An 82388-nucleotide genomic window follows, 5' to 3' on the forward strand; every position below is an offset into this window, starting at 1 on the left:
TTTGAGAAATCTAGACACTGGGTAAAAATTGATTTGATCAGCGAACACATGACTTTGTCCAACCTTCTTGAAAGAGAATTCTTGTAAAAAAATAAATAAACCCTTTACTCCTCAAAGCAACGTGCGTCGATCCGCAAAAATCCAAAGAAATTGTTACGTAAAATGTATATTTTTACGCAAATCTAACAGGACAGTGTCTTTCAAACCCTTGAATGCGCAACGATCTCACAGATAAACTGAAAGCGTGTGAGGGAGTTCAATCCAATGCAATCCCGGTACGCCGCAAGGGCCGAACACATGGACAAATTCGATAGTGCAGAGAAAAAATGGATACCGCTATTTGATTTTGAGAAAGCGGCAAACCTGCTGCTGATGCTTTCCAACGAGATGAGGATAGAAATTTTGAGACGACTGATCGACCGGGAGTGGAACGTCAACGCACTTTCCGATGCAATCGGTTTAACCCAATCGGCGACATCCCAGCATCTGGCAAAAATGAGGAACATGAATTTGGTTTCGACGCGGAAGGCAGCTCAACAAATTTTCTACTCTTGCAATTCCGACGACGTCAGGCAAATTTTGACGGTAATCGCAGATCTGGACTTGAGGAAAAATATGATTGAAGCGTCAGAGGTGGGACGTAGACGATCGAGCCACTGACGACAGTTGAATATTTAGTAGCGATCGGTGCAGATGCGATCTGTTCAGAAACCCGAATGTCTGCGGTAAATAACTTACCTGAACTCAGGGCTGTCCGCGCTAAAAACCGTGCGTTGGTTACTAGGCCAAGCCAGTACGAAGCGGAATTCCCATGCCTTTTGACCTCCGCTTTTTGGATCGGACTCAACGAGTTAACAATAATTAGTGTTTTCGAACTAGATCCGGACCATCAAAATGGATCAAAAAATGCAATCCACCGACCAGCGTGAGAAACTAAAAATTCGATATAAGCAATTGCTCAAGCTGTACGTGATTATCTGTATAGCAGCACTCCCGATTGTCTCATTTCATGGGCTCTGCAATACATACCTTTGATCGGGATCACAGGCGACCACTTTATGATGAACGCCCGCGCGCTCGCTGATCTGTCAGTAGCACGGGTCTTATTCGCAACATGGTGTCTCGTCGCAACTGCCGCGTTGTGGATTGAGCGGATGACGCGCTTGTTCGCTGAGATGAGCAACGTTTTCGAGGATGCCGCGATTGCGGTTGTGGGCGGCATGTCCGGTTTGGCGTTAGCCGGATTGTACTGGCTCCTGTTTTTCAAGTGCCTGGTCATCGCCGTCATGTTCATTTTCCTCAGCTTCGTGATCCGGGTATGGATCGCAAAAGACACTCGAGAATTTGCCTGGCTACGCTGGCTTGCTACTGCGTTGGCAATAGGGGGCCTTTTTGCAAGCCTCATTTGGCCTGGACCGCCGACGGTGACTGGCTAGACTGCAGTTGCGTTCAAGAGGGCGCGGCTTTGGTTTCAGTCCTAAGCTATCTAGCAGACATCGCTCGCTCAAATCAGCATCGACAGCCAAACTTGCACGTATTAGACAACGCTGATGCAGTGAGAGCCGCAAAGACCAGCGTCACACAATCGTCCTGCTCAGTTTCGGACGACCAAGTTTTCTTGGTCGCGACAGATCAATCCGTGAACGTAAAGAACCAGCGACGGCACCGAGAAGACATTATCGTGGCGACCGGCCATGACTTTTACCTTCATCGAGATCAATAAGGGGCAGCCGGGTCCGATCCATCTTCCCTGTGACTATTAAACCACTGATATTATTAACAAGTCGCACTTGACGTTTGAATCCACCCGGCTACAAATTTTGTCAAAGCTGATTAGAGATGCAACGCCGCTGGCCCGTTAGAAATGCGACACTGGCACCACCGATCAGCCCCCGACCGGACCGGCTGGGCCGGGTTGCAAGGGTAGGGAGGGGGCGGGTGATGGAACACCTCTTCGGCTTTAGCTTCCTCAGTAGCAATTATCTCATCGCCAGTTGATAATCGTTTAGCACCTGCATCGGGCGGGTAGGGATCAAAGCGGCATGATGCTTCCGGAAATCAAGTTGCACGGCAACGTCGACGTGGCCGCGCTTTCACCACTTCTTCGCGGCATTCTTTTGTCCGTCGCCTATGCTGACGGCGAAGGTGGCATAGGATTGACAGCGACCGGCGCCATGAACCGCAAGTTCGTGCATTGGGCCGCCGTGCACTTCCTCTGGCCAGCGTTTACGGCCGAAGACCTATACAGCATGAACAAAGTGCTGAACGAAAGCGACATGCCGCCGCTCTGGGTCGTGCGCGACATGACCCGTCATCTAAAATTCCTTCGCCGGAAAAAGAATGTGCTGCTGCCAACCAAACGCGGCCGGGAGTTTCTGCTGGACCCGAACGCCTTCTTTGATCTGATTGCCACGGATTATCTCTATTCCTATGTCCACGACACCGAACGGGATGAGGAGGTCCGAGCACGGTTACGCTGGTGGCGCATGTTCCTCAATCTTCTCAATATCAAGGCCAGAGAAGGGTGCACGCCATTGCAGGTTGTGAAGATCCTCAAGCCAGACTTCGCGCCCCTGTCTGAGACCGAAATGACCCTGGAAGCTTGGGAACTGAAATCCGATCTTCAGTATGGTGTCTTTCGACGCTTGTGCTGGCTGGGCCTGCTCTACGAGGCACGAGAGGGGCTCACGTTCCTCCAGGACGGATCCTTCCACAAGACGCCACTTTGGCCAGCGTGCCTGCAACTGGAGTCGGATACGCAGAGCGACATCGGCGTCGATTGAGATCGTTATTTTGCCGCTGGCTGCCTCATCAACGCCTTCTCTCGCTTCGCAATCACCTTCGGATCATTCATGAAATCCGCCCGGGGGCCCGGTTTGCGGCCACGCTTCTGGTAGCCGTTGCCGATGCTGCCGTCGCGAATGCCGAACATATGATCCTTCTGTCCAGTGCGTCGGGGGCCACTCTTGCTGCGTTGCTGTTCTCTGCCTGCCTGCAACTCGGCGACGATCGACAGCATATCGTCCAGCCGCTTGTTGTCGACGACCTCCGAACGATGCACCGAGCGTAACGTATCGAAGGTCCTGTAGGGTAGGGCAAAGCTCTCGTGCATGATCTCAAGCCGGCCGTCCGGATAATCGCAGACAATCACCTTCTGCCCTGCCAATGGCTTGGAAATCTCGGTCGGATCGAGAATGAACAGCACCTTGTCGTAACGCAGCGTAAGGGATTGCGACAGGGTGCGGACTTCCTTGCGGCACATGGCGCCATCGAGGTTCTCATGCGTGGCCAAAGGTCGGTGCATGTCCTTGGGATTGCGTGGTTGCTTGCCGAAACGCGTGTTGAAATCCTCCATGAACTCAGGCGCATAGGCATTGGCAGCTTCAATTGTATCGATGCCGCGAAGCCGCATTTCTTTCACCAACCGATCCTGCAGCGTCTGATTGGCACGCTCCACCCGGCCTTTGGCCTGCGGGGTGTTGGCACAAATGATGTCGATGTTTAGCTCATAAAGCGCCCGGCCGAATTGTGTCAGGCCGCTCGTCCGGTCCTTCTCCGACGCATGGGTCGAACGAAAAACGCCGTGCTTGTCGCTGTAGAAGGCCAGCGGTTTGCCCCATTCCTGCAGATAGGCCTTCGTTGCATGTAGATAGTCGAACGTATTCTCCGATCCTGCAAACCGTAGATGCAGCAGCTTGCCGGTCGCGTCATCTATATAGACGAGCAGGGCGCATTTGGGCCCACGGTTCTCAAACCACCAGTGATGCGAGCCATCGATCTGCACCAGTTCGCCAAAGCAATCACGTCGGCCGCGTGGCTGGAAAACCCGTTTCTTGCGTTCTTTGCGTGAGACCCAGATACCAGCCTCGGTCATCCATTGTCGCAGCGTCTCCTTGGCGACCGAGATCCGGTGCAGCTCGATCAGCTTCTCACGTGCCAGCGTTGGACCGAAATCCAAATAGCGCTCACGAACCAAATCCAGCGCCGCATTACGAAACTCCTCGCTGTGGCGCCGGTTGCTAGGACGCGATCGCTTCTTCGAAACGAGCCCGGCTGGGCCATCCCGGTCATAGGCCTGCAGCAGCCGATGCACCTGGCTTCGACTGAGGTCGAGCCGTTCGGCCGCCTGCACAACGCTCAGGCGTTCGTCACGGATCTTCTGGATAAGTTCAAGGCGATGCAACTCTTTCTGCGACATGGTGATCAAACAGGACATGACGACTCCGACCGCTCATGGTCTCGACCAGGTTGAATGTCGTCATCCTTGCTCCCAACGTTGGATTTGACCAGTGCGTCGAGAGGCGAGACTGTCGCATCTCTAACTGGCCCAACTGTCGCATTACTATATAGCCCTTACAAATTTCGATCGCATAACATAGTTTATGGAACTTCTAAATTTCCTGCAGACTCGTGACAAGCCGTCATACAAAATGACAATCCGTCGCATTGCAAGATCCGACTTTGATAGAGCACGCTTCACCAAGTAAACGTCTGGACAAATTGAAGTTTAAGCCTATCAGCTTCAGCCAGGCAAGATGAGCCCCCATGCATTGCACTAAATAAGCAATAACTGTGGTCTCAGGAGTTTTTGATACTTCGTAATTCTGAAGCTATCAAATTCTAAAGTTTACTGCTGTCATACCGAAGTTTCACTCCCGGTGATTGATTATAGAGATGCTCAGCGCCTCAATATGTAGTCGAAGTTTCTCAAGATATGTCGTGACAGTTGCCAAATGGTCTCGTAATTGCTCGGCTGACAGGTCATGCCCCACTATTTTATCTCCATTTCCCGCGAGAGCCAGCGCGTCTTTCTCCGCCCGGAGTAGACTAAATTGTGAAAGCAGAATGACGTTCGACATAATCACTCCTTTGTTGAGGGATTTATTTAGTGGCGAAAGCGATGGATTTGATAGGCGAACATATTACTCGACTTACCGTTCCGGAGGAGGATGATTCTGAATCGTAAACAAATCCTTTCACTTGCTTGATTGGTTCCCATTCTCTCGACTTGCGAATATGTTGTTGCGTGGGAGGTATGTTTTTTCGCAATGTTGACAGAAAACATGCTCCAATTCCATGAGTGAATGTCCGTGTCATCGACATCGTTCTGTGAGGTGGCGCAATCCAATACGGCCTCAGTGCTTCACAAAGCTACAGACGCGATCCGGGTCCAGGTAAAGGTTGTCGCGGATGTATCTCGGTCGAACGGCGGTCACGTGAGTTCTGGCGCAACAGTCGCACGCTCTAGCGGCGCCCAAAATGCTGTCGGTGTTGTCCAGGACTGGTGCAGAACGTGTTCGAAAACCGGCGACTGAATGTTTCCTCGTTAGAGAATCCACACTTCACTGCGATGTCCTTGACCGACAACGAGGTGTTAAGCAGAAGATCGCGTGAGGCTTCAAGTCGCAGCGACTCGACCACCTTACTGGGCGTGTTGCCAAGTTGGGTCCGGTAGTGTCGCATGAATGTCCTTTCAGTCATGTTCATGCGCTTGGCCAGGGCAGGTACGGACAAATCGTTAGCCAAGTTTTCAGCCATCCAAGCATGTAACTCTGAAAAGCGATGGCTCTTGGACTGCAGGTTCAAAGGAGCGCTGAATTGTGCTTGATCCCCGGGGCGTGTCAGGAACGTGACGAGGTGCCGTGCAACTGCGAGTGAGACCGACCTCCCCATGTCTTCTTCTACCAGCGCGAGAGCCAAGTCTATGCCCGCGGTCACGCCCGCGGACGTCCAAACGTCACCATCGCTGATGAAGATGGGTCCACGCTCCACAATGATGTCGGGAAAACACCGCTCCAGTTCATCATAGTGTTCCCAATGGGTCGTTGCCCGGCGTCCACGAAGGTGGCCAGTCACTGCGAGTGCGAACGTGCCGCTGCACACTGCGGCAAGCCTTACCGCTTTCTCGCACTGACGGGAAAGGCAGGATCCGAGATCTTTGTCGTCTAGAAACACTCTGGGGTTCGGTCCTCCGGGTACTATCAAAGTGTGGAGTGATGGCGCGTCAACGCCTATCGCCAGAGTTTGCAACTTTAGGCCAGATGGAAGCCCAATCTTTCCGTCACGCGAGACGACAGTTACGTCATAGAAACGCGTTCCGCCTTTATTCAGATAGTTCGCCATCTGAAAAACCTCGAATGGCCCCGAGAAATCGATAAGATTCATTCCGGTGTAGGCGAATATTTGAACTGCGATGGCCTCAGCCATGAAGGCCTCCAATACACGTCAACATTCACTTGGCAGAAATCGTCAACCATCTGACCTTTTCGCCGTTCAGTAACTGCATAAAACAATTGTTTCTCAAGTTGAGCAATCCGCAGTCTGACAAAAGTGCATATTATGCAAGATTCAAAGTGCCAAATTCAATTTGTTGAATGTGCTAGCGATAACCCTGAGATAGTGAACAGCACTGTTCCGAAGATTTCGACGGCTGCTATTTACTCTGCGCTCGAGCCCGATGCGCCCTTCCAGATGGCGATCCGGCATGCGTTCGTGGGCGAGATCGGTGTGTCGGAATCGTCCTCATCAACAGGGTACTTAATGGCTTCCGAGGTAACACAGCACCCCAGGATTGAGCTGCATTTTGTAGAACAGGGACGCTGTTTCTCGAGGACGAACAACTCGGTCATTGATGCCAGTGCTGGGACCGCGTATCTGCTGCGTGAGACGATTAAGCACGACATGATGAGCGAACCAGAGACATCCCAAATCTGCGTCACTATGCCGTCTGCGCGCTATATGCGTCTGTATGCAAGTAGGTCTGGTGATCCGCTGCAAGACATCCCCAGCATGCATTGCATGGCGAGTAGCAGCGAACCAAAGTTACAGTGTTTGAAGGAGGTGGCCAAACTCCTGATTTCCGTCAGCAGCAACGAGCGCGCATCGGGGGGCAAATCGCTTGGAGCGTGTGTGTTGAGCGAAGCAATTTACGCGATGTTCATTGAAAGTTGGCCTCGGCGAGACGGTCACAGAAACAATCAAGTTGCCCGGCCGTTTTACGTAAAGCGCGCCATCGAATATATGCACTCCAATGCTACGCAAAAAGTCAACCTAGAGAATCTTGCCGCCGCCTCTGGAGTTAGCGTTCGAACGCTACAACTTGGATTCCGAAATTTTGTCGGGCTGAGCCCTATGGGATATTTACTTAAGTTCCGGCTGGAGTGCGCATACAATGATCTACTGGCCGGCGCTGATACTTTGACAATCGATGATATTGCCAGGCGCTGGGGGTTCACCAATCCAGGCAAATTCTCAGCCCAAATTCGACAGAAGTACGGACGAAATCCACTGGCGATTCGCAAGACGCAGCGATGGGAAGCCTCTGAACAGAATATCGATAGAGTGACACTTCTTAAGTGATACTAAGGAGCCATTTCGAGGCACCCGCACAACCCGATCGCTGATTGCCTGAAGCAGACGGGTTCATCAACCGGAGCAATCGGCGGACGATATGGCAGCGAAGAGTTGCTGTGGTGCTATCCAACTGCCAGCCAACGTTGGCCGCATTGATTGCTCAAAAGCTGAAGGTCAACGTCCAAATGAGAGATCTGTCTCATCTTGCACGTTCATTAAAAATCGAATCGTTCGCATCGGGGTCGCAATTTTAACACACCCTGGCGTTTTCACAGGTGAAGATCTCCAGACTGGCCGATCCCTCGCTATACAAACCAAAACGTGCAGGGCGGGAATGTGGTTGTCGAGGCCGGATACGAACAAAAAGCAAATATTTCTGCCTGTCCCTCAACGTAGATCATAAACCGCTTAGCATATCCCCCGTCGTTCCATAGCCTGAGACTCGAACTCTCGCTTCAGAACGATGGATGCGCGTCCTTTCTGTACGAAGCCCGAAGGTATGATGCTTTTCCCAACGCCGCCAAATTTTGCCAAGGCGGCGGCTAGTGCAAACCAATCGCTCTCAAGCTATGAAAGAAACGCCGAAGCAGTGTTTGATCGAATTGATCTTTCTGCTCGAACATGAATTCGGCGGCATCACGCGGCGCCCAGGCTTGCTTGTAGGGTCGGGTTGATGTGAGAGCATCATAGACATCACAAATGGATGCGATACGAACTGGCAGAGTGATCTCTCCTCCCGACAAGCCTTTGGGGTACCCCTTTCCGTCCAGTCTCTCGTGATGATGCATACATATATCCAGAACAACCTGAGGGATATCTCCCTGACGTGACAACAGCTCATAGCCCTGAACCGGATGTTGACGAACAAGTGCCATCTCCGGGTCGGTGAGCCGACTGGCCTTGTTCAGGATACTGAGTGGCGTTTTTACTTTTCCGACGTCGTGCAGGAGACCACCCATTCCTAAGACCTTAATAGTATTTTCGTCGGCCTTGATCGAACGGCCCAGATGGACCATCAGTGCAGTCACCGCGACGGAATGAAGGAATGTATGTTCGTCCCTCGTTTTCAGCCGACTTACCGCGACCAACGCGCGCGCGCTATCTTTCATGCACGCTGCAATTTCGTCGACAACATGCGTAGCGTTGCCCACAAGCACGCTCTTACCCATTCTCGCATCTTCGAACATCGTCTTAATGATGGGCTTCGAGTGTTCGATCGTCTGGAGGGCCCGCGCCAGTTGGGCGGCACGACGGGCGCCGCTATTTCTCCGGGGGGGAGAGAAAACGACATCGGCACCCTCGTCCGTGTTGATGACAATGTCGGCAGCATCGCTGCTTCCCAGAGCTTCCACGTCTTTGGGGCAGTCCAGCAAGAAGCGACTTTTCCAGAAACGCTGGCCATTCCAATCACCGTCAACCGACTCGATGAACATTCCCAAACGCACATGCTCTGGTTTTATATGCTTGAGCATATCGCGGAACTTTCATTTTAAAGGTGGGGTTCGATCATGGACCGACTGTCCCATAGTGTATGAGCACACGCTTAGAACGAGAATTCAGTCTCGCTTGTTGGCAACTGTGCGAACCAGTTGGGGAATCACATTTTGGCTCCCCGTTTGTGCGAGACCGCTACGCCGCGATCATACCCGTGGTTTCGAACTTCTCGAACATCCGCTCCAGATTAAGGAAGCAGATCATTCCGCCAGATTGGGCGATCATCCCATCAGCGTATAGCATGCCCGCAGACATGCCGATCTCCGGAACCGGCTGAAGCTGGGATGCAGGGATCGTCAATATGTCCGAGACCCTGTCAACGACGAGACCCATGGCCATATCGAAGACTTCGGCGACGACTATGGCGCTACGCTCGCTCGGGTCCGTGCTTCTCATGCCCAGCTTGTTGGCAAGGTCGATGATCGGGATCACCATGCCGCGCAGGTTCATGACCCCGATGACTTCTTTGGGTGCATGCGGGATCGGCATGGCTGGCCATCCGCGAATCTCGCGGATGGTTGTCGTGCGCACACAAAACTCCTGATCGTGCAGCCTGAACGCGATGATCTCGAGCATCTCGCTGGTGCCGCTCGCGCAGTGTCGTGAACCAGCCATTAAAAGTCCTCCCAGGTATCCTTGACGGCTGCATTGCCGGAGAATGCTCTGGCAACCTTGCCTGCCAGCTTACGAACCGGGGAATGGGTCGGACGATGAGCAGGACCTGCTGCCATGACAGACGCGGTCTGACGCAGAACACCGCCGAGCTGGAATTGCGAGATCAGTTCGCGCAACCTGCCGCTCTCGTTGGCAAGAGTGGCGCCAGCCGCGCTGGTCTCCTCGACCATGGCAGCATTCTGCTGGGTCACCTGATCCATCTGGTTTACGGCGGTGTTCACCTCAGCCAGACCAACAGACTGCTCCTTAGCGGATGTGGCAATCGAATCCATGTGCTGATTGACCGTGACGATATAGCCTTCAATGGTCTTCAGCGCATCACCGGTTTCGCTAACCAGCTTGACGCCACTCTGTACCTCGACCGAAGAGTTGCGAATGAGATCTTTGATCTCTTTGGCAGCCTGTGCCGAGCGTTGCGCCAGTTCACGCACTTCCTGGGCGACAACCGCAAAGCCCTTGCCGGCATCTCCAGCACGTGCCGCCTCAACGCCCGCGTTCAGCGCAAGGAGGTTGGTCTGGAAGGCGATCTCATCGATGACGCCGATGATGTTGGAGACCTGGTTGGAAGAGGCCTCGATCTTCTGCATGGCATCGACGGCATTGGCGACCACCCGACCGGACTGCGCCGCACTTTCATTGGCCTGCACAGCTACCTTGCGGGCTTCCTCGGCACGTTTGGATGAATTGGCGACATTGACGGTAATCTGGTCGAGGGCTGCGGCTGTTTCCTCAAGGGCTGCAGCCTGCTGTTCGGTGCGCTTGGAGAGATCATCTGCGCTTGCACTGACCTCGCGGCTGCCGTTGTCGATAGCGCCGGTTGCGTCGGCCACAGCCCGCAGGGTTTCCGATAGCTGCGCCACGGCAGCGTTAAAGTCGGAACGCAAGGTTTCGAAGTCAGGTGCGAATGGGTCAGCCAGTTGGAAGGTCAGGTCGCCGCTCGCCAGATGCTTCAAACCTTCGCCCAAACCGAGCGTTGCCTGCGCCATCTCCTCTGCACGCGCGCGGTCAGCTTCCGCCTTGCGCTGACGCTCCTCTTCCGAAAGGCTGCGGTTGGCGGCAGCCTCCTGCTCAAGACGATGGTTGGCGACAGCATTGGAGCGGAATACCTCGACGGCGGCTGCCATATCGCCGATCTCGTCGGCGCGGCCTTCATAGGGGACAGCAGTCGCACTGTCGCCATCGGCCAGCTTTTTCATGGACGTTGTGATCGTCTGAATTGGTTTGGCAATGCCGGAAACCGCGAACCAGATTGAGGCGAGGACAATGGCAAGGCACAGCGTGACGATCAAATAGGTGAGCAGCATTGTCGACACGTAGGTTTCGTTGCTTGCCAGCTGCGCGGTCGTTGCGCCGTCTGTGTTGAATACGACGATTTCATCAAGGAGCTGATTGATCTGATTTGCTTTCGGTCGCATTAGCTCCTGCTGAAATTTTGTTGCCTCCGCGTTCTTTTGTGCTCGCGATAGTTCGATCATCGCAGTCCCAAGTTTGGAGAGCTCCTCAAACGAGGCTTTCACCTTGGCAATGCGCTGTCGTCCAAAGTCGTCGGCGATATGGGTCTCGTACTTTGCAACCGCGTCGAAAAAAGCCGCGTTCGCTGCCGAAATGCTCTCCTCGGCAGAGGTGATCGCAGCGGCGTCCAGAGCAACGATATGGTTGAGATACCCGCGCCGCGCAGAGGACAATTCAATGCTCATGTCTTTTGACAGGCTGACCTTGGGCATCCATGTGGATGTAATCACCTGAGTGCTTTGATTGAGGGCACCCATGCTGAAAATTGCCATAACGGCAAATCCAAGAACGGAGACCGCTATCAGTGCAAGGGCAGAAATAAGTGCAGTTTTGATTTGAGGCCGTTTCATTTTTAGCTCCCAGCAGGAAACGCTGCTTGTATGAACGCATGGACCGGAAGCAAAATCATTCTGCCGAAGGTGCGAGGGATACGGTTTCATTCCGCGAAGTATTTCGTCTCAACAACGCCCTCTGATTCAGGTCGACCAAAGCCGCTATACCGTTTCAGAGAAATGTGATTTTTGACGGATAACTTTTTGCAAGTGAAGCTCCGCATTGGTTTACAAATTATAACTAAATTTGTGGCGTTTTCATTGTCTTGCGTCGGCTGTATGGACTTGCGTGATTCGTATGATCGTAGCCTTATAAAGCGTGCGCTAATCTCTCGTTGTACCTGGGCCTGCTGAAATATCGCATGACGTTTTTTTGGGTCGTCGTCTGATGACAAGCGGATTTTCTCCGTATGCCGCGCGAATATCGGCTGCAAATTTTCCTGGATTCGAGAACCTCCATCGCCGCGCGATCTCGTCGACGGTGGTCGATGCGGGCTCCGAGACCAGGTCCTGATAGGCTTTTTGCAGCCTGACATTTTGTAGAAACGCCATCGGGCTGAGGCCACAAAAACTCTGAAACCCGAGTTGAAGCGTCCGACCGCTGACCCCCGATACCGCCGCGAGTTTTTCCAGAGTTACTTTCTCCGCAGCATGAGCCTGGATCCATTCCAAAGCCCTTTTGATGTAGAACGGCCTTGCAGAATGGTTCGTTGGATGACCAGATGATCTTGGCCAGCTTTCGGCGAAAAACGTGAGAATGCCTTCACAGAATAGTTGGGCGGCTGTGGAGGTATCCTCCTGGACCGGAGCATTGCGTCCCAACGACAACACCAAATCGACGATTTGCTTCAGGGATCCTATGCTTGAGGTGCGAGAACTCGCGACAGGCCGCATTGCCGACAGGTCTGCCGATGGATCCCCGAACTTGGATGCCATCAGCATGGAATAGCGTGCCGCGGGAATTGCTATGCAGAGTAAAGCCGTATCAGGCTGGCAGACAATATCCTGATAACTGAGGTCTTTGAATAGAAGCGCATCACCGGGGCCGCTTTCCATGGCCTGTTTGTCTATAACTGTGGAACAAACGCCTGCTTCCACGAAGTGCAACTCAAACATGGAATTTCGAGCCAGTTGTTTCTTCGATAAAAATCCGGTTGAAGATAGTGAGTGCCACACATAAATGTCGTCAATCTGCGCGATTTGGATAGAGTGATGGAAATTACCATCGGTCCCAAGGGGCGAAAGTTGCACCGGTGACAAAACATTTGAGATATCCAAACTGGCCACCTGGGCGTCGCAGTTATGAAACTGCCAAAAGCGTGTTTGTTGCCTGAGGTCCATCATCCTACCATCGCCCTCGCCCTTCCGGTCGTTCGAAGTGTCTGGCGGCGCTATGCTCGTCCGGGAAGGTCAGCAATTTTCTGCTGCCTGCGCTTGGCCATAATAGGCGGTGGCTCCATGCTTGCGCTGGAAGTGCCTTGCCAGTAATTCCTGTTCAATCGTCAACAGGCTCGGTTCGAGCTGGAGCGACATCTGCGCCATACGCGCGATGCATTCGACCGCAACGGCCGCCTCTACCGCCTTGGCGACGGACTTGCCCCAAGTAAATGGCGCATGCCGGTTGACGAGAATGCCGGGGAAATCGAGAGGCTCGATGTCGCGAAAACGCTCGACGATGACATTACCGGTTTCCCATTCATAGGCACCCGAGATCTCGTCAGGGGTCATCTGCCGGGTCACGGGAATGTCGCCGTTGAAATAATCGGCGTGAGTGGTGCCGAAGATCGGAATCGATCGACCCGCCTGCGCAAAAGCCGTCGCGCAGGAGGAATGCGTGTGAACAACGCCGCCGATGCCTTGAAATGCAAGAAATAAGCAGCGATGCGTCGGCGTGTCCGACGACGGATTGAGCTTGCCCTCGACCCTGACGCCATCCATGTCGATGACGACCATGTCGTCGGGCGTCAGATCAGCATAGTCGACACCGCTGGGCTTGATCGCGAAGACCCCGCGTGACCTGTCCACAGCGCTGGCATTGCCAAAAGTCAGATTGATCAGACCGAGCCGCGGCAGGGCGACATTCGCCTCAAAGGCTTCCCGTTTCAATTCAAGATACATGGTCGGTCCTCCTCAGGCTCGGATCCCGCGGGCGAAATGGTAGTAGACTTCGTTGTTGCGCAGATCCTGCTTGAAGGCTGACAATGTTGTGCCAGCATCGATGACCGCCAGTTCGATGCTGGCGATCGTCGCGAAGTCTTCCAGCATCTCCGTGGTGACATCGTAGCTGTAGCCTGTGTGGTGTGCGCCGCCGGCAAGAATCCAGGCTGTTGTCGCGGTCTTGAAGTCCGGTTTGCAGGTCCACACGGCGCGCGCGACCGGCAAGTTCGGCAAGGCCGGATGCTCCACCGCTTCCACTTCGTTGACCAATAAACGGAATCGGTTGCCAAGATCGACTAGTGTCGCATTCAGCGCCTGTCCCGTTCGGGAATCGAAAACAAGGCGGACCGGATCCTCCTTGCCGCCAATGCCAAGCGGATGGATCTGAATTTCGGGTTTCGTTGCCGCGATCGTCGGGCAGATCTCCAGCATATGCGCACCCAGCACACGCTCGCTGCCGGAGGCCATATGGTAGGTGTAGTCTTCCATGAAGGAGGTTGCACCCGTCTTACCGTGGCCCATAACCTTCATCGCGCGCAGAAGGGCTGAAGTTTTCCAGTCACCCTCGCCGGCGAAACCAAAACCGTCGGCCATCAGCCGCTGTGGTGCCAGACCCGGCAATTGCCTCAAGCCATGCAAGTCCTCGAACGTGGTCGTGAAGCCCTTAAACCCGCCTTGCGTCAGAAAAGCGCGAATGCCAAGTTCCTGTAGCGCCGCATAGCGCAGCGCTTCGTGACGGTCGCCCGTTCTTTGCAATGCAGGTGCAATGACGAACTGCGTCTCATATTCCTCGATTAGGGCATCGACGTCGCCCTGCGGCACGGCATTCATCAACGCGACCAGATCGCCAATACCATAGCCGTCGACAGAGAAACCAAAAGCCATTTCTGCTGCCACCTTGTCGCCCTCGGTTACCGCAACATCGCGCATATTGTCGCCGAACCTGCAGAAGCGGGCGCCTTGCCAGTCATGCCAGGCGCGCGCGGCGCGCATCCATGCATCGATCCGCCGGAGAACAAGCGGATCCGACCAGTGCCCGGCGACGACTTTGCGACCGAGCCGCAGCCTCGTGTGTATGAAACCTGCTTCCCGATCACCGTGGGCGGACTGGTTGAGGTTCATGTAATCCATGTCGATGCTGTCCCAGGGCAAGTCGCGATCGAACTGGGTGTGCAGGTGCAAAAACGGCTTGTTCAATTGCGACAGTCCGCGGATCCACATCTTCGCTGGCGAGAACGTGTGCATCCACAACACAAGCCCCGCGCAATCCGCATCGGCATTGGCGTCGAGGCATAGCTGGGTAATCTCGTCTGCGGTGGTAACGATCGGCTTGCAGACGAGATCGAGAGCGAGGGCGCCCGACTGCGCCATGGCCGCAGCGATCTGCCGGGCGTGGTCAGACACTTCCTGCAAGGGGCCGGGGCCGTAGAGATGCTGCGATCCGCAAACGAACCAGATTTTCGGCGTGCTCAAAGCTATCATTGTCATATCATCCAATCGCGGTTTGAAGATTGTCGCCGGATCCGTTCAGGTCCTTCAACCCGTTGGCTGCGGCAAATTTAATTTCGAGAAGGTCTTTCATGACGCGCGATAAATCAGCTGCGTTGTCGACGCCTCCGAAGCTGTCATGCAGGGTACGGTAAAGGGCGTAGAGCCGATCGTAGACCACACCATTTTCCGCCATCGGCTCGTATCTTTCCGACCGCAATGCGGTCATTGCGGCAATTGCTGTGTCGAAGCTGTCATGTACCTGCGCCATGACCGAGGCTGCGATCGCCGCACCGAGCGCGCAGGTCTGACTGGAGCGCGCGACCAGCATAGTGCAACCGATCACGTCCGCATAGATCTGCATCAGCATCGGATTTTTCTCCGCGATACCGCCCGTGCAGATAACACGGTCAACCGCAACGCCGCTGTCTCGAAGGCGCTCGATAATGGCGCGGGCGCCGAACGCCGTCGCCTCGACAAGCGCGCGGTAGATATCAGCTCGGGTGCTGTAGAGCGTCTGTCCCAAAACAAGACCAGAAAGACGCTGGTCAACGAGAATGGTCCTGTTACCATTGTTCCAGTCCAGCGCGAGCAAACCAGACTGCCCCGGCGCTTGCGCTTCGGCCTCGGCCGTGAGCGCAGCGTGCATCGGGCCGTCGCCCTGGCAGACAACCTCGACCCACCATTTGAAGATGTCGCCGACGGCGGACTGGCCAGCCTCGATGCCATAGTAACGCGGCAGGATGGAGCCGTTGACAATGCCGCAGATGCCGGGAATCGTTTCGATCTCTCGTTCGACCGAGACTACGGCGCAGTCACAGGTGGAGGTACCGATGACTTTGACCAGGGTACCTTCTGTAACACCGCAACCGATCGCACCGTAGTGGACGTCGAAAGCGCCGATTGCGATGGGAATGCCTTTCGAGAGACCGAGTTCCTCGGCCCAGGAACTCGAAAGCCAACCCGCCGGGCTGGCCGCATCCTGCGCCCAGTCGTAGAGCCGGTCGCGCAGGTCGGCGATTTCAGGGTCTAGCATTGAAAGGAATTCCCTGTCGGGAAGGCCGCCCCATTGCCGGTTGTACATCGCCTTGTGTCCGGCAGCGCACATCCCGCGCTTGACATGATGCACGTTGGTCACACCTGCCAACACGGACGGGATCCAGTCGGCAAGCTCCACCCAGGAATATGCCGCCTTGAAAACATCCGGCGCAACCTTTAGGCAGTGCCAGATCTTCGACCAGAACCACTCGGAAGAGTACGTCGCGCCGCACATCGCGATGTACTGAGGCCGATGTTTCGCCGCCAGGCTGGTGATTGCCGCGGCCTCCCGCCAGCTGGAATGATCTTTCCAAAGCCAGCAGTGTGCGGCGAGATTGTCCTGCCAGCGAGGATCAAGTGCTAAAGGCTGGTTACTTGCATCCACCGGAATGGGACTCGAGCCGGTCGTATCAACACCGATACCGACAATCGCGGACGGGTCGAAGCCCGGTCGCTGGCGTGCCTGCTCGATGGCGAGTTTAACCGATGCCTTCAAGCCGAACAGATAGTCGGCGGGGTTCTGACGCGCGATATTGTGGTCGAGCAAATCGAGAAGGACGCCTTGATTTCCGCTTGGATACTCAACGACGCCTGTGCCGAATTCCTCTCCATCCTTACAGCGAACAATCAGCGCGCGCACCGAATTCGTTCCGTAGTCCACGCCTAAAGCGAACATTTCAATTCCTTTATTGCTTGGTCGCGCCCCAGTGGAGCCAAACCAGCGTGCGAGTGCTTTTTCACGGGGCAAGCGTCGTCACCGTCGCGCCCATGGTGGGGCAACCCGATGGTGCGGTGACAACTGTTCCCGCGTAAATGAACCGATTAAACCAAGGGCGCGGCGGCCTGCAGTCATGTGTGCACCGCGCGCGCCTCCCCTCCCTGGCCGCAACGATCAGGGCTGCACAGAATTGGGTAATGTTGTGGAAGTTTACCGGGTTATGAGGAGACGGCGTTCGTCATTCGATTGCTCTCGAGACGACCTCCCGCATGCGTTGGCCAGATGCGTCAAATATGTGCGTGTTTTGTGGGGACCAAGAGAGGTAGACGCGATCGGTTGGCTTTATGGTGGTGTTAGAACGATACTCGACGGTCACCGCTTGGCCGTCTGCCAGTTGGCAGTACAGATATTGAGTGCCACCCAGAAACTCGAGAAAATCCACAGTTGCCGGAATCTGACCGCCATCGGACGCAACGGTTTGAACGGCAATATGTTCGGGTCGAATCCCCATCAAAATATCACCGCCACTGTGATCTTCTTCAAAAATAGGAAAAGGCGCAGCGAAGGGCGTGTCCGCCAACAAGACCGTTTGACGACCTGCATCTCTGGCATTCAAAAGGTTCATGCGCGGCGAGCCGATGAAGCCTGCAACGAAGCTGTTGGCCGGATTTTCGTAAACTTCACGGGGGCTTCCAACCTGCTCGATGCGACCGTCACGAAGGACGACGATCATGTCTGCGAGCGTCATAGCTTCTGTCTGATCGTGAGTAACGTAGATCATCGTATTGCCAAGCTCCCGGTGGAGACGGGCGATTTCGATGCGCATTGAGACCCGCAATTCCGCATCAAGATTTGAAAGCGGCTCATCGAACAGGAAGACGTCAGGCTTTCGCACGATAGCCCGACCAATCGCCACGCGCTGCCGCTGACCGCCGGAAAGCTGGCCCGGCCGACGGTCGAGCAAGTGATCCGTCTTCAGGATTGCGGACGCAGCACTGACTCGACGGTCGATCTCCTCCTGAGGAGTTTTCGCCATCTTCAGCCCAAAGCCGAGGTTGTCTCTCACACTCATATGCGGATAGAGCGCATACGATTGAAATACCATGGCGATACCGCGCTCCGACGGATCGAGGTCGGTGACGTCACGGCCTTTGATTTCAATCAGGCCGTCGCTTACCTCTTCAAGTCCCGCGATCATTCGCAGTAGGGTCGATTTTCCGCAGCCAGAGGGACCAACAAAGACAGTAAAGGCCCCTTCGGGAATCGCAAGGTCGATCCCGTGAATGATGTCGAGGCTGCCGAACGATTTGCGGATGCCGGAGAGCTGCACGCCACCGCTATTTGCTGCGACACTACTGTCCGTCACCCCTATGGTGTGTGTGCTCGCGCTCATGCGGAGCCTCCTCGGCCATCCCGCATCCAGACAAGCATCTCGCCAGGCTCCCGATTGTCCCAGAGATGGTAAGGAACAAAGCGGGCCTTGACTTTCGTGGTTTCTGGCGGTGCTTCGCGATAGAGCGTTTCACCCCAGTCAGCTTCGTCCCGGTCGGCTGCTATGTCCAGCGCTATGGCATCGTTCAGACCGGGGATCGTGCTCTCCGTCGCGTCGCCGAGTTGTCCGGTTATCGCCAACCGGTTAAGGCCGCAGCCATTGTCGGTTTCCTCAGTGCAGTAAATAAGCGGTCCGCGTGCCAGCGCAACCCGACCGGCGTCCTGGCGGATCAACGGATTTGCGCTGAGTAACCGCGCGGCAAGCGGCAGGTTGAGCGTGATCTCGTCCTTATCGGACCATTCGCGCTCGATCCGCGCATAGCCGTCGACCATGTCCTGATTGAGATCGGCGCTCGAGCCATTTATCGACAGCTTCGCCCCGTCGCACCATGATGGGATCCGAAGCGAAACCGTGAACCGCGTCGGGCTAGCGATGCCAACCTCGAAACGGATGGCGCCATTCCAAGGGTAGCGCGTCTCCTGCGCCAAAATCACCTCTTGTTCCGATATCTTAAACCGGGCCTTGCCTTCACCATAAAGATGAACCGCAACCTCGTCGTCAGACACCGCATACATGTAGGAGCCGATGGAGGCGAGAAGCCGAGCGATGTTTGGCGGGCAGCATGGGCAAGGATGCCAGGTCCAGCGATGGTGCTTGCCTGCGCTTTCCAGTGGATTATCATAGAAGAAGCGCGTTCCGTCGAGAGAGAGACCCACCATTGCGCCGTTGTAGAGCGCCTGCTCCATAATATCGGCATAACGGCGATCAGGGCCACGACCGAGCATGCGCGCAGCCCAGAAGACGAGGCCAACCGATGCGCAGGTCTCGTTATATGCACTCTCGTTTGGCATGTCGTAATAGTCGGTGAAGCCCTCATTCGCCGCCGATGGGCCGATCCCGCCTGTGACGTACATCTGTTTGGTGACGAGGTCGCTCCACAGCGTTTCTAGCGCGCCTGTGAGACTGTCGTCGCTATACTCTGTAGCGATGTCGGCCATGCCGGAATAGAGGTACATTGCGCGCACGGCGTGACCGACGACCTTGGTCTGCTCTCTTACCGGCTGATGAGACTGGTTGTATTCGAAGCTGTGAAAAACAAACTTCTTTGCCTCGCGACCGTCGCGCTTCGCTTCCTCGATAAAGAAGTGCGGTTCCCTGCCCCGTTCGTCGATAAAATATTTGGAAAGATCGAGATATTTCTGCTCGCCGGTCGCGCGTGCAAGGCGCACGAGAGCAAGTTCGATTTCCTCATGACCATCATAGCCGGGAAGTTGGCCTTCGTCATGACCGAATACCTTGATCATATAATCCGCAAAGCGTGCCATAACGTCGAGAAGTTTGCGCTTCCCCGTTGCCTGATAATAAGCGACCGCGCCTTCTATCAGGTGGCCGGCGCAGTAAAGTTCGTGAAAATCCCTAAGGTTCGTCCACCGGCGACCTGGCTGCACGCGCTGGAACCATGCGTTCACATAGCCGTCTTCGTCCTGCAGCGTCTCATAGAGATCGGCGATCTGGTCGACGCGGGCTTCAAGCTCTGGGTTAGGCGATCTGAAGAGCGAATAAGCGACCGTCTCGATCGACTTGCCGAAATCGCTGTCCCAGAACATCTGGGTCGAACCGTCCCATGGCTGTATCGGCAGCACGACGCCAGGACTTGGTTGTTTGACGTCGATGGCTCCGAGCATTCCTGCCTCGACGCAGCGGTCGAGTAGCGTCTTCGCCGTCGTTGCGCAAATGGCATCCTGCCGCTCTCCAAAAAGGCCGCCGAGCGTGACACTCGGAACCGGCAGCGGTCGGAACTTGCGATCCTTGCGGATCTGCTTATGATTCTGGGTTTGAATGTTGTTATCCATGGCTTTCACTTTCGTAATGAGTAGACATCACTTGACGGCGCCGGCCATGAGGCCGCGCATGTAGTAGCGTTGGAGAAGAAGGAAGACGATCAGGCATGGGATAGTCATGACGGCGACGCCGGCTTGCACCGCGCCCCAGTTGACAGCGCCAAGACGACCGGCGCGCACGGCCATCATCAAGACAGGAAGCGTATATTTCTCGTTGCTCGACAACAGAATCAACGCGGCCAGGAACTCATTCCACGCGTTTAAAAAAGCAAAAATAGCGACGGTTGCGGCACCTGGAAGGACCAGAGGCAATAGCACCCGCACGAGAAGCTTCAGATCTCGCGCTCCGTCGATCCGGGCCGCTTCCTCTATCTCCTTCGGCACCGCGTCGAAGGCATTGCGCATCATGAAGACGGAAAACGGCAATTGCAGCGTCACGTAGATCAGCGTCAGCCCGAACAGCGAATTGTTGAGACCAAGCTTAGCCAGAATAATGAACAGCGGCGTCAGGATTGACTGAAACGGGATCATCAACGTGGCAATGACCAGGACGAACAGGACGTTCTTCAGCGGAAATTGATAGCGCGAGAAACCGTAGCCCGCCAACAGGCTGACAATGACGGTCAAGACCACTGTCGCAAGCGAAACCAGCAGCGAGTTAAGCATATGCTGCCAGATCCCGGCCCCGAAACTATCCAGCGATCCATAGGCGTCAAGACTGAACCCGTCTGAGGGCCATGGTGGCAACGGCGGAAGACCAGCCTCCGCACCATGGCGGAAGGAGGAAAGAAATGCGATGCCGAAGGGCGCGAGGAAAAATAAGGAGATGGCAATCCCGGTGGCATGATAGGCGCCGTTCGACCAGGCGGCTTTACGGGCACGGCGTTGCTTTGCATGTGTCTTTTTGATGGGGGTCATGACTTTTCCTCCCGGACGCGCAGAAGCCAAAGCTGGACGATGCTAATGGCGACAAGAATGGCGAGCAGAACAATCGAAAGCGCTGCGCCGTAGCCGAGGTTGAACGACACAAAGGACTGATTGAAGATATAATAGACCACCGAAATCATCTTGTTCTGAGGCCCACCTGACGTCATGATGTAGAATTGATCGAAGGCCAGGATCGAGCCGGTGACTGAGATGATCAGAGCCAGCGCGATCGTCTTGCGCATCAAGGGGAGCGTCAGGTGCCGAAAGCGCTGCCAACGCCCTGCGCCGTCAATCCTGGCAGCTTCCGTCAACTCAGTCGGAATGGCCTGTAAACCAGTCAGAAGAATGATCATGGTAAAGCCGGCAATTTTCCAGACCACCATGATGACGATGGTGACAAAGGCGCTGTCAAAGGTGGCGAGCAGGTTCGGGCTCTTGTTCACCCAACCCAGCATCCTGAGAGCGGGTCCGATGAAGCCGCTGTCGACATTTGCCAGCCAGACCCATAGCAGCGATGCCGTGGCAAGGCCAACGACGACCGGCAGGAAGATAACAGTTCGGTACGCGCTCACGAAGCGCCGCTGCTTCTCGACGAAGATCGCCAAGGGGAAGGAGACGGCGAAGATCGCGATTGTGACGACGATAGTATAATAGGCTGTAAACTGGAGCGCGGTCAGGAAGCGTGCGTCGTTGAGCATGCGGGCATAATTCTTCAATCCAACCCAGCGGGTTCCGCCCATCAAAGGCCAATTATGCAGACTCATCCACCCCGTAAAGATAACTGGGATGACGAAGAATGCGATGACCAGCGCCATGGCCGGCGCGATATAGACGAGTCCGTGCCAGCCCGTCCTGCGGGAGCGGCGGCGTCTGGGCGCTAGATTGTTTGGACCGGATATTGCCATCCAGATTCTCCGCTGGCATGTGATGAGGGGTGGCCGGAAGGAGCACTTCGCCCTCCGGCCACAGTGGTACAGTCGGGAGGATTACTGGCCGCTATCGATGATGGACTGCATCTCGCTTTGTGCGGATGCAAACGCGCCGTCCACATCGTCACCAAAGATGGCTGCACTGACAAAGGTTGCCCAGGGACCGTTGGCGCTATTGATCAGATCGTTGAACTGCAGAGTATAGGGCGTCTTGGCCACTGCAATTGCGGCAAGGCCGACCTGCAGACGTGGATCGAGGTCTTGCAGAACAGAATCTGCGATATCACCACGCGTCGGCAGGCTTCCATACTTTGCCATGATCTTCTGGCCATCCTCGGAGTAGATATATTCAACGAATTCCTTGACCGCGGCTATTTTCGGCGTGTCCTTGGTGACGACGAAGTTATCGCCGCCAGCAAAGGAGGACGTTCCACCGGTTGCACCAGGGATCAGCGTTACACCAAAATTGATCTCGGGATGTTCCGTCACCAGCGATCCGATGGCAAAAGCTCCGAGACTTTGCTGTCCGATCTTTCCGTTGGTGAACGAGAGGAAATTCGTCCCGGTGTCCGTGGCAGCGCCGGCTGACACCAGATCCTTTTTCACCATATTGCGGTAGATATCCACGGCTTTGCGCATCTCCGGCGTATCAAGCGTCGCCGTTTTGCTGTCGGCGGACACGATGTCGGCCCCGGAACCCCAGACGAGCGGGGTGAAGGTGAAAATCATGCAGCCGCCGCAACCACCGCCAGAAAAGTAGAAGCCGTAGGTATCGTCACCGAGGGCTCTGATCTTCTCAGCATTCGCGGTTATCTCGTCCCAGTTCGTTGGCGCCTTTTCCGGGTCGAGACCGGCCTTCTTGTAAAGATCCTTGTTCCAGGCGAAGACCGATGTCTCGACGGATAGCGGCAACCCGTAGATGCGGTCCTCGTAAGTGCCCAGCTTGACGTGCGATGGCGACAGCGAATTGAAATAGGGCAGAGACTTTGCCCAGTCGGTGAGGTCCTCGAGTTGTCCTGCCGCTGCAAAGGCGGGATTGTAGATCAAGTCCATCGACAGCGCATCGGGCGCCTGGCCGCCAGCGACTGCAGTTGCGTATTTCTGTACGAGTTCCGAGAACGGCACTTCCGTCATCGCGACCTGATGCTTGTGACTCGAATTATAGGATTCGACGGTTTTCTTGAAGGCCTCGCCGACACCGGTGCGGACCCACATGTTGATGGTGTCGGCCAAGGCAAGTCCAGGACTCAGCGAAAGCGCGAGCAGGCTAGTAGCAGCAAGAAGTTGTTTCATCATGATTTTTCCTCCAATTGGGCGCTCCTCGCACCGTTTTTAGTCTTCCAGGCTCCCAGCCCCGCATGATTGCCGTACCACCAACCGGCACGGCAAGGTCCTGACACCCGGTTCCACCGGCTGGCCTTCAGCCAGCGCTAGGATTGTCCGGCCTGCCTGACGCCCCAGTTCTTTCAATTCCATATCCACGGATGTTAATGGCGGCCGTGTCTGGCTCGCGACAATCTCCCAGTTGTCAAAACCAACGACAGCTACGTCTTCTGGGACGCGCATGCCACGCTCGCGCAGGGCATCCATAACGCCGCGCGCGATCTGGTCGTTGCCGCAGAAGACCGCATCCGGCCTTTCGCTGTCCAAAGCCCAGATCCGATCGACTGCGTCCCTCCCCCAGGACTCGGACCACTCACCGAAAAGAACGACGGCATTCTCTCCGGCCACGGCCCGAAAGGCACTGCAGCGCTCGCGCACCGAGAAGAAATCCTCCGGGCCAGTGATATGCGCAATCTTGCGACGCCCCTGCTCCATTAGCCATTCAACCGCCAGCGTTGCACCCTGGGCGTCGTCTGACCGGAAGGAGACACTGCCCGGACCGCCCTCGGTAAAAGCGTACACAACCGGCACGGGAACATTCGAAAGGTCGATCGGCAGACTGCGGTCGACGCGCTTGCCTGTAGCAATGATACCGTCGACTTGCTTGTCGAGCATTGCATCCACGTGGATCTGCCCGAGCGCTGGATTATCCTCGATGGCGCACAGAAAAACTGAAACCCCGCGATCAACGAGAGCTTCTGAAACTCCGGCCATCACCGGCAATGTGAACCTACCGTAGGTGTCGTTCGTCAGAAGACCTATTGTGAAACTGCGCTTGGAAAGCAGACCTTGAGCCAGAGCGTTCGGTCGAAACCCAATTTCCCGAGCGACCCGTTTCACGCGTTGGCGCGTTTCCTCACCCATTCGGCCAGTATCATTAAGCGCCTTTGATGCGGTTGAGATACTCACACCCGCCATTGCCGCCAAGTCACGGATCGTTTGCCGACCGCTGTTCCTGCTCATTCGTTTCTGATCTCCGCCTGCGATGAGAAAACCTTTTATCAAGACCATTGTCAAATGAGAAAACGTTTTCTCAAATTTTATTTTGGATGGGCGGTGCGAGATGGAACGTAACTTTGAGCACTTTGAGAAGACTTGGTTGGCAGGCCGCCTAGCGGAACCACCGCTAAAACAGTTTCCAAGTGTGGGATCCAGCTGGAGAACAAGGCCTACGATACGGATGGGGGGGTCGTTTGCAAAGCAGGTCAGGCATGGGCCAATCCTGCCAAGAGCAACGAAAGGTAGAGCTTCCCTTTCAGCAATCGGCGTTACAGACAGGGCAATGTCTCCAAGCACTTCTTTTGCAAGAACAATCAGTCCACAGGCACCCTTACCCGCCACGCCGAAGCCCCGATGAACGTCTCCCTGCCGTCAAACTCGCAGCAGTAATAATTTGGATCAGTTCGTTACAGGGCTACAACATCTAGTCCGGGAACACTCTACTTTCGCCAACGAAAACGTTCGAATCTCCCGGATACGCGCCGCCGACGCTTTGGAAAAATTCACATCGCAAGCCCAAACTAGCGGTTACAGTTCGGGAGGCATGTGCAAGTCTCTAAAATTACGAACGCGGCTGGGGCCCGACGGCGCGAGTGTCAGCTTCAAATAAAGTGAGGTGGCCTTGGAACTACCCTCATTTTTGGAACGTCATTGAGTTTCGCCTGATCGCGACAAATGACTGCATCCCACTGGTTACGATTCAGGCGTCCCTGTGACGTAACAACGGCACTCATTGCAGGTCTTGCGCAATCTATTAGGTCATTCAATCCAAAAGCGCATCGGGAAGCGCATCACCCCAATCATTCATGGCGTGCAGGATCGTGTTGAGAGACGCTCCAAGCGGTGTCAATTCATACACGACGCGTGGCGGGATCTCCGCGTAGGCGGTTCGGGTCACTAGCCCGTGCTCTTCAAAACGCCGCAGACGGTGTGTGAGCGTGTGCGCGCTAATCCCGCTCAGAACGTTTCGTAGTTCCAGAAACCGTTTTGGCCCATTGAGCAACTCACGGACGATCAAGGTTGCCCAAGGACCGTCTAAAAGAACCAAAAAGCGTTCCACACCGCACTTTGGATTTTTCTTAAGGCCCATCTCATTTTCTTCCATTAGTGCATTTGACGTAACCAGTGCATAGATTGCACCATAGTGTTGATCTCTTCAATCACAAAAGGAAGTCTGGATGTCAATTGTTATACACGGGGCCTCCGGCGCGCAGGGCGGACCAATTTTCGACCTGCTGTTGGCCAAAGGAAGCAAAGTCCTCGCCGCAGTTCGTGATCAGTCCAAGATGGGCTCAAAGCCGAGCATTGTGGTTGATAATGCCTCGGTTGAGTCGATGGTAGCTGCTTACACTGGTGCTGATGCTGTATTTTTCCATCTGCCGAACACGTCAGAGAGCGCCCGGCTGACGTATGCTCTGAACTTCCTGGAAGCAATCAAGACAGGTACACCGCAGCGGGTTGTCGTTTCGACAAGCGGCGCTATCATAGACCAGAAAGGGTCTCCAGTTCAGGTTTCAGACGACAGTGCGATTGGAACACTCGTGAATGGACTGTCGCAAAGTGGCACGTCACATGCCATCGTCGCTCCACGCATCTACCTTGAAAACCTTCTCTCGCCGACGGTTATCAATCGCGTGAAAGAAGCTGGGGTGTTGCTTTATCCGCTTCGCGTTGACTACGCGGCCTCATGGAGTTCACATTTGGATGTCGCAGACGTTGCAGAGCGGCTTCTCCTGGACCATTCCTTGAGCGGCATCGTTGGAGTTGGACAACTGCCGGGACTGAAAGGAGCCGATCTCGCAAAAGCATTCGCTCTCCGCTTTGGACTCTCTGTCGAGTTTGTCTCGCAGACACCAGAAGATTTACGCAAATCTCTTGCGCCTTATTTGGGCCTTGCAGCCGCGAATGTTGCGGCTTTTTATCAGAAACTTCTGGCGGTAGACGCGAATGTTATCGCAGAGGAAACAAGTGCTCAGAGGCTTCTGGGGATGACGCCTCGAACGGCCGTAGAATGGTTAAGCGCCATTCCTGCCTGACGAAAAGGCCTGTTGAATGGAGGGTGGCCTCAACGAGATCGAGGCCACCAATCATACAGTGGCAGAAACGCCAATGTTTCCGTACGCCCCTTGGTCGCACTTGCGTCGCGCGTGATGGGGATTGCGGACTTTGCAAAACAACACTTTACCGTCGTGAAGCGCCACCGCCGAAAGCCAGGGCGGCTGGGTGCTTGTCAGACTACTATTGTCTCACCGTCGCCGGGTGTGCGCAGTTTCTCGATGAAGCCGTTGACATGAGCAAAAGCCCGAAGATCAGCCCGGCTAACGGTGCAGTGATTTACGGCTTCCATGTGGCTTGCAATCAGGAGCGTTTGCGGTGCGGCCTTGTGGACGGAGAGCACGTCCTGCGTTCCCATGATGATGCCGCCCTCAATGCCGATGACCATCGCATAGCCGGTATTCAGGATTGCAACGTCTGGACGATGTGTTTTTAAAGCTGCCGCAACATCTCCCTGCCAAATCGTGTCTCCGGCCAGGTAGATGGTTTTAGTACCGGCTTTCTTAAAGACGACCCCGCATGCTTCACCCAAAAGCTCTCCGATGGCGGCGAAGTGTGCTTCGGTCCCGTGCCGACCGCCTGTTTTGATGAGTTCTATACCCTTAAAGCTCGACGTTTCGGACAGAACGCGCACGTCAGTAAATCCCTGTCCCCGAATGATCTTCGCATCCGCTTCGTTCTGCGCAAAGACCGGGAGCGTCTTCGGCAAGATTTTGCGCGCTTCTTCGTCCCAATGATCTTCATGCAGGTGGGTGACAATGATCGCACTCACGTCAATGATCTCTTCTTTTGTCATCGGTAGATGAACGAGAGGATTGCGTTCTTCGCTGTTCACCGAGCCTGCAAAGCCCGGCCAAGCGTGACGGTCGGACAGCATCGGATCAACAAGGAACCGAACGCCGCCGTAAACAATATGGAGAGTGGCGTTGCGGATCTGTGTGATCTGCACGCCTTCCGGGACAGTTACTGTTTGTGCACCTGCTGGAAGGGTGCTGGCGACAAAGGCAGCGCCTGACAATGCAAGAAGTTCGCGGCGTGTGGTCATGGTTTATTCCTTTGAAAGATTGTATCAGCGAGCGAGGAATGCGTCCGTCGAAATCACCTCGCCATAGCCAAAGGCCAGCGCTGCCATGATCGTGGCATGGACCTGCTTCGCTGGAGCGCTCACACCGTCGAAGACCAGTTCACGTGTGGCACAGGCGTCGTGGATTGTCGTGGTTCTATAGCCCAGGTCGTTGGCGGCACGTACGGTGGCATCAATGCACATATGGCTCATTGCGCCCACGACGATGACTTCTTCAATTCCTTTATCCTTAAGCAGTCCATGCAACTCGGTGTTGCGAAATGAGTTCGGGAAGTGTTTGGTGATGACCGGCTCTCCGGCCCCCGGCCACACGGCATCATTGATCCTGGCCCCTTCGCTATCAGGAACGAAGAGTGGACCATCGAACATTTCGTGTCGGATATGCACGATTAGGTCCCGATTGGCACGGGCATGACTTATGACGCGTGCGGCATTTGAAGCGGCAGCGTCGATCCCTTCTAGAGCAAATTTGCCGGATGGCCAGTATTCGTTCTGCAGATCGACGACGAGAATGGCGCGGTTGGACATAAATGTTCCTTTAGTGTTTTTGTCTGAAATGAGTATCGCAATCCGCAACGGTCCACGCCACTGGCGCAATCGACAGAACTAAGGGCAATAACGTCAAATGGCGGCTATCCAGATCAGCATTATTCTTTATCCGGGTGCACAGCTTTCCGCTGCTATGGGCCTGACAGACCTGTTTAAGGTGGCCGGACGGATCGCAGAGGGTGTGGACCTCGAGATCACGCGATTGCGCGTTCGACATCTGCGGATCGAAAGTGACGCGGATCCTCTTCTCGTTTTCGACAGCGATCCCAGTACGATTGAAGACGGCGCAGGGCCCTGCGATGTTTTGATTCTGCCTCCGTCGCTGGAGCCGCCGATATCGGCTGAAGCAGCCGCATCTATTGTGAATTGGTTGCGGGCAAGGCACAGCGAGGGTTCCGTATTGGCTTCGATTTGCGCCGGAGCCTTCCTTCTGGCGGAAACCGGGCTTCTTGTTGGTCGTACGGTTACGACACACTGGGGATCTGCTGATGCCTTCCGCGACCGCTTTTCTGAAGTTAACCTCGACGTCGATCGACTGATGATCGACGGCGGGGACATTATCTCGGTGGGTGGGCTCATGGCGTGGACCGACCTGGGATTGAAGCTGGTGGAACGGTTTCTGGGTCCCGTTGTAATGGCTCAGACCGCACGCATGCTGCTGATCGACCCTCCGGGACGCGAGCAACGTTATTACAGTGGTTTTGCGCCAAAGCTGACCCATGGGGACGCAGCGATCGTGAAGGCGCAACATTTCCTTCAAGCAAATGGAGGAAAAGACGCTCGGCTCGCGGTCCTTGCCGACCAAGCAGGCTTGGAAGAACGGACCTTTCTACGTCGCTTCCAAATTGCCACAGGCATGACCGCGACCGATTACGCGCAACGACTTCGGGTCGCTAAGGCGCAGGAACTGCTGCAGTTCGGCCATCTTCCAATCGAGCGCATTTCCTGGGAGTGCGGCTACTCCGACGAAGGCTCGTTTCGCAAAATTTTCCTTCGGATTGTCGGTTTGACGCCTGGAGAATACCGCCGGCGGTTCCGCGCCTAGAACAATCCGCGTTAGTATGGTCAGCCTCACCGGAGCGGCACGACATCCGCGCCCAAAAAATAAAAAAAGATGAACTAGAAGATATTCTGGCTGGAGCCAGGCAACCGGACAGCTTTACACAAAGATTGCAACGAGCAATCAACACGGCAGAACTTGATACAGCAGCCTTAACTTAACCGCGCACATCCTCCATCCTAATAAAATCGATATCAGCCTTAACGTCCCGTCCGCAGCACTGGCAAGCTAGATGTGGCCGATGATGTTACGTAAATCCAACGACAGCGGTGACAAACGCCTGACCGGCTAAAAAAGCGCATAACGGCTGTAGCAGGATCTACGAACGCCGTTCACACAACCACCCGGCGCGGCTTTAAAACCTTGAGCCTGGCCCGCAGCGCGCTTTGATTTCAGAAAGCTTGGAGCTGAACGTCGAAGTAGCCTTCACCAAGTAGGCAACTCTTCCTTCCGGCGTGTTTTTGACGTTGATGATGCGATCTAAAATGATGTGGAGAACGCCAATCGGCCCGCGCCCAATTGGGACGCGCTTATCGATCAGAGCGCGGGCGCTTTTAGCCTACTTGGTGCAACATCGAAGCAAACTCCTATGGTTCGAGATGCGCGGTTACATATCGACAACGAGACCTTTGGCTTTCAGCACGGGCTCAAGATTGCTCACTTCAATCACCGACTTGCCCTGCTTATAGGCCTCGATGAAACCGGCTTCGGCATCTTCGCGTGCTTGCGAAAGCCGGGCGGCCTCCTGTGCTTCTGCACGGCGCACGACGACCAGCCCGTCTGCGTCACCGACGATGATATCGCCTGGATTGATGATTTCGTCACCTATTACGATGGAATCGTTCACAGCGGCAATGGTTTCCTTGACAGTGCCTTTGATGCAGACGCTGAGAGAGAAAACCGGAAAGCCGAGGTCCCGAAGCTGGAGCGTATCGCGAACGCCGGTGTCCGTCACCAGTCCGCCGATGCCCTTTGCAAGGCAGGCATTGGCCAGCACGTCGCCGAAAGAGCCTGCTTCTTCATATTCGCCTGCGGAGACGACGATGATGTCGCCCGGCTTGGCGTAGTTGATGGCGAGCTGCAACATGATGTTGTCACGCGGCGCACATTTGACGGTAAAGGCAGGACCGCACAGTTTCATGCGGTAATCGACAGGCTTCAAGCGCGAGGAAAGAGCGCCCTTGCGGCCCTGCGCCTCATGGATGGTAGCCGGGGAGAACTTTGCCAGTGCCTCGATGTCGGCTTTGGTTGGCCGTTCTGCAATATCTTTAATGTGGATCATAAAAAACCTCCCACGGTAGGGCCTACGGCGGGACGCACCCGCCGCTGGCGTCAATTGACGTAATGTGTTTGTGTTTGTGAATAAATTCCCGCAGGAATTACGGGATTGGATCGAACTTCAGTTCAGAAAGCGGCACCACCTTGTCGGTGCGTGTCATCTTGTATTCCGTGTCCGGGCCAAGCCATTTGTTCCAGATCTTGTTGATCTCGCCATCGGCATCCAGCTTGCGCAGAACTTCATTGATCTTCGCGGTCAGGTGCGGATTGTCCTTCGCCATGCCGATGCCGATTGGCTGATACAGCATCGGCTCCTCGATCATGCGCATTGGCTTGCCCTTGGTCTTGGATTCGTTGACGAACTTTGTTGTCGTCATGGTGTTGGCCACCATGCCGCGCGCTTTGCCCTGCTGAACGGCGAGATAGGCGGATGCCGTATCCTGGAACGTCAACGGGTCAGACTTGTTGAGCTTGATCGACATTTCGGAGGTCGAACCCTTGGTGGAGGCAACCCGCTGGCCTTCGAAATCGGACTTCTTCTTGCCCGCATCATCCACCGGCACGATCAGCATTTCCTTGGCGAGGTAATAGGGGTCGCTGAACTGGATCTGTTCGGCGCGGCTTTGCGTATAGGCAAGGTTGGCAACGGTGATGTCGACGCGGCCAAGCTTGACTTCAGGCACACGGGCTTCGACCGAAACCGGCTTCACCTCTGCCTTGACGCCCAGTTCCTTGGCGATTGCGCTGCAGAGATCGACATCGAAACCAGCCATTTCGCGGGTTTTCGGATCTGGTGCTGCAAATGGCACGACGTCTGCGAAGGTCGCGCAGCGCAGCGTCTTGTTGGCCATGATGGTGTCGAGCTGATCCGCCATTGCTGGCGAAGCAGCAGCAGTACCAGCAAGCACGGCAGTCAGTGTCAGGCATTTCCAGTTCATTGCTGTTCTCCTTTTATATTATTGTTTGGTATCAGTGGCGCAGATCGGCAAGGAACCGTTGCGCGCGCGGATGGCGGGGTGTCTTGAAAAACTCTTCCGGGGGTGCTTTTTCCAGGATTTCACCGGCGTCGATAAACCAGATGCGATCAGCGACCTCACGGGCAAAGCCCATTTCGTGGGTCACGCACAGCATGGTCATGCCTTCCGCCGCCAACCCCTTCATCACGGCCAGCACCTCGCCGACCATTTCCGGGTCAAGCGCGCTGGTCGGTTCATCGAAGAGCATGACAGGCGGTTCCATGGCGAGCGCCCGGGCAATCGCCACACGCTGTTGCTGGCCACCGGATAGTTGGCCCGGATAGGCTCCGGCCTTGTCGGCAAGCCCAACGCGATCCAGCAATGCAAGCGCCTTTTCACGCGCGACGTCCGGTGCCTCGCCCTTTACACGAACGGGTGAAATACTGACATTTTCAACGACCGAGAGATGCGGAAACAGGTTGAAATTCTGGAACACGAAACCGATACGGCTGCGCAGCAGGTTCAGCTCCCTCGTTCGCGTCGCGGCATGGATATCCTGGCCATCCAGCGTGATCGAGCCACTGTTGATTTCTTCCAGACGATTGACGGTGCGGATCAGGGTTGATTTGCCAGAACCGGAGGGGCCGCAGATGACAATCACTTCGCCACGCGTTACCTCGGCATGGATGTTCTTCAACACCTGAAAATCGCCATAGCTCTTGGAGACCTTGGAGATCAGGATCGTCTGTTGGGGCGTCGATGCTGCTGTCGTGGTCATGGCTGCTCCGTTAAGATTTTTGCCTGTGTCAGCGCAGCCTGTTGGGATCGGCTGACAACACCGGCGCGGCGACGGGAAATGCGACGCTCGATGGAATTGGCGAGATAGGTCAGGCTCCAGCAAATGGCGTAGTAGACGATTGCCAGAATGAGAAACACCTGGAAGGGCTGCGTCAGAAGCTGGTTGTTCACCTGGCTCGCAGCAAACGTCAGATCAGGCACGTTGATGACATAACCGAGTGTCGTATCCTTGATGGTCGCGACAAAGGTGGAGATCATGCTGGGGATCATGTTGTAGAGCGCCTGCGGCAGAATGATGAACCGCATCGCACCCATATAGCCATGGCCGAGCGCCCGAGCGGCATCCATCTGTCCTGCACCCAGTGCAACAATACCGCCTCTGATCACTTCGCTAAGGAACGCGCCCTGATAGACAACAAGCGTTGCCAGCATGATGGCAAAACTTGGTACGTCCGCGCCAGTCCAGAGCGGGATCAGGAAATAGGCCCAGAGAATGAGCATCAGCAGCGGAACACCGCGCGTGACATAGACAAGGACGGTCGCTGGCACGCGCAGAAGCCGCCACTTGGACAGGCGTGCCAGCGCCATGAGAATGCTCATCGGGAAGGCGAGCACGATGGCAAGTGCTGAAAGAATAATGGTGTTTGCCAGACCGCCGAGCGGGCCATTCGGATACTGACCGATCAACAGCAGCAGCCAGTTGTCCTGAACGATGGTGATCATTTCGCCAATCATGCGCGCGCCCTCCACACCGGATCGAGGCGCATCGAAAGATAGGAACCGGCTCCCATGATCAACAGGGAGAAGAAGAGGTAGAGAACGGTGCCGACCAGATAGATTTCAAACGTCTGGAAGCTCAGATTCTCGATTTCCTTGATCGCATGGGTCAATTCTGACGCGCCGATAACAAGAGCAAGGCTGCTGTTCTTGAACAGGGAAACGCTGTGATTGATGAGCGGTGGCAGCGCGTTTCGCACGCCTTGCGGCATGATGATGAAGCGCATTGCCGATATGTAGCCATGCCCCAGCGCCTTGGCGGCTTCCATCTGGCCCGCGCTGACAGAGCGAAGGCCCGAACGCAAATCCTCGCTGAAATAGGCGGCCTGACAAAGACCCAGGCCCACGACGGCGAAAATGGCTTCGGCATTATGGTCGGTCAGCCAGCTCGTGAGACCGGACGGCAATAGGGTGAAAATGCCGAAGTACCAGAGCATTAATTGCACCAGCGTCGGCACGTTACGATGATAGGAAACATAGGCAGCAACGAGACGGTCGCCGAAGCGGGATGGTGAGAAGCGGATGCAGAGCAGGACGAGTGCCAACGACATCGCCAGCGACCATGCACCAAGGAAGATGATGAATGTCATCTCGATGCCATGGATAAGCATCGCAATATATTCCTGATTGCTCAGTATGGCCCAAAGGTCGAAGCCCTTCACGGCTTTTGCTCCTTCGATGCGCCAGCCTCGTTGGCATCCTGCGGCCTGGCCGTTTGCAGACCACCCATCACCTGAAGCGTCGGCGTGATCTCCATGTGCCCGATATTGACGGCTACCGGCGCGGCGATGGCAAAAGCGATAGCGTCTGCAATATCTTCGGCCTTTGGCAGTTCAAAGCCATCGATAAAGCGTTCACGCACGCTCGGATCATTACCATGAACGTGGCTGAAGATATCCGTTGCCACGCGGCCGGGGCAGATTTCCGTCACCCGAACACGCTTGCCGAAAGCGTCGAGCCGCAACTGGTTCGACAGCATGGCAACCCCAGCCTTGACGGCGTGATAGGTCGAGTTACCACCGAAATTGTAATTTCCGGCAATCGAGGATATATTGACAACGTGTCCGCGGTCCCGTTCCACCATGCCCGGCACGATGAGACGGCATATGTGGAGGACAGCGCGCAGGTTCACATCAACCAGAAGATCAATGTCCTCTTCATCGGCCTGCAGAAATTTCTTCGGGCGATCCACACCGGCATTGTTGACCAGAATGTCGAACTGCACGCGGCTGGCCAGATCGGCAATGGCGGCGCGATCCGTCACGTCGATAACGTGGGCAATGCAGCCCGTGCGCTGTGCCAACTGCTTCAAGGCTTCGGCGCTGCGTGCGATGGCGTGGACTTCGATGTTTTCGCGGCGAAACCGCTCAACAATTGCGGCGCCGATGCCGGACGATGCGCCGGTGACCAATGCGGTGTTGTAATCGGAGAATGGCATTCTGATCCCCTTATTGTTGTCACGGAGCTTAACGAAGCTTTTCCTGCTTGCCTAAGACCGATTACTTTTGGAGTAATAAGGAAGTTTTATGGAGGCCCTCTGCAAAGGTTTTTGGTAGTGAGACCAGCGAAAATCCTAAGTGCACACGCTTGCATGATTGCTGTGCCGGCTCTAACCTTTACCGGTAGAAGATGTGAATAATCGCGCCTTCCAAATATGAAATCATTATTGCTGCAATGGATATCAGACGTCTTAGATCTTTCATCGTTATCGTTGATAGCGGCAGCATCACCCGTGCGGCCGATATTCTGCATCTGGCCCAACCGGCGCTTAGCCAGCAACTGGCGGCCCTCGAGGAACATTTCGGCCAGAAACTTCTGATCCGCAGCCAGCAGGGTGTGACGATGACGGATGCGGGCCACGCCGTGTATCGCCATTCGCAAATCATTCTTCGCCAGATGGAGCAGGCGCAGGTAGATGCGGCAGCGGCCGGCAATTCCCTGGCAGGACGCGTGTCGGTCGGCCTCGTACCCTTCAGCAGCGCAGCTACGCTCTCTGTCGAACTGCTTGCAGAAACACGAAAGCGACATCCGGGTATTTTGATCCATCTGACGGAAAGTGTGGGGCAGACCTATAGCCAGATGATCATGAACGGTCGGCTGGAAATGGCGCTGATCCACGGGGTCGGCCCGATCAAGGGCGTACGTTTTGAGCCTGTCCTCAGCGAGGAATTCTATCTGGTTGCCCATCGCAACTTCGCAATCGAAGCAGACATGAAACCGGTGCCAATCGGCGCGCTGGACGGGCTGCCGATGCTTTTGCCGCCCAGCTATAACTTTGTGCGCAGGGCCGTGGAGACCGCATTCACCCGCAGCCGCATCAATCTGAAGGTGGTAGCGGAAGTCGAAATCGTGAGAACGCTTGCACGGGCAGTTGCAACCGGGCTTGGCGCCACCATCATGCCCAAAGCCATCGCCGACCGTATCGTTTCGGAATCGAGTGAGCCTCTTGTCTGCAGACTTCTGTCTCCGCGCATTGAAGAGACCTTGTCGCTATGCACTTCAGACCAGAACACGCTTTCGGAACCGGCTTTCGCAGTGAAGGATATTCTGGTGGAGCTGACTGAGACGCTGAAGCTGTAACCGGCCCGAAAACCGGGCCGGTTAGAAACCATGCTTACCGCATTGTTTTGCAGAATTCAGCAATGCGGGCGCAGCCTTCATTGAGCATTTCCATGCTTGTGGCATAGGAAATGCGGAAATAGGGGCTCATGCCATAGGCGGAACCCTGTACGGTTGCGACTTGGTGTTCTTCTACAAGTGCCATGACGAAATCGACATCGCTTTCGATTTTGCGACCGCCCTTCGTCGTTTTGCCAATCAATCCTGAAATATTTGGGTAGATATAGAAGGCACCTTCCGGCTTGTGGCACCGCAGGCCATCAATCTGTGCCAGCCTGTCGAGCACGAAATCGCGTCTTTCCCGGTAGATCGCAGCGCGCTCCTTGAGCAGGTCCTGTGGGCCATCAAGGGCCGCAATGGCTGCTGCCTGTGTGACTGTGGCGATACCGCCGCCATTCTGGCCATTGACATTGCTGATCGCAGAAATCAGTTCTTTCGATCCGCTGGCGCAATAGCCCAGGCGCCAACCCGTCATCGCATAGGCCTTGGAAACACCATTCATGGTGAGCACACGGTCGTAAAGGCGAGGCTCGACATCGGCAATCGTGCCGAATTCAAACCCGTCATAGACGAGATGCTCATAGATATCGTCGGTCAAGATCCAGACATGGGGGTGGCGCAACATGACCTCGGCAATTGCCGCCATCTCGGTGCGCGAGCAGGCCGCACCGGTCGGATTGCCTGGGAAGTTGAGGAAAAGCCACTTGGTGCGTGGGGTGATCGCCGCCTCAAGATCCTCCGGGCGCAGTTTGAAGCCAGCCTGCTCAAAGCACGGCACAGAAACCGGAACGCCACCGGCAAATTTGACGATATCGGCATAGCTGACCCATGATGGCGTCGGGATGACAACTTCGTCACCTGGATTGCAGGTGGCCAGCATGGCGTTGAAAATGACCTGTTTCCCGCCGGCGGAGACCACGATCTGGCTGGCATCATAATCGAGATTATTGTCGCGCTTGAATTTGCGGATGATTGCCGCCTTCAGCGCAGGCGTGCCGTCCATCGGCGGATATTTTGTTTCACCATTCAGCGCCGCCGCGTGCGCGGCCTCAACGGCATGTGCAGGTGTGGGAAAATCCGGTTCGCCGGACGAAAGACTGACAACTTTCACACCTTTGGCGGCCAATTCTCTGGCGCGCTGCGTCATGGCAGCGGAAGCCGAGATGGAGACATTTTTCAGACGGTCGGCTGTGGAGGGCATGGGATGTTCTTTCGATGATATTGGACAAACAACAAACAGCAATTCGCTCAGGATGCGAGTTCCGCCGCAGGGGTGAGCGTTGCGCCAGTGGCTTCGATTTCACTGCGAATGATGCGAGCGAGCTCCAGAGACCCCGGCGTATCGCTGTGCACGAGAATAGACCGCGCCGGCATGGTGAGGATCGCACCATCGATCGCCTCCACGGTGCCGTCGGTCAGGAAGCGGCGAACGCGGACGCGCACCGAAGCTTCATCCTTGACGAGCGCGCCTTCAAGCCCGCGTGCCACCAGCTTTCCTTCACGGTCATAGGCGCGGTCGGCCAGAAACAGAGCCGCCGTCTTGAGGCCCGCTCGCTTTGCCGCCTTTTCGATTTCGCTGTCTGGCGTCACGAACACGACAAGCTTTGGATCGACAAGGCAGATGGCGCTCATCATCAAATCGGCCAGTCTGGGGTCGCGATTGACCATATTGCCCATGGCCGCATGAAAGCTGAAATGGCCGACCGTCATGTCTTCGGTTTTGGCAATCGCCATCAGCGCACCCAGTTGATAGAGCATCTGCTGGCGCAGCTCGTCAGGCTGAAAAGGCATTTCACGCCGCCCGAAACCAGCTCTGTCCGGCAGACCGGGATGCGCGCCGATACCAACACCGTTGGCTTTCGCCAGACGCACCATTCTCGCCATCGTATCTGGATCGCCACCGTGAAAGCCGCAGGCAATATTGGCCGATGACACGATCTTCATCATCGCCTCGTCGTCACACAGCCGGTAAGGGCCGAACCCTTCGCCCATGTCGGAATTCAGATCGATTTTCATCGCTTCCTCCTTTTCGCCCCAGTGCCGTCAGGCCATTGCTTTCAGCGCACGCTTGACCATTTGTGATGTCTGCCGGACGTCCTCGACGTAGCCAGCGACGGCCTGCTCGACCGCGCGCGCCTCAGCGTGGTCGCAGCGCACAAATTTCAAACGGCTGCCGATACGGGCTTGGCCCAGCCGCCACAGGTCGCCTTCGATGACACCGGCAATTTTGGGATAGCCGCCTGCGGTATTGGCGTCGCTCATCTGGATAATTGGCTCCCCACCCGGCGGCACCTGCACGACACCCGGAACGACCCCGTGGGAGCGCATTTCGATGGTTTCCGTCGGTTTGACAGGGTCACCGGACAGGCGATATCCCGTTCGGTCGCTACGAGACGATATCCGCCATGTCTGGCTCCAGAATGCTTCGCCGTCTAGCGCAAACAAGCCGTGTTCACCAGCGGCAATGGCGCGGATCGGCAAAACACCATCAATCGGCGCGACAAAGACATCCCGAAGGGCTGTGGCAGGCTCAACGACTGCAATGCCGCTTTGAGGTAGCGGCAGGGCATCCGGCAATGAACCAATCGAGAGCTTGTCACCCTTCACAAGAGGCCGCCCGGCATGGCCGCCAAAGGCACCGCGCAGCGCTGTGCTTCTCGAGTCCATCAGCACCGGCACATCGATGCCGCCCGCCAACACGATATAGGCGCGTGCCAGTTTTGGTGGCTGTGCGAGCTCCAGCACCTGGCCTTCGGTTGCGATCTGCGCGCACCACCCGAGAATGTCCCTGCCATCCAGCACGGGGTTGCCATCGGAGCCCGTGACCGCAAAAGCCGTCTTCGCGTCAAACCGCAGTTTAAAGGGAAATGTCTGAACCTCGATCACAGCCGCATCATCGGCGTTGCCGACGAGAATATTGCCGATCTTTACGGCGAGGGGGTCCATGGCTCCACCGGCGGATACGCCGATATCTCGATAGCCGGGCCGACCAAGATCCTGAACTGTGTTGAAGGGACCTGTTTCGATGATCTCGATCATAGCTCGATCCTCTCCGGCACGAAGCGGACGATATCGCCCGGAGCCATCAGCGCTGGCGTTGAGGACGAGGGATCAAACATCTGCATGTCCGCATAACCGATGGAGTTCCAGCCGTTGGGGCCCGTCAGCATGGCCACGCCAGTCTGCATTCCGCCAATCGTCACGCAGCCTTTTTCCATTCTTATTGATGGAACGGTCTTTCTTGGCATGTAGATCCGCTGATCGAGACCATGGAGATAACCAAAGCCGGGCGCGCTGCCCAGCGCAAAAACCCGGTAGGTGGCCTCATGGTGAATACGCACCACATCGCGGTCACTCAATCCAGAGCGATCACAAAGCGCCGCAAGATCTGTTGCGTGTACGCCGCCGTACTGAACGGGGATCTCTATCGTCTTGCCCGCCAGATCAAGGCTCTGGGCATCGTTCCAGGCGTCAAGCAATCGCGTGACCATCATCTCTGGATCGACAGGCGTTTCATGCAGAATCGTCAGCATATTGGTCATGCCGGGAATAACTTCCACGACATCTGCCCAGGCGCTCACAGTCTGTGCCAAAGCCCAAATCCAGCGTTGCGCGGGCAGATCGAATGCGCCCGGCGCTTCCAGAAGAAAAGATCGAGATCCGATGAACGATATACGAGCCTTCCCCTTGGTGACAGGTACGCTTTCGCGCAACTGCGCCATGAGGTTTGAGTTGGCAATCATGATGCGGGCTCTATTTCAAACAGAGGGTCGCCGAAGCCTACCAGCGCATTGGTCTCGGCAAGCTGTTTCGTTAATGAGCCATTGTGGCCAGCAGCAACGGGCAGCAGCACGGGACCTATACGCAGGAAGCCGATGACATCCATGGCTGAAACCTTTCGCGAGATGAGCGGAGGCTCGTTCGAGGACGTATTCGATAGGCAGAAAATGCCTGCCATGGGTGCTTTGACCAGAACGGCGGAACGTTCATTCTGCACGGTTACCCGATCAAGCTGTACGCTTTTGTTTGTGGCAATGACGATACGCAAATGCCCGTCGCGGCCTGTGATTTCCAGACCGTCCACACCCGCTGCCGTCAGCGCATCCGTTAAGGCTGCGATGGTAGCCGGATCGCTTAAGTCAAGCGTGCTCATGCCGTCATCCGCTGTTTGAGCCATTGTTCAAGATAGTGAATATCCGTTTCGCCCGCGGCAAAGTTCCTGTCTTCGAACAACGCCCTCAGGAGCGGCAGGTTGGTCGAGATGCCCTCGATGCGCGTCGCGGAAAGCGCGTCCCGCATCTTCGCCATCGCCTCCGTGCGGGTCGGCGCATGGACGATGAGCTTGGCGATCAGGGAGTCGTAATAGGGAGAAATGCGGTACCCGTCATGAATATGGGTGTCGACACGAATGCCCGGTCCTTGCGGCAGCGCGAGAGCAGTCACTGTCCCGGCCGACGGCATAAAACTTTCCGGGTCTTCGGCATTGATACGGCATTCAAAGGAATGGCCGTTGCACTGGATGTCTTCCTTGGCGAGTTCCAGAACCTCGCCCAGTGCGGCCCTGATCTGAACCTGGACGATATCGACGCCGCTGGTCATTTCCGTTACGGGATGTTCCACCTGAAGGCGGGTATTCATCTCGATGAAATAGAAACTGCCATTCTCATAAAGAAATTCGAACGTACCAACGCCGCGATAACCGATCAACTGACATGCCTCGACGCAAGCCCTGCCAACGGCATTGATGACGTCATCCGCGATACCCGGTGCTGGTGCTTCTTCCACCACCTTTTGGTGGCGGCGTTGCATTGAGCAATCGCGATGCCCAAGCCAAACGGCGTTGCCATGCGTATCACATAGCACCTGAATTTCGATGTGCCGGGGATGCCGAAGAAACTTTTCCATATACAGCGCTGCAGACCCGAAAGCCTGATGCGCTTCCTCGCGGGTTGTTGCAATCGCCTCGTGCAGCAGAGCTGCATCTTGCACCACCCGCATTCCCCGCCCGCCGCCGCCGCCGGCTGCCTTGATGATAACGGGATATCCAATCTCCTGCGCTATACGCTCGACGATCTCCGGCTCTTCGGGAAGGGCTGTATCCGGTCCCGGAACGCAGGGAACGCCCGCTGCGATCATCGCGCGCTTTGCAGCTATCTTGTCGCCCATAGTCGCGATAGAAGCTGCATCAGGCCCGACGAAAACCAGCCCCGCCTTCTCAATAGCTTCCGAAAACCCAGCATTTTCAGATAGAAAGCCATAACCGGGATGGATTGCGCCAGCATTGGTCAACTTTGCGGCAAGCAGGATCGCGTCCTTGTTGAGATAGCTCTTACCCGCATTGGACGGACCAATGCACAGGAGGTGGTCCGCAGTTTTGCCATAGGTTGCCTGGCGGTCCGCCTCCGAGCAAATGGCAACGGTTTTCAATCCCAGCTCGCGACAGGCCCGTTGGATACGAACCGCGATTTCTCCCCGATTCGCAATCAACACCGTATCAAAGCGTCTTTTATCAAATGCATGATCGTTCGAGCGTTCCGTCATAAGGCGATCTCCGCCAGAAGATCACCCGTCTCTATCTCACAGCCATCGATATCGGTGAGATAGGCAATACGCCCACCCCTGGGCGCCGCAATCTTGTTGAATACCTTCATCGCCTCGATGATGAACAGAGTCTGCCCCTGTTCAACGAAGTCCCCGGTTCGGACGAAAGGCGCCTGTCCGGGCGCGGAAGCGCGATGCAGAACTCCGAACACCGGAGCTTTTATAGCAACTGTCAAAGCGGTTGTTGGGACGTTGAATGCATCGTTTGCTACACCTGTATTCGGCACATCTATTTCTGCGCGTGCCTTTTCTGTCGTTTGGAAAATACGGACCGAGACGTCCTTTTCCGAAACATTCAGCTCCGTGACATTCGTCCGTCCAACGAAATCTATCAGTATTTTGATCTTTGACAGGTCCATGAGCACACTCAGCATTTTAGCAAGGCCTCCGCAGCCCTCCATTTCGGACTACTTTGTACCTGTTAGCTGCCTACACGATGCCGGCCGCGATGGGGTCAAAAGAACTTTTGATGGGGTGTGGCTTTGCAGAAGAATCAAGCCAAAAATAGGGTTGGCTGACCTTAGGTCTGGCAGTCGAACACAACGCCTGATCGGGTACGCACTCACGACCAGTGTGTTATGAATTCAGCGGTTAGAAAGAATCTCCCACCCAATCTTCATGGCAGTGCCGTATACGGATCACGAAGATGCTCCCGTCTTCAATGATGCGGTACACGACGAGGTGAGCCTTGAACCGATGAATCTGACAGGAGCAGAAATTTCATGACGTTCGCGCGCCATTCCTGGGTTGGTAGCGACGAGTTCCAGCAAGGCAAAAAGCTCATCGTTTTATCGTTTGGCAACGACTGCTCCGAAGTTGCGAATGCCTTCTTCCACAATGCAAACAATATCTTCTTCCGCTTGGACCGAAACGTTGAATCGCATCAAGCGCGTCCGCAGTTGTTCTCTGCTCGAGCGGTGGCTGCAGCAAACAACTCGTCCCTTGAACAGCTTCCAACTCCGCTTCTAATCCCGTCGTCGACAAAGCGCTGCATCTCGGCAATCTTATCGGTACGGGCTTGGTCTCTGCGGATCAAGTCCCTAACGTAATCGCTCGCGTACGAGTATCGACCCGTCTTGGCCTGTGCTTCTACCCAATCTTTCATGGGATCTGGCAGGGATACATTCATCGTCGCCATTCGAGTCTCCTTGATGTCTCCAAGACCCCCCCGATGGCAAAGTTTGTCAAACCGGCGGTGAGGCCGCAATAGCAGCACTTGAAGGGAGTCGAATCTTCGACCCGTGCACTGGCTCCACGAAGTAACTGAAACTTCTTTTACCTCGTCAGATAACGGGTCGAGCATCGAAAAGTTAGACCCTGGCTAAATAGCACATCCCAACGGCAACCGGATGGGCAACGCTGTTTTTGGAGAAGGCTTGGTCGGACGACAACATTGACACGCCGTTACTTTAGTATTTTTCTGGGCAAGGATGCCAGTTTTCCTGAAACGATCTATTGAACATTAGTGTTTATGCGAATTCTGGCGCCGAATGCTGGTCGATAGAAATGGCGGCATTTTGTTGTCAGGTGGACCGGCCAATAGAATTGCAAAGACGATGATAGGATGAAGGTATATAAGAAGTTATTGAAATACGGTTGTGCGACGGCTCATTTGTGCCACCTATATTGTTGTCGTGGTGGCGACGGTAAAACTGCTGCGTTGCAGCACAATTACGGGACTGTCTACTTACGCGACGCAACGATATTTCATTCTTAGATGCCGCGATTTCAGCGTTCGCGACGTGGCTCTTGCAGAAGTCTTATGCGCTCCATAAACGCGGTACCGTCGAATTGTTTTGAAGCTGTCACACCTTCATCCCTAGACCTGATTGTGTGGAAGAACACTTCCAGGTTCACGACCGGAATCGGCTTAATGTTACGGACGACATCTATATCTGTCCGCGTCGTCACCACGATGGAATAGGCATCGGAGTTCAATGCGTCGATCAGTTCAGGAATCGATTGTATCGCGCTGGCGGAATGCCCTTGAGAGGTGGTTCGGGAAATTTGAACAGCGAGGATAAGTGGAATTTGTGCCTGACTTCGGCTTAAATGCCGGGAACAGGAGATACCATGACGAGACGACCGCGCCGGAACCACAGCCCGGCTTTCAAGGCAAAAGTGGCGCTCGCCGCCATCCGGGGCGAGCAGACGCTGTTGGAATTCCCAGCAGTTCGACGTGCATGCCAACCAGATCAAACAGTGGAAAGACCAGCTCCTTGAGGGGGCGACAGGCGTTTTCGGCGATGAAGCGAAGACGGAGCCGGCGGGGCCAACTGTGGACGTCAAAACGCTTCACGCCAAGATTGGCGAACTGACGCTGGAAAATGATTTTTTAGCCGGAGCGCTCGGCAAGGCAGGCTTGCTGGGCGGAAAAAAATGATCGACCGCAAGCACAAACTCTCCGTCGTGCGCCAGGCGAAGCTTCTCGGCTTCAGCCGTGGCAGCGTGTACTATTCTCCACGTTCAGTATCGGACGGCGATCTGGTTTTGATGCGCCGGATCGACGCACTGCATCTCGACTACCCTTTTGCCGGAAGTCGTATGTTGCAAGGGCTCTTGAGAGGAGAAGGGCTACAAACCGGTCGGCTGCACGTCGCCACGTTGATGAAGAAAATGGGCATCGAGGCTATATATCGTCGCCCGAACACATCCAAACCAGCGCCAGGTCACAAAATCTATCCCTACCTCCTACGCAAGCTGGCGGTCACCCGGCCTAACCAGGTCTGGGCGATGGACCTGACCTATATTCCGATGGCTCGCGGCTTCGTCTATCTCTGCGCCGTCGTGGACTGGTTCAGCCGGAGGGTTCTGTCGTGGCGGCTGTCGATCACGATGGAGGCAGCCTTCTGCATCGAAGCAGTCGAGGAAGCGCTGGCCCGTTATGGCAAACCGGACATATTCAATACCGACCAAGGCTCGCAGTTCACCTCGATGGACTTCACGGCGGTGCTGAAGAAAGCCGAAATCGCCATCACGATGGATGGCAAGGGTGCGTGGCGGGACAACGTGTTCGTCGAACGGCTCTGGCGTTCAATCAAATACGAGGAAGTCTACCTCCATGCCTACAAGACCGTGTCCGAGGCCCGCGTCGGCATTGGCCGATATCTAGCCTTTTACAATAGCCGACGCCCACATTCTTTCGTTGACCGGCAGACACCGGATCAGGCTTACTTCAACGCGCTGACGCCAATGATAGTGGCGGCATAATCGAGGCGGAAATCCACTTAACAAAACGCCCGAAACTGTTCAGACAAACCGAGCCACCTCTTACCTTTGATTTCTTGATAAACGGGGCGTGAAGCCTTGAGTACCGCTGGCCAGATTGAATGGTTGGCCAGCGTGTCATTTAATAGATAGCGTCGGCGCTTATGCGCAGCCGACAAAAATACCGTAGAAGCTTAACCTTGCACGGCCCCCCGCAATATTTGGGGCGGCACCATGAGTTTAGGTCCCAAAACTTATCTGTGACGCACTGCGTAAAGGCTGCGCCATCAGTTATTTCCAGAGATCGACATGGGGCTCCAGTGAGTTAGGCACATCCAAGGAATTTTCCTATCCAGCTTGGACGAGCGTCCAGAGGGCGGCGCGGGTAGGGAAGACAGGCTGTAAACAGCCCCGATCACATGGGTGCCGAGCTACTTCTTTTGGTCGACCGCAAGGGGTTGTCGGGAGAATCTGGCCATTCTGTTGGTCTCAACGATGTCGTTGATCCTCTCGTTTGGATTTTAATTGGAAGAATGCGCAGTTCTCGCTGGTGAGGGTACCTATCCTAAAATTAGTTGGTGTCATTTTTTGACCTCATGTCTCTTCCGGTTCGTGCTGACGGCTTATGTGCATCATGCGTAGCTTTTATGTCGGCGGGTTGTTCAACACATCGAACACGATAATTGATAATAGTATTGGCTGGCGCGAAGCTGGTGATTACAAGTATTTCTCGATTGATATTCCAAAGCGTCTTATTTTTTAGCCCAAGGTGCGCAATTACTTCGCTTTCAGTACAGATTTTCGCATTTATTATACTTGACAGCTGTTTCCATGCGGGATCATAGCGGCGCCGGCGGTCGCGATCTTTTTTTGAAGAGGGGATTTAAGAGTGTCTTTGTCCATCAAGGTGTCCACCTATGTTAAGTGGAAACCTCCATGCCTGACAGCATTTAAGAGAGGAAGGCGTATAGAAACTCGCGCTTACCCTCCTCGATGATTTCGATGTTCTGGTCGAGCATTCATGCCGGACGGTGCGGTTATAGCAACTCATGTCACCGGCGACAGGCTGATACGGATGGCTTGCAGAGTAACTTCGAACCCTGCGCTACCGTCAAGGAGACGTTCCATCATTAGCGCTCCTTCGAGCGAAGACATGACAACGCGTGCCGCCTGGCGATCTTCGAGACTTGCGTTGACCTCTGCGTTCTGTCTGCCCGTTTGGTAGATCTTTTCGATCCAGGTCAGATGTTCCCGAAAAAAGGCAATGGTTCCTTCTCTCAACTCGATGGGCAGTATTTCAAGCTCGGATGACAACGCCGCGCACAAACATCCAAGTCCGTTGTCTACTCCTGTTAGGTAGAGCCGACCGTAGGCCTCAATTCGATCCAGTGCATTACCGGTGTTGTTTTCTATTCCATGAAGAGCAACTATGTAACGATCGCGGTAGGATTGTAAAACTGATGCGACAAGCCCTTCCTTCGTTGGGAAATGATAATGAATGCTTGCTTTACGAATGCCTACCTGTTTGGAGACGTCCGCATAACTGAAGCCCGAATACCCTCTCCGACGAATTAAGTCCTCGGCACTACTTAAAAGCTCTGATCGCATCTGAGACACGTGCTTTACCCTCCGCCCCTCAAAAAGCCCCCATTGTATATTCTCTACCTACAAATAGATAGCTCAATGCGTGGAATTTAGACGCGCAAACGAAGCCGGCAGCGGGCGCTTGTCCCTGCACAGAGCCTTGGAGAACGCCTTATACAGTTCTTTGAGGAGCTGGATCGTTGTGCAAAGCTACGATCGGCTCGCAGTTGCATACCTACTAGTAGGATGATAGATGTGCTGCGTCCCAGACCAGCATCTGCGGAATATAGATGAATCACTTTAGGGAGGCCAAATTGACCCCAACTAAAAAGCCCTACGCCGACATTAACGCGATCCGCGATACGCAGGATATTGTCCGAAAGCGGCCAGAACTCGGAAAAGTCACTTTCAAACTTAAAGGCAAAGCTAACGGCGGTCTCTCAATCGCATCGCAAACCGGCCCCCTCATGCAGAACGGACAGGCAGATAATACGCGGGACGGCAAGTTTTGCCTCATTAGCGACGAGCCCGTCGCCCTTTTGGGCACCGACACTGGAGTTAGCCCAGCTGAATATGTCCTTCAGGCACTTGCAGGCTGCTATACCGTGACGCTTGCATCTATGGCCGCCGCCAAAGGAATCGATCTTAACGGCCTTGAACTCGATCTTAACTTCGACATCGATCTCAATGGCTTTCTAGGTCTTGATGAGAAGGTGCGCAAAGGTGCGCAAGCGATCAATGTCGATATCGCGTTGTCAAGCGATACTGCAAACCGCGAACAACTCGAGGCTCTGGTTCGCGACTTGCCAAACAATTCCCCTATCCACGACACGCTAGCAAATCCGGTTAAGATTTCAGCGCGTTTGGTCTAACGGCGTCGGCCGGTGAATAGACGTTACTCACCGGCTCACCGTCGCCAAGGCAACTCAGTTCTTCGGGTTTATCCATGAAACTCAACCTCTACTACGTGACCGACGTCTATTGTGTTTGGTGCTACGGCTTCAGAAAAACAATCGATCGTATTGCCTCTGAATACGCCGACCGCGTTGAACTACGGATTGTCAACGGCTGCATGATCTCACAAGAGGTGTCTCTTGGAGAATTCTTCGGTCGTTTTCCAGATCCGTTAGCCATCCATCAGCGTGTTTCAGATACGTCTGGCGAGGTTTTTGGTGAGCCCTATCTGGAGCATATTCGCGCGTATACTACCTCGAAACGCAAGCTAAATTCGCTGGCTCCCGCGCGCGCAGTCGCTGCGATGCATAAACTGGGCGTGACAGATAAAATAAGCATTTATTCCCAGATTCTGTCTGCTTATTATAAAGACGGAATCGACCTCCTTTCCCCCGAAAACTACCGAAGACTGGATTGCATGAAAGCGGTCGACTTTAAACAGTTCGAATCACTGTTAACAGGCAGGGCGACTTTCTCAGCGGTCTCAAGAGATTTGGCTTGGGTAAACCAGCTTGGCGTGCAGGGCTTTCCGGCACTGCTCTTGGAGCAAACCGATACGCATTACGAGACAATAGCGCGGGGCTTCATGCGGTATGAGGCCGTACAGAAAGGGCTCGACGCTGCGCTTCGTTCGTTACCCCTAGCGACAGCCGCAGGCGTGCGATGCAGCGTCGATCGAACCAGCCACGACTGGCAACCCCCTCACAAACACCGATAACATCGAGGGACAACGGTCGAAAGCTAAGGTGCTTAGTCTGTGGGGATGTCGTTTGCGTAATTCTCTAACGTGGCTTTTTGGATCCGAACGAGCCCCTCTTGCAATACGGAACGAGGGCAAGCAAGGTTCAACCTGATATGGCCTTGTCCGTTCTCAACGAACATCTCGCCACCTTCGATAACAACACCCGCTCGCTCGAGGAAGAACCGGGTCAGGTTCATCGAACTCGGGAAATACGCACGCATGTCGATCCAAGCCAAATAGGTCGACTCAGGTATGCGCAGTCGCGCTTCCGGGAGATTTTGCCGCACAAATTGGTCGGCAAGCGCAAAGTTACCATCCAGATATACCCTCAGTTCATTCAGCCATTGCTCGCCGGCGCGATATGATCCGATTGCGGCGGCAAGGCTGAGTGGATTGATGAATGGATAGTGAAATTCGTTCCAAACACCTCTAAGCGTCTCATCGGGGATGATGATTGTGGCAATCATCATGCCTGCAAGATTAAAGGTCTTGCTCACCGCCATGCACGTAACGATGTTCTGGCTTTCAGGAAATAGCTTGGCGAGGGGTGTGTGTTTGAGGCCGTTTCGAAGGAGGTCGCAATGAATTTCGTCGGAAATGATCTTCACGCTATGTCTAAAGCAAATTTCAGCCAGGCGCCGTAACTCTAACTCGCTCCATAGCCGACCGGTTGGATTATGCGGGTGGCACAGGAGAAAGACTTTGACTGACGAGTCTGCAGCTTTTTCTTCAAAATCTTTAAAGTCAATTTCGTAGTGTCCATCATTGTTAATCAGGGGGGACGTTGCCAATGTCCTCCCGTTCTTCACTGTAGCGTGCTTGAAGTAGCCGTAGGAGGGGCTCAATGTTAGCACTTTGTCAGTCGGTCCGCAGAGATATTTAACAAGACCGAACAGTGCAGGAATGACGCCGAGCGACAAGACCAGTTGCTCGCGCGGGAAACTCCAGCTGTAACGCCTTTGGCACCAAGCGTTGAACACATCATAGAGCTGGTCATCGTAATTCATAGTGTAGCCGAATATCGGATGCCTCAACCTTTCCGACATCGCATCTAGAGCGGCTTGGGGAGCGGCGAACTGCATGTCGGCGACCCACATCTGTACGATGTCCTCTTTTTGCCGACCCAGAGTGACCGGCTCGACCTCCTGAGCGAAGAGATATCTTTCATAGCCTTCAGCTGCACTTGCGTTGCTATTTTCTCGCGAGATGAACCGGTCAAAATCAGGATGCATTGGGGCCAACCTTCAGGCTGCAGAAGCGACGATTAAACTATTATTCTGATGTCAATATAGCCTAAGATTCGACCTAGAAATCGCTATTTTTCTCACTTTCTCTGACGAATGCTAGCAGAATCCACCAAGGAACGGCAACATGGACGAAATTGATCTCAAGATCCTAATAGAGCTTCAGAAAAATGGACGATTGACTAACCACGAGCTGAGCGAGAGGGTCAATCTCTCACCGTCCCCATGCCACAGGCGTATCAGGCTTCTAGAGCAAGCTGGCATAATAGAGGGATACGGCGCTCGGCTCAGCCATAAAGCTCTCGGAATGCCCATTATTGCGTTCATCCTAGTTCGCCTAGCTGCACAGAGTAAAAAAGCTATGGCAGAGTTTGAAGGGGGTATCACCCGGACCTCGGAAATCACCGCCTGCTATCTCATGTCAGGGCGCCATGACTACCTACTTCAAGTGTTCACCGCCTCGTTGGAAAGCTATGAAGTATTCGTACGCAACAAGCTTTCAGAGCTGCCGGGTATCGGATCCTGGGAGACGAATTTCGTATTCGGCGAAATCAAGAAGAGCTTCCTGACGCCAAAATTATGAGGCAAGGCGTGTGCGTTACGCAGTCGGCGCATGTGGATAGCGTTTGCTTAGCAGCCAAGATCACCGCTTTTCGCTTCGGCAGGCCAATTATAGGGCCCAACTGTGTTGGGGATGCGGACGAAAACTTGGACCACCAGGAGGTAGTTCATGTATTCCTACGCAGACAGACTTCGAGCCGTTGAGCTTTACATCAGGCTTGGCAAGCGGGTTAAGGCGACCATTCGCCAGTTGGGTTATCCGACCAAAAATGCGTTGAAGGGCTGGTACCGTGAGTACGAGCAGCGTTTTGATCTGTGCGCTCGTTATCCGGTTCGAATGCCGAAATATTCCGAGGATCAGAAGCAGGCGGCGCTTGAGCATTACCAGACCAACGATCGCTGTATCTCTGCGACAATGCGAGCACTGGGTTATCCCGGCCGAGGAACCTTGACCGTATGGGTTCGAGAAGCGTTCCCAGAGGCGAGAGCTTCCATGGTCGGTCGATCGTGGCGTCCGGCCTATTCGGAGACTTTGAAGCAGGTTGGTATCATGGAGCTTTGCAGTGGAGAGGAAAGTGCCCAACGAGTAGCCGACCGGCTGGGCGTCTGCAGGCCGACGTTGTACAACTGGAGAAATCAGTTACTCGGTCATGAGGCTCCTTCATCCATGAAACGCCGCAAAACCTCTGCGCCGGCGCCCGAACGCGAGGAACTTGAGCGACAGCTCGAAGTCCTCCAACGCGATGTCCGTCAGTTGCAACTCGAGCATGATCTGTTGAAGAAGGCCAACGAACTGCTAAAAAAAGGCCTGGGCGTCGATCTCCAGACCCTGAGTAATCGGGAAAAGACACAGTTGGTTGACGCCCTTAAAGAGACCTATCGCTTGCCAGAAATGCTCGCCCAACTGCAAATTGCGCGAAGCTCCTATTTTTATCATCGCACGCGCATGTGTCTGGCAGACAAGTATGCCGCCGTCCGGGACAGCCTTGCGGAAATCTTTGAAGCGAACCGTCGTTGTTACGGCTATCGGCGACTACAGGCGTCGCTGGCCAGGCAGAGCGTGATCATCTCGGAAAAGGTTGTCCAGCGCTTGATGAAGCAGGAGCACTTGGTCGTTGCTAGACCGCGTCGCCGGCGTTTCGGATCATACTTGGGAGAAATCAGTCCGGCCCCTGACAACTTGATCAATCGCGACTTCCATGCAGACGCGCCGAACGTGAAATGGCTAACAGACATCACCGAGTTCCAGATCCCAGCCGGGAAGGTCTACCTTTCGCCCATCATCGACTGCTTTGACGGAATGGTCATCAGCTGGTCCATCGGAACTCAACCAGACGCGGGCCTCGTCAACACCATGCTGGATGCAGCTATTGAGACCGTGACAGACGGCGAGGAACGACCAATCGTCCATTCTGATCGCGGAGCCCATTATCGCTGGCCTGGCTGGCTAACGCGGATCAGCGAAGCGAAACTGGTTCGCTCGATGTCCCGAAAGTGTTGGTTTCCACGCAGAACTGAGCCGGTTAGGCAGATAATTTCCATTGAGAACTGAGCCATGTGAACCTTCCCCCCAACGCGGCGAGCGACGGGGGCAACGGAGTGATCCACATGGGACTTTTAAACATCATCCGTCGGATGGCGCTGCGAGAGAAGCAGTCGATCCGTGAGATCAGCCGACGCACCGGGCTGTCGCGCAACACGATCGCAAAGTATTTGAACGCAGGTACAATCGAGCCGACGTTCACGGTACCGGAACGACCAAGCAAGCTTGATCCCTTTTCCGACAAACTGGCGGCATGGCTGAAGACAGAGACCGGAAAGTCGCGCAAGCAGCGCCGGACCTTGAAGCAGCTTCATGCCGACCTTGTAGCTCTCGGTTTTACGGGCTCGTATAATCGGGTGGCCGCCTTCGCCCGCGAGTGGCGAGCTGATCGGCTACGTGAGCAGCATACGACGGGCCGTGGCGTATTCGTTCCGCTGTCTTTCCGACCTGGTGAGGCATTCCAGTTCGATTGGAGTGAGGACTACGCCGTGATCGGCGGCGAGCGCACGAAGCTCCAGGTCGCACATATTAAACTATCTCACAGTCGGGCGTTTCTGGTCAGGGCCTACTTGTTGCAAACACACGACATGCTCTTTGACGCGCACTGGCACGGCTTCCGTGTCTTCGGCGGCGTGCCTGGTCGTGGGATTTACGATAACATGAAGACAGCAGTCGATCGTGTGGGCCGCGGCAAGGAGCGACAGGTCAACATGCGCTTCCTCGCGATGACGAACCATTACGTCTTTGCACCTGAGTTCTGCAATCCAGCGGCCGGTTGGGAAAAGGGTCAGGTCGAGAAGAACGTCCAGGATGCCCGACCACGCTTGTGGCAACAGATGCCAGACTTTCCAAATCTGAAGGCTTTGAATGACTGGCTGGAGCAACATTGCCAAGAGCTGTGGCGGGACACGGCGCATGGCACCTTGCCCGGTTCTATCGCAGATGTTTGGGCCGATGAGCGAGCAGCATTGATGGCATTACCGACTGCATTTGACGGGTTCGTCGAGCAGAGCAAGCGCGTCTCACCAACATGCCTGATTACCTTCGAGCGGAACCGCTACAGCGTGCCTGCATCATTTGCAAACCGGCCCGTCAGCCTGCGGATATATCCCGAGCGCCTGGTCGTCGCAGCCGAGGGAAACATTCTATGTGAACATGCGCGGGTCATCGAGCGCAGCCACAGGCTACCCCGGACAATCTATGATTGGCGACATTACCTGACGGTCATCCAGCGCAAGCCCGGTGCCCTGCGCAATGGTGCTCCCTTCCTGGAATTGCCGTTTGCCTTTCGACAACTACAGGACCAGATGCTTCGCCGCCCCGGTGGTGATCGTGAGATGGCCGATATCCTTGCCCTCGTCCTTCATCACGACGAACAGGTTGTCGTCAGGGCTGTAGAACTGGCTTTGGATCAAGGCGTGGCAACCAAAACGCATGTGCTGAATCTTCTGCACCGTCTCATCGACGGCAAGACGAACGAGGGTCCCGACGTCGATACGCCACAGGCACTGACCTTGCTACGTGAACCCAAGGCCAATGTAGAACGCTACGATGGCTTGCGCGTCCGGATCGTGGGAGGTCGCCATGCGTCATGATCCTGCCAGCGCGGCCGTCGTCATCATGCTCCGTAGCCTGAAGATGTATGGCATGGCGCAAGCCGTCACAGACCTGATCGAGCAAGGTGCTCCAGCTTTTGATGCGGCCGTGCCGATCCTGTCTCAGTTGCTGAAAGCCGAGATGGCCGAGCGCGAGGTCCGCTCCATCGCCTATCATATGAAGGCTGCACGCTTCCCTGCCTACAAGGATATCTCTGGGTACGACTTTGCCGCCAGCGAAATCAACGAAGCGACGGTGCGCCAGTTGCACAGATGCGAGTTCATTGACGGAGCGCAGAATATCGTGCTCGTCGGCGGACCGGGCACAGGCAAAACCCACGTGGCGACGGCCCTTGGCATCCAGGCTATCGAACATCACAGGCGAAAGGTCCGCTTCTTCTCAACCATCGAATTGGTCAACGCACTTGAGCAGGAGAAGGCCAAAGGCAAGGCAGGCCAGATCGCTGAGACCTTGGTCCGCCTTGATCTGCTGATCCTTGATGAGCTCGGATATCTTCCATTCAGCGCTTCAGGCGGAGCGCTGCTCTTCCACCTGTTGAGCAAGCTCTATGAGCGGACCAGCGTGGTGATAACCACCAACCTCAGCTTTAGCGAATGGGCAACCGTCTTCGGCGACGCCAAGATGACGACGGCATTGCTCGATCGTTTGACCCATCGCTGCCATATCCTGGAAACAGGTAATGACAGCTTCCGCTTCAAGGCCAGTTCGGCAGCCGCGGCAAACAAGAGAGGAGAAAAAGCCAATCCCTTGACCAAAACCCAATCATAAAACCATACTCAGAGGTGGCTCACTTCTCGGTGGAAAAACCGGCTCAGTTCCGCATGGAAACCAACACCGAAAGGGCTGCTCACAAGATAATGCTGCTTGCGAAGGCTTCTTCGGTCGATTGAAAACAGAACTCTTTTATCCACGAGATTGGAAGGCCATCACAATCGAACAGTTCGTTGCCGAAGTAGACGCTTATATCCGCTGGTACAATGAGAAGCGTATCAAGATATCGCTGGGATCACGCAGCCCGGTCGAATATCGAAGATAGTCTTGGCCTTAACGTATAAATCAGTCCAGGTTTTTATCCGCATCCCCACGGGGTCAATATTCAACGCCGATTGACAAGAACGGAACGTGTTCCTCGACAGTTTCGGCGACGACGAGCAACTCATTGCTCGCATCAAAAGCCAAATCTACGCGGTCACTATCAAGCAACTAGACCGAACTGGGGACGAACCTGTCGTACCGGTAACGCTTCGATATGCTCCTCAACACGGAAACATTCCTTTCTTCTCGCCAACAAGAACTCGCCCAACAGAGCGTCCAGTTTGGCACTTTCACTTGCCAGCCCTGAGCCGGCAGCGTTCATTTGCTCAACCATTGCTGCGTTCTGTTGAGTTGCATGATCCATGTGGTTAATAGCGTTACAAACTTGCGACAAGGCCGCAGATTGCTCCTGTGCCGCAGTCGCGATGCTATCCATATGGCACGAGACTGTACTCACGAGTTGTTCGATCAAACCGAGACCGGTACCGGTTTCATTGACCAGGCTTACCCCCTCACCCACGGCCAATGCGGATTTCGAAATAAGGGTCCTTATTTCCTTAGCGGCAACAGCGGAACGTTGTGCGAGCTCACGGACCTCCTGTGCAACGACAGCAAAACCTTTGCCGGCTTCTCCGGCGCGGGCAGCTTCGACCCCCGCGTTAAGAGCAAGGAGGTTAGTCTGGAATGCAATTTGATCAATAATTCCGATTATTTGACTGATTTGATGCGAAGAACTCTCGATGCGCTCCATAGCAGCGACAGCGCTTCTAACGATTTGACCTGATTGCTCGGCACATCGGCGGACGTCGCGTACCGCGCCCAAGGCCTCGCCGGATCGCTGAGACGTCGAAGCTACGTTCGTCGTAATCTCTTCAAGTGCCGCAGCGGTTTCTTCAAGGGAAGCTGCCTGCTGTTCGGTACGGCGAGCAAGGTCGTCGGAAGCGGCTGAAATTTCTTTGGAGCCTCCCGTTACGGAAGAGACGGAGAGATCTACATGAAGAAGTGCGTTCCGAAGCTGGCGTACAGAGACGTTAAAGTCTTGGCGCAGCCCTTCAAATCGTGGCGAGAGTTCTTCCTCTAATTCGCAAAGCATGTCCCCGGATGACAGTCTTCGCAGACCTGCCGCAAGTGCACTTGTAGCTTCCGCAAGTTTAATCTCAGCATTCGCTTCGGCTCGTTTTTGAATCTCAAGCCGATCGCTTTCCGACCTCCGGCGTCCAGCTTCGGCGTCTTCCTCAAGCTGTCGATTCCGGATCGCAGCCTCGCGAAAAATGCCAACAGATCTCGCCATGTCACCAATCCCATCTCGACGTTCCATATATGGGATTGCATCGTCCGTGTTTCCCGCGGCGAGCGCAGACATCCGGGAACCGATAAGCCGCATCGATCTCGAAAGTGCACGTGTTACAATGACACTAAGGGCAATTGAGAAGACTATCGAAACAAGCACAGTGAAAAGAATGTTGCGAATAGATGCTGAAACACTCAAGGTCTTTCGGAGGGCAATATCGGCAATGTTGTCGGCCTCGAGTTGTATAAGAGCGGCTACAAAGTCACGACGGACCTTCATTGCTGCAATCCATAAATCGAAGTCGGCTGCGGATGGTGTGTAGGCCTTTAGCGTGTCCATCAACTTCATCGTTTGAAGAATAACTTGACCATCACTACTTCGAAAAAAAGCGTCATATTTCGACAGCGATTCCGTTGACCCGAATTGGCGGAATTGCGGTTCATAAATGCTCAATTGTGACCGCGCTACGCCAAAGCGAAATGCCTCCTCTGGATTAAGCGATCCGTTTTTCGTGTATTGTTGAGCGAGTCGGTTTATCGCAAGATAAGCAACATTTACCTGCATGAACGCATGATAACCATGTACAGCGAGAGAGAGATCCCGATCTGCAACCAGGGTGCTAACTTGAGCGGCAATGGAAATACTAGCCAAGGACAGCGGTTGAACATATTTCAGCGTAAGCATTGGATCTGAACTGCCTGCATCAACCTCCGAGCGGAACTCGGATATCATTTTCCAGTTCTCGGACAAGGCCGCCATCATTCGTCCTAGAGTCTCATCCTGGACGCCAACTGCTAAAACGTCCTGATAGGTCGACACTAACTTATTATAGGCTGCATCAGATCGCGATCGACTTTCCCTTCTGGTGTCAACAGTGGCCTGCGTCTCAACGGGTATAACAAGGACTAAGTCGCCACCTGTGCGAGCAAGTTTTTGCAACGCTGATGATCGCTCTAGGTCTTTGTATTTGGCGTATGAACTGGTGGTGATAAAAGACCCCAAGACAACGACTGCTGCCAGAGGAACAAGGCAAAGCAGTGCCAAAGAATTGCGAAACGACAACCGCTCAAATGCACGAAACATATAATATTCTCCCGAGAAGCACGCGTCTTCATGACGGAAAAAGCCAACAGAATGCGGCCGTGTACAGGCCTATATTTTGCGAAATAAGTTAACTTTCTGCCTATAATCGAATAATATTTTATCAAAAACAGTTTTTACCAATTTTATTCTTCACGATACAAAGTAACGTCTAGACAACGAGTACGCGCGCATAAATATAAATGCACACGTATTATTTTAAGTAAAAAGCAACGATTAAACGGTCGTTACTTCATGATATGATCCCGAAGAAAATTGGCCTGTAGCTTCCAAGCCTCTTCGCTCTCCGGAAGGGTTGGGTCTTCCCAATGAATGTGAGGCATTGCATCAAACACCACCAACTGTGCATTAACGCCAGCGTCTAGCAGAGCCCTGTGAAAATTGCTGGTGCCACTTAGGAAGAAATCACGCGTCCCAGTCATCGCCAAAGTGGGAGGGAAGCCCTTGAGATCCGAATAAGTAGGCGACAAGATCGGGTCTTTGAGGTCCGCGTTTCCCAGAAAAGGCTTTGCCTGATCCGCTGGAGATGTGACGTGCGGCGTAAACCCCTTTAGGCCAAAGATGGCTTCTGAATCGCCTGCATTTGCGAAATCAGCCGTTCCCGAAAAGAAGCCAACCGCGCCGGGAACCGGCAAGCCGAGTTGCCGTGCCTTTACAACGGTTTGCGCAGAAAGGACCGAGCCTGATGAAGAACCATAGATCGCAATATTCTTTGCGGAATAGGTTTTAAGAACCTCCTGATAGACCGCAACTGCATCATCCACTGCTGCTGGATAGGGATACTCTGGTGCTAGGCGATAATCCACAGCGAGCACTGGGATGCCACTCAAGGCTGCGATTGGAATCGCTTCAGTGATAAGCCCCTGATTCAACATGAATGCACCGGCATGGACGTTGATGAGGATGCTCTTGTCTGCATTTGGCGCGAGCTTTTCGGGCGTTATGAGAGTCACAGGCACACCCGATATTACCTGCTTTTCAATCTTGGATGGGAATTTTTTAAGAAGGAAAGCTGTCGCACTATCTTGAATCGGGCGAAGGAACGCTCGTATTTCGCTGATAGGCGCAGTGAACCCTCGCGTTGGGTCCGTCATACCATTTCTTGCTTTGATCATTGCTTTCGCTTGATCACTAATCGTGTTGGGAATTGGGACATCGAGATTTTGTATATGGGTGGTGCCGTCTGCTTTGAACGTGACGCTGTCGCCGCCGTCCTCGGCAGATGAGAATGCTACACCAAACGTCATAAAAAGCAGAAGTGCGCTCGGCAGCTTTATTGTCTTTGGTGACAGTCTCATAATAAAAATCTTTCATATCGTTCGATGGCGCGGTGGAGAAGACGCGTGATGATGATCGTCGAACCATCGTTTTTCAGATAAAAGTGTGCAAGTCAGCGATCGCAAATTCAGGCCAGTTTTGGCAACGAAATTCAGATTTGGCACGATCATCCCGAAAACAACAGATCCAACTCGTCAAGGAAGCCCGCAAATGCTCGAAGGTGCCCATCTCGCGACACCAACATTGTTTGAGCGATGATCCGAGCATTTCCGGTTTAGGGTGCACAACCTTTTTCAACGCAAGCCCCGAAATACACAAGCGTCTCACCGGGTAAAAGAAATGCCCGATTATGAAGCAGCCAGCTGAGAAGCCTGTCGCCACGCGGCTTCGTGGCTCGCTCTTTGCAATGTCTGGCTGGGCGTTTCGCCAAATCGCAATTTATAAAAGGCCGCCAGCCGTCCAACATGGTTGAATTGATACTGCAGTGCGACTTCGGTAACTGACGCTGCCTGGCTTGTGACAAGCAACTCGCGGATTCTGTCCAGACGTTTTTCTCGTAACGCCTGAAGGGGACTTTTATTACGAAACCGTTGAAAACTATAGGATAGTGTCCGAGATGGCGTCCCCACTAGCTTTGCGAGTTCTTCGAGACCGATGTCACGCTGCAGATTGACAGACATAAACCTCTCCGCAGCGTAAACACATGCGGGCACTGCACCCGGGGGAACCGCTTCACACGTGACTGACGAGTGGCCTGCCACCAGTTCATAGGCCAGGGTGATTTCAAATGGCGCGGACAACGCATCAAGAACCCTTTTGTCCCTGGCAAACTGTTGAAGGAGGTAGTGGAGTAGCGACACAAGTGGGTCGTCCTCGCCGATGAGCGGGAACACACGCGCAAATCCAAACGAACGAGGAACCGATTTCCCTCCAATTCTTTCTGAGGCAATTGCAAGCATGCACCTCTTCACGGGGATTATCAATTGCTCGCAGTCTGCCGAATAGCTCAGACGACATCGATCAAGATTCTCAATGATGATACCTGACCCTGCGCCAGCCTCAAATATCTGGCCGTTCTCTTCAAGAGTCATGGTCCCTCGTAAAACGACTTGAAACAGCACGTGATCAGGAACCGCTTGCGGAACAACTTTTACGTCGGCACCATATCGTAAATAAATAAGCCTCAAACCACCGACTTCGACTTCATGCAGGGCTGCATCGAGAAGTTGTCCCTCTGCGATCTCCATATGATGACGACTAAGAGCAACGCAAACACGATGAGCCACTTCATGAAAATCTTCGCTGCTGAAGATTTGATACCTTACTTCCCTCATGGCTTTAAGAATTTGGAATAACAGATCATTCATGTCGTACGCTCTGTTCAATTTCGAAAAGCACAATTGCTCGTCGTATGTTCACCATCTCGCAAGTATTACGCAGGAACCTTCAATGGTCTCTAGTCTCCCTCGGATCATTTGCCATTTCACGCGCGACAACACGCTTGGTAAGCGCGATACGGTGTTGAACCGGTGGTGGTGAGCGGAGGGGAGCCGGCTGTTCATCTGGGTTTACGCGAACGAAGAAAGCGCGTATCGCGACTGTGTAAGTTTAATAGACCAGCAAGTTGAAACTTGGTCGGCTCGATATGTCGATCCAGTGATATGCGGTGTGTGGAGCAACATCTGTCCCGCTCTCACGGAAAATTCTTGACAACCACGGAAAATGGCGACGGTATGAGAAGCAGCCGCTTTCTCCGTCAACTCCTTCGTAGCTCTCATCTGTGTATATTTGAAATCATATCCGACGGCAGAGAACGACTCTACCCCACCACGTGCGTCGAAAATTTACAAACGCACCGACATAGAACGCTCGTCAGCCCTATCGTCGCCAAGAACTTCCTCTCCGGGTATAGATCATCGACAGTAGCGCGACCGCGGTACGTTTATCATACTAAATCATCGCCGTTGCACCGCAATGGTACTGCTAGGCATCGCAACAGAGAGACATGGGTGGCGTTCGCTCATTCTTGTCAGCAACTTCTTGAGAAGTCTTCCGGTTGTCGGGATGTAGGTCGGCAATACAAAACTCCCAGGCAAAGGGAAGAGCTACTCCTAGGGATTGCCCGCTAGAAGACACAAGACGGAGACCTCTGCCGTGCTCGAGCTTTAACATCGTCTCCTTTGCTATGAAAGACTTTAAGCCCCTGAAACCGAGCCGCAAAACGCTCGGTCTCCGCGAACCCATTGGTAGTGAGTGGCTCGAAGCTGCCGACCCATCTCCTTATTTTGAGCCTTCAGTTTTGTACATTCCCGGAAACGAACACTCATCGATGGCGGCCAACTGCATATACGGAGCGACGAGAGAATTTCGATTGGAGAATCGTTGCGGAGTTAGTAGAGGACACAATCATACATTATTCGGACATTCATCCCGACTATTTTTTCAGTTCGATCAGGATATTGGAATAGGTCCAGTCGGACGTATTTTCAAGTTCATGGGGTTCTCCCGGCTCCCGCCACATCGCTTCACCAACCGTTTCTACCGTTGTACGGGTTCGGCCGCTGGCGAAACGCATCACATTCTCCCCCTTTGTCAGCGGCACAACCAAATAAGGTAGTTGGTGCTGATGCCACGACTGAACATCCCCCGGCGCCAAGACTAACGTCCACACCCGGACGGAGTCGTTCTCCAGTATAATTTGGGCTCCCACCGCACCAAGCTTTGTTCCATCAGGCATCGTGTTTGTCATAAGATCATTCCTTCTAAATTAAGGCGTGCAAGGAGAGAGTTCGGACTGGCATCAAAATACGCTTTGCGACGCGCCTCATCAAAATCTGCAAGTTGCTCGTGAGGCTCCAGGAGACCCATCGGAAACGGCCAGTCAGATCCGAACACAACATTGTTCGGTCCAAATGTTGCTTCGGCATTGGTTGCTGCCGCTTGCGAATGACATATACAATCCGTGTAGACGTTTGGGCGAACGCGCATCGGCCCTGCCCGCGACGTGTCAATACCTGGGCGACCCGTGTCGAAACCGCGCTGAAGACGCCCTATGGCCATTGGAAGTAGTCCGCCTCCATGAGCGAAACACAGGGTAAGATCAGTATAGCGCTCCAAAACGCCTGAAAACATCAGATGAGCGAGCGTGACCGTCGTCTCATAGGGATTGCCGATAAGATTAGTGAGATAGAAAGGCTTCAGTCGCCGATCTGAACATTCGCCCGGGTGGAGAAAGACGAAACACCTTTCATTGTTAAGAGTGTACCAAAGAGGAGCAAATTCGGAGTCCGCGAGCGTCCGGTCATCTCCGGTCCCGGTCGGCATGGAGAAGAGGCGAATTCCACTGGCGATCGCCTCATTTGCTACGCGAAGTGCAATTTTGGTATCCTGATTAGGTAAGTGTACAAGGACACTCATCCTTCTGTTTGATCCGGCTGCGATCTTTTGCAGACCATCATTCAAGTACCGCGTCCACCCATAAGCCTCTTCACCGCGCAGATGTTGTCGATAGGTAGGCGGCGGTGAAGAAAGGAAAGCGTGCCCTACAGAACTCTTGTCCATCCAGCCTTCAAATAGATCGGGCCGGAAGAGTTCCTTTATGCCAACCTTGTACCCATCAATCGTCATCGCTTGTGCGACTTCGTCGAAAGACACATCCGTCATTTTCGAAAGCAAGCCGGTGTCGACAGGAATCAGATGCGCATGAACGTCCAGTCTGATCGTGCCGGTCATGCGCATACCCCCAGGATTTTATCGTAGATGGCATTGATGTCAGTTCCCGGTGGAAGGATCGCTGCAACATGATCGTCCGGTCGAAGGAGCACGATCGTGTCTTCAACGATGCCAAACCTATCCTGGACCCGACCCCCGATATCAAGCAGAGCCTTCTCTCTTAGACCGGAATCGAGCGGAGCGTCCCAACGGGAAATGACATAGCTCTTCAGGCCATTCAACGAGCTTTCCGATAAAGTGGGGCGACGCCGAACATCGGTAAAATGCAGTGCGACAAAACTGTTGTCGCACAAGTCGTGAAGATAAACCCGCTCTCCGCTCCCGTTGAAGACTGGCATGTCTGGCACACGGTCGCCAACCCGGAATTGCTCGCGGCCGGTTCTGACGATTGACCAATCCCCGCCCCCCTCCGGATCGATGCGAACGCCAAGCAACGTGCGAGTCATCGCGTTGGCCCAGTCGTCTCCTGACATGGCTTTTGTCAGGCCGTCCTCGTCGCGGCTCATCAACTTGCGTGCCGCTTCGGCCATCTCACCGGATCCGTGGGCTGCAAGAGGCTTTTGCTCGCGCTCATAACCGTTCAAAAGTTCCGGACTGGCCCAGCCCCTCAGCACCCATGCGAGCCGCCAAGGCAGATTGATAGTGTCGAGCACGCCTGTATTCAGTCCAAGTGCCCACATTGGCGTGATGAGGTGAGCCGCATCCCCCAAAAGAAAAACCCGATCCTGCCTCCATTGGGTGGCGATACGATGATGGACGCGATAGATGACAGTATTGAGCACCTCCAGTGAGGTTACATCTCCAACGAAATGCCTGACTTTGGCTTCGAGCTCCTCTCGTGTCGCTTCTTCGACACCGGGAGCGAGCGGAAATAGAAAGCGCCAACAATGTGGCTGGCGCACAAGTATCATCCATTCAAGCGGATCTGAAAAATAGGCCAGATAGGGGTAATCGCGTGGATTGGCCTGATCGAGATCGACCTTTACGTCGACCAGCATGTATCGAACATCAAGCGAAACACCATCAACTTCAATACCGAGCTGTGTGCGAACGGTTGAGCGGCCACCATCGCAAGCCAGCAGATACGACCCCTCGACCTCCTTAATGCCTTCTGGTGTCTCGAAGCGAGCAACGACACCATCGCCATCCTGACGAAAGTCGAGGAGTTTGTGCTTCAGATTAACCACACCTTCTGGCATGTCCTGCAGCCCAGCTGCAAGGATCGGCTCTAGGTGATGTTGTGGGATGTTAAGGACAAAGGGGAAGCGGGTCTCTTCCTGAAGCACCTCTGTCTTGACCGATGCGCTGCGAGCATTGGTGGATCGTTCGACTTCACCTATTTCATCGACCCTTAAAGCTTTCGACAACACGGCCTTGTCGACACCATAACGCCGGAATGCTTCAACCGTCCTCGTCAGGATCGTCCCGGCCTTCGTATCTGAAGAAAACGATGAATCTTCTTCGAAGGATTTAAATCCGACGTTGTAGAACCGAAGAGCAAGCGCGGTCATTAGGCCGACAGGCCCTGCTCCGATGACCAGTACAGGCTTCATTTGACACTCCAAAATCAATCGCTATCGCGAGAATATGCCATATCCCGGCTCAGGATCGATCCGGTCATCGTTGCAGCGTCGGATAGAAGATACATCAGCGGACCGACCACGTCTGAAGGCGAGCCGACGCCGAGCGTCTGCTTCCAACTGTCGTTTTGTTCACCCGGATTGGCGGCCCGATATTGAGGGGTATCGATCACGCCCGGCCAAACGACATTAACTCTAACTCGATGTTCCACAACCTCTTTCGCCGCACTCTTTAGGAAAGCGATGAGCGCTGCTTTGGTTGATGCGTACGCTGCTGCCTGCGCCCAGCCCTGGTGTGCAAGGCCAGAGGAGAAGGCAAGGACAGAGCCTCTGCGCCGAGAGATCATTCCTAGAATGGCCGCTTGATAACACCACACGACGCCATTGAGATTGACAGCGACGACCTTTTGCCACTCCTGCGGAGCCATATCATGAATTGCGGTCCGAGGCTGGATGGCGGCACCGCAGACCAGCGCGTCGATCCTCCCATATTCGCGCTCAATGTCGCCAAAGACGCAAAATACTGCCTGCCTGTCGGATACATCAAGCTTACGAACCGCAATTGCCTCATCTTCGGCAGCAAGGTCGGACAGGGCCTTCTCATCCATATCGCACACGACCGCCCTGCCGCCAGCAGCGCTTACTGCCAAAGCTAGAGCTCGACCTATGCCGTTAGCTCCCCCTGTGATGACCACGACGTCACCCGTTGCATCAAATCGTACTTTCATCACGCTTTACTCATCGAAGGAATATCGCTTTGGCCGTGAAGATCAGTCTTCACAACACGGTTGCGAAGTTCACCTAGTCCAGTCGCCTTGACGATCATCTCGTCGCCCTCTTTCAGAAAAATCGCAGGCTCTCGGGCGTTGCCGATCCCCGCTGGAGTACCAGTAATGATAACGTCACCCACTTCCAGTGTCATCCCAAAGGACAGCTCTGCAACGATCTCGGCGATCGGGAATGCCATCTGCCGCAACTTGGCCTTTTGCATGACCTCCCCATTGAGCGTGAGCTCCAGGGTTATGTTCTCGATATCAAGCTCGTCACCAGTGACGACGAAAGGTCCCAGAGGCATTGTCCTGTCTATGCTTTTGCCCTTCAGCCACTGACCGCCATGACGACGCTGAAGATCACGTTGCGAGACATCATTGGCCAGGAAATAACCGAAAATGCAGTCTTCGGCTTGTGCCTTTGATACCGAACGGCAACGTTTTCCGATAACGATGGCGACTTCCGCCTCATAATCCCACTTTGCAGAAATGTGAGCGTCAAGGCCGATATCATCAAAGGGCCCGATGACTGTGTTCGGGCCTTTGGTAAAAAAAGTTGGAGCGCTTGGCCTGTCGACATCTTGACCTTCGCGTTTCCCTTTGCTCTCATTAAAGTGGTCCCAGTAATTCCATCCAGTGCAAAGGATGTCGCGATTAAAGCGTTGAATGGGGGACAGCAGCTTTACGTCCGCGAGAGCGACGTGTTCGGAGGTGGCATCAATAAGCATCTGGATCTCTGCCTGCCCACGCTTTATCAAATCGACCATGTCTCCTGCTTCTAAAGGGAAAAGCTTGACGAGATTTCCCTCCAAAGCGCCAGTACGTATCTTGTTCGCTAGAAAAATCGTTACCAGGCGCATGATCAGCTCGCCTCTGGGATTACAGCTATGGCACTGATCTCAATCAAATATTCATGATTGACCATCTTTGCAACCTCAACCATCGTCGAAGCAGGTACAGGCGCCTTGAAATACTCTGCCCGCACTTTGTGAATAGTAGCAAAATGTTCGATGTTGCGGACATAAACGTCGACTCTGACGACATCGTCGAGGGAGCCTCCAGAGGCCTCTGCAGCGGCTTTCAGATTCTCACAGACCTGCCTTGTCTGAACCTCAATATTGCCTACCCCGGCTACGCTTCCGTCCGCTGTGCGGGCAGTCATTCCGGAAATAAAAACGAGCTTTCCTTTGGCTTCGATCGTGGTAGCCTGAGAAAAATGGCCGTTCGGCTTTGCGAGTTTGTCGCTTGTAATTTGCTGTTTCATATGACCCTCACTTGAGTAAGCTTACTACATCGACGCCGACGGCATTGCCGACCTCGATCAATCCTTGGATGGCACTAATTGCAACCTTGGCCGTCCCTCTTGCGTCATGCCTTGCGGCGTAGGCTAGTTCCCCAGGGGCATAGATGCGATGTACGCCAGGTGCGCGCTTGGACGCATTGACGCGCCCAATTTCGGAGGCAGCCTTCGCACCGAACTGGTCGCTCGTGACAAAATGGGCAACATTGATGGCGATGAAGAAATTTGAGCAGCTATAGGGCTTGTCCGCGCTTCCGTAGAGTGGATTAACCTCTGCACCGATCGAGCCGCCGGACAGCCCGCCGGAAATAAGGTCGACCATGAATGCAAGGCCAAAACCTTTCGGCCCGGCCGCGGGAAGCAGCATGCCCTCGATGGCCTTCAGCGGATCAGTCGTTGCCGCCCCTTCCTTATCGACCGCCCAGCCTTTGGGGATGGTCGCACCAGCCGTTGCTGCATTGCGGATTTTGCCCATGGCGACGGCGCTCAGGGCCATATCGACTTCTGGGTGAAACTCGCCAGAAGCAGGTGCTGCAATGGCGATAGGGTTGTTACCGGTTAGGGCCTGCGCACCACCCGGAGCAGGCATGAGCGGCCTAGTATTCGACATTACGATACCAATACAACCACAGTCGGCGATCATTCGGGCGTAGCGGCCCGCGGTTCCGAAGTGGAAGGCGTTGCGAACCGCCACAGCTGAGAGACCGAAACGACCAGCACGCTCTGTGGCAAGAGCAACTGCTTGACGCGCGGTCAATTGACCCAGAACGTTTCCTGCATCAAGGACAACGACGGCATCCTGATCTACGACAACACGCCCGCTGGAGGACGTCGAAACCGAGCCAGCCTTCAACCGTTTGACATACATCGGCACCAACATGACGCCGTGGGAAGCCACACCCTCCACGTCTGCAGCAACGAGATCTTCACCCACCAAGGTGGAGGCTTCGGCTTCGAGCCCGCAACCCTGGAAGATAGCAGAGACGACCGCGGCGAGTTTTTCTGCGGAGATCTGATCGTATCGAGTCTCCGACATTAGCGGGCATCCTCGTCATTATCATACCATTCCGGACGAACCGGATAATGGGGGCCATCATAAATTTCGACCACGACCGTATCCTCATGAGCAATAGTCGGGCCGTGCACGCTCCCCTTGGGATTGCAGTAGAACGAGCCTGGCCTGAGGCCCACGCCTGTCTTGGTGTACTCGTAGTGGCCGGACAGGCAGAACATCATCTGATTTGAAGCGTGGAGGTGGGGTGTCGGGATACTCGCACCCTTCTCAAATTTGATCAGAGCGACAGACGCGCCCGTAACCTCGTCGCGCCACAGCATTTTCTCGTGCACACCTTTCAGAGACTTGGCGCGCCATTCCATGTCGTTGCTTTGGATCAAGATCTCTTCCAGGGATAGGGCATTTTGAATGTCAGACAGCGAACTCATCAATCACACCTAAAAATCACATCAGATGTCTTATGATATTTCAGTTGATATAAATAGCAAGTTCATTTTTTTGCAGAATCGGAATTTTCTCGCTAGAAAAGATGCCAAAAAGGCATTGCGTTCATAAAACGCTGCAGATATTTCACGAGGAATTTTCTCGTGCTATTAATGATGAAATATGAACTCAAAGCAGATCACATAGGTCGCTCAATCTCAGCACCCCCATCGAACGCGTCAGGACATGACATGGCTGGTAAAAAACGGAAAATGGTTACCCAAGACGACGTGCCATCGACCGCAGCGTCAGGGGTTGCAAAGAAGGCACCATTGCTCACTCAAGCCTATGAGGCCATCAAGGAAAAGATCATAACCTTGCACTTTCTTCCCGGACAATATCTAAACGAGGCAGCCATCTGCGCCCAGCTTGGACTTGGGCGCACGCCTGTACATCAAGCACTTCAGCGGCTTGCGCACGAAGGCATGGTTGAGATCCTGCCAAGAAAAGGCATTATCGTTCAGCCTGACAGCCTGACAGAGATTATAAAAATTCTTGACTCTCGCCTGACCGTGGAGCCGGAACTGGCGCGCGGCGCGGCACGCCGTGTTGCGGCGGGTGAAGCGAGCCCCGAAACGCTGATGAAGCTTAAATCCATCGCCACTGCCACCGATGCCCGTAAGAACCCGCCGGATATTGCATCCTTTACTGCCAACGACCGTTGGTTTCATCGCGAACTAGCCGAACTGTCTGGCAACGAGGTGATGCGTGACTTTTCGCTCAAGTTACACGAGCGCTCGACGCGTTTCTGGTATCTAAACCTTTGGCAAACAATCAACGTCGTCACAACAAATCGCCAGCACGCCGACATTGCTGAAGCTGTCATTGCCGGAAACGCGGAGGAAGCGGCGGCACACATGCACAGACATATTCTGGCTTTACGCGAGAAACTGCTTAAATTGCAAAAGTCATCCCCGAATGCGTTTCGCAGCACCTTCATCCAGTAGCGCCGCCGAGGATTTAGAAGTGTTTTACCAACCCGACTGGTATTTGTGTATCGGCGCGGGTGGAAGCCATCCATACGGCATCGATTCCGTTACTTCAACGAACAAATAACACAAGGTGTCAGAGATGATAGAACCTACAAAGCTGCGTAGGACGATTGAGAGTTAAGCTGTGATGTTGCCGACAGCAGCAATATCCCAATCAGTTGAAGGCGCCAGTTCGCCTCTCACGGCCCATTTTACGGCTACTCGTGCTGCAACTGCGCGCTGCCTACAAACAATGAGTTCTTTCTCGTCAGAGCCATGGATTTCATGGAACGCTCAACGACATTGGAATCCACCTCGACGCGCCATTGAACCGCGCCGGGTTTGCCGGAGGCTCCAACTTCTGAGAGAGTGGAGCCACTATGAGCAAGACAACGAAGTCCGTGAGTGTGCCATCCGCATGGTCTTGGATCATGAAGCAGAACATCCGTCACGGTGGGCTGCCGTTTCATCAATCGCGGCCAAGATCGGCTGCTCGCCAGCCATGCTGCATGAATGGGTAAAGAAGACCGAAGTCGACAGCGGCAAACAAGCAGGTCTGCCGAGCGATGTGGCCGAGAAGATGAAGGCTCTTGAGCGGGAGAACCGCGAGCTTCGTCAGGCCAACGAGATTTTGCGCAAGGCGTCTGCTTATTTCGCGATGGCCCCTTTCGGCGAATGCAAGCATTCGCCTGTCGTGTGCGAGGAGCTCGACCGCCCCTTCAAACGATGATCTCGTTCATTGACGAACACCGTAGCGTGTTCGGGGTCGAGCCGATCTGCAGGCTTTTGCCGATTGCTCCATCAACCTATTACGAGAACGTCGCCAAGCGCCTGGATGTGGACCGCCTGTCGGTTCGCGCCCGCAGCGATATCGGCATGAAGATCGAGATACGCCGGGTGTTCAATGAGAACTTCCAGGTCTACGGCGTGCGTAAAGTCTGGCGGCAGTTGCAACGAGAAGGCTACGGCATCGCCCGCTGCACGGTCGCTCGGCTTATGAGGTCGATGAGCCTGCAGGGAATTATTCGAGGAAAGCCGGTCCGCACGACATTCTCGGACAAGGCAGCCCCGAGCCCGCTTGATCGTGAGCGTCCGGTGAGCTGTTTTGCTGATCGGGCAAATCAGGCGATGTTCTGGCATTAGAACCAGCATTAGTGCTGACATTAATACCAGAGCAAAGAGGTTTCATGGCCCGCATGGAGATCATGTCCGGTACTGAGCGCAGACGGCGCTGGTCGGACGAGGCGAAGCTGAGGATACTGGCGGAAGCTGATGAGCCGGGTGCTCGCATTGGTGACGTGGCGCGTCGGCATGACGTTCATCCTGGCCAGATACGCTTGTGGCGGAAGTCGTTCAACTATGTTGATCGACCGACGGTGTTCCTTCCAGTGGAAATCATGGAGGAGGTTGGCGTAAGTCAGGCGTCTACCACGGCAACGAGGCCGGCGATCGTCGAGATCTTGCTTCGAAACGGTCGGAGTTTGAAGGTTCCTGTTGACGTCGAGTTGAAACTGCTCGGCCCGCTCGTCGCTTGCGTGGAGGCGGCATGATCGGGCCGTCAGCGAATGTGCAGGTTTACCTGGCTTGCGGAGTGACTGACATGCGTCGCGGTATCGACGGTTTGTCTGCACTGGTCGAGGGGGTGATCAGGCAAGCGCCTGGTTCTGGCGCGATCTTCGGGTTCCGCGGCAGGCGCGCCGACCGCATCAAGCTTTTGTGGTGGGACGGCCAAGGGTTTTGCCTGTTTTACAAGGTTCTGGAACGCGGATACTTCCCATGGCCGGCGGCCAACGATGGCGTTGTGCATCTGACGCAGGCTCAGTTGTCGATGCTCGTCGAGGGGATCGATTGGCGGCGACCGACATGGACTTCAGCGCCTCATCGCACGGGCTGAAAGTGTTATTTTGCAGGGGGTGTCAGGGTAAAATGCTGGCGCTAAAGGGCCAAATCAGTTACATTTTTGGGTATGGAAACAACGCCGCCACAGGGTCAGGACGAGCTATCTGCACTGCGTGCACTGGTTGCTGAACAGGCGGCGAAACTCGAGCGACAAGACGCCGAAGTTACCAAGCGCGATTCCATAATCGACATTTTGCGCTACGATGGATGAATTCCTATGCGATGTGCGATCGCTGAAACACTGGCACCCGGTTCCATCGCCTCTGCAACAGCATGTTCTTTGAATTCATCCGACCAACGTCGGCGGAACTGCCTTGGAGCGCCTTCCAGGCGCTCAGGGACAGCCTCGATCATATGAAAGTTTCTGGTTCCAGAGCTAGGCGCAGACATAGAAGCTCACAGTTTGTGAATCGTCTATCTGCAATACAGCCGTACGATCTAACTACGCCAGATGGGGTCAGCTTCCCGCTTACGCTAGAATGACGGAAACGCTTGCAAAAAATTGATTAATCGGCATAGTTCGGCGGTCGGCATAAAGTGCCAAGCTCAATGACATTGAACACTAAGCCTAGCTTCTCGATGTCCTCGCCAACATTCCGGACACACCGATCAACAGGCTGAAGTAACTTGTGCCGTGGAACTGGCCGCTCAAGACCGTGAGTGATAGGGGGGCCTGACTGCGGCCTTCGCCGGATTTCTTACACCGTCACAAGCACGACAAGGATGCTGTGCCGCAGTTGTCGGGCATGTTCCTACTCCCGCCATTGGATCCAATCGACGAGTAATGTCATGCTTGAAGGAATTTTTGTTTAATGGAAGGATCGGCGGCTAGTTCAAAAGAAGTCCCTTGCCAAGCGACGCGACCCTTCTCAATAATCACATGCCGATCCGCTAGTTTCATAAGGGATTTTAGGTGCTTATCAATCAACAAAATTGACTGACCGTCTTGCTTCAATCGCACAAGACAATCCCATATCTCTTGCCTTATCAGCGGGGCCAGACCTTCGGTGGCTTCATCCAGAATGACAAGCTTCGGATTGGTCATGAGCGCACGACCAATTGCCAGCATCTGCTGCTCTCCGCCAGACAGCTGGTTACCCATATTCGACCGACGCTCTTTCAGTCGCGGGAAAAAGGAATAAACGCGATCAAGCGTCCAAGCTGGGGTGCCAAACCTCGAAGCAGCTGTTGCAATCAGGTTCTCCTCAACGGTCAAAGTGGAGAAGATTTGTCGACCTTCGGGTACCAGTCCTAAGCCACGTTGAGCGATGCGATAGGACGGATGACCGCTCATCAACTCTCTATCGAATGTTACCCTCCCAGCCTGCGCCGGCAATATACCCATGATAGTTTTTATCGTTGTGGTCTTACCCATCCCGTTGCGGCCAAGCAATGTTACTACCTCGCCTTTCCCAATTGAAAACGACACACCAAATAACACCCGCGCCGGTCCATATCCTGCTTGAAGTTCTTCAACGTTCAGCATTGTGCTACTCCATTTCATCGCCGAGATAGGCTGCAATCACTTCAGGATTGCCGCGGATCTCATTCGGGGTTCCTGTGATCAAGATGCGACCGTAAATCAGAACAGAAACACGATCAGCGAGTGCAAAAACTGCTTCCATATCGTGTTCCACGAGCAGAATTGAGAAACGTCCCTTTAGGCGTTTCAGCAGGGCAACCAGCTTGTCGGTCTCCTCGGGTCCGGTTCCAGCCATCGGCTCATCGAGAAGAAGCATCTTTGGTTGCAGAGCAAGCGCCATAGCCACTTCCAAGGACCGCCTCTCTCCATGGGACAGGTTCGAGGCAATTATGTGTGCACGATTGACAAGATCTACTTCCGCCAAGGCTGCCATCGCGGGCTCAACTAAAGCGGTCTCCGCGGATACATCGCCAAAGAAACGCATACTAGAGCCGGTCCGCGCTTGCACTGCGAGCGAGACATTTTCCAGTGCTGTGTAAGCAGGCATAATGGAGGTGATTTGGAATGTGCGCGCCAGACCTCGCCCTGCGCGCGCAAACGGTTCAGCGCCAGTGACATCGTGACCGCAAAAAACAATACTTCCACTATCAGGTTTCAGGAGCCCAGATATCTGATGGATCAACGTGCTCTTGCCTGCGCCGTTAGGTCCGATTAGCGCGTGGATTTCGCCCGGTTGAATATCGAGAGAGACGTTGTTGGTGACCCGCAGACCGCCAAAGCTCTTCTTAAGCGTGGTGATTGCCAGAATAGGATCAGTCACGAGCAAATCTCCTTCTCAACGCCTTGCCGATACCAATAAGTCCTCCTGGAACAACGAGCGCAATTACCACGAGAATTGGTCCGAGGATCATCTTCCAGTGCTCGGTGACACCCGAAAGCCATTCTTCTAAAAGTATAAAGGTCGCACTTCCAAGAATAGCGCCGTTCAAAGTACCCGAGCCGCCAATGATAATCATAAGAAGAAGTTCGCCCGAACGCTGCCAGGACATATAGGCCGGGCTGACGAAATTGGTCGCATTTGCAAGCAGAAAGCCCGCGAGGCCCGCGATCGTCCCGGAAATGACGTATCCCAAGAGTTGGAAACGATACACTTCAAAACCGAGCGTCGAGATCCTCGTTGCGTTTTCTTTTGCACCACGGAAGACGCGTCCGAAGCGCGATCGTACCAGGCGATGGCAAAACAAATAGCTGAGCAACAGACATCCGAATACGAAATAATAGAAAACGCTCTGATCTCCTAGTACATCAACACCACCGATTGTGCTGCGACTATAGACAGTGAGCCCATCGTCGCCACCATACGGTGCAAGGGAGGTGGCGATGAAAAATAACATCTGCGCGAATGCTAAGGTTATCATTATGAAATAGGTGCCTTTCGTTCGCAGGCATACGAAACCGGAAATCAACGCGAAAAAAGCTGACAAAGCCAGTGCCGAAGGCAACGTGACAAAGATCTCACTGACCCCATGCGCGCCGAAAATGCCGACGGTGTAAGATCCAATTCCGATGAACGCGGCATGACCGAAGGACACAAGAGAGCCATAACCCACCAAAAGGTCCAGTGACATCGCGGCGATCGCAAATATCATGACACGCACTACCAGACCGAGAAGGTAGCTTTCGCCACCCAACAGGGTCGAGAATGGTACCAGTGCAAGACAAATGAATATACCAAACGGCAAAAGCGAAGGTTTTTGAGTTGGCGGAGTATCGCTCAGGTTCAAGGCTAAATGTGCCATATTCAACGTCCCTTTGCTGGAAACAAACCTGATGGACGAATGTAAAGAACGACCGCCATCAGGAGATAAATTAGCATTGAAGCTATCGCGGGGCCGACAGTCCGAGCTGTCGATGACGACATGAACAGTCGTAATATGTCCGTTGCAAATGAACGGCCAAGCGTATCAACAACACCAATCAAAATTGCCGCAATGAATGCGCCGCGAATGGAACCCACACCTCCGATCACGATCACGACGAAGGCGAGAATAAGTATGGTGTCTCCCATGCCGGGCTCAACCGAGAGTATAGGCGCGATCATTATCCCGGCAAAGGCGGCGAGCATGGCCCCAAAACCGAACACGATCATAAAAAGCTGCCTGATATCCACACCAAGCGCCGATACCATTTCCGCGTTGGTCGCTCCGGCACGCACTAACATGCCGATACGAGTACGCGTTACCAACACATAGAGAATACCTGCAACAGCCAAGCCCGAAGCAATGATAACCAGACGCCATACCGGATATAGAAGGCCTGGCATCAGTGCAACGGAACCAGAAAAGGTTTCGGGTATAGGTAGACTTAAAGGGGAAGCACCCCACAGAGCCTTGACCCCCTGGTTTAGAAACAGGATGATGCCGAATGTCGCAATAAGGTGGTCAAGATGGTTCCTGCCGTACAAAAATCGAAGAATGGTGATTTCCAGAACCAGACCAAACAGTAGTGAGGCTCCCAACGCCAGCAGCATGGCAAAGAGAAAATTGCCCGTTACACTGTAGAACATCACAGCAAGATAAGCCCCAAGCATATATTGGACGCCGTGCGCCAGATTGATGAAGTCCATAACTCCAAAAACAAGCGTCAAGCCGGCGGCAATTAAGAAAAGGAGCACGCCAAGTTGTAACCCGTTAAGGGTCTGCACCATAAGAAGCGAGAAAGTCATGTTTGTCCCCTATCCTCCCTGCATTCCAACTCGATGCAGTTGACACTTAAGTCGTGCCGGTTCGGCAGACTTTGCTAGAAGTTTCTCTTGTCGCCCGGCTGCTTACTAAAAGCTGGCGTTATCTCAGTTTGAGCGCAGTGCAAATCAGTGCCGAAGTTGGATGTGCCTTTTTTAAATACACATCTATATTTTTAAGACAGTGACGCCCCTTTACGTTGCATCAATTATTGACGAAATTATATTGTCCTGGACTGCATCCAGATTTTCTTTTGTCCTTTCGGGTCCACTTTGAATATTTACTATAACTCTACGTAGGAACTGTATAAAAAGGTCCGTTTCTTCTTTTGAAAAATCAGCAAAACATTTTTCATTATAGTCTACAATGATCGGAAGTACTTTCTTAAACTTATCGCTGCCTTGCTCGGTCAATGAAAGCGATACACTGCGCCTATCCGAGCGGCGCGATGCTTTGGACAAGAGGTGAGCATTGACCATCAATCGAACCGTGTGCGTTAAACTTGTACGATCAACGCCGACCGCATCTGCCAGTACTTGCATCGTGCACTTCGGATACTCGTTAAGCACCGAAAGGACGCGCCATCTCGGATAGTCGAGATCATACTTCGCGAGTTCGCGGCTGAGTTCGCGCCCTCGATATAAAAAGACGTAGTTGAAAAGGAAAAAGGGATGGTTGGTCAACGAAAACAATTCCTGGTCGGACGTCTTCTTTTCCTTCTGTATCATGGGCGGATATCCATTATTTGCTTGAGCACACATCCCATCAGGGATAAATGCAGTTAAAACGGATTTCCTATTCTTGCTTATGGTAGCGGTCAAGGCTTCGATGAATCCAAGACCTGCCCCACCGTTGTCAACTTTGTTTTCTGCCAAAATACATGCAGATTCGCTACTAAAACCATCCCCAGATCTTGCTGGGTTGGTCGGCAATATGGTTGGCGATGGCGCTCTTTCTTCAAGCAGTACCGCGCCACGACCGGCTCTCAAATCACCGAGTGCCACACTATCGAGTGCGGCATCCATCCGTGAAGATAGTCGCGAGACGAGCATATGGAGCACCAAACGTTTCCGATAGGAACAACCCTTATTCCAAGGTGCTTCATAGACAGGGACATCTATTGCAAGCACGCTGGTTCCGCGTGCATTTCCTAATGTGGCATGCGTGGCACGCTGGTTACAGACGAAGTTTTGCGCTGACCTTCCGATTGCTCGGCTAACGATCAAGGGGTTGGTGACCTCACTTCCAACTGCAATTGAATGGCAAACTTTACCCACGTGCTGCTGTCCCACCTATCCAAGGTCTTGGACCCAGACCCTGATCTGGCCCAACAGACATATAGCCGCCATCCACCGCGATATCTGTACCTGTCATGAACGACGCCATATCGGAACAGGCAAAAAGGACCGCATCTGCGACCTCGCTGCCCCGACCGATACGGCCGAGCGGGTGAAGCGGAGCGCCTCTTCGATCGGCGATCTCCAGCGTTCCAGTGGCTGCCTGAACACTGGGTGACCAGGTGACTGCAGGAGACACCGAAAGCACTCTGATGTTGCCTGGCGCAAGCGTAACCGCGAGGTTTTTCGTGATCTGAAGCAGTGCCGCCTTGGACGCAGGATAGAGCATCCTGTTGGCCGCACCCGCCTTGCCGCCTATGCTTCCAATATTGATGATGACGCCGCCTTTTTCCATCATCATTTTTGCCACCCGCGCGCTGAAGATCGCCGCGCCGATAAGATTTATATCCAGCAATCGGTGCCATTGTTCCCGACTTGCTTCCAATCCGGGATCGTCATAGATGCATGCGTTATTGATGAGGCCGTCGATGCCGCCAAAACGGGCAATGGTGTTCTCGATACAGGACTGGATCGCCTCGTCGTCCGAGAGATCGGCTTCTACGAAAAAAGCGCGCGCACCCAGACGATTCTCGATTTCTTTTCCTTTTTCCCGTCCCCTCCCAACAACAACGACATTTGCGTCGGCCTCGACGAACCGTTTGGCGATATCAGCGCCAAGTCCTTGCGTTGCCCCGGTGACAATAAAGGTGCGGCCAGACAAACTGATCATTGAAATTTCACCTCTACGATTGCGTCGACAGACGCAACAGAACCAATAAGCCCAATGTTGAAAAGCGCGGCCTGATGAACATCGGGACGCGACGCGGAGCAGGCATCCTGCGCAACCGTCACCGCGTATCCCATATCTGCAGCATGCCGGGCAGTGTGTTCCACGCATGAGTTGGTTGCGACGCCAGCCAGAACCAAGTGCGTTGCACCAAGCCCGCGAAGGCGCATTTCAAGTGTCGAATCGTAAAAGCCGTTGACACGATTGTGGACGACGACGATTTCGCCGGCAACAGGACCCAGTCCCTCAAAGAACTCCGCCCCCCAATCTCCTTCGATGACCGCTCCGGCGGCGACAACGTTGCGAAATATCGGAGCATTTTCCATGAATGTCCCAGAGGCCGCGGGGCGGGCAGTTCTCACGTGAATCACGGGAACAGAAGCATCCCTGGCACCCCGTATTAGACGGCCTGCGGCGTCCAGAACCTTATCTCTGTCTGCAGCACCGTCCCCGAAGCCAAGCTTGATCTTGCCTTCAGGATGGAGAATATCGTTTTGATAGTGGAGAACCACCAATGCAGCCTTCGTGTCAAACGACTTGAATCTCATCAGATGAAAACCTCCAGCGCATAGTGAACCGCGTCGCAATTGATGAGGTCAACGCGTTTCTGTCTGATCCGCCAGGCGTTTCCAACGCGAATGAAAAAGTGCGTGTAGTGTCCCGCAAGCTGGCGTTGGTCACGCCGCGCGCGCCATTCCGTTAGCTGGAATGTCGAGACGACCGTCAATTCACCTTCGTCTGGCGAACCGGCGGTAATGAGCACATTGCCGATGATGCGCGCTGTTCGGGTAACGGGCAATTGTGACCATGCTCTCACATGCTCAAGCCGCCGACGCCGCACTTCACGCATCATGGCATCCTCATAAAAAAGTGAGGCGTGGTTGAGCGGATCAGGCTGGTCGTGGGCTAGTGGCACCCAATAGGTGCCATCGTCCGCAAACAGCGTCTCCCACCCGGCCCAGTCGCGATGGTCCAGCAAAAAAGCTTCCCGGTAGAGATATTGCTCGATCTCGTGCTGGAACTCCGGGGTCACTGCAGGTGTCAGGTCCGGTAACGCACTTTGCTTTTCGATCACACTCATAGCGTGGCTCCCAGTTCTTCAGCCACAACGGAGGGCTTCGAGCCAACGTCGTGGGGTTGCTCCATGTACTCGCGCCACGCACGGAACTGATTGCGCATCGGAAGTTCGGTGACGCCCTTGCCGATGATCTCGTTATCGCCTTGAATGTCCCTGCCAAAATTACGATGCTGGCTTATCCATTTACCTCCATCGGACATCATTCCCTCTTGGCACCGGCGATAGAGATCGACGTCATCGACCATCACAAGCGACGAGGGCGAGTTGACGATGTTGGTATAGTTGATCGTGCGCTGGAAGAACTCGTCGGTCGTACCGGCCAGTCTGAACGTGAAGAACTCGATCATCGTCCGGTTAACCGCCATCGGCCTGACGACACGCATTTGCTGGAAGCCGACATGCGGCGAACAACTTGGATAAATCACGGTATTATGGCGATTGATCTTCTGAATGCTGTCAGCCCGCTCCTCACCGTAAGCAGCGTTGAGTTGCTCGCGATATTCGAGTGAAATCCGGTCGCTCGGCGCGTTGAAGATCGCATCGAAGTAACTGTGACCGTAGTCATAGCAGCGAAAATCGAGCGCCTCCCAGAATGCGTTTGGTTCCCCGTTGCCTTCTATGATGTGAAGCTGGAACGGAGATTCGCCGTCAAAGCGACTTTTTGCCGTTTGCTTTGCCGCGGCCCAGGAGGATTCATGCGTGGCTGGGGCATGTGCCGTATCATTCATGTTTTCGAGGAAGAGCTTCCAGTTGCTCTCCTGCCAGACGCGCTGCACGCCACCACTGACGATAACATATCCTTCTGGAGCGCGGTCGGCAAAGTTGTCGAGGGTCGTGACAGTACCACCCAGGAATGTCTTGAGATCAGGCCCGATTTTGCTCACGCTTGCAAAGATGAAACCACGATGGGAATCAACTCTTGCAACCGATTGCATCGAGAACTCACCACCCTTGGGATCAAATCCGGTTCCGTCGTACCAGCTGCGGTGCGGAACACCCATCAGTGAGCCATCGAGCTTGAACGTCCAAGCGTGATAAGGGCAGCGGAAGATCGGGCCGGCGTTGCCGCACCCTTCGCTCACGACTTTTGCACCTTTATGCGGACACCTGTTGTGCAAGACGTTGACTTTGCCGGTCTTGTCCCTGACCATAACGACCGCGTCTCGACCGATCAGCGTCGTCCAGTAATCACCTGGGTTGGGAACCTGGCTTTCATGGCCGATATAAACCCATGCGCGTCCGAAAATCCGTTCCATCTCGAGTTCGAAGATTTCCGGATCCGTGTAGACGTCCTGATGAACATGATCCGGATGGACAAGGTCGTTCAACCGCGTCTCAAATGATTCTGTCTGCATAAAGACCTCCTGTTATAGCCTGATAGAAATGACGGGATACGTGTTCTCGTCTCCGAGTGACGGCAGTTCGTGATCAGATATATCTCCGGGCATCCGTCCGAACGTGAGCCTTGTGAAAGACGGCGCGTTTGCACGCGACATCTAGGTCAGATCCTTCAAAACCGTTGCAGGATCCGCCAGAACGCTTTCGCTGGCATGGATTCCGGCCTCTACGAGACGCTTCCCCTGAACGTAGTCCCTGGTTGCATTCACACAATCGAGTGCGATGACGCGCCCCTTCTTCAGATACACCGTGGAAAAGGAGCGGGACGCCGGGTCGCCGCGCACCACCTCCTGGTCGTAACCTGTCGACAAACCAATCGTCTGAAGGCGAAGGTCGTACTGATTGGACCAGAACCATGGAACAGCCCGATAAGGCTCCGGTGCTCCAATGATCGACTTTGCAGCGGTTGCCGCCGTGTCATTGGCATTCTGGACCGATTCCAGTCTGATCTCTGCTCCATCCGCATAGGAGTTCTTGTGGAGCGCGCAATCGCCTATCGCATAGATGTCGGGCATGGAGGTGCGACAGAATTCGTCGATGACCACACCATTTCCCGCCTGATAACTTACTCCTGCAGAGATCAGCGCATCAATGGACGGCGTGATCCCGATCCCCACGATAACCATTTGGCAAGGGATGACTTCGCCCGTGGCAAGGCGCACACCCGATGCCTTACCGTCAGTGCCTTCGATCGAATCGACCAAAGCGCCAAGTCGGATATCCACTCCATGGGCCCGATGGCAGGCCTCGTAGAAACGGGAAATGGCAGGACCCGCCACACGGGCAAGCACTCTGTCTTGCGCTTCCAGAACCGTTATCGTCTTGCCAAGCTTGGACAGAACTGCCGCGGCCTCGAGCCCGATATAACCGCCACCGATAACGGCGACCTGCGTGACGCTGGCCAGTTCAGCCTGTATCGTGTCGACATCTGCACGGGTACGCACGCTGTGCACACCTGCAAGGTCGCGACCCGAGCATCTCAGGCGTCGCGGCCGTCCGCCTGTCGCCCAGATGAGACTGCCGTATGATATAACGCTGCCATCATCAGAAATAACCTTCATGTCGGAAGGATCGACCATGTCAACTTCCCTTCCGGTCAGCATCGTGATGTCACGCTCTTGCCAGAACTGTGCCGGGCGCAAGAGAAGTCGCTCGAATGTCTTCTCTCTAGAGAGGTAATCCTTGGAGAGAGGAGGCCGTTCGTATGGCAGCTCCGGCTCGTCTCCAATAATGGCGATCGAACCTTCGAATTTATACTGCCGAAGCGATATTGCGGCTTGCGCACCCGCATGGCCCGCACCGACGATGAGCACGTCATATCGTGTTTTCACATAGTCAAGCATGCCTGGTTAATCCTCTTGTCATTCGGGTGCGACCGTTACCTTCAAGCCATTCATTTCATCCCGCACCCTGATCTGGCACGAGAGCCGGGAAAGCCGGGTGCGACTGTCGGAAAATTCCAGCAGGTCACTCTCGTCATCGGTCATGGGAGGCAATCTGTCCCAGTCGGACTCATCGATGTAGACGTGACAGGTCGAGCAGGAACAGCATCCACCGCAAATCGCCAGAATCTGCTCAACTCCGCTATCTCTTATGACTTCCATGAGACTGAGATTGACGAGCCGCTCTCCTTCGAGCTCGTGTTCTTGTCCCGATCGATCCGTAACAGTCAGCTTCAGCATTTCAGCGGTCTCTATCGTTCGTCGTTACTGTAGGCCCAGCAGGACATGATTGTGCCATCGCGAGTGCGCAAGCAAACCCGCCAAAGCTGGACAACCGAACCCACAACACCCGTCACGGATTTCCGGTCACTATTTTCAACATTTCAAGTATGTGATGTTTTCAGCACGCGACAAACTCTGCGTCGTCCCACCGATCCGGTGAAACCGTTGTCGCGCTTACTATTCATGGCACAAGCAATAAAAGCCCGACCTTACAAAGAAAACCGACAGTCAGAGTAGCTGCGTATACGATACTTCATGCGGTTTGCAGCAGCATCAAGAGTCGGGGTATTTTTTTGTGTTCCACTCATCGGCGTTCTCCCTCCGATTTTTATTATTACGATCATTTCATCATAGTTATGTGGAAGTCAACCTATAATTAGGTGGTTATATATTTTTCCTGAACAGCCGCGGCAATCGCACACTGCAACAGCCCGTCATACATCAAGAGCGGTATCTTCAGTGATGTCTGACGTCGAAATATGGGAACGGCATTCGCTGAAAATCTCGATATCTACAGCGAATACCGTCACAGGTATCCATCGACGGTTTAAGCTCGACCTTCGTCAGCCAGCAACCAGATGACTACATTTTACATAGTTCCGCATAACGGTCTGCGTTGTTCTCGAACACAGTATCCTTGACGGCAGACTGGTACAGCCCATCGGCGCGCTTCTGAACTTCCGTGATATAAACGTTCTGGATCGGATAATGGTTGTTGTTGAACCTGAACGCCCCCCGTACGGACTTGAAGTCTGCGCTCTTTATAGCCGCCCTGAGCGCATCCTTGTCACTCAGATTACCACCCGTCGAACGAATCGCAGCGTCGATCAGCATTGCGCTATCATAGGCAAAGGCGGCGTAGGTCGCAGGAACAGCGTTATACTTCGCGATATATGCGTCGACGAACTTGCGGTTGGCAGGATTATCAAGGGTCGGCGCCCAGTTGCTCCCGGAAAGAACACCCAATGCAGCGTCGCGCTGCGCCAGCATATTGACTTCATCTGCGGAAAAAACAGAAAGCACCTTTACCTTGTCCTTCAGGCCCGCCTGGTCGAACTGCTTCAGAAAGTTGATCCCCATGCCGCCCGGCATAAAGGCGAAAACAGCCTCCGGTTCCAGTGCCGCTATGCGTGTCACTTCGGCTGAATAGTCGAGCTGGTTCAATGGGACGAAGATCTCGTCAACCAGCTCTTCCTTGAACGCATTCTTGAAGCCCGCGATCATGTCACGTCCAGCTTGATAGTTGGGCGCAAGCGCTATGACTTTCCCGATCTTCTCGCGCTTTGCGTATTCCCCAACCGCCTCAGCACCCTGATCGTTTTGGATCGACATCACGAAAAAATTGGGATTGCATTTCGCGCCCGCAAAATCGGACGTGCCTGGATTAGGGCTGAACAGAAACGCGCCCGAGTCTGTGACAGGCTTAATGACAGCCTGAAGAATATTTGAGAAAACCGGGCCTACTACGAATTGAACGTCATCTCGCTGCACGAGGGCTTGCGCTTTGGTCACTGCAATATCTGGCTTTAACTCGTCATCTTGAATGATCACCTCGGTGGGTAGTCCACCAAGCTTACCGCCAAGGTCACGAAGAGCCAATTCAAAGCCGTTGCGGATCTGCTGACCGAGCGCAGCAGGAGGTCCAGACAGCGTCAGCACCATGCCTACCTTAACCTGGTCCTCAGCGACGGCCGTCCCGCTCACCGTGAGCGCTGCGATAAATGGCAGAATTGATGATTTTAGCATGAGTTTCCCCTTGTAATTTACAGATGATTTAGTTCTTGTTATTTCAGCGGCCTCCGCGGCGCGCAGCTTCCCATTCCGGTACCCTAAGCGGGCCCGGTCTCGTCCAACTTCAGGATGAAGAAGTTAGAAAGGCTCACCGCCAAAGCAGGGAGCGTGGCCACACACGAGTGCGGTACCCCTGACTGCAATCAGTGGCTATTCTCGAGATTGATTATTTAATGTTGTGCTCTGAAATTTTCGGTAGTGGAGATAAGATCTCATATTCGTGATATCTTCTGTTAGGCTTTCTATGCCTATGCGACTAACATCCTAATGGAAAGAACGTCGTTAAATTCGCGCGCCAACAGTCGAAGTGACCGTTGGTGCTGCCAGCGAAAGCTCGCCGAAAATCGTCTGAAAATCGTTCGCGTTCCCATTTTCTTTTCATCGGCTGTTCCTCCGACCGGTGCTTTAAAGATAATTTCACCATAGGTACGTGGAAGTCAACATATATTTCTATCCTTGTATATTTTTCTTGTTACGTTAACTGAAACGCGTGTGGACGCAGCAAGCTTTATAGAAGCGCTCATCTCGAAGTTGAAGGCCGTTTCGGTGGGATTGGGACTTGGACTGTCGCGCAGCAGGAATGGCAGCCTCGCTCTTTTTGCCTTCACGGGGTTTTCGGCCAGATTGCTTTTCTGGACGGCAGCATTGCCAAGAACGGCTACGTCTCGGGGGAGAAAATCCCGGGAATCCATACCGCGAAACTGCAGCCATCCATCTGCCTGTCGCCAGTTTAGGGGCAATCAATCAGCCTCAGGATTGTACGTGCACTGGTGATCGGCATTCAAGCAACGATGCAACCATGCTGCTTATCAGTCAGATATTTTGATCGAAGAAAGAATTCACACCGTTTTCTGAAAGTATTTTGGCTAAACGTCAGGACAGCCGCGCATCCGCGGCTGTCCCTACTAAGTAGATGTAGAGCGCAGGAAATTGAAAATTATTGCAAAGGTGCATTCCTTTTCAAGTGTTCAAGCGACGGCCCTCCGCTGATGCTTACAGGTCATAATTTTTTTTGCTTTTCAGTTAGTGCAGCTGACGTTGCCCCCAAGTTTTATCCAGTTTTGAGTTCGCTCCAGCGGTTTTGGGT

The 82388-nt window shown here is 54.2% G+C and carries 73 protein-coding genes, 7 pseudogenes and 1 other annotated feature; of the genes and pseudogenes, 19 read left to right on the plus strand and 61 right to left on the minus strand.

Translation table 11 applies throughout. From position 1 onward, the window contains the following. Positions 1-297 precede the first annotated feature (297 nt). From RQI55_RS20310 to RQI55_RS20320, 3 genes are all read left to right on the plus strand, one after another. Entirely contained in the window at positions 298-660 is a 363-nt protein-coding gene (locus RQI55_RS20310; protein WP_243258407.1) for a metalloregulator ArsR/SmtB family transcription factor, read from the plus strand. Between the two features lie 398 nt (positions 661-1058). Further along, complete coding sequence (locus RQI55_RS20315) at positions 1059-1436, plus strand: hypothetical protein (protein WP_311273390.1); 378 nt, start codon at positions 1059-1061, stop codon at positions 1434-1436. Between the two features lie 609 nt (positions 1437-2045). After that, entirely contained in the window at positions 2046-2783 is a 738-nt protein-coding gene (locus RQI55_RS20320; protein WP_311273469.1) for a hypothetical protein, read from the plus strand. A 5-nt stretch (positions 2784-2788) separates the two neighbouring features. Here RQI55_RS20320 and RQI55_RS20325 read toward each other — a convergent pair whose 3' ends face one another. Together RQI55_RS20325 and RQI55_RS20330 are read right to left on the minus strand one after the other, a co-directional pair. Further along, a complete protein-coding gene (locus tag RQI55_RS20325) occupies positions 2789-4216 on the minus strand; it encodes an ISNCY family transposase (RefSeq protein WP_311273391.1) in 1428 nt (475 codons plus the stop codon). A 1028-nt stretch (positions 4217-5244) separates the two neighbouring features. Continuing rightward, entirely contained in the window at positions 5245-6207 is a 963-nt protein-coding gene (locus tag RQI55_RS20330; RefSeq protein WP_311273392.1) for a GlxA family transcriptional regulator, read from the minus strand. A 132-nt stretch (positions 6208-6339) separates the two neighbouring features. Between RQI55_RS20330 and RQI55_RS20335 the strand changes: the two genes are divergently transcribed. Further along, positions 6340-7359, plus strand: coding sequence for an AraC family transcriptional regulator (locus tag RQI55_RS20335; protein WP_311273393.1), 1020 nt, complete (start codon positions 6340-6342; stop codon positions 7357-7359). A 536-nt stretch (positions 7360-7895) separates the two neighbouring features. Here the strand turns inward: RQI55_RS20335 and RQI55_RS20340 are convergent. The 14 genes from RQI55_RS20340 to RQI55_RS20405 form a co-directional block, all read right to left on the minus strand. Then, on the minus strand, positions 7896-8825 hold the full coding sequence (locus RQI55_RS20340; RefSeq protein ID WP_311273394.1) for an HD-GYP domain-containing protein: 930 nt from the start codon (positions 8823-8825) through the stop codon (positions 7896-7898). Between the two features lie 157 nt (positions 8826-8982). Then, a complete protein-coding gene (locus RQI55_RS20345) occupies positions 8983-9462 on the minus strand; it encodes a chemotaxis protein CheW (protein WP_311273395.1) in 480 nt (159 codons plus the stop codon). Continuing rightward, positions 9462-11384 (minus strand): methyl-accepting chemotaxis protein, encoded by a 1923-nt coding sequence (locus RQI55_RS20350; protein WP_311273396.1) that lies wholly within the window; start codon positions 11382-11384, stop codon positions 9462-9464. Before RQI55_RS20350 ends, RQI55_RS20345 begins: the two co-directional genes overlap by 1 nt. A gap of 306 nt (positions 11385-11690) precedes the next feature. Then, on the minus strand, positions 11691-12710 hold the full coding sequence (locus RQI55_RS20355; RefSeq protein ID WP_311273397.1) for a helix-turn-helix domain-containing protein: 1020 nt from the start codon (positions 12708-12710) through the stop codon (positions 11691-11693). 66 nt (positions 12711-12776) lie between these two features. Beyond that, positions 12777-13484 carry an L-ribulose-5-phosphate 4-epimerase AraD gene (araD, locus tag RQI55_RS20360; protein ID WP_311273398.1) on the minus strand — a complete coding sequence of 236 codons (708 nt, stop codon included), beginning with the start codon at positions 13482-13484 and terminating at the stop codon, positions 12777-12779. Positions 13485-13496: 12 nt separating this feature from the next. Further along, the gene (gene araA / locus RQI55_RS20365) at positions 13497-15005 is read right to left on the minus strand and encodes an L-arabinose isomerase (RefSeq protein WP_311273399.1); all 1509 of its coding nucleotides are present in this window, start codon (positions 15003-15005) and stop codon (positions 13497-13499) included. A 7-nt stretch (positions 15006-15012) separates the two neighbouring features. Beyond that, positions 15013-16797 (minus strand): ribulokinase, encoded by a 1785-nt coding sequence (locus tag RQI55_RS20370; protein ID WP_311273400.1) that lies wholly within the window; start codon positions 16795-16797, stop codon positions 15013-15015. 208 nt (positions 16798-17005) lie between these two features. Further along, complete coding sequence (locus tag RQI55_RS20375; RefSeq protein ID WP_311273401.1) at positions 17006-18160, minus strand: sn-glycerol-3-phosphate ABC transporter ATP-binding protein UgpC; 1155 nt, start codon at positions 18158-18160, stop codon at positions 17006-17008. Beyond that, positions 18157-20112 (minus strand): beta-L-arabinofuranosidase domain-containing protein, encoded by a 1956-nt coding sequence (locus RQI55_RS20380; RefSeq protein WP_311273402.1) that lies wholly within the window; start codon positions 20110-20112, stop codon positions 18157-18159. The genes RQI55_RS20375 and RQI55_RS20380 overlap by 4 nt, the downstream gene beginning before the upstream one ends. A 27-nt stretch (positions 20113-20139) precedes the next feature. Beyond that, positions 20140-21018, minus strand: a complete 879-nt coding sequence (locus RQI55_RS20385) for a carbohydrate ABC transporter permease (RefSeq protein WP_311273403.1) — start codon at positions 21016-21018, stop codon at positions 20140-20142. Then, positions 21015-21932: a sugar ABC transporter permease gene (locus tag RQI55_RS20390; protein ID WP_311273404.1), complete on the minus strand. Its 918-nt coding sequence runs from the start codon at positions 21930-21932 to the stop codon at positions 21015-21017. The genes RQI55_RS20385 and RQI55_RS20390 overlap by 4 nt, the downstream gene beginning before the upstream one ends. An 81-nt stretch (positions 21933-22013) precedes the next feature. Beyond that, positions 22014-23252 carry a sugar ABC transporter substrate-binding protein gene (locus RQI55_RS20395; protein WP_311273405.1) on the minus strand — a complete coding sequence of 413 codons (1239 nt, stop codon included), beginning with the start codon at positions 23250-23252 and terminating at the stop codon, positions 22014-22016. Positions 23253-23288: 36 nt separating this feature from the next. Continuing rightward, entirely contained in the window at positions 23289-24302 is a 1014-nt protein-coding gene (locus RQI55_RS20400; RefSeq protein WP_311273406.1) for a LacI family DNA-binding transcriptional regulator, read from the minus strand. Between the two features lie 799 nt (positions 24303-25101). Continuing rightward, a complete protein-coding gene (locus tag RQI55_RS20405) occupies positions 25102-25428 on the minus strand; it encodes a helix-turn-helix domain-containing protein (protein WP_311273407.1) in 327 nt (108 codons plus the stop codon). 88 nt (positions 25429-25516) lie between these two features. Between RQI55_RS20405 and RQI55_RS20410 the strand changes: the two genes are divergently transcribed. Further along, on the plus strand, positions 25517-26374 hold the full coding sequence (locus tag RQI55_RS20410) for an NAD(P)H-binding protein (RefSeq protein ID WP_311273408.1): 858 nt from the start codon (positions 25517-25519) through the stop codon (positions 26372-26374). Between the two features lie 194 nt (positions 26375-26568). Here RQI55_RS20410 and RQI55_RS20415 read toward each other — a convergent pair whose 3' ends face one another. Both RQI55_RS20415 and RQI55_RS20420 read right to left on the minus strand, forming a co-directional pair. Continuing rightward, on the minus strand, positions 26569-27438 hold the full coding sequence (locus RQI55_RS20415) for an MBL fold metallo-hydrolase (protein ID WP_311273409.1): 870 nt from the start codon (positions 27436-27438) through the stop codon (positions 26569-26571). Positions 27439-27462: 24 nt separating this feature from the next. Next, positions 27463-28005, minus strand: a complete 543-nt coding sequence (locus RQI55_RS20420; protein WP_311273410.1) for a cysteine hydrolase family protein — start codon at positions 28003-28005, stop codon at positions 27463-27465. Positions 28006-28102: 97 nt separating this feature from the next. Between RQI55_RS20420 and RQI55_RS20425 the strand changes: the two genes are divergently transcribed. Further along, a complete protein-coding gene (locus tag RQI55_RS20425) occupies positions 28103-29071 on the plus strand; it encodes a helix-turn-helix domain-containing protein (protein WP_311273411.1) in 969 nt (322 codons plus the stop codon). A 622-nt stretch (positions 29072-29693) separates the two neighbouring features. On the opposite strand, the gene RQI55_RS20430 is transcribed toward RQI55_RS20425, so the two are convergent. The 6 genes from RQI55_RS20430 to RQI55_RS20455 form a co-directional block, all read right to left on the minus strand. Continuing rightward, entirely contained in the window at positions 29694-30368 is a 675-nt protein-coding gene (locus tag RQI55_RS20430) for a 4-carboxy-4-hydroxy-2-oxoadipate aldolase/oxaloacetate decarboxylase (protein WP_042615847.1), read from the minus strand. A gap of 97 nt (positions 30369-30465) precedes the next feature. Beyond that, positions 30466-31302, minus strand: coding sequence for an ABC transporter substrate-binding protein (locus tag RQI55_RS20435; RefSeq protein ID WP_311273412.1), 837 nt, complete (start codon positions 31300-31302; stop codon positions 30466-30468). Between the two features lie 31 nt (positions 31303-31333). After that, a complete protein-coding gene (locus RQI55_RS20440; protein WP_311273413.1) occupies positions 31334-32098 on the minus strand; it encodes an amino acid ABC transporter ATP-binding protein in 765 nt (254 codons plus the stop codon). Continuing rightward, positions 32095-32853 carry an amino acid ABC transporter permease gene (locus RQI55_RS20445; protein ID WP_311273414.1) on the minus strand — a complete coding sequence of 253 codons (759 nt, stop codon included), beginning with the start codon at positions 32851-32853 and terminating at the stop codon, positions 32095-32097. Before RQI55_RS20445 ends, RQI55_RS20440 begins: the two co-directional genes overlap by 4 nt. After that, on the minus strand, positions 32850-33557 hold the full coding sequence (locus tag RQI55_RS20450) for an amino acid ABC transporter permease (protein WP_311273415.1): 708 nt from the start codon (positions 33555-33557) through the stop codon (positions 32850-32852). Before RQI55_RS20450 ends, RQI55_RS20445 begins: the two co-directional genes overlap by 4 nt. Beyond that, positions 33554-34333, minus strand: a complete 780-nt coding sequence (locus RQI55_RS20455) for an SDR family oxidoreductase (protein WP_311273416.1) — start codon at positions 34331-34333, stop codon at positions 33554-33556. The genes RQI55_RS20450 and RQI55_RS20455 overlap by 4 nt, the downstream gene beginning before the upstream one ends. A 236-nt stretch (positions 34334-34569) precedes the next feature. Between RQI55_RS20455 and nac the strand changes: the two genes are divergently transcribed. Next, positions 34570-35475: a nitrogen assimilation transcriptional regulator NAC gene (gene nac, locus RQI55_RS20460; protein WP_311273417.1), complete on the plus strand. Its 906-nt coding sequence runs from the start codon at positions 34570-34572 to the stop codon at positions 35473-35475. Positions 35476-35509: 34 nt separating this feature from the next. On the opposite strand, the gene RQI55_RS20465 is transcribed toward nac, so the two are convergent. The 9 genes and pseudogenes from RQI55_RS20465 to RQI55_RS20505 form a co-directional block, all read right to left on the minus strand. Continuing rightward, positions 35510-36715, minus strand: coding sequence for a pyridoxal phosphate-dependent aminotransferase (locus RQI55_RS20465; protein WP_311273418.1), 1206 nt, complete (start codon positions 36713-36715; stop codon positions 35510-35512). Positions 36716-36762: 47 nt separating this feature from the next. Further along, a complete protein-coding gene (locus RQI55_RS20470; RefSeq protein WP_311273419.1) occupies positions 36763-37530 on the minus strand; it encodes a 5-oxoprolinase subunit PxpA in 768 nt (255 codons plus the stop codon). Positions 37531-37557: 27 nt separating this feature from the next. After that, positions 37558-38553, minus strand: coding sequence for a biotin-dependent carboxyltransferase family protein (locus tag RQI55_RS20475; RefSeq protein ID WP_311273420.1), 996 nt, complete (start codon positions 38551-38553; stop codon positions 37558-37560). Further along, positions 38550-39257, minus strand: coding sequence for a 5-oxoprolinase subunit PxpB (gene pxpB, locus RQI55_RS20480; protein WP_311273421.1), 708 nt, complete (start codon positions 39255-39257; stop codon positions 38550-38552). Before pxpB ends, RQI55_RS20475 begins: the two co-directional genes overlap by 4 nt. Beyond that, positions 39254-39667 carry an acetyl-CoA carboxylase gene (locus RQI55_RS20485; protein ID WP_311273422.1) on the minus strand — a complete coding sequence of 138 codons (414 nt, stop codon included), beginning with the start codon at positions 39665-39667 and terminating at the stop codon, positions 39254-39256. Before RQI55_RS20485 ends, pxpB begins: the two co-directional genes overlap by 4 nt. After that, positions 39664-41055, minus strand: a complete 1392-nt coding sequence (gene accC, locus RQI55_RS20490; protein ID WP_311273423.1) for an acetyl-CoA carboxylase biotin carboxylase subunit — start codon at positions 41053-41055, stop codon at positions 39664-39666. The genes RQI55_RS20485 and accC overlap by 4 nt, the downstream gene beginning before the upstream one ends. Then, positions 41052-41474 carry a biotin/lipoyl-containing protein gene (locus tag RQI55_RS20495; RefSeq protein WP_311273470.1) on the minus strand — a complete coding sequence of 141 codons (423 nt, stop codon included), beginning with the start codon at positions 41472-41474 and terminating at the stop codon, positions 41052-41054. The genes accC and RQI55_RS20495 overlap by 4 nt, the downstream gene beginning before the upstream one ends. A 232-nt stretch (positions 41475-41706) precedes the next feature. After that, positions 41707-41999: pseudogene (locus RQI55_RS20500) on the minus strand (type II toxin-antitoxin system RelE/ParE family toxin). Further along, a complete protein-coding gene (locus tag RQI55_RS20505) occupies positions 41999-42253 on the minus strand; it encodes a type II toxin-antitoxin system ParD family antitoxin (protein ID WP_311273424.1) in 255 nt (84 codons plus the stop codon). The pseudogene RQI55_RS20500 and the gene RQI55_RS20505 overlap by 1 nt, the downstream one beginning before the upstream one ends. Before the next feature lie 935 nt (positions 42254-43188). Here RQI55_RS20505 and RQI55_RS20510 point away from each other — a divergent pair. Further along, positions 43189-44325, plus strand: a pseudogene (locus RQI55_RS20510) (IS3 family transposase). Positions 44326-45369: 1044 nt separating this feature from the next. Here RQI55_RS20510 and RQI55_RS20515 read toward each other — a convergent pair. Continuing rightward, a complete protein-coding gene (locus RQI55_RS20515) occupies positions 45370-45930 on the minus strand; it encodes a TetR/AcrR family transcriptional regulator (protein WP_311273425.1) in 561 nt (186 codons plus the stop codon). 266 nt (positions 45931-46196) lie between these two features. Here RQI55_RS20515 and RQI55_RS20520 point away from each other — a divergent pair, with 266 nt between their 5' ends. Further along, positions 46197-46778: an OsmC family protein gene (locus RQI55_RS20520; RefSeq protein WP_311273426.1), complete on the plus strand. Its 582-nt coding sequence runs from the start codon at positions 46197-46199 to the stop codon at positions 46776-46778. 74 nt (positions 46779-46852) lie between these two features. Continuing rightward, positions 46853-47578, plus strand: a complete 726-nt coding sequence (locus RQI55_RS20525; protein ID WP_311273427.1) for a hypothetical protein — start codon at positions 46853-46855, stop codon at positions 47576-47578. Between the two features lie 32 nt (positions 47579-47610). Here the strand turns inward: RQI55_RS20525 and RQI55_RS20530 are convergent, their stop codons facing one another. Beyond that, complete coding sequence (locus RQI55_RS20530; protein WP_311273428.1) at positions 47611-48834, minus strand: PatB family C-S lyase; 1224 nt, start codon at positions 48832-48834, stop codon at positions 47611-47613. A gap of 139 nt (positions 48835-48973) precedes the next feature. Here RQI55_RS20530 and RQI55_RS20535 point away from each other — a divergent pair, with 139 nt between their 5' ends. The 5 genes and pseudogenes from RQI55_RS20535 to RQI55_RS20555 all read left to right on the plus strand — a co-directional run. After that, the gene (locus RQI55_RS20535; protein WP_311273429.1) at positions 48974-49429 is read left to right on the plus strand and encodes an Lrp/AsnC family transcriptional regulator; all 456 of its coding nucleotides are present in this window, start codon (positions 48974-48976) and stop codon (positions 49427-49429) included. Between the two features lie 147 nt (positions 49430-49576). Continuing rightward, positions 49577-50902, plus strand: a pseudogene (locus tag RQI55_RS20540) (IS3 family transposase); the annotation flags it as partial. Between the two features lie 113 nt (positions 50903-51015). Beyond that, positions 51016-52545, plus strand: coding sequence for an IS21 family transposase (gene istA / locus RQI55_RS20545; RefSeq protein WP_311273471.1), 1530 nt, complete (start codon positions 51016-51018; stop codon positions 52543-52545). Continuing rightward, complete coding sequence (gene istB / locus RQI55_RS20550; RefSeq protein WP_025590956.1) at positions 52535-53335, plus strand: IS21-like element helper ATPase IstB; 801 nt, start codon at positions 52535-52537, stop codon at positions 53333-53335. The genes istA and istB overlap by 11 nt, the downstream gene beginning before the upstream one ends. Positions 53336-53402: 67 nt before the next feature. Continuing rightward, a pseudogene (locus RQI55_RS20555) lies at positions 53403-53622 on the plus strand (IS3 family transposase); the annotation flags it as partial. Between the two features lie 140 nt (positions 53623-53762). Here the strand turns inward: RQI55_RS20555 and RQI55_RS20560 are convergent. The 11 genes from RQI55_RS20560 to RQI55_RS20610 form a co-directional block, all read right to left on the minus strand. Next, on the minus strand, positions 53763-55976 hold the full coding sequence (locus tag RQI55_RS20560; protein ID WP_311273430.1) for a methyl-accepting chemotaxis protein: 2214 nt from the start codon (positions 55974-55976) through the stop codon (positions 53763-53765). A gap of 245 nt (positions 55977-56221) precedes the next feature. Beyond that, positions 56222-57292 (minus strand): alpha/beta hydrolase fold domain-containing protein, encoded by a 1071-nt coding sequence (locus RQI55_RS20565; protein ID WP_311273431.1) that lies wholly within the window; start codon positions 57290-57292, stop codon positions 56222-56224. Between the two features lie 327 nt (positions 57293-57619). Continuing rightward, positions 57620-58639, minus strand: a complete 1020-nt coding sequence (locus tag RQI55_RS20570; protein ID WP_311273432.1) for an AraC family transcriptional regulator — start codon at positions 58637-58639, stop codon at positions 57620-57622. 1067 nt (positions 58640-59706) lie between these two features. Next, positions 59707-60021, minus strand: coding sequence for a hypothetical protein (locus RQI55_RS20575; RefSeq protein WP_311273433.1), 315 nt, complete (start codon positions 60019-60021; stop codon positions 59707-59709). After that, positions 60018-61004, minus strand: a complete 987-nt coding sequence (locus tag RQI55_RS20580) for an amidohydrolase family protein (RefSeq protein WP_311273434.1) — start codon at positions 61002-61004, stop codon at positions 60018-60020. The genes RQI55_RS20575 and RQI55_RS20580 overlap by 4 nt, the downstream gene beginning before the upstream one ends. Continuing rightward, positions 61001-62557, minus strand: a complete 1557-nt coding sequence (locus tag RQI55_RS20585; protein ID WP_311273435.1) for an FAD-dependent monooxygenase — start codon at positions 62555-62557, stop codon at positions 61001-61003. The genes RQI55_RS20580 and RQI55_RS20585 overlap by 4 nt, the downstream gene beginning before the upstream one ends. Before the next feature lie 14 nt (positions 62558-62571). Next, positions 62572-63312, minus strand: coding sequence for an SDR family oxidoreductase (locus RQI55_RS20590; protein ID WP_311273436.1), 741 nt, complete (start codon positions 63310-63312; stop codon positions 62572-62574). Then, positions 63312-64214: a fumarylacetoacetate hydrolase family protein gene (locus RQI55_RS20595; protein ID WP_311273437.1), complete on the minus strand. Its 903-nt coding sequence runs from the start codon at positions 64212-64214 to the stop codon at positions 63312-63314. Before RQI55_RS20595 ends, RQI55_RS20590 begins: the two co-directional genes overlap by 1 nt. 2 nt (positions 64215-64216) lie before the next feature. Further along, positions 64217-64618 carry a RidA family protein gene (locus tag RQI55_RS20600; RefSeq protein ID WP_311273438.1) on the minus strand — a complete coding sequence of 134 codons (402 nt, stop codon included), beginning with the start codon at positions 64616-64618 and terminating at the stop codon, positions 64217-64219. 7 nt (positions 64619-64625) lie between these two features. Next, positions 64626-65690, minus strand: coding sequence for an Ldh family oxidoreductase (locus tag RQI55_RS20605; RefSeq protein ID WP_311273439.1), 1065 nt, complete (start codon positions 65688-65690; stop codon positions 64626-64628). Next, on the minus strand, positions 65690-66097 hold the full coding sequence (locus RQI55_RS20610; protein WP_311273440.1) for a cupin domain-containing protein: 408 nt from the start codon (positions 66095-66097) through the stop codon (positions 65690-65692). The genes RQI55_RS20605 and RQI55_RS20610 overlap by 1 nt, the downstream gene beginning before the upstream one ends. A 168-nt stretch (positions 66098-66265) precedes the next feature. Between RQI55_RS20610 and RQI55_RS20615 the strand changes: the two genes are divergently transcribed. Beyond that, entirely contained in the window at positions 66266-67099 is an 834-nt protein-coding gene (locus tag RQI55_RS20615; RefSeq protein WP_311273441.1) for a GntR family transcriptional regulator, read from the plus strand. Positions 67100-67356: 257 nt separating this feature from the next. Here RQI55_RS20615 and RQI55_RS20620 read toward each other — a convergent pair. After that, positions 67357-67446, minus strand: a pseudogene (locus RQI55_RS20620) (transposase); the annotation flags it as partial. A gap of 95 nt (positions 67447-67541) precedes the next feature. Between RQI55_RS20620 and RQI55_RS20625 the strand changes: the two are divergent. The 3 genes and pseudogenes from RQI55_RS20625 to tnpB form a co-directional block, all read left to right on the plus strand. After that, positions 67542-68209, plus strand: a pseudogene (locus RQI55_RS20625) (IS3 family transposase); the annotation flags it as partial. Beyond that, positions 67810-67924 (plus strand) — a sequence feature (AL1L pseudoknot). (Overlaps the previous pseudogene by 115 nt.) A 101-nt stretch (positions 68210-68310) precedes the next feature. Further along, entirely contained in the window at positions 68311-68673 is a 363-nt protein-coding gene (gene tnpA / locus RQI55_RS20630; protein ID WP_311273442.1) for an IS66-like element accessory protein TnpA, read from the plus strand. After that, positions 68670-69017: an IS66 family insertion sequence element accessory protein TnpB gene (gene tnpB, locus RQI55_RS20635; RefSeq protein WP_311273443.1), complete on the plus strand. Its 348-nt coding sequence runs from the start codon at positions 68670-68672 to the stop codon at positions 69015-69017. The genes tnpA and tnpB overlap by 4 nt, the downstream gene beginning before the upstream one ends. 203 nt (positions 69018-69220) lie before the next feature. Here the strand turns inward: tnpB and RQI55_RS20640 are convergent, their stop codons facing one another. The 14 genes and pseudogenes from RQI55_RS20640 to RQI55_RS20700 all read right to left on the minus strand — a co-directional run bounded on the left by RQI55_RS20640 (position 69221) and on the right by RQI55_RS20700 (position 81256). Next, positions 69221-69412: a transposase gene (locus RQI55_RS20640; RefSeq protein ID WP_311273444.1), complete on the minus strand. Its 192-nt coding sequence runs from the start codon at positions 69410-69412 to the stop codon at positions 69221-69223. A gap of 397 nt (positions 69413-69809) precedes the next feature. After that, positions 69810-70508 carry an ABC transporter ATP-binding protein gene (locus RQI55_RS20645; protein WP_311273445.1) on the minus strand — a complete coding sequence of 233 codons (699 nt, stop codon included), beginning with the start codon at positions 70506-70508 and terminating at the stop codon, positions 69810-69812. A 4-nt stretch (positions 70509-70512) separates the two neighbouring features. Continuing rightward, entirely contained in the window at positions 70513-70761 is a 249-nt protein-coding gene (locus tag RQI55_RS24280; RefSeq protein WP_409233758.1) for a hypothetical protein, read from the minus strand. After that, a pseudogene (locus RQI55_RS24285) lies at positions 70747-71193 on the minus strand (ATP-binding cassette domain-containing protein); the annotation flags it as partial. The pseudogene RQI55_RS24285 and the gene RQI55_RS24280, both read right to left, overlap by 15 nt. 64 nt (positions 71194-71257) lie before the next feature. After that, entirely contained in the window at positions 71258-72244 is a 987-nt protein-coding gene (locus RQI55_RS20655) for a branched-chain amino acid ABC transporter permease (RefSeq protein WP_311273447.1), read from the minus strand. Positions 72245-72246: 2 nt separating this feature from the next. Next, the gene (locus RQI55_RS20660; protein ID WP_311273448.1) at positions 72247-73170 is read right to left on the minus strand and encodes a branched-chain amino acid ABC transporter permease; all 924 of its coding nucleotides are present in this window, start codon (positions 73168-73170) and stop codon (positions 72247-72249) included. Between the two features lie 210 nt (positions 73171-73380). Then, the gene (locus RQI55_RS20665) at positions 73381-74463 is read right to left on the minus strand and encodes a MarR family winged helix-turn-helix transcriptional regulator (RefSeq protein ID WP_311273449.1); all 1083 of its coding nucleotides are present in this window, start codon (positions 74461-74463) and stop codon (positions 73381-73383) included. Then, positions 74456-75253, minus strand: a complete 798-nt coding sequence (locus tag RQI55_RS20670) for a glucose 1-dehydrogenase (RefSeq protein ID WP_311273450.1) — start codon at positions 75251-75253, stop codon at positions 74456-74458. The genes RQI55_RS20665 and RQI55_RS20670 overlap by 8 nt, the downstream gene beginning before the upstream one ends. Beyond that, complete coding sequence (locus RQI55_RS20675; RefSeq protein WP_311273451.1) at positions 75250-75858, minus strand: isochorismatase family cysteine hydrolase; 609 nt, start codon at positions 75856-75858, stop codon at positions 75250-75252. The genes RQI55_RS20670 and RQI55_RS20675 overlap by 4 nt, the downstream gene beginning before the upstream one ends. Next, positions 75858-76391 (minus strand): aromatic-ring-hydroxylating dioxygenase subunit beta, encoded by a 534-nt coding sequence (locus tag RQI55_RS20680; RefSeq protein ID WP_311273452.1) that lies wholly within the window; start codon positions 76389-76391, stop codon positions 75858-75860. Before RQI55_RS20680 ends, RQI55_RS20675 begins: the two co-directional genes overlap by 1 nt. Next, positions 76388-77716 (minus strand): aromatic ring-hydroxylating dioxygenase subunit alpha, encoded by a 1329-nt coding sequence (locus RQI55_RS20685; protein WP_311273453.1) that lies wholly within the window; start codon positions 77714-77716, stop codon positions 76388-76390. Before RQI55_RS20685 ends, RQI55_RS20680 begins: the two co-directional genes overlap by 4 nt. Before the next feature lie 168 nt (positions 77717-77884). Continuing rightward, on the minus strand, positions 77885-79129 hold the full coding sequence (locus tag RQI55_RS20690) for an FAD-dependent oxidoreductase (RefSeq protein WP_311273454.1): 1245 nt from the start codon (positions 79127-79129) through the stop codon (positions 77885-77887). Between the two features lie 18 nt (positions 79130-79147). Then, positions 79148-79468, minus strand: a complete 321-nt coding sequence (locus RQI55_RS20695; RefSeq protein WP_311273455.1) for a 2Fe-2S iron-sulfur cluster-binding protein — start codon at positions 79466-79468, stop codon at positions 79148-79150. Between the two features lie 624 nt (positions 79469-80092). After that, complete coding sequence (locus RQI55_RS20700; RefSeq protein WP_311273456.1) at positions 80093-81256, minus strand: ABC transporter substrate-binding protein; 1164 nt, start codon at positions 81254-81256, stop codon at positions 80093-80095. Between the last annotated feature and the right edge of the window lie 1132 nt (positions 81257-82388).

It is taken from the genome of Rhizobium sp. WCS2018Hpa-16, assembly GCF_031843705.1.
Lineage (GTDB): Bacteria > Pseudomonadota > Alphaproteobacteria > Rhizobiales > Rhizobiaceae > Agrobacterium > Agrobacterium tumefaciens_C.

Bases quoted from the DNA above. Each gene is read 5' to 3' on its own strand.
- RQI55_RS20310 (WP_243258407.1), top strand. From the start codon at position 298: ATGGACAAATTCGATAGTGCAGAGAAAAAATGGATACCGCTATTTGAT.
- RQI55_RS20315 (WP_311273390.1), top strand. From the start codon at position 1,059: ATGATGAACGCCCGCGCGCTCGCTGATCTGTCAGTAGCACGGGTCTTA.
- RQI55_RS20320 (WP_311273469.1), top strand. From the start codon at position 2,046: ATGCTTCCGGAAATCAAGTTGCACGGCAACGTCGACGTGGCCGCGCTT.
- RQI55_RS20325 (WP_311273391.1), bottom strand. From the start codon at position 4,216: ATGTCCTGTTTGATCACCATGTCGCAGAAAGAGTTGCATCGCCTTGAA.
- RQI55_RS20330 (WP_311273392.1), bottom strand. From the start codon at position 6,207: ATGGCTGAGGCCATCGCAGTTCAAATATTCGCCTACACCGGAATGAAT.
- RQI55_RS20335 (WP_311273393.1), top strand. From the start codon at position 6,340: ATGCAAGATTCAAAGTGCCAAATTCAATTTGTTGAATGTGCTAGCGAT.
- RQI55_RS20340 (WP_311273394.1), bottom strand. From the start codon at position 8,825: ATGCTCAAGCATATAAAACCAGAGCATGTGCGTTTGGGAATGTTCATC.
- RQI55_RS20345 (WP_311273395.1), bottom strand. From the start codon at position 9,462: ATGGCTGGTTCACGACACTGCGCGAGCGGCACCAGCGAGATGCTCGAG.
- RQI55_RS20350 (WP_311273396.1), bottom strand. From the start codon at position 11,384: ATGAAACGGCCTCAAATCAAAACTGCACTTATTTCTGCCCTTGCACTG.
- RQI55_RS20355 (WP_311273397.1), bottom strand. From the start codon at position 12,710: ATGATGGACCTCAGGCAACAAACACGCTTTTGGCAGTTTCATAACTGC.
- araD (WP_311273398.1), bottom strand. From the start codon at position 13,484: ATGTATCTTGAATTGAAACGGGAAGCCTTTGAGGCGAATGTCGCCCTG.
- araA (WP_311273399.1), bottom strand. From the start codon at position 15,005: ATGATAGCTTTGAGCACGCCGAAAATCTGGTTCGTTTGCGGATCGCAG.
- RQI55_RS20375 (WP_311273401.1), bottom strand. From the start codon at position 18,160: ATGAGCGCGAGCACACACACCATAGGGGTGACGGACAGTAGTGTCGCA.
- RQI55_RS20380 (WP_311273402.1), bottom strand. From the start codon at position 20,112: ATGGATAACAACATTCAAACCCAGAATCATAAGCAGATCCGCAAGGAT.
- RQI55_RS20385 (WP_311273403.1), bottom strand. From the start codon at position 21,018: ATGACCCCCATCAAAAAGACACATGCAAAGCAACGCCGTGCCCGTAAA.
- RQI55_RS20390 (WP_311273404.1), bottom strand. From the start codon at position 21,932: ATGGCAATATCCGGTCCAAACAATCTAGCGCCCAGACGCCGCCGCTCC.
- RQI55_RS20395 (WP_311273405.1), bottom strand. From the start codon at position 23,252: ATGATGAAACAACTTCTTGCTGCTACTAGCCTGCTCGCGCTTTCGCTG.
- RQI55_RS20400 (WP_311273406.1), bottom strand. From the start codon at position 24,302: ATGAGCAGGAACAGCGGTCGGCAAACGATCCGTGACTTGGCGGCAATG.
- RQI55_RS20405 (WP_311273407.1), bottom strand. From the start codon at position 25,428: ATGGGCCTTAAGAAAAATCCAAAGTGCGGTGTGGAACGCTTTTTGGTT.
- RQI55_RS20410 (WP_311273408.1), top strand. From the start codon at position 25,517: ATGTCAATTGTTATACACGGGGCCTCCGGCGCGCAGGGCGGACCAATT.
- RQI55_RS20415 (WP_311273409.1), bottom strand. From the start codon at position 27,438: ATGACCACACGCCGCGAACTTCTTGCATTGTCAGGCGCTGCCTTTGTC.
- RQI55_RS20420 (WP_311273410.1), bottom strand. From the start codon at position 28,005: ATGTCCAACCGCGCCATTCTCGTCGTCGATCTGCAGAACGAATACTGG.
- RQI55_RS20425 (WP_311273411.1), top strand. From the start codon at position 28,103: ATGGCGGCTATCCAGATCAGCATTATTCTTTATCCGGGTGCACAGCTT.
- RQI55_RS20430 (WP_042615847.1), bottom strand. From the start codon at position 30,368: ATGATCCACATTAAAGATATTGCAGAACGGCCAACCAAAGCCGACATC.
- RQI55_RS20435 (WP_311273412.1), bottom strand. From the start codon at position 31,302: ATGAACTGGAAATGCCTGACACTGACTGCCGTGCTTGCTGGTACTGCT.
- RQI55_RS20440 (WP_311273413.1), bottom strand. From the start codon at position 32,098: ATGACCACGACAGCAGCATCGACGCCCCAACAGACGATCCTGATCTCC.
- RQI55_RS20445 (WP_311273414.1), bottom strand. From the start codon at position 32,853: ATGATTGGCGAAATGATCACCATCGTTCAGGACAACTGGCTGCTGCTG.
- RQI55_RS20455 (WP_311273416.1), bottom strand. From the start codon at position 34,333: ATGCCATTCTCCGATTACAACACCGCATTGGTCACCGGCGCATCGTCC.
- nac (WP_311273417.1), top strand. From the start codon at position 34,570: ATGGATATCAGACGTCTTAGATCTTTCATCGTTATCGTTGATAGCGGC.
- RQI55_RS20465 (WP_311273418.1), bottom strand. From the start codon at position 36,715: ATGCCCTCCACAGCCGACCGTCTGAAAAATGTCTCCATCTCGGCTTCC.
- RQI55_RS20470 (WP_311273419.1), bottom strand. From the start codon at position 37,530: ATGAAAATCGATCTGAATTCCGACATGGGCGAAGGGTTCGGCCCTTAC.
- RQI55_RS20475 (WP_311273420.1), bottom strand. From the start codon at position 38,553: ATGATCGAGATCATCGAAACAGGTCCCTTCAACACAGTTCAGGATCTT.
- pxpB (WP_311273421.1), bottom strand. From the start codon at position 39,257: ATGATTGCCAACTCAAACCTCATGGCGCAGTTGCGCGAAAGCGTACCT.
- RQI55_RS20485 (WP_311273422.1), bottom strand. From the start codon at position 39,667: ATGAGCACGCTTGACTTAAGCGATCCGGCTACCATCGCAGCCTTAACG.
- accC (WP_311273423.1), bottom strand. From the start codon at position 41,055: ATGACGGAACGCTCGAACGATCATGCATTTGATAAAAGACGCTTTGAT.
- RQI55_RS20495 (WP_311273470.1), bottom strand. From the start codon at position 41,474: ATGGACCTGTCAAAGATCAAAATACTGATAGATTTCGTTGGACGGACG.
- RQI55_RS20505 (WP_311273424.1), bottom strand. From the start codon at position 42,253: ATGGCGACGATGAATGTATCCCTGCCAGATCCCATGAAAGATTGGGTA.
- RQI55_RS20515 (WP_311273425.1), bottom strand. From the start codon at position 45,930: ATGCGATCAGAGCTTTTAAGTAGTGCCGAGGACTTAATTCGTCGGAGA.
- RQI55_RS20520 (WP_311273426.1), top strand. From the start codon at position 46,197: ATGAATCACTTTAGGGAGGCCAAATTGACCCCAACTAAAAAGCCCTAC.
- RQI55_RS20525 (WP_311273427.1), top strand. From the start codon at position 46,853: ATGAAACTCAACCTCTACTACGTGACCGACGTCTATTGTGTTTGGTGC.
- RQI55_RS20530 (WP_311273428.1), bottom strand. From the start codon at position 48,834: ATGCATCCTGATTTTGACCGGTTCATCTCGCGAGAAAATAGCAACGCA.
- RQI55_RS20535 (WP_311273429.1), top strand. From the start codon at position 48,974: ATGGACGAAATTGATCTCAAGATCCTAATAGAGCTTCAGAAAAATGGA.
- istA (WP_311273471.1), top strand. From the start codon at position 51,016: ATGGGACTTTTAAACATCATCCGTCGGATGGCGCTGCGAGAGAAGCAG.
- istB (WP_025590956.1), top strand. From the start codon at position 52,535: ATGCGTCATGATCCTGCCAGCGCGGCCGTCGTCATCATGCTCCGTAGC.
- RQI55_RS20560 (WP_311273430.1), bottom strand. From the start codon at position 55,976: ATGTTTCGTGCATTTGAGCGGTTGTCGTTTCGCAATTCTTTGGCACTG.
- RQI55_RS20565 (WP_311273431.1), bottom strand. From the start codon at position 57,292: ATGAGACTGTCACCAAAGACAATAAAGCTGCCGAGCGCACTTCTGCTT.
- RQI55_RS20570 (WP_311273432.1), bottom strand. From the start codon at position 58,639: ATGAATGATCTGTTATTCCAAATTCTTAAAGCCATGAGGGAAGTAAGG.
- RQI55_RS20575 (WP_311273433.1), bottom strand. From the start codon at position 60,021: ATGACAAACACGATGCCTGATGGAACAAAGCTTGGTGCGGTGGGAGCC.
- RQI55_RS20580 (WP_311273434.1), bottom strand. From the start codon at position 61,004: ATGACCGGCACGATCAGACTGGACGTTCATGCGCATCTGATTCCTGTC.
- RQI55_RS20585 (WP_311273435.1), bottom strand. From the start codon at position 62,557: ATGAAGCCTGTACTGGTCATCGGAGCAGGGCCTGTCGGCCTAATGACC.
- RQI55_RS20590 (WP_311273436.1), bottom strand. From the start codon at position 63,312: ATGAAAGTACGATTTGATGCAACGGGTGACGTCGTGGTCATCACAGGG.
- RQI55_RS20595 (WP_311273437.1), bottom strand. From the start codon at position 64,214: ATGCGCCTGGTAACGATTTTTCTAGCGAACAAGATACGTACTGGCGCT.
- RQI55_RS20600 (WP_311273438.1), bottom strand. From the start codon at position 64,618: ATGAAACAGCAAATTACAAGCGACAAACTCGCAAAGCCGAACGGCCAT.
- RQI55_RS20605 (WP_311273439.1), bottom strand. From the start codon at position 65,690: ATGTCGGAGACTCGATACGATCAGATCTCCGCAGAAAAACTCGCCGCG.
- RQI55_RS20610 (WP_311273440.1), bottom strand. From the start codon at position 66,097: ATGAGTTCGCTGTCTGACATTCAAAATGCCCTATCCCTGGAAGAGATC.
- RQI55_RS20615 (WP_311273441.1), top strand. From the start codon at position 66,266: ATGATGAAATATGAACTCAAAGCAGATCACATAGGTCGCTCAATCTCA.
- tnpA (WP_311273442.1), top strand. From the start codon at position 68,311: ATGGCCCGCATGGAGATCATGTCCGGTACTGAGCGCAGACGGCGCTGG.
- tnpB (WP_311273443.1), top strand. From the start codon at position 68,670: ATGATCGGGCCGTCAGCGAATGTGCAGGTTTACCTGGCTTGCGGAGTG.
- RQI55_RS20640 (WP_311273444.1), bottom strand. From the start codon at position 69,412: ATGTCTGCGCCTAGCTCTGGAACCAGAAACTTTCATATGATCGAGGCT.
- RQI55_RS20645 (WP_311273445.1), bottom strand. From the start codon at position 70,508: ATGCTGAACGTTGAAGAACTTCAAGCAGGATATGGACCGGCGCGGGTG.
- RQI55_RS24280 (WP_409233758.1), bottom strand. From the start codon at position 70,761: ATGCTTCTTCTCGATGAGCCGATGGCTGGAACCGGACCCGAGGAGACC.
- RQI55_RS20655 (WP_311273447.1), bottom strand. From the start codon at position 72,244: ATGGCACATTTAGCCTTGAACCTGAGCGATACTCCGCCAACTCAAAAA.
- RQI55_RS20660 (WP_311273448.1), bottom strand. From the start codon at position 73,170: ATGACTTTCTCGCTTCTTATGGTGCAGACCCTTAACGGGTTACAACTT.
- RQI55_RS20670 (WP_311273450.1), bottom strand. From the start codon at position 75,253: ATGATCAGTTTGTCTGGCCGCACCTTTATTGTCACCGGGGCAACGCAA.
- RQI55_RS20675 (WP_311273451.1), bottom strand. From the start codon at position 75,858: ATGAGATTCAAGTCGTTTGACACGAAGGCTGCATTGGTGGTTCTCCAC.
- RQI55_RS20680 (WP_311273452.1), bottom strand. From the start codon at position 76,391: ATGAGTGTGATCGAAAAGCAAAGTGCGTTACCGGACCTGACACCTGCA.
- RQI55_RS20690 (WP_311273454.1), bottom strand. From the start codon at position 79,129: ATGCTTGACTATGTGAAAACACGATATGACGTGCTCATCGTCGGTGCG.
- RQI55_RS20695 (WP_311273455.1), bottom strand. From the start codon at position 79,468: ATGCTGAAGCTGACTGTTACGGATCGATCGGGACAAGAACACGAGCTC.
- RQI55_RS20700 (WP_311273456.1), bottom strand. From the start codon at position 81,256: ATGCTAAAATCATCAATTCTGCCATTTATCGCAGCGCTCACGGTGAGC.